Source organism: Curtobacterium sp. UNCCL20, assembly GCF_900101675.1.
Taxonomy (GTDB): Bacteria; Actinomycetota; Actinomycetes; order Actinomycetales; family Microbacteriaceae; genus Curtobacterium.
Genome location: NZ_FNKG01000001.1, coordinates 1,732,478 through 1,847,820, shown reverse-complemented (window position 1 = coordinate 1,847,820; position 115,343 = coordinate 1,732,478). Strand labels below are relative to the sequence as shown.

Sequence of the window (115,343 nt, the reverse complement as noted above, 5' to 3'; positions counted from 1 at the left end):
CTCCCACCAGCTCGGTCAGCTCGAGCTCGGCGGCTGGATCCGCCGCGACCCGAACCGTCCCCGTGCGCTCGAGGTCCTGGTCGACGAGCCCACGCCGGACGTCGACGGCCCCGACGTCGACGCCACCACCCTCGTCCCGCTGGTCGGCCGCATCGCCGCCGGTGTGCCCATCACGGCAGAGCAGCACGTCGACGAGATCGTGCCGCTCCCCCGTCAGCTCGTCGGCACGGGTGACCTCTTCATGCTCAAGGTCGTCGGCGAGTCGATGATCGACGCCGCGATCTGCGACGGCGACTGGGTGGTCGTCCGGTCGCAGCAGACGGCGGAGAACGGTGACATCGTCGCCGCCATGCTCGACGAGGAAGCGACCGTCAAGGTCTTCCGCCAGCGGGACGGTCACACGTGGCTGCTCCCCCGGAACACCGCGTTCGAGCCGATCCTCGGCGACGCGGCCACCGTCCTCGGCAAGGTCGTGGCGGTCCTCCGCTCGCTCTGAGCCCGCCGCCCCGGTCGCGCCTGCAGCTGCCCGCCGCTCCGCACAACCGAAGTCGCCTGGAACCACGGGATCCCGTGGTTCCAGGCGATTTCGGTTGTGCGGCTGCGAACGGAACCACGGAACCACGGAACCACGGAACCGCCGGACCACGGGACCGCCGGAACCGCCACGAACCACAGGGCCAGCCGACCCACCCGGCCGGCGCGGCGGACGCGCGCCGCGCCTCCAGGCCGTCAGGACGCGACGGGCGCCACCACGAACGGGTCGAGTTCTGCGACCTGGCGTCGGAACACCCGCACCCGCAGGCGCGTGCCGTCCTCGACGTAGTCGACGGACTCCACCGCGCCGGCGTCGTGCAGCGTCGACACGAGGTCGCCGCGGTCGTACGGGATCACCACGGTGAGTTCGACGTCCGGCTCGGGCAGCCGCGCCTCGATCGCGTCGAGGAGGTCCTGGATGCCCTCACCCGTCCGGGCGGAGACGAACACCGCGTCCGGCACGAGTCCGACCAGCACGAGCCGCTGCGACTCGTCGATGAGGTCCGACTTGTTGAACGCCACGATCTCGGGGATCTCGCGGGCCTCGACCTCGGCGATGACCTCGCGCACGGTGGCGAGCTGCGCCGCCGGGTCCGGGTGGGAACCGTCGACGACGTGCACGATGACGTCCGCTTCGCCCACTTCCTCGAGCGTGGAACGGAACGCCTCGACCAGCTGGTGCGGCAGGTTCCGGACGAAGCCGACGGTGTCCACGAAGGTGAACTCGCGGCCCTTTGCGCTCTCGGTCCGGCGGACCGTCGCGTCCAGCGTCGCGAACAGCTGGTTCTGCACGAGCACGCCGGCGCTCGTCAGACGGTTGAGCAGCGAGGACTTCCCCGCGTTCGTGTAGCCGGCGATGGCGACGCTCGGCACGGAGTTGCGGTGTCGGTCCGCGCGCTTGGCCTCGCGCGCGGGGCGGAAGCCGGCGATCTGGCGGCGCAGCTTCGACATCCGGGTGTGGATGCGGCGGCGGTCGAGTTCGATCTTCGTCTCACCGGGACCACGTGAGCCCATGCCCGCACCGCCGGAGACCTGACCACCGGCCTGACGGGACATCGACTCACCCCAACCGCGGAGTCGCGGGAGGAGGTACTCGAGCTGGGCGAGCTCGACCTGGGCCTTGCCCTCTCGGCTCTTGGCGTGCTGGCTGAAGATGTCGAGGATCACCGCGGTGCGGTCGATCACCTTCACCTTCACGACGTCCTCGAGCGCACGGCGCTGGGACGGGGCGAGTTCGGTGTCGGCGATGACCGTGTCCGCTCCGGTGGCCTTAACGACCATCGCGAGTTCTTCGGCCTTGCCCTTGCCGAGGTAGGTGGAGGGGTCGGGGTTCGGCCGGCGCTGCAGCAGCCCGTCGAGGACCACGGCGCCCGCGGTCTCGGCGAGGGCGGCGAGTTCGCGCAGCGAGTTCTCGGCTTCGGCGGCGTCACCCTGCGGGTACACGCCGATGAGGACGACCTGCTCGAGCCGGAGCTGCCGGTACTCGACCTCGGTGACGTCCTCGAGCTCGGTGGAGAGGCCGGCCACTCGGCGCAGTGCCGCACGGTCCTCGCGGTCGTACTGGTCGCCGTCCCCGTTCCAGGTGCGGTCGTCGACCGACCTGGTCTGAATCGCCTGCGCCGGTGCGAACACGGACGAGGCCGCCCGGGAGTCCGCGTTGCGCAGGACTCGTTCGACGACACCAGCGGCGCTGTCGTCTCCGAGTGCGCGGTCGTCCGTCATTGGTTCGTCGTGCTCATGGGTATCCGTCATGCTGTCCACAGGGTACCTCCGCAGCGCTCGGGACACACGGAGTTCCCGGTACGGTTCATCCATGGCGAACGACCACTACTTCTCGGCCAGTCCGGAGAGCGACGCACGGCCTCGCCAGATCCACGTCACCCTCGCCGGGCGGCCGCTCACGCTGACCACCGCGGCGGGCGTCTTCAGCCCCGACGGACTCGACCGTGGCACCCGGGTACTGCTCGGTTCCGTGCCGCCACCCGCGGCCGAGGGCGCTCTGCTCGACGTCGGGTGCGGCTGGGGTCCGATCGCGATCACGATGGCGCTGCACTCCCCCGACGCCCGGGTCTGGGGCGTGGACGTCAACGAGCGCGTGCTCGGCCTCGCCCGGGCGAACGCCGCCGCGGCCGCTACCGACAACGTCACGGTCGCGCTCCCCGACGACGTCCCCGCCGACCTCCGGTTCCGGACCATCTGGTCGAACCCGCCGATCCGGGTCGGCAAGGACGAGCTGCACCAGATCCTGCTCACCTGGCTCCCCCGGCTCGAGGTGGGCGGCGACGCCTGGCTGGTCGTCTCGAAGGACCTCGGCGGGGACTCGTTGCAGCGCTGGCTGCAGCAGACCCTCGACGCCGCGTTCCACGTGTCCCGCGCGACGACCGACAAGGGGTTCCGGGTCCTGCGGGTGCACCGCACGGCCTGACCGGCCCTGTCCGGACTGCGCGAGGTCACCTCCGGACTGCGCGAGGTCGCCTCGGCGACGCACCAGCGGCGGTCGGACTGGAGGCGCGGCCCGCGCCAGCGACGTCGGTGACGCGGGTCGTGCCTCCAGGTCGAGTGCCCGTGGTCGGGTCAGACCGTCAGGTCACCCGAGAAGACGAGTTCCGCCGGACCGGCGAGCGCGACGTGCTCGCCGTCCTCCGCAGCGAACATGCGCACGGTGACGACCCCGCCGGGCACGCGCACGCGCCAGGTGTCCGGCGCTCCGTTGCCCGCCCAGTGGCGCGTCGCGAGCGCTGCCGCGACCGCGCCCGTTCCGCAGGACAGCGTCTCGCCGCTGCCCCGCTCGTGCACGCGCATCGTGATCTGGCCGACGCCGTCCTGCACCAGCGGGTCGCCGGGGAGCACGAACTCGACGTTCGCGCCGGCGGCCGGCACCGGGTCGAGGACGGGCACGTACGTGAGGTCGACGTCGGCGAGCTCGTCCTCGGTCGCGAGGGCGACGACGACGTGCGGGTTGCCGACGTCGATGCCGAGGCCCGGCCGGGCGTTGTCGAGGTTCTTCGCGCGCACGAGGACGTCGTCCGCGCCGCCGCCCTCGATGCCGAGTCCCCAGCGGCCGAGGTCGGCGGAGAAGCCGTTCGTCGTGCGCTGGATGTCCACGAGGCCCTTGCGGCTGCCCACCGTCAGGGTCTCGCCCGGGGCGAGCTCGACGAGGCCCGCCTCGGTGAGGTAGCGGGCGAAGACGCGGACGCCGTTGCCGCACATCTCCGCCACCGTGCCGTCGGCGTTGTGGTAGTCCATGAACCAGATCGCGGCCGGGTCCTCGGCGACGAGCGCCCGTCCCTCCGGCAGGGATTCGGACCGGACTGCGCGGATGACACCGTCGCCGCCCACGCCGAACCGGCGGTCCGCGATCGCACGGATGCGCTCGGGGGTCAGGTCGACCGTGGCGTCGGGGTCGGCGAACAGGACGAAGTCGTTGCCGGTCCCCTGGCCCTTGGTGAAGTGCAGCTCGGTCACGGGACGATCCTACGGGCCAGCACCGTCAACGCCGCCCGGTCGGCACCGGTGACGTCGAGCTCCGCAGCGTCGGCGTACCGCCGGAACCAGGACACCTGCCGACGCGCGTACTTCCGGGTCGCGATGCCGGTCGCTTCCACGGCCTCGTCGAGGGTGGCCTCGCCGCGGAGGACCTCGAGCGCCTGCGAGTACCCGATCGCGGCACGGGCGGTCTTCCCCCGCTCGAGACCCCGCTCGCGGAGGGCACGGACCTCGTCGACCAGCCCGCGCTCGAACATCCGCGCTGCGCGTTCGTGCAGGGCGGTGACGAGCTGCTCGCGATCGCGCCGCAGGTGCAGGATCCGAGCAGGCCGCCAGGCGCGGGGCGCGGCCGGGAGGCTCGGGGTGACGACCTCGGATCGGCTCGCGATCTCGAGTGCCCGGATCAGGCGGCGCGGGTTGCGTGCGTCGATGGTCGCGGCGGCCGTCGGGTCGAGGGTCCGGAGCCGTTCGAGCAGGATGCCGGGGCCGAGCTCCGCGTGCTCCCGCTCCAGCCGGGCGCGCAGCTCGGGGTCGGTGCCCGGGAACGACAGGTCGAACAGGACCGCGGACACGTACAGGCCGCTCCCGCCGACGAGCACCGCGACCCCGCCGCGCTCGTGGATCGCGTCGATGTCGGCTCGGGCGTCGCGCTGGTAGGCGGCGACGCTCGCTTCGTCGGTGACGTCGAGGACGTCGAGCTGGTGGTGCGGGACACCCCGCCGTTCGTCGACCGAGAGCTTCGCGGTCCCGATGTCCATGCCGCGGTACAGCTGCATGGCGTCGGCGTTGACGACCTCCGCCGCACGGCCGGCCGCACGGAGGCGTTCGGCGATCGCGATGCCGAGGTCGGACTTGCCGGTGCCCGTCGCACCGACGACGGCGATCAGGTCGGCATCGGTGCTCGCCGCGTCAGCGGCCGACACGGAGCGTGGGCAGGCCGAGCGAGACCGGTCGGGGGCCGTCAGTGGGTGCGGCCGGAGCCGGGACGCCGCAGCTCTCGGCCTGCGCCCGGTCCCAGGCGTCGCCGGCGCGGGTGCGGCGGATCCGGAGCGGAGCGTCACCGTCGGCGATGAGGAAGTGCGGCGCGGACCGGGTGACCTCCACCGTGACGACGTCGCCCGGGCGCGGCACCTCGGAACCCGAGGGCACCGCGAAGTGCACGAGCCGCGAGTCCTCCGCGCGCCCGGACAGCCGGTGCGTCGCTTCGTCCTTCTTGCCCTCGCCGGTGGCGACCAGCACCTCGACGCTGCGTCCGACCTGCTTCGCGTTCTCCTCGGCCGTGATCCGCTCCTGCAGGGCGACCAGCCGCTCGTAGCGCTCCTGCACGACCTGCTTCGGCAGCTGCTCGTCCATGGTCGCCGCGGGCGTGCCGGGGCGGATCGAGTACTGGAAGGTGAACGCCGAGGCGAACCGGGACTGCTCGACGACGCGGAGCGTGTCCTCGAAGTCCTGCTCCGTCTCACCCGGGAACCCGACGATGATGTCGGTCGAGATCGCCGCGTTCGGGATCTTTGCGCGCACCCGGTCGAGGATGCCGAGGAACCGCTCGCTCCGGTAGCTGCGGCGCATGGCCTTGAGGATCCGATCCGATCCGGACTGCAGCGGCATGTGCAGCTGCGGCATGACGTTCGACGTCTCGGCCATCGCGTCGATGACGTCGTCCGTGAAGGCAGCCGGGTGGGGGCTCGTGAAGCGGACGCGCTCGAGGCCCTCGATCTGACCCGCCGCGCGAAGCAGCTTGCCGAACGCCTGCCGGTCGCCGAACTCGACGCCGTAGGAGTTCACGTTCTGGCCGAGCAGCGTGACCTCGATCGCACCGTCGTCGACGAGCGCCTGGATCTCCGCGAGGACGTCACCCGGGCGGCGGTCCTTCTCCTTGCCGCGGAGCGACGGGACGATGCAGAACGTGCACGTGTTGTTGCAGCCGACCGAGATGGACACCCACCCGCTGTGCGTGGAGTCGCGCTTCGTCGGCAGCGTCGACGGGAAGACGTCGAGCGACTCGAGGATCTCGATCTGCGCCTCGTCGTTGTGCCGTGCCCGCTCGAGCAGGGTGGGCAACGACCCCATGTTGTGCGTGCCGAACACGACGTCGACCCACGGCGCCTTCTCGAGGATGACGTTCTTGTCCTTCTGCGCCAGGCACCCGCCGACGGCGATCTGCATGCCCGGGTGCTCGCGCTTGATGCCCGCGAGCTGCCCGAGGTTGCCGTACAGGCGGTTGTCCGCGTTCTCGCGTACCGCGCACGTGTTGATGACGACGACGTCCGCCTGGGTGCCGTCGGCGGCGACGTAGCCGGCGGCCTGGAGCGAGCCACTCAGCCGCTCGGAGTCGTGCACGTTCATCTGGCACCCGTAGGTGCGGACTTCGTAGGTGCGGGGCGCTGCGAGGGTGGCCATGGTGATCTCAGTGTAAAACCGTCCGCGCCCGGTGGAGGCCAGCACCACCGCGACCCGCGGGCGCTACTCGAACCGGACGGAGCCGCGCGGGCCGGCCGGGGGTCGCCCGCCGCCGTCCAGCGCACGCTCGACGGCGATGCGGACCACGCCGCCGTTGTAGCCCTTGCGCATGAGGAACCCCGAGAGTCGGCGCTCCGCAGTCGCCCGGTCGAGCCCGCGGAGCTGACCGGCGCGCTTCTGGGCGAGTTCGATCGCGCGGACGAACTCGTCGTCCTCGTCGTCGGCAGCGGCGTCGAGCGCAGCGTCGATCGCCGCCTGGTCGATCCCGCGGCGTCGGAGCTCGGCCACGACACCCTGGCGACCGAGACCCTTCCGGTCGTGCAAGCGGTCGACGAGGTCCGTCGCGAGGGCCACGTCGTCGAGGAGTCCGACGCGCGTCAGCCGTTCGATCTCGGAGTCGACCACGTCGGCGTCGAGGTCGTTCTTCGTGAGCATCGTCCGGAGCTCGGACTCACTGACGCCCTTGCGGCCGAGCGCGCGCATGCTGAGACGCTCGGCGTCGGCACGCTGCTCGTCGATCGGGCGCGGAGCATCGGCCGGGTCGATCTCGTCCCCGCTGGCGATGGCGAACACCGACGCGGTGGTCGCTTCGGCGGTCGGAGTGTCGTCGTAGCCGTCCTGCTCAGCCCGGGCACTCCGGCCGGTGCCGTCCCCGACGACGGGCGACACCCACTCGGGCTGCGCTCGGGAGCCCGTGAACGGCAGCGGCACGGGGGTGTCCGCGTCGGCATCGCCTTCGGCCGCGCCGTCCTCGGGGATGTCGTCCCCCGCGATGGCATCGGCATCGGCATCGGCCGCTGCGGCATCGGCAGCACGGCTTCGAGCTGCGGCGATCCGCTCGATCGGCGCGAACTGATCCGGATCGAACCCGTTCGGCGTCGCGTCACGGGTCGGGTTCCGAGTCGGGTTCCGGGTGGCCTGCGCTTCGTCCGGCGAGGGCGGCGCCGAGGGACGGCGACGAGACCTCGCACCGAACAGGTCGGTGACCGGTGCGAGGCCCTCGTCGTCGTGGTCGGTCGTCACGCGCCCTTGCGCTCCGCGATCTTCGGCGCGATCTCGACCGGAGCCTCAACCTCGGCCTTGGCGCCGCCGACACCGAGCTTCGCGAGGATCTTGCCCTCGATCTCCGCTGCGATCTCCGGGTTCTGGATCAGGAACGAACGCGAGTTCTCCTTGCCCTGCCCGAGCTGGTCGCCGTCGTAGGTGTACCAGGCACCCGACTTCTTGACAATGCCGTGGTCGACACCGAAGTCGAGGAGCGAGCCCTCTCGCGAGATGCCCACGCCGTACAGGATGTCGAACTCGGCCTGCTTGAAGGGCGGCGCCATCTTGTTCTTGACGACCTTGACGCGGGTGCGGTTGCCGACGGCGTCGGTCCCGCTCTTGAGCGTCTCGATGCGCCGGATGTCGAGTCGGACGGACGCGTAGAACTTCAGCGCCTTACCGCCGGACGTGGTCTCGGGGGAACCGAAGAACACGCCGATCTTCTCGCGCAGCTGGTTGATGAAGATCATCGTGGTCTGGGTCTGGTTCAGCCCACCGGCGAGCTTGCGGAGGGCCTGGGACATGAGGCGCGCCTGCAGACCGACGTGGGAGTCACCCATCTCGCCCTCGATCTCGGCGCGGGGCACGAGCGCCGCGACGGAGTCGATGACGATGAGGTCGATCGAGCCGGAGCGGACGAGCATGTCCGCGATCTCGAGCGCCTGCTCGGCTGTGTCGGGCTGCGACACGAGCAGCGCGTCGATGTCGACACCGAGCTTCTTGGCGTACTCGGGGTCGAGGGCGTGCTCCGCGTCGATGAACGCCGCGATGCCGCCGGCGCGCTGGGCGTTGGCGATGGCGTGGATCGTCAGCGTGGTCTTACCCGACGACTCCGGGCCGTAGATCTCGACGATGCGGCCACGGGGCAGGCCACCGATGCCGAGCGCGACGTCGAGCGCCACCGACCCGGTCTGGATGACGTTGACCGGGGCGCGTTCATCCGACCCGAGGCGCATGATCGCACCCTTGCCGAACTGCCTGTCGATCTGAGCGAGTGCGGTCTCGAGGGCCTTCTCGCGGTCTGCCGGTGATGGCATGGGGTGCTCCTTCGTGCTCGATGTCGGCCGCCTGTAGGCTGTCGCGTTCACGCCGGCCGGTGGTGCAAGGCCAGTGCTGCTGCGACAAGGCTTCGGGCTGTTCCCGTTGACTTCGAACCTAGGGCGGGCCACCGACATGACTGTCCGTGACCGCGCGATCTGTGGATGAAGTCCCCGTCCAGCGCCGTTGTGGAGGAAGCTACCACCGATCGAACACCCGTTCGAGCAACACGCCGAACACAGTTTCGGGTGCCCGGGCACCCGAGGTCAGTCGTGCGGCTCCGCCAGCCCCTTGCCGTGCCGCTTGTCGAGCGGGACGTCCTGCGAGTCGCACAGCGCCTCCCAGACACGGCGCGCGTCGATCCCCGCGTCGAGGGCGTCCGCCGCGGACCGTCCGCCGAGCTCCTCGAGCACGACGTCGCGGCTGACGACCGCACCGTAGGCCTCACCGAACACCTGGTCGACGGCTCGCCAGAACTCACTCACCCGCATCGTTCCAGCCTAACGACGACGGCCCGAGCCACCGCACGGCACGAACGGCCCGCGCCCGGCAGCGCGCACGCATCACCCCACTCGGCGGCACCTGCCCCGCAACGAGGAACGCCCCCGCCGGTGATCCGGCGGGGGCGTTCGTGTGCGGTGGCGTCAGCGCACCGCGAGGTCGTTGTCGAACTCGGCGACGAGGTCGTCGGGGAGCGTGTCGGGGACCGGGGTGAGGCCCTCGACCACCGCGAGGCGGTCGCCCACTTCACGCATGATGGTCGAGATGGGGGTGTCCAACGCGTCCGCGACGGACGCGAGGATCTCCGAGCTGGCTTCCTTCTGACCGCGCTCGACCTCGCTGAGGTACCCGAGAGCAACGCTGGCCTTGGACGCGACCTGACGGAGGGTCCGGCCCTTCTGCAAGCGGAAGTCCCGCAGAACGTCGCCGATTTCCTGACGAACGAGAACCATGAGAACTCCTCCTCTCTGTCGTCTCCGCGCCCGCTCGATCCGGATGGCCGAGTTCGGGTTCAGCAACTGTAGCGTTGCCGTTGCAGCATGCTAGCCACGTGGGCTGCCGTCCTGCTGGAGATTGCGTGAGATGTAACCCAGTGGAAACGGGACCTATTCCCGCGCCCGGATTGTGGACGACATCCGTGCCAGGAGTTCGGAGACGGTGGCGTGCCGGATTGCATCCCGGTCGCCGTCGAGGTGCAGTTCGTACGCCGTGGCCCCGTCCGCCGACGCGATCCCGACGTACACCGTACCCACGGCCTTGCCGTCCTGCGGATCGGGGCCGGCGACGCCCGTCGTGCTGATCCCCCACGTGGCGGGTTCGCCGTCGATGCTCATCGCGATCCGGACACCCGACGCCATCTGCCTTGCGACCTCGGGGTCGACCGCGCCGTTCGAGGCGAGCAGGTCGGCCGCGACGTCGAGCAGCTCGTGCTTGATCGGCGTCGCGTAGGCCACGACACCGCCTCGGACGACGGCGCTCGCGCCCGGGACGCCCACGAGGGTCGCGACGACGAGTCCCCCGGTCAGGGACTCGGCGACCGCCACGGTCTCGCCGCGGGCGGTCAACTCGGCGATGAGCCCCGGTGCGACGGGGACGGGTGGCTGGGCGTCGGTCACGCTGCGCTGCGGTTGTGCTTCCATGCCTGCCACAGGTAGTCGATCCCGCTCAGGATCGTTGCCAGGAACGCGGCGGTCATGAGGATGCCGTTGACCCAGTGCGCCCAGTCGCCGACGACGTTCCACCAGGGGAACAGGGCGGCGGTCAGCGCGACGGCCTGCAGCACGGTCTTGATCTTGCCGCCGCGGCTGGCGGGGATGACCCGGTCGGACAGCACCGCGAACCGGAACACCGTGATGCCGATCTCGCGGACCATGATGAGGACGGTCACGTACCAGGGCAGCTCATTGAGGATCGACAGCGCGACGAGCGCCCCGCCGATGAGCACCTTGTCAGCGATCGGGTCGACGAGCTTGCCGAAGTCGGTGACGAGGTTCTGCCGTCGGGCGATGATGCCGTCGGCGCTGTCCGTGACGATCGCGACGACGAACACGACCGCCGCCCAGATCCGCATCGCGCCGTCGTTGCCGGCATCGCTCAGGAGCAGCACGAAGAACAGCGGCGCCATGAGGATGCGCACGACGGTGATGATGTTCGCGACGTTCGCCGTGGACGCCGGGCCGGGGCCCTTGCGCAGCAGCCGACCGCGCCACGGGAAGCGTGCTCCGTGCGAGGTGTCCGTACCGTTCGAGGCGGTCATCGCACTCACTCCCTGCCCGTCAGTCCCCACGCGTCCTCGTCGGGCCCGTCGTCGACTTCATCGTACCCGCGGGTCATGTCCCCCACCGGGTCGGCGCTGTACCGGTCACCGTCGTCTGCGGAGGCGGGCAAGGCCGGGGCCGGGGCCACCGGCGGCTCCTCGCCCCGCAGCTTCGCGAGCACCGACGGCAGCTGGTCCGCCGTGACGAGGACGTCGCGCGCCTTCGAACCCTCGGACGGGCCGACGATGTCGCGGGACTCCATCAGGTCCATCAGGCGTCCGGCCTTCGCGAACCCGACACGGAGCTTCCGCTGGAGCATCGAGGTCGACCCGAACTGCGTCGAGACGACCTGTTCGACCGCCGCGAGCAGCAGCTCGAGGTCGTCGCCGATGTCCGCGTCGATCTCCTTGCGCTCGACCACGGCCTGGACGTCCTGGCGGTACTCGGGGCGGGCCTGCCGGGTGACGTGCTGGACGACCTCGGCGACCTCGCTCTCCTGCACCCAGGCACCCTGCACGCGGATCGCCTTCGACGACCCCATCGGCAGGAAGAGCGCGTCGCCCTGCCCGATGAGCTTGTCGGCGCCCGGCTGGTCGAGGATGACGCGGGAGTCGGTGACGCTCGTGACCGCGAAGGCGAGGCGCGAGGGCACGTTCGCCTTGATGAGGCCGGTGACGACGTCGACAGAGGGTCGCTGGGTCGCCAGGACGAGGTGGATCCCGGCGGCGCGGGCGAGCTGGGTGATGCGGACGATCGACTCCTCGACGTCGCGCGGGGCGACGAGCATGAGGTCCGCGAGCTCATCGACGACGACGAGCAGGTACGGGTACGGCTTGAGCTTCCGCTCGCTGCCCGCGGGCAGCACGATCTCGCCGTTCTCGATGGCCTTGTTGAAGTCGTCGACGTGCCGGAAGCCGAACGACGCCAGGTCGTCGTACCGCATGTCCATCTCCTTCACGACCCACTGCAGCGCTTCCGCCGCCTTCTTCGGGTTCGTGATGATGGGCGTGATGAGGTGCGGCACCCCGGCGTAGATCGAGAGTTCGACGCGCTTCGGGTCGACGAGGACCATGCGGACCTCGGACGGCTTCGCGCGCATGAGCAGCGACGTGATCATCGAGTTGACGAACGACGACTTGCCGGAACCGGTCGAACCGGCGACGAGCAGGTGCGGCATCTTCGCCAGGTTGGCGACGACGAAGCCGCCCTCGACGTCCTTGCCGACGCCGATCGTCATCGGGTGCTTGGACTTCCGCGCCGCGTTGGAACGCAGCACGTCGCCGAGCGACACGGTCTCGCGGTCGGTGTTCGGGATCTCGACGCCGATGGCGCTCTTGCCCGGGATCGGCGACAGGATCCGGACCTCGTTCGAGGCGACCGCGTACGACAGGTTCTTCGAGAGGGCCGTGACGCGCTCGACCTTCACGCCCGGACCGAGCTCGATCTCGTACCGGGTGACGGTCGGGCCGCGGGAGAAGCCGGTGACCTTCGCATCGACCTTGAACTCGGTGAGGACACCGGTGATCGCGGCGACGATGTCGTCGTTGGCCTGGCTGCGCGCGACCGAGGGCGAGCCGGAGCTCAGCGTGGTGGCGGCGGGCAGCCGGTACGGCGCGGACGGGTCCTCGTCGGACGCCGTGGTGGACGGTAGGCCGTCGGCGTCCGCCACGTCGGTCACGTCCGTCACGTCGACGTCGTCGACCGGGAGGGGCGGGGAGACCACCGGGGACACGCCCGCGTCCGGACGGATCACCTCGGGCGCTGCGGAACGGTCCGGCACCTCGGTGCCGAAGTCACGGAGCGCCTGCTCGGCGACCTGGAGGTCGTGCTCGACGGAGTCGTTGAGGTTGACCGATGTCGGCTCGGCCGGCGTGTGGTCGACGAGGCCGGCCGCAGCGCCCGCGTTGGGGTTCGCCACGGGGGCGACAGGCGCGGCCGGAGCAGCCGCGGTGGCGGCGGTGATGACCGGGGTGTCGTACGCCGGGTCCTCTTCACGCCCGGACTTGTTGCGGCGCCACCACGGGATCGTGCCGGGCTCGCCCTCGTCCTCGCCACCGGTCGCCCGGTCGGCCTCGAAGCCGAGGTCGTCGAAGAGCTGGAAGTCGGTGTCGCCCTTGGTGCCGCGCTTCTTGGTGGTCCGGGTGCGCGCAGCGGGTGCATCAGCGACCTCGGCCTCGGGTTCGGCCGCGGGGGCCGGCGCGCCGAACAGGTAGGCGTAGAGCTCGTGCAGGCGACGACCGAGCTTGTTCGGCGGGGTCTTCGTGATGATGAACAGCGAGAGGACGAGCAGCACGATCGCGACGGGGACCGCGACCCACGCGGTGGCGATCGTGACCAGCCAGCCGATGACGACCCACCCGATGACACCACCGGCGGCGGCGAGCGCGGGCATGCCGTCGGGCGCGGTCGGCTGCCCGCCGAAGACGTGGCAGAGGGAGGCGATCGACACGAGCAGCAGCCCGAGACCGATCCCGATGCGGGTGTTGTCGTGCACCGAGGCCGGGTGCCGGAAGAGCCAGCCGGCGAAGACGACCATGATGACCGGCAGCGCGAACGCCAGCCGTCCGAACAAGCCGCCGAACGTGTACGCATCGAGCGCCACCGACACCGAGTTCGTCGGGTTGAGCCACTCCACGACGGCGCCGGCGATCGCGAGCACGAACAGCAGGAACGGGAAGCCGTCGCGACGCTGGTCCTTCTCGAGTGTCTCCTTGCCGAGCAGCCGGAACACCGCCCCGACGCCGTGCGCCATGGCGAGCCAGGCGGTCACGACGGGGTTCTGCTCGCGGAACACCGGGCTCGGTGCCGCCGGTGGCAGCTTCTTCGTCGTGGCCTGGGTGCGCGACGGACCGCGCGTTCCGCTTCCACGGGACGACGAGGACGCGCGCGAGCGCGTGGTCGACTTGGTGCCTCCGGCCATGGGCAGAACCCTAATCCCCACTCAGGACAAACCAAGGGAGGCCCGCCGCAGCGTCCGTGACGGACGTGGGGCGGGCCTCCCGGCAGAACGGACGGACGTCGCTACGCCTCGATGACCACCGGGACGATCATCGGACGGCGCCGGTGCTTCGTGTTCACCCAGCGGCCGACCGTGCGGCGGACGACCTGCCCGAAGGCGTGCGAGTCGCGCGTGCCGTTGGCGGCCGCCTCGGCGATCGCCTTGGCGATCTGCGGACGGACGTCATCGAACACCGAGTCGTCCTCGGCGAAGCCGCGCGACTGGATCTCCGGGCCGATCACGCACTGGCCGGTGGTGAAGTCCACCGCGGCGAAGATCGAGATGAAGCCCTCCTCCGCCAGGACACGACGGTCCTTGAGGTCGGCGTCGGTGATCTCGCCGACGGTCGAGCCGTCCACGTACACGTACCCGATGTCGAGCTGCCCGGCGACCGTCGCGACGCCGTCCTTCAGGTCGACGACGATGCCGTCCTGTCCGAGGATCACGTTGCGCGGCGGGACACCCGTCTGGATCGCCAGGTCGGCGTTCGCGTACAGGTGGCGGTGCTCGCCGTGGACGGGGAGCACGTTGCGCGGACGCAGGATGTTGTAGCAGTAGAGGAGCTCGCCGGCCGACGCGTGCCCGGAGACGTGCACCTTCGCGTTGCCCTTGTGCACGACCTTCGCGCCGAGCTTGGTGAGCCCGTCGATGACGCGGTACACGGCGTTCTCGTTGCCCGGGATGAGCGACGAGGCGAGGATGACGGTGTCGCCCTCGCCGATCTCGATCTGGTGCTCGAGGTTGGCCATGCGTGCGAGCACGGCCATCGGCTCGCCCTGGGACCCGGTCGACATGTAGACGATCTGGTCGTCGGGGACGTTCTTCGCCTTCTTCGTGTCGATGAGGACGTTCTCGGGCACACGGAGGTAACCGAGCTCGGCGGCGATCGTCATGTTGCGGATCATCGAGCGACCCATGAACGCGACCTTGCGGTTCGCGGCGGCGGCGGCGTCGAGGACCTGCTGGACACGGTGCACGTGCGACGAGAAGCTCGCCACGACGACCTTCTTGCGGGCGCGCGTGATGATGTTCTCGAGCACCGGGCCGATGTCGCGCTCCGGAGCGGTGAAGCCGGGGACGTCCGCGTTGGTGGAGTCCGGCAGGAACAGGTCGACGCCCTGCTCGCCGAGGCGGGCGAAGGCACGGAGGTCCGTGATGCGGTCGTCCAGCGGGAGCTGGTCCATCTTGAAGTCACCGGTGTGCAGGACACGACCGGCGGGGGTCGTGATCGAGACGGCGAGGGCGTCCGGGATGGAGTGGTTCACGGCCACGAACTCGAGGTGGAACGGGCCGAGCTGTTCGGTCTGGTCCTCGGCCACGACGAGCGTGTACGGCTTGATCCGGTGCTCCTTGAGCTTCGCCTCGACGAGCGCGAGGGTCAGCGTGGAGCCGATCAGGGGGATGTCGTCGCGGAGCTTCAGCAGGTACGGGACGGCGCCGATGTGGTCCTCGTGGCCGTGCGTGAGCACGACGCCGAGGACGTCGTCGAGGCGGTCCCGGATCGGCGAGAAGTCCGGCAGGATCAGGTCGACCCCGGGCTGGTGCTCTTCGGGGAACAGCACGCCGGCGTCGACGATGAGCAGCTTGCCCTCGTACTCGTAGACGGTCATGTTGCGACCGATCTCGCCGAGTCCCCCGACGGGGATGACTCGGAGGGTTCCGGGTTCGAGCGGCTGCGGTGTGGAGATCTGTGTGGGCATTCGGTCCTACGGATTCGGGCGACGCGCGTGCTGCGCGCCGCGTGTTCGCTAGCGGGTGGTGCCTGGCACCTTTGGCAGTGCGCCGCCGGCCGCTGCGTTGCGGTCGGGGCGGAAGTTGGAGAAGTCGGCGCCCGGGATGTCCCGGACGGCCTCGAGCGAGGTCTCGATGGCGTACGCCTCGGAGTCCTCGGGGCCGACGAGCGGCAGTCGGACGCGCGGACTGCCGATGCGGCCGAGTCCGTGCAGGATGTACTTCGCCGCGACGGTGCCCGGCACGTGCGTCATGACGGCACGGACGAGGGGCTCGACGCGCTTGTGCTCGGCGGTCGCGGTCGCGAGGTCGCCGCGGTTCACGGCGTCGACGATGGTGCGGTACGGCGTGGACGTGATGTTCGCGGTGACGCCGATGAGCCCGGTGGCGCCGATCGACAGGTGCGGGAGCACGTTGGTGTCGTCACCGGAGAAGTACATGAGGTCGGTGTTGTTGAGCACCCGGGACACCTCGGCGAAGTCGCCCTTGGCGTCCTTCACGGCGAGGATGTTCGGGTGGTGCGACGCCCGCACGATCGTCTCGTAGGTGATCGGGATGCCGGTGCGGCCCGGGATGTCGTACAGGATGACCGGCAGGTCGGTGGCGTCGGCGATCATCCGGAAGTGGGTGAGCACACCGGACTGCGTCGGCTTGTTGTAGTACGGCGTGACGATCATCACGCCGTCGGCGCCGGCCCGCTCGCTCTGCTTGTAGAGGTGGATCGCGTGGGCGGTCTCGTTCGAGCCGCCGCCGGTGATGATCTTCGCGCGGCCCGCGGCCACGGACTTGCCGACCTCGACGAGCCGGAGCTTCTCCGGGTCGGTGAGGGTGGACGTCTCGCCGGTCGTGCCGGTCACGACGATGCCGTCGGCACCGGCGGTGATGCAGTCGTCGATGTGCTGCTCGACGCCGGGCCAGTCGACCTCGCCGTCGGCCGTGAACGGGGTCACGAGGGCGACGAGGACCTGACCGAAGGGATTCTCACGCGGGGACACGGGCACCAGCGTACCGGGGATGCGCGCGAGGTCCGCCGTCCGCGTGGACGGTACGGGGCCGGGAGGCACGGATCGCCCTGCCTCGCCCGGCACGTCCGTCAGGTGGTCGGCACTCAGGCGCGGCGCCGCCACTCGAGGAACCGGTAGCGGGTGCCTCCGTTCCGGGACTCCTGCCACGGCCCCTCGTCGACGAGGGTCCAGGCGTCGTCGAAGTCCGGTGCCGTGGTGTCACCGGACACCTCGACGTCGATGACGGTCTCGGAGACGCGGTCCGCGAAGGCCATGCCCTCGGTGTAGACCGCGCCGCCGCCGATGATCCACACCCGTTCGTCGGTGTCGAGCGCGGTGGCCAGGTCGTGCGCGACCTCGGCCCCGGCGGCACGCCAGGCGTCGTCGCGGGTGAGTACGACGTTCCGGCGCCCGGGCAGCGGTCGGAAGCGCTCCGGCAGCGACTCCCAGGTGCGCCGACCCATCACGACCGTCGCGTCACCGGTGACCTGGCGGAAGTGCGCGAGGTCCTCGGGGATGTGCCACGGGATCGCACCGTCCGCGCCGATCACGCCGTTCGTGGAGCGTGCCCAGACCATCCCGATGCCCCGCACCGGTTCGGTCCACTCCCCCGGGGCCACCGACGACGACATCAGACGGCGACCGCGGCCTTGATCGCCGGGTGGTGGTGGTAGCCGACGACGGTGAAGTCCTCGTACTCGTAGTCGTCGATCGAGTCGCGGGGTGCGAGCTCGAGCGTCGGGAGCGCGTACGGCGTGCGGGTCAGCTGCTCCTCGACCTGCTCGACGTGGTTGTCGTAGACGTGGCAGTCGCCACCGGTCCACACGAAGTCGCCGACCTCGAGCCCGGTCTGCGCCGCGATCATGTGGGTCAACAGCGCGTACGAGGCGATGTTGAACGGGACACCGAGGAACATGTCCGCGCTCCGCTGGTACAGCTGGCACGAGAGCTTGCCGTCGTTGACGTGGAACTGGAAGAACGCGTGGCACGGGGCCAGCGCCATCTCGGGCACCTCGGCGACGTTCCACGCCGAGACGATGAGCCGGCGGGAGTCCGGGTTGGTCCGGATCTGCTCGATGACCTGGGCGATCTGGTCGATGTGCTCGCCCGACGGGGTCGGCCACGAGCGCCACTGCACGCCGTACACCGGGCCGAGGTCGCCGTCCTCGTCCGCCCACTCGTTCCAGATGCGGACGCCCTGCTCCTGCAGCCAGCGGGCGTTGCCGTCGCCGCGGAGGAACCACAGCAGCTCGTACGCCACCGACTTGAAGTGCACGCGCTTGGTCGTGATGAGCGGGAAGCCCTTCGACAGGTCGTAGCGGAGCTGCGCACCGAACAGGCTGCGCGTGCCGGTGCCGGTGCGGTCACCCTTCGGCGCGCCTTCTTCGAGCACCCGGCGGAGCAGGTCTTCGTAGGGAGTCGGAACGGAGGCGTCGGGCTGCACGGTCTCGCTGTCGGTCACGGCAGCAGCCTAGACGCGACCACCGACCTGCACGTCACCACCCGTGGACCGTGACCGACCCGCCGGTGTCCCCCGCGCCTCCAGACTGCTGAGTAGCGTTGCTGCCAAGGAGGCCCACATGGCGGAACAGCCGCTCTCGATCCTGGTGGCCGGCGCGTCCGGCTTCATCGGGACGCCCCTCGTCCGCGCCCTGCGCGAGGCAGGGCACCACGTGACCACACTCGTCCGGCGCGAACCGCGCACGGCGACCGAGTTCCGCTGGTCGCCCGGCAGCCGCCCGCTGGACCCGGCGATCCTCGACGGCGCCGACGTGGTGATCAACCTCGCCGGAGCGAACATCGGCAAGCTGCCGTGGACGGAGACGTACAAGCGCGAGATCGAGCAGTCCCGCGTCGACGCCACCGACACGCTCGTCGAGGCGATGCGGCACGCCGCGACACCGCCGGCGCTGTTCCTGTCCGGGTCGGCGTCCGGCGTCTACGGTGACCGCCCCTCCGACGTGCTGCAGGACGACGCGGCGCCGGGTCGCGGCTTCCTCGCCGAGGTCTGCACCGTGTGGGAGGCCGCGGCGAACGGGGCTCCCGAGGGCGTCCGCGTCGTCACCCTCCGGACCGGCATCGTCGTCGGGAAGGGCGGCGGCGCACTCGCACCGCTCGTGCCCCTGACGAAGGCCGGGCTCGGCAGCCGACTCGGCACCGGCGGCCAGCACTGGCCGTGGATCGCACTCGAGGACGAGGTCGGTGCGATCGTGCACCTCGCGACCAGTCCCACGGCGTCCGGGGTCAGCGGACCGGTGAACCTCGCCGGCCCGGAGCCCGCCGTGGCCGACCGGCTCACGAAGCGCGTCGCCGAGGACCTGCACCGGCCGTACCTCTTCCGGCTCCCCGAGTTCGCGCTCCGGTTCGTCCTGCGCGACGCCGCCGACGAGATGCTGCTGTCGAGTCAGCAGATGGTGCCGACGAAGCTGCTCGAGTCCGGCTACGCGTTCCGGTACACGCGCGCGGAGGACGCGGTGGACGCCGCCTTCTGACGGACCGGGAGGCGCGGGGCGGTTCCGCCACGCGCCTCCGTCCTCAGTGCGCGCTCGCCTTGGTGAGCGCCGTCCGCATCGCGGCACGCGCCCGCTTGCGGTCACCGGCCGCGTCGTAGACGACACCGAGGCGGTACCAGGCGCGCCAGTCCTCCGGGTCGGCCTCGACCGCGGCCCTGTAGGTCGGGAAGAGCTCGTCGGCGGCCTCGCGCAGCGGTCGGCCGGAGGGGCGCACCGGGACGACGTCGGCCGGCGCGGCACCCTCGCGTTCGAGCCGGGCGCCGAGGCGGGTGATGCGGACCCCGAAGCGGAACTCGAGCACGAGCAGCAGCGCACCGATCGCCGCGACCACGAACAGGGCCACCCCGATGCCGATCCCGATCGGCAGCCCGGTGTCGATGAACGCGACCGCGCGCTGCCCGACGAGGACGATGTACAGCGCGAGCAGCACCGTCATGAGGGCCGCGCCCCAGAACGGCGACCGGAGCGACCGAGCGATGCCCACGGCGGGTCAGCCGATGCCGAGGACGCTGCCGAGGCCGACCGTCAGGCCGCGCATCGACGGGACGGCGGACAACGCCGCGCGGATGCCGGCGACGTAGGCGACGTCGTCGTTCGTGTCGTGGCGGATCGTCAGGGTCTCGCCCGGGCCGCTCAGCAGGACGTCCTGCACGGCCTTCACGCCGGGCAGGCGGAGGGAGTGGATCGGCACGCTGGCGACCTGCTGCCCGCGGGCGCGCTGGTCGACGTGCGGGGCCTCGACGGGGCCGACCTCACGGCGGGCCTCGGCAATGAGCTCCGCCGTGCGGACCGCGGTGCCCGAGGGCGAGTCGATCTTGCCGGCGTGGTGCGTCTCGACGATCTCGGCGGAGGGGAACCACGGCGCGGCGATCGTCGCGAGGTGGGTGCCGAGGACCGACCCGATCGAGAAGTTCGGGACCACGAAGACGCCCTGCTCGGGGCGGGCCTCGAGCCCGGCGCGGAGCGTCGCCAAGCGGTCCCCGGACCAGCCGGACGTGCCGACGAGCACGTTCGCGCCGCTCGCCAACGCGTTGTCCACGATCGCGGGGCTGAGCGCGGGCACCGTGACGTCGACGACCAGTGCCGCTCCCCCGAAGACCGACGGCCCCGCTTCGTGCGCACCGTCCTTCGACGACAGGCTCGCGACGAGCTCGAACTCCGGGAGTTCCTCGACGACGGCGGCCACGAGGCCCCCGAGACGACCGGTGGCGCCGACGACGGCGACGGGAGTGACCATGGCTCCCATCCTAGGATCGACACATGACGCTCGAGGTCAGGACCGTGCCTGCAGACATCCCCGAGGTCGACGTGCTGCTCGACGCCTACCTCGACGAGCGGGAGGCGACGTTCCCGAGCGCGCAGGGCGCCTACTCGCGGAAGCGCACCCCCGCGGCGGAGTTCACACCGCCGAACGGCACCTTCGTCGTCGCGTACGACGACGGCCTGGCGGTCGGGTGCGGCGGGCTCCGACGCATCCCGGACGGCCGTGACGAGACGGGTGCGGTCGATGTCCGGTTCGAGGTGAAGCACGTCTTCGTCACCCCCGAGGGGCGTGGACGGGGTGTGGCGACCGCGGTGATGGACGCCCTCGAGGCCGGGGCGGTCGGACTCGGTGCGACGGCGGTCGTCCTCGACACCAACGACTCCCTCGTCGCCGCCGGCGCCATGTACCGCAGCCGCGGCTACGCGCGCACCGCGCCGTTCAACGAGAACCCGAACGCGACCGCCTGGTACCGCAAGCCGATCCGCTGAGGCGATCTGCGCCTCCGGGCATGCCGACCACGAGCGCAGGCACGTCGCACCGACCGTCGGCCGGGCGACTCAGACGGGCTGGCCGACCGGCAGCCCCGTGCGGAGCTCCACCGGCAGGTGGGCGAGGTCGTTCAGCGTGACGACCTCGGCGGGCTTCGCCGACCGGATCCGGATGATCGTGAGCGCCGTGTGCGCGACGTTCGTGCCCATCCAGCGCCACTCCGGAGCCTGGAACGCCTCGCGCACGAACCAGCCGATCACCGCGTTGTGCGTGATGAGGAGGTCGTGCCGGTCCTCGCGCGCCGGTGTGAACCACTCGGCGACGGCGTCGCCCATCTGCGCCTGGCCGGCCACGATCTCCTCTTCGGTGATGCCGCCGTACCAGCCCTGGTAGGCGTGCGGCATGTCGGGCGTCGGACCGGAGGGGATGCAGTCGAACAGCAGGGTCGACGGCTCGGGCTGGATCGCCGGCAACCGCTGCGCCAGGAACGACGCGGTCTCGCTCGGCGCCTCGAGCGGCGAGTGGTACACGCCGTCGAACGGCACGCCGCCGAGTCGGTCGGCGACGAGCATCGACTGCCGCTTGCCGCGCTCCGAGAGCTTGCCGTCCCGCAGGCCGTGTTCCGCGTCCTGGTGCTCACCGTGCCGGACGAGGTAGAGGTAGTGCGACATGTCGGTGCTCAACCGCCGATCCCGATGGCGGCCGCGAGCTCGTCCTGCTGCACGGCACCGACCACCGAGGTGATCGTCGGACGCGTCAGGAGGTCCCGCGCGAGGTCGAGGACGTCGCCGGTGGTGACCCGGTCGACGCGTTCGAGGGCGGTGGCGAGGTCGGTGAACTCGCCGGTGCCGAGCTCGGATCGGCCGAGGCGGGTCATCCGGGCGTCGGAGTCCTCGAGCGAGAGCGTGAGGGCGCCCTCGATCTGGCCCTTCGCCCGTCGGAGCTCGTCCGTGGTGATGCCTTCGTCGACCATCCGGCGGAACTCGGCGTCGATGATCTCGATCACCCCGGGGACGTTGTCGGGCGCGCAGCCGGCGTAGACGCCGAACGCCCCGTTGTCGAGGTAGGCGGGCGCGAACGAGCTGACCGCGTAGGCGAGACCGCGGCGCTCGCGGACCTCCTGGAAGAGGCGGGAGCTCATGCCGCCGCCGAGCACGGCGTTGAGCACGCTGAGCACCGGACGGCGTTCGTCGCGGAGGTCGAGCCCCTGCGACCCGCGGAGCATGCTGACCTGCTCGGTGGGACGGTGCACGACGGAGAGCTTCGGGATCGCCGGGTCGGCGACGGGCTGCGGGGTCCGGCGGGCCAGCGGCGAGGCCCCGGACGCGTCGCGGAACACCGCCTCGACCAGTTCGCAGAAGCGGTCGTGGTCGACCGCACCGGCCGCGGTGACGACGATGCCGTTCGGGGCGTAGTGCTCGCGGTAGTGGGCGAGGACCTCGTCACGCTGCACCGCGCGGATGCTCTCCGGGGTGCCGCCGATCGGCCGGCCGAGGGCGTGCCCGTCGAAGGCAGCGGCGAAGAACGCCTCGCCCGCGACGTCGGCCGGGTCGTCCGCGGCCATCGCCAGTTCTTCGAGGATGACGCCCCGCTCGACGTCGAACGCCACCGACTCGAGCACGGAACCGGTGACCATGTCGCCGATCACCTCGACCGCCATCGGCACGTCGGCGTCACGGACGCGGGAGTAGTAGCAGGTGTACTCCTTCGCGGTCGCGGCGTTGTGCTCGCCGCCGACCGAGTCGAAGGAGATCGCGATGTCGAGCGCGGAGCGCGTCGCGGTGCCCTTGAACAGGAGGTGTTCGAGGAAGTGCGTGGAGCCGAACTGCCCCTCGCGTTCGTCCCGCGATCCCACCCCCACCCAGAAGCCGAGGCTGGTGGAACTCGCGCCGGGCATCGCCTCGGTCAGGACCCGCACGCCCGAAGGCAGGACGGATCGGCGGACGAAGGCGCCCCCGGACGTCAGGAACGACGTGTCCGGGGCCTCGAGCGGCAACGGCACTGGGTGGTTCATCGCAGACGAGCCTACTGACCCCGCGGGGCCGGTCGCCCAGTTTCCACAGGCGCACACGCAGTCAGCACGGTGTCACTCGAAGAGGGGTACATGAAATGAGGATAGAAAGACTCGTCTGTCTGTCCTCCTTGTGGTACAGTCTTGTTACCGGATCGGAAGCCCCCCTAGATTTCGATCCGGTGGCTCGGGACATCAGTCCTGCGCGGTACGAGTCCCCCCACTCCGCCGCCGCGGAGCCGATGACCCCAAGGAGCCACGCTGTGACGGTCGATTCCCCCCAACCGACCGTCCAGCGTCTCCCTGGGCCGAGCACGAACCTCGCGTCGCCGGACGGGTCGAGCGTCCCCCCGGCTCCCCGCTCCGGCGGCGCGAAGGTCCGCATCCTCGAGACCGCGACGCGGCTCTTCTACGAAGAGGGCATCCACAGCGTCGGCGTCGACCGCCTCATCTCCGAGGCGAGCGTCACGAAGGCGACGTTCTACAAGCACTACGGGTCGAAGGACAACCTGATCCTCGCCTACATCCGCACCCAGCACGAGCACGTGCAGCAGCGGATGGAACAGCTCATCGCGGACGCCGGCGCCCCCACCGAGGCCGTCCGCGCCTGGGTCGCCGCCCTCACCGACGAGGTCAACGACCCCGACTTCCGCGGTTGCGCGTTCCTCAACGCCGCCGCCGAGTACCACGACCCCCGCGATCCCGTGCGCGAGGTCGTCGCCATGCACCGTGACTGGTACACGGAGCGGCTCGCCGAGCTGCTGCAGGACGCCGGGCACGCGCTGCCCGGCGACGGTGCGGACGAGCTCATGCTCGCGCGTGACGGGGCGATGTCCGGCGCTTACGCCGGCGACGCGATCGCGGCGACGGCGGCCCTCGGCCGGGTCGTCGAGCGCGTGCTCGCGGCCTGACGCGCGCCCTCTTCTCGCGCCCCCTCGCTTGACGCGCGCGCCCTCGCTTGTCGCGCGCCCCCTCCCGCGAAAGCGACAGATCGCCGCGACATCTCGGCGTGGATCTGTCGCGCTCGCGGCACCGACGCGCGTCCACCGCACACGAGTGTCGCCTTCGCGACCATCTGACGGCCTGGAGGCGCGGGTCCAGCCCGCACCGCGCCTCCAGTCCGGCGTCCTCGTACGTCCACCCGCCTGCCGGGCCCGCCACCCGGTGCGCGGTCGATCGCCTCGTGCGGGCCTGCAGGCCCGCACCGGCCCGTCAACTGCGCACCGAGTGACGATGTCGGCACCGTGCGACGACGCCGAGCACCGTCCGAGGCAGCGGGTGTTGGCTGGGGGCATGGCCAACGACCCCAACTGGAACCTCCCCGAGGTCCCGTCCTTCACCCTGACCAGCCCCGACTTCGCCGACGGCGCCGCCCTGCCCGACTGGGCGCGCGGCACCGATGCCGGCGGCGAGGACCGCTCCCCCGCGCTCGAGTGGTCCGGCGCACCCGAGGGCACGCAGAGCTACGTGCTCACCGTGTACGACCCCGACGCCCCGACCGGCTCGGGCTTCTGGCACTGGAGCGTGACCGACATCCCCGGCAGCGCCACCTCGCTGCCGCAGAACGCCGGGACCGACGACGCGCTGCTGCCCGCCGAGGCACTCCGACGCCGCAACGAGTTCGGCACGGACACGTTCCTCGGTGCCGCGCCGCCCGCCGGGCACGGACCCCACCGGTACTTCTTCACGCTGAGCGCACTGGACGTGCCGGTCCTCGAGGCACCGGCCGACGCGACCCCCGCGATCGTCGGGTTCCTGCTCCGCGACCACCTGCTCGGACGCGCGCAGCTCGTGGGCACGCAGGAGACGCCCGCCGCCTGACCCGGGCCGCGCACGGCTTCGCCCGCGCGAGACTCGGCCTGAAGGACACTCCTCGCGGCCGCTGGCCCGAGAACTGTCGCCGACGCCGAGTCTCGGGCCGGGCGCCACGAGACTCGGCCGCGCGTGGCACCCGCCGGCAACTGCGCGTGGCGCCCGCCGGCAGCGCTGCGCCCCCGCAACGGCGATCGGCCGCCGCCCCGGAAGGGACGGCGGCCGTTCGTGCGTCAGGACGCGGGAGGGATCAACCCTCGGCGGGGTCCTCGGCGTGCGCACGGACCGTCTCGGCCGGAGCCGACTCGGTCTCGTCCGCGACGACCGGGGCGAGCGAGAGCTTGCCGCGGTCGTCCACCTTGGTGACCTCGACCAGGATCTTCTGGCCGACGCCGAGCACGTCCTCGACGTTCTCCACACGCTTGCCACCGGCGAGCTTGCGGACCTCTGAGACGTGGAGCAGACCGTCGCGGCCCGGGAGGAGCGACACGAACGCACCGAACGTCGCGATCTTGACGACCGTGCCGAGGAACTGGTCCCCGATCTCCGGGTTCGTCGGGTTCGCGATCGCGTTGACCTGGGCGCGAGCGGCCTCGGCCGACGGACCGTCGACGGCGCCGATGTAGACGGTGCCGTCGTCCTCGATCGAGATGTCGGCTCCGGTCTCGTCCTGGATGCCGTTGATCGTCTTGCCCTTCGGGCCGATCAGCTCGCCGATCTTGTCGACGGGGATCTGCACGGAGATGACACGCGGCGCGGTGTCCGCCATCTCGTCGGGGGCGTCGATCGCCTCGGTCAGCACACCGAGGATCGCGGAGCGCGCTTCCTTGGCCTGCTTGAGCGCGGCGTCGAGCACCGACGACGGGATGCCGTCGAGCTTGGTGTCGAGCTGGATCGCGGTGACGAACTCGGAGGTCCCGGCGACCTTGAAGTCCATGTCACCGAGTGCGTCCTCGGCACCGAGGATGTCGGTCAGCGCCGCGTAGCGGGTCTGGCCGTCAACGGTGTCGGAGACGAGGCCCATCGCGATGCCCGCGACCGGGGCCTTGAGCGGCACACCGGCGTTGAGGAGCGACAGGGTCGAGGCGCAGACGGAGCCCATCGACGTCGAACCGTTGGAGCCGAGGGCCTCGGACACCTGACGGATGGCGTAGGGGAACTCCTCGCGCGACGGCAGCACCGGCACGAGGGCGCGCTCGGCGAGGAAGCCGTGCCCGATCTCGCGACGCTTCGGCGAACCCACGCGGCCGGTCTCACCGGTCGAGTAGGGCGGGAAGTTGTAGTGGTGCAGGTAGCGCTTCTTCGTGACGGGCGACAGCGAGTCGATCTGCTGCTCCATCTTGAGCATGTTCAGCGTGGTGACGCCCAGGATCTGGGTCTCGCCGCGCTGGAAGATCGCCGAACCGTGGACGCGCGGGATCACGGCGACCTCGGCGTCGAGCGGACGGATGTCGGCGAGGCCGCGGCCGTCCATGCGGACCTGCTCGGTCAGGATCCGGCCGCGGACGACCTTCTTCGTGACCGACTTGTAAGCGCCGCTGACCTGACCGTTGGCGCTCTCGGGGAGCTCGCCGGCCGACACCTTGGCGGCGATTGCCTCCTTGACGCGGGCCTTGAGGGCGTCGTCCGCGTCCTGGCGCTCGAGCTTGCCGGCGATCTTGTAGACGTCACCGAGCTCGGAGAGGGCGATCGCCTCGACGGCGTCGTAGACCTCGGGCGCGTAGGGCGGGAAGACCGGGTAGTCCTGGATCTCCTTGGCCGACTGCGCGGCCATCTTCGCCTGCGCCTCGACGAGGACCTTGAGGAACGGCTTCGCCGCCTCGAGACCCTGCGCGACGACGGCCTCGTCGGGCTTGGTGGCGCCGCCCTGGATGAGGTCCCAGCTGTGCTCGGTGGCCTCGGCCTCGACCATCATGATCGCGACGTCCTCGTTGCCCGCTTCGTCGGTGACGACGCGGCCCGCGACGGTGAGGTCGAAGACGGCCTCGGCGAGCTGCGACGCCTTCGGGAAGGCGACCCACTGGTCGGAGCCGTTCGCACCCGGGATGAGCGCGAGGCGCACACCGGCGATCGGGCCGGAGAACGGCAGACCGGAGATCTGCGTCGACGCGGACGCCGCGTTGATCGCGAGCGCGTCGTAGAACTCGTCCGGAGCGATGCTCAGGACGGTGATGACGATCTGAACCTCGTTGCGGAGGCCGTCGACGAACGACGGGCGCAGCGGCCGGTCGATGAGACGGCAGACGAGGATCGCCTCGGTGCTGGGACGGCCTTCACGGCGGAAGAACGAACCGGGGATCTTACCGGCGGCGTACGAGCGCTCCTCGACGTCGACCGTCAGGGGGAAGAAGTCGAAGCCCTCACGCGGGTGCTTGCCGGCGCTGGTGGCCGAGAGGAGCATGGTCTCCTCGTCGAGGTACGCGGCGACCGCGCCCTGGGCCTGCTGTGCGAGCCGACCGGTCTCGAACCGGACGATGCGCTTGCCGTACCGACCGTTGTCGATGACGGCCTCGGCGAACTTGATCTCGGGACCCTCCAAAAGGGTGCCTCCTTGATGTGTTCGGCAGGCTGGGGCGACGGCACCCGGTGGGTGCGTGCGCGCCGAGGTGATCGGGACGCATGTCTGGCCAGCAGTAGAAGCACTCGGGAAACCGTCCGGCCCGCGAGCCACCACCGATGACCAGCTCCGTGCCCGGCCTGCGCAGTGTTTGTCGTACTGCCCGGGGAAACGGTCCCCGGACGGGATGGACTTTACCAGTCCGCAGGCAAACAGCGGCGAGGCTCAGGGCGAACGGGCGTGTCCCCGCTAGCCTGCACCCATGCGCCTCACCCCTTCCCGGGGCTTGTTCGTCGCGGCCGCAGTGGTCGTCGGCGCGCTCGTCGCCCCCGTCGTCACCGCACTCCAGGCGAGCGCGACGGAGTACCCGAGCTGGCAGGACGTGCAGCGAGCCAAGGGCAACGAGCAGTCCAAGAAGACCGAGGTGGCCCGCGTGCAGTCCGCCCTGCAGGAGGTGCAGGCGGCCGCTGCGGCGAAGTCGCAGGCGGCGCTCGACGCCTCCGAGAAGGCAGACCGTGCCGAGGCGGACCTGGCCTCCGCCACCCAGGCCGCCACGAGCCTCCAGGCCCAGGCCGACCAGGCGACGAAGACCGCGGACCGCGCCCAGCAGCGCGCCGGCCAGCTGGCCGCGAACCTGTACCGCGACGGCAGCTCGAACGAGATGACCACGCGCATCGCGACCGCGAAGAACCCGGACCAGCTCCTCTACCAGCTCGGCGCGCTCGATCAGCTGTCGTCGACGTGGGCCGGCGTGATGGACGACGCGTCCGTCGCGGCGAAGACCGCGTCGTCGCTGCACGCGCAGGCGACCCGAGCCGAGGACGAGCGGGCCGACCTGGCCGACGCCGCCGAGACGAAGGCGAGCGCCGCGAAGGACGCCGAGGCCGTCGCGAACGCCGCGGTCGCGGACACGCAGCAGCACAGCGACGAGCTGTACGCGCAGCTCGCCGCACTCAAGGACACCACCGCCTCGACCGAGGAGCGCTACGAGCTCGGGCAGCGGGTCGCGGCGCAGAAGGCCGAGCAGCAGCGGAAGCGCGAGGCGGCCGCACGAGCACAGGCGGCCGCGGCGGCCGCCCCGGCCACCGGGACGAGCGGCAGCTCCAGCGGCGCCACCAGCGGCGGGACGGGCACGTCCTACCCGAGCACCGGGGGCGTCGTCGTCGACCCGGCGGGCGCGCAGGCGTACGCGCGGAGCGCCATCGGGGGGTACGGCTGGGGGTCCGACCAGTTCTCGTGTCTGGTGTCGCTGTGGACGCAGGAGTCCGGCTGGCGAGCGAACGCCCTGAACGCGTCGAGCGGGGCGTACGGCATCCCGCAGTCGCTCCCGGCGGACAAGATGTCCGCTGCCGGGGCCGACTGGCGCACGAACGCCGCGACGCAGATCAACTGGGGTCTGGCGTACATCAAGAGCGCGTACGGGTCGCCCTGCGGCGCGTGGGACCACGAGATGAGCGTCAACCCGCACTGGTACTGAGCCGGAGCGCAGATCGCCGGGACCGCGCGGGCGCGCTGGTCACGCGGCCGCGGAGTCCTCCGCGGGCCACCCGCCGAGCCGCACCACCGAGCCGTCCGCGGCCACGAGTCGCGCGGCCCGTCCGCTCCGTCGCAGCATCTCGGGAGCCCCTCGCCCACGGACGATCGCCGCGGTCGTCATCGTGTTCGCCGTGACGCACGACGGTGCGACCACCGTCACCGTGCGCCACACCGGTTCCGCTGGGAGTCCCCACCTCGGGTCGAGGATGTGGTGCCGCTGGTGACCGTCCTGCTCCCACCGGCGCTTCTGCGTGCTGGAGGTCGCCACGGACCACCCGGAACCGAGCCGCACGCGGTCCACCGGATCGCCGTCGAGGTCCTGCACCCGCACCTGCCACCCGCCCGACGGCTCCGGTCCCGCCGTCGCGACGTCCCCGCCGAGCGACACGAGCGCACCGATCCCCAGCCGCGCGGTGATGCTCGCCGCGGCCATGTCGGCGGCGGCTGCCTTCGCCGTCGCACCGAGGTCGAGCGTCACATCCTCGGGGACGCGGAGGAACGTGCCGGAGAGCAGGACCCGCTGCCACGCGGGCCGACCGTCGAGCTGCCGGGCGATCGACTCCGAGGGCGGGACGGGCGCAGCGTCCGCGAAGGCGGCGTCGTAGCCGAGCGACACCATGCGGGCGCCGAGAGTGGGGTCGACGTCGCCGTCGGAGGCCCGCGCGGCGTCGAGCGCCTGGTGGACGAGGGCGGCGAGGAGCGGCGAGACCTCGGCCCCGCGGACGAGCTCGTCGGCGCGGGCCACGAGTTCCGAATCGGCGCGGAACCGGCTGCACGCGGCCTCGACCGCAGCGGTGACGCGGCGGACGCACGACTCGGCGGCCTCGAGGTGGCGACGGTCCCGGTGGTCGAGGACGACGCGGGCGGTGGTGGTCCAGAGGTCCCACTCGGCTGCGGCTCGCACGGTCACGATCCCGTCGTCGTCGCGTCGGAACTGCCCGTGCTGCTCGAGTTCCCCGAGCTGACGCCCTGATCGCTCGACGTGCTGCTGTCGCTCGACGAGCCGGTGTCGCTCGACGTGCCCGTCGACGTGCTGCTCTCGGTGGACGTGCTGCTGTCGGTCGTCCCGCCCTGCTCGTGCCCGAACCACACGCCGGCTCCGGTCACCGCGGCGACCACCAGCCCGCCCACGGTGACGAGCGCACTCGTCGTCCGGGTCCGTCTGCCGTTCCTGCTGCTGTTCATCGGTCCTCCTCGTCGTCAGGACGAGGTTCCCGAGCGCGCCGATGAACCACCCGGGCACCGGCTGCACCGTGGCCGGACGACCCCTGTGCTCCGGCTAAGAGCGCGTGGGCTCAGTGGCCGAGACCGCCGAGCAGGGACGCGAAGTCCGCGGTCGCGGGGAGCGCGTCGGCTTCCTGCGGGGTCCGACGGGAGGCGCGGATCGCCCAGGCGAGGTCGGCTCCCGCCCGGCGGATGCGTCCGTCCAGGGCGGCGGAGTCACCGGCACTCCCCCAGTCGTCCGTCGCGGCGAACACGCCGGTCGGCACCACCGCAGCCCGGAGGTAGGCGAACACCGGCCGGAGCGCGTGGTCGATCGCGAGCGAGTGCCGCGCGGTGCCGCCCGTGGCACCGAGCAGCACGGGCATGTCACCGAGCGAGTCCTTGTCGAGGACGTCGAGGAAGGACTTCGCGAGCCCGCTCACGCCGGCCGTGAAGATCGGGGTGACGAAGACGACCGCGTCGGCCTCGACGATGGTCGCCATGGCGGCGGACAGGGCCGGCGCCGCGAACCCGGTGAGCATCGCGTCGGTGATCTCGTGCGCCAGCGGACGCAGGTCGACGTGGAGGACCGTCACCGTGCCTCCCGGCAGCCCGGGTGCATCCGGCGTGCCGAGCGACGCGACGGTGGCCTCGGCCAGGCGGTCGGCGAGGAGGCGGGTGGAGCTGGGCTCGGAGAGTCCGGCGGAGACGACGGCGATGGTGGTCATGATGGGTCCCGACTTTCGATGCGTTTGCATGAACATCCTATCGAACCGGCAACCGGACGCGGGCATTCCCGCGCTCCGAACGGAGAACGCCCCGGTCCTCCGAAGAGGACCGGGGCGTTCGGTCAAGCGTGTTCGGTCGACTAGCGACGCAGGCCGAGACGCTCGATGAGCGCACGGTAGCGGGCGATGTCGACGTCGGAGAGGTAGCCGAGGAGACGGCGACGCTGACCGACCATGAGCAGCAGACCACGACGCGAGTGGTGGTCGTGCTTGTGCTCCTTGAGGTGCTCGTTCAGGTCGTTGATGCGACGAGTCAGAACGGCGACCTGGACCTCGGGGGATCCGGTGTCGCCCGGGTGGGTCGCGTACTCTTCGATGATCTCCTGCTTGACCTTCGCGTCAAGTGCCATAGGTAGATCCCCTTCCTGTCCGTTGCGCGGTGCCCACACCGAATGCGTGAGCGCTCTTTGTCCGCGGCCGTTCGACGGCAACCGGAGAAGACTACCAGAGAGTCAGGCGGTGCGGGCGCCCGGTCAGGCGGTGCGGGCGCCCGGTCAGGCCGTGCGGGCGCGCAGCCGACGGCGTCGCGGGGCCGGGAGCAGACTGCGGAAGAGCCCGACGACCGTGGCCCCGAGCAGGCCACCGAGGCCGTTCGAGAGCACGTCCCGCGGGTCGGCAACGCGTGCCGGCAGGTACACGGCCTGCGCGACCTCGATGCCGGCGGAGAGCGCGACGCCGACCACGGCGCCGAGGAACCACCAGCGGCGGGGCAGCCACAGCGCAGCGAGCATGCCGACCGGGACGAACATGGCGATGTTCGCGAGGAACTCGGTGCGCTCGTAGGTGAACCACGTGCCGTGCGGGAGCTGCTGCACCCACGCGATCGCGTGCAGCACGAGGGAGTTCTGGGCGGACGTGAACACCTGCGGTGTCAGCGTCATCCGCCAGATCACCCAGGCGTACGCCGCGGTGAGGGCGAGGAGGAGGAGCTTCCGGAACATCCGGACAGTCTGGGGGACGCGCCTGGCAGGAACCAGCACCCGTCCTGGGGGAACGCCCGGCGGGGCTGGGCGTCAGCCCGTCGCACCTGCGAGCATGGACCCATGCCGAGTGTCGAGGGAACCCGTGCACGCCGTGACACCGCGCGGCGCCAGTGGCTCTGGATCGGCCTGGGCGCGGTCGTGGTGGCGGCGCTCGTCACCACGCTCGTCCTCGTGCTCCCCCAGACCCGGGACACCGGCGGACGTCAGGTGGCCGAGCGGAAGACCGCCGCCGAGGCGTTCCCGGGCGGCCTCGCGAAGCAACCCGCCGACGAGAACCAACCCGGCAAGCGCGAGGCCGAGGCGCGGGCCGACGGGCAGGACACCACGGCCGCGAAGATCGCCGTGATCGCCGACCAGCCCATCGCGACGTGGCTCACGAACACGTCGATCCCGAAGACGCGCGAGACGATCCGCGACGTCGTCCGGAGCGCCGAACGCCAGCGGGAGACCCCGGTGTTCGTGCTGTACAACGTCCCCGACCGCGACTGCGGCAGCTACTCGAAGGGCGGGACCGAGGCGAGCGCGTACCTGCCGTGGGTCCGCGCCGCTGTCCAGGCGATGGCCGGCTCGAAGGCGGTCGTGCTCGTCGAACCCGACGCCATCGCCCAGATCCAGGTGTGCAAGCGGCTCGAGGACGAGCGGCTCCCGCTGCTCCGGAAAGCCGTGGGCGAACTGACCGGCCACGGGCTCACCGTCTACCTCGACGGCGGCAACGAGAACCGCGTGCCGACCGCGACGATGGCGAAGTGGTTGCGCGAGGCCGGGGTGGACCGGACGCAGGGGTTCTTCACGAACGTGTCGAACTTCTACCGGGTCGACCAGGAGCGCGCCTACGCCGACGAGCTCGCGGACGCGATCGGCGGCGACCCGCACTTCGTCATCGACGTCTCGCGCAACGGCCAGGGCTGGCGCGGCACGTGGTGCAACCCGGACGGCGCCGGCCTCGGGCAGACCCCGCGCGTCACCCAGGGTTCCACCCGGCTCGACGCCCTGCTCTGGGTGAAGACGCCCGGGCTGAGCGACGGCACCTGCAACGGCGGCCCCGCGGCCGGGCAGTGGTGGGAGTCCTACGCCCTCGGTCTCGTCGAGAACCGCAAACGGGACTGACCCGGGGCCGCGGTGACCGCGCTGTCGGTGCCCGGTGGTTGCATGACGGCATGACCCCGACCGGCCGCCTCCGCTCCGTCGTCCCGCCCTACCTCCTCCGCGCCGTCGCCGACGCCGACGCGTTCCCCCGTGCGGCCGAAGGTGCCCGGACGGCCCTCGCGGCACTCGCCACCGTGCAGCAGCCGAAGCACGATCACCGCGTCCGGCCCCGGGGCGTCAGCGGGACGGCGAACCGCTCCCCGCAGCGGACCATCTCCGACGCGCACGGGTCCACCACCCTGCCGGGCACGGCCGTCCGGCACGAGGGCGACCCGGAGTCCGGCGACGCCGCGGTGGACGAGGCGTACAGCGGCCTCGGCGACACCCACGCGTTCTGGCTCGAGGTGTTCGGCCGCGTGTCGATCGACGGCGCCGGACTGCCCCTCGACGCCACGGTCCACTACGGACAGGACTACGACAACGCCTACTGGGACGGCAGCCGGATGGTGTTCGGCGACGGGGACGGCGAGGTCTTCAACCGCTTCACGATCGCCGTCGACGTGATCGGACACGAACTGGCGCACGGCGTCACCCAGTACACGGCAGACCTGACGTACCAGGGGCAGTCCGGGGCGCTCAACGAGTCGATCAGTGACGTGTTCGGCTCCCTCGTCGCCCAGTACGCACGCCGCCAGAGCGCCGAGCAGGCCTCGTGGCTCATCGGCGAGGGGCTCTTCACCGCCGCGGTGCACGGGGTCGCACTCCGGTCCATGAAGGCGCCGGGAACGGCCTACGACGATCCGGTGCTCGGCAAGGACCCGCAGCCCGCGACGATGGCCGGGTACGTCGACACGACCGAGGACGACGGCGGGGTGCACACGAACTCGGGCATCCCGAACCACGCCTTCCACCTCGCGGCCACCGCGATCGGGGGCAACGCCTGGGAGGGGGCGGGTGCCGTCTGGTGGGACGCCCTCACCTCGGACGCCGTCACGGCCTCGATCGACTTCGCCGGGTTCGCACGGGTGACGGTCGACGCCGCCGGCGCCCGGTTCGGCCAGGGTTCGACCGAGCAGGCCGCGGTGCAGACCGCCTGGCGGACGGTCGGCGTGCTCAGCTGACCCCGCCGACGTGCTCGACGGCACCGGTCGCTCGACGGCGCCGGGCCCGCGGCGTACCGTCGGTGGCATGCACATCGACGTCCGCCGCACCGGGGGCTTCGCCGGCACCACGCGGGGCTGGCGCGTCGACACCGACTCGTGCGACGATCCGGCCGGCTGGTCCGACCTCGTCGATGCCCTGCCCCAGGGCGCCCCGCCCACTCCGAACCCAGCGGTGCGCGACGACTTCACGTGGACGATCACCGTGGAGCGCACGACGGTGACGATCCCGGGCAGCAGCCTCGAGGGCCCGTGGGCCCGGTTGGTCGCCCGGGTGCGCGACGAGGGCGACCAGGTCTGACGCGGCGCCGGTCCCGCCGACCGCCGACCGCCGTCCATGCCTCGGCGACCACCGTCCACGCCTCGGCACGAAAGCGACAGATCGGCGCGTGAGACCGCAGCAACCTGTCGCTTTCGCGCGGCGGTCCGGACGAAGTGGCGCCCGACTGTCGCCTTCGCGAAACCGACGGTCGGCCGCAGACGCGACGCGGGCGGCCGCAGACGCGACCAGGTCGGGCCGGGAGGCGCGTGGCGGGCCCGCCACGCGCCTCCCGGCCCGGACGGATCAGGCCACGTCGATGACGGTCAGCCGACGCGTCGGCCGCGTCATCGCGACGTACACGGCCGCCGCCGCCCGCGCGGCGTCCGCGCCGACCCGCTCCGGGTCGACGAGCAGCACGCCGTCGAACTCGAGACCCTTCGCGTCCGCGCCGGTCAGCACCGTGACGGAGCCGGGTCGCGGCGAGCCGAGGGAACGGACGTCGGCCTCGGTCCGGGCGAGCCGCTGCCGGACGGCGTCGACGTCGGCCTCGGGGACGATGACACCGATGGTGCCGCTGCCGATCCGGTCGCGCTCGCTGTCCACCACACGGGCGACGGTGTCGAGCACGTCGGCACGGTCCACCCGCACGCGCCCGACCGGGTCGCCGTCGCGGACGGCCTCGGTCCGGGTGACGGCGAGTCCGGCGGCGTCCGCGAACTCCCCCGCAGCCTCGACGATGGACCGCGGGGTGCGGTAGTTCACCGTGAGCTCCTCGACGCGGTGCGCGATCGGCACCTCGGGGGCGCGACCCCGACGGCGACGGGCGAGCGCGCCGATGACGTCGTCCCAGGTGCGGGCGGCCCCGGGCGAGGACCCCTGCGCCATGTCCCCGACGATCGTGAACGAGCGGAGCGGGTTGCGCCGCGCGAGGACCCGCCACTGCATCGGCGAGAGCTCCTGAGCCTCGTCGACGACGATGTGCCCGTAGGTCCACTCGCGGTCCTCGGCGGCACGCTCGGCGGTGGTGCGGGCGTCGCCGCCCTCGGCGAAGGACCCGGCGACCTGTTCCGCGGTGACGATGCCCTCGACGCCCATGTTCTCGATGGCCTGCCGGGCGTTCTCGATGTCGCGGTTCCGACTGGCCTTGGCCGCGCGCTTCGCCGCACCGCCGGTGGGGTCGAACGGGCCGAGCAGTTCTGCGGCCTCGTCGAGGAGCGGGACGTCCTCGACCGTGAAGCCGGCGCCGCGCGGACGCTCGAGCAGGGCCCGGCGCTCCGGGGTCCAGTGCGGGGTGAGCGAGGCGAGCCAGTTCGGCCGGGCGAAGAGGTCCTCGAGGAACTTCTCCGGCGGCAGCGGCAGCCACGCGGTGTTGAGGAGCACGCGGGCGTCGTAGGAGGACCGGATGTCCTCACGCAGGACCTTCTCGTCCGCCTCGTCGACGGCGGTCCCGCGCTCCCGCAGCTGGTCCGCGAGCAGACGCACCATCGAGTCGAGGGCGATCTTGTTGAACGTGACCCGGGCCGCGTTGTGCGGCTTGCCGCGGTCCTGCGCCCGCTTCATCGCGTCGGCGACGAGCGCCGGCGGCACGACGAGGCGCTCGCCCTCGACGTCGAGCGTGACGGACTCGGTCGGGACGACCTGGCGGGACTTCACGGCGCGGCGCAGGAGCGCGGCCATCTCGGCGGAGCCCTTCACCGCGGCGACGTCCCGCCGGTCGTGCTTCGTCGCGTGCACACCCGGGTAGAGCGACCCGAGGGAGGCCATCACGACGCCCGTCTCACCGAGCGACGGCAGCACCTGCTCGATGTACGTGAGGAACGCGGGCGATGGGCCGACCATGAGCACGCCGGAGCCCCGGAGCCGCTCGCGGTAGGAGTACAGCAGGTACGCGGCGCGGTGCAGCGCGACGGCGGTCTTGCCGGTGCCGGGGCCGCCCTGCACGATGAGGACGCCCTCGAGCGGGGAGCGGATGATGCGGTCCTGCTCGCCCTGGATCGTGGCGACGATGTCGGTCATCCGCCCGGTCCGCTCGGCGGTGACGGCCGCGAGGAGCGCCCCCTCGCCCTGCAGGTGCGTGCGCTCGTCGTCGTAGAGGCTGGCGTCGAAGACCTCGTCCTCGATGCCGACGACGTGGCGGCCCTCGAGCGTCAGGTGCCGACGGGCGCGCATGCCCATCGGGTGCGCCGCAGTGGCCTGGTAGAAGGCGCTCGCACCGGGAACGCGCCAGTCGAGCAGCAGTGGGCGGTGGTCGGCGTCCCGCAGGCCCACACGGCCGATGTAGCGGAAGGTGTCCTCGTCGGAGTCCGGCTCGGAGACCTCGAGGCGGCCGAACACCAGCCGGTCGCCGACGCGGTCCAGCGTTGCGATGGTGTCCTCGTAGAGCCGGGCGAACGCGTCACGCTCGCTGCGGCTCTGGTGGTTCCCGCCGACGGCCTGGCGACGGGTCTCGGTGAGTCGTTGTTCGGCCTCGGCGGTCAGTTCGTCGAGACGGGCGAAGAGCCCGTCGACGTAGCCACGCTCGCGGTCGATCTCGGTCGGTTCGGACACACACAACCCTTCGGGAAAGAGGGGTGTCCAGTGTAGTCCCGCCGAGCGTCGGGACCGCACCGCTGCGCAGGACGGACGGGCTCACCGACCGGCCTGCGCAGCGGAGCCCGTCACATCTCTTCGTGGGTGTCCGGGTCGGCGTCCCAGAGCCGTCCGCGCTCGAGCGCGGTGATCGCAGCGACCTCGTCGTCGGTCAGCTCGAAGCCGAACACGTCGAGGTTCTCGCGCTGCCGTCCGGCGTCGCCCGACTTCGGCACCGGGACGGCGCCGATCTGCACGTGCCACCGCAGCACGACCTGTCCGGGGGTCACGCCGTGGGCGCCCGCCGCGTCGAGGATCGGCTGTGCGGTGAGCAGGTCCGACCCCGTCCCGAGCGGGCTCCAGCTCTCGGTCACGATGCCGAGTTCCTGGTGCACCTTCCGCAGTTCCGCCTGCGGGAAGTACGGGTGCAGCTCCACCTGGTTGACGGCGGGTGCGACCCCGGTGGCGTCGACGATCCGGCTGAGGTGCTCGGGCGTGAAGTTCGAGACGCCGATCGAGCGGACCTTGCCGCTGTCGCGCAGGTCGACGAACGCCTTCCACGTCTCGACGAACTTGCCCACCGACGGGTTCGGCCAGTGGATCAGGTACAGGTCGACGTGGTCGAGCCCGAGGTTGCCGAGCGTCTCGTCGATCGATCGGTGCGCCTCGTCGTAGCCGTGGTGCCGACCCGGGAGCTTCGACGTGACGACGAGGTCCTCACGCGCCACCTCGGACTCGCGGACCGCCCTGCCGACGGCGTCCTCGTTGCCGTAGTTGAGCGCGGTGTCGAGGAGCCGGTAGCCGCCGGCGATCGCGGTGCCGACGGCTGCTGCACCCTCGTCGCCGTTCAGGCCGTAGGTACCGAGGCCGAGCTCCGGGAAGCGGTGGCCGTCGTTCAGCTCGATCGTCGGGGCACCGACCTGCATCAGCGGACCCCGAGCAGGTCGATCACGAAGATCAGGGTCTTGCCGGAGAGGAAGTGGCCGCCGCCGGCCGGGCCGTAGGCGAGCTCCGGCGGGACGACGAGCTTGCGGCGCCCGCCGACCTTCATGCCGGGGATGCCCTCCTGCCAACCGCGCACCAGGGCCGCGAGCGGGAAGTCGATCGGCTCGCCGCGGTTCCAGGAGCTGTCGAACTCCTCGCCCGTCTCGTACTCGACGCCGGCGTAGTGCACCTTGACGGTCGAGCCGGCGCTGGCGACGTCGCCGGAGCCCTCCACGATGTCGGTGATGACGAGCTCGGTGGGGGCAGGACCCTCGGGTGCGTCGAACTCGGGCTTGCTGTTCAGGTCAGTCATGCCAGCCAGTCAACCAGAGAGCGCACATCCGACGCGCACCAGGAGCGCAGCGGACGCCGAGGCCCCAGAATGGTTCCACCGTGACATCACCCACTCCCACCGACGAGCGCCCACGGCGGCTGCTCGCGGACCTCACCCCCCTTCGTCGCTCCCCCGCCTTCGCCCGGCTCTGGGCCGGCACCGCCATCGCCGGCATCGGCACGCAGATGACCACCGTGGCCGTCGGCCTCGAGGTGTACGAGATCACCCACTCGACCTTCGCGGTGGCACTCGTCGGCGTCATCGCCCTGCTCCCGATGGTCGTGGCCGGCCTGTACGGCGGGATGCTCGCGGACGCCTTCGACCGGCGCACCGTCGCGCTGGTGTCGTCGATCATCGCGTGGGTCGCGGTGGCCCTGATCGCCACGCACTCGTGGCTCGGGCTGCACAGCGTCGTGCTCCTCTACGTGCTCGCGACGGTGAACGCGGTCGCCGCGACCGTCAGCAACGCCTCCCGCTCGGCGATCGTGCCGCGTCTCGTCGGCACGGACCTGCTCCCCGCGGCGAGCGCCCTCGGCGGGATCGCGTCCGGCTTCCAGGTCACCGTCGGTCCAGCGGTCGCCGGTGTCCTCATCGCGACCGTCGGGTTCGCGCCGACCTACACGATCGACGTGGTCCTCTTCACCTGCGTGTTCCTCGGGGTCTTCACGCTGCCGAGGATGGCGGCGGAGCACGGTGCCCTCCGGCCCGGGCTCGGCTCGCTGATCGAGGGGGCGAGGTTCCTCCGGAAGTCGCGCAACATCACGATGACGTTCGTGCTCGACATCATCGCGATGACGTTCGGGCAGCCGCGTGTGCTGTTCCCAGCGATCGGCGCGCTCGTGATCGGCGGCGGGGCCGTCACGGTCGGGGCGCTCACCGCCGCGTACGCGATCGGCGCCCTGCTCTCGAGCGTGTTCTCCGGACCACTCGGGCACGTCCGCCGGCAGGGTGAGGCCGTCGGCTGGGCCATCACCGCGTACGGCGCCGCGATCGCCGGGTTCGGCGTCGTCATCGCGGTGGCGAACCTGCTCGGTGGGCGCTCCGGGGAGTCGTTCTCCGTCGGCATCCTGCCCGCGCTCGGGCTCGCCGCGCTGTTCCTCGCCGCCGCCGGGGGTGCCGACAACGTCAGCTCGGTGTTCCGGAACACGATCCTGCAGGCGGCGTCCCCGGACGGGATGCGCGGGCGGCTGCAGGGGATCTTCATCGTGGTGGTCACCGGTGGGCCGCGGCTCGGCGACCTCTACGCGGGCCTGGTGGTCGCCGCGGGCATCGCGTACCCGCCGATCATCGGCGGGGTGCTGATCATCGCCCTCGTCGCGCTGCTCCTCCGCCTCGTGCCGTCCTTCCGCCGCTACGACGCCCGCCACCCCCACGCCAACTGACCCCGAGTCTCGGGCGGCGGCACCGAGTCTCGGGCCTGCGGCACCGAGTCTCGGACCCAGCGACAGTTCTCGGGCCGCGGCGCGCGTGACCTGTCGCTCAGCCCGAGACTCGGCAGCGGGCGCCGGACGCGACCGGACGGCGGACGGGAGGCGCGGGGCGGGCCCGCCACGCGCCTCCAGGCCGTCACCGGTCCGGTACCGTACGACACATGCCGGACAGCGCATCTCGCGACCTCCAGCGGACGGGAGTCCGCGCCGTCGTCCGGCGCACCTACCACTCCGTGATCCGGCACCGCGTTGTCGACGCGGCCGCGTCCCTGACCTTCTTCGCGCTCCTCACGGTGTTCCCCACCGCGCTCGCCGTCGTGTCCGCGCTGTCGATCGTCGACCGGCGGGGCGACAGCCTGTCCGACATCATCGAGGTGCTCGGGTTCATCGTGCGTCCCGAGACCGCGTCGCACCTGGAGGGGCCGCTCCGGCAGCTGCTGACCCTCGACAACCCGTGGCTCGGGTTCACGATCGGTGTCGTGCTGACGCTGTGGTCGCTGTCCGGCTACGCCACCGCGTTCGGTCGCGCGATGAACACCGCCTACGAGGTCGAGGAGGGGCGCCGGATCTGGAAGTTCCGCAGCATGATGCTCCTCGTCACGCTGCTCGTCATGGTCGGCGGCGCGATCGCGATCGTCATCCTGCTCGGCACCCCCACCATCTCCGCCGCGGTCATCCGGCAGATGGGCTGGGCGCCCTGGATCGACGACGTCTGGAACGTCGCGAAGTGGCCGGTGCTCGCGGTCGACCTCGTGGTGATGGTCGCCGTCCTGTACTACGCGACGCCGAACGTGAAGACGCCGCAGCTCCGCTGGGTGTCCGCGGGTGCCGGGTTCGCGATCGTGACCTGGGCGATGGCGACCTTCGGGTTCGCGCTCTACGTCGAGACCATCGGCGGCGGGAACAAGGCGTACGGGTGGCTCGGCGGCGCGATCCTGCTGCTCGTCTACCTGTACATCTCGAACTTCGTGCTCGTCGTCGGCGGTGAGCTCGACTCCGAGGTGATCCGGATGCGGCAGCTCCTCGCGGGCATCGAGGCGGACGAGTCGATCCGGCTCCCGCTGCGGGACGTCACGCGGAACTTCACGCTCGCCCGGTGGCGGGACCAGGACATCGCCGCCGCACACCACGTCCGTGTGGCTGCGGCGGAGCGGGCCGCGGACGAAGCGGCGGCCGGCGAACCCCGGTCGCCGACGGCCGAGCACCTGCGCGAGCTGTCCCAGCAGGTGCGCGTCGGCGAACCCCCGATGCCCTGAGCCCGCGGCCGGGGCCGGGGCCGGGCCGGAGCCCGCGGCCTGGCCCGGGGCCCGCGGCCCGCGGCCGGGCCAGGACACGCCTCCTACTGCCGCGGAGGCCGCCCGGCAGCCTCGTCGAGCATCTCCTCGGTGACCACCGGGATCGCCCCCGTCGCGAGCTCGATGCCCGACAGCCGCGCCGGGCTCAGCACCCGCTGCACCTGGTCCTCCTCCATCAGCCCCGCCGCGGTGACGAGCGTCGCGATCGGCGTCGAGGTCGTCAGCGCCGTGTGCGCGATCGACGCCGCCGCCGCGTAGCCGATGTACGGCGTCAGTGCCGTCACGACCCCGACGTTGGTGTCGACCTGCGCCGCGAGCTTCGCAAGGTTCGCCTCGATGCCGACGACACAGTGTTCGCGGAGGGTCGCGCACCCGCGGGCCATCCACTGCAGCGACTGCAGGATCGAGTGCGCGATGATCGGCTCGAAGGCATTGAGCTGGAGCTGCCCGCCCTCCGCCGCCATCGTCACCGTGGTGTCCGCGCCGGCGACCGCGAACGCGATCTGGTTCACGACCTCGGGGATCACCGGGTTCACCTTGCCGGGCATGATCGAGGACCCCGCCTGGCGTGCGGGCAGCGTGATCTCGCCGAGGCCCGCCTGCGGCCCGGACGCGAGCAGTCGCAGGTCGTTGCAGATCTTCGAGAGCTTCGCCGCGCTGCGCTTCACCGTGCCGGACAGCGTCATGAAGGAGCCGGCGTCGCTCGTGGCCTCGATGAGATCCGGTGCCGTGACGATGTCGAGGCCGCTCGCGACCTGCAACTGCCGCCGGACCTCGTCTCGGTACTGCGGATCGGCCGTGATGCCGGTACCGATCGCCGTCGCGCCGAGGTTCGTCTCCGCCAGCAGCGGCATCACCGTGCGGAGCAGGAGGACGTCCTCCTGGATGGTGTGCGCGAACCCGGTGAACTCCTGCCCGAGCGTCATCGGCACCGCGTCCTGCAGCTGCGTCCGCCCGACCTTGAGGACGTCCTGGAACGCCCGGCCCCGCTCCGCGAACGCCCCGGACAGGAGCTCGAGCTGCTCGACCAGGCGCTTCGTGCCGAGGATCATCGCGAGCTTCACGCTCGTCGGGTACGTGTCGTTGGTCGACTGGCTGCGGTTCACGTGGTCGATCGGGTGCAGGTACCCGTAGTCGCCCTTCTCGCGGCCGAGGAGCTCGAGCGCCCGGTTCGCCAGGACCTCGTTCGTGTTCATGTTCGTGCTCGTGCCCGCGCCGCCCTGCACCACGTCGACGACGAACTGGTCGCGGAGGGCACCGTCGCGGACCTCCTGCGCGGCGCGGTCGATGGCGTCAGCGCGCTCGGCGTCGAGCACCCCGATCGCCTTGTTCGCCCGGGCGGCGGCCTGCTTCACGGTGGCGAGGGCCTCGATGAGGTCCGGGTACACCGCGATCGGTACCGACGTGATCGGGAAGTTCTCGCGTGCCCGCAGGGTGTTGATCCCCCAGTACGCGTCGGCTGGGACCTCCCGCGATCCCAGGGAGTCGGTCTCGGTGCGGGTCGTCGCTGACCCGGGATTCTGTGCTGCTTCGTTGCCGGTCACGCCCACGAGGCTAGCCCGTCCGGCCGGTCGGACGCCGGGTCCGCAGCGCGCGTCGTCGAGTGAGCGGGAACCGTCGGGTGGGCGCGCCGGACGCGACGGTTGCTGCGCCCTCGACGCGGCTCCCGACCCGGCCAGCAGACGGCCTGGAGGCGCGGTGCCAGCTGGCTCCGCGCCTCCAGGCCGACGGATGGTCGCGTCACGCGACCGGCGTCAGTGGAACTGCGGGACGATCAGGTAGATCCCGTAGAGGACGGCTGCTGCGCAGACCGCGAAGCAGACGACCGCCAGCGCGCGGAAGAGGCGGACGCCCGGCGGCGTCGAGCCGGGCAGCGGGAACCCGGCGGTGGCCGGACCGACGGTGCCGTCCTCACGCACGGTGTACTTGCCGGCGCGGGTGTCGGCGGCGCTCCAGAAGCGCAGGCCGACGGAGTAGACGGCGACGACGAAGCAGGCGCCGACGAGCGACACGATCGCCACCGTCAAGAATGCGAACCAGTCGATGCCCATCAGCGACGGCCTCCCTTGCGTCCGGCCATCCGGCGGAGTGTGCGCTCGCGGCTCAGCTCGGCGCGGCGTGCCGCGACGTTCTCGGCGCGCTTCTTGCGCTGCAGGTCGCGGAGCTCCTTGCGGGTGAGCACCGCGTTCGCTGCGACGTCGACCTCGATCGCGGCCGCCTGCTCGTGCGGCTTCCGGAGCGACCAGAGGTACAGGCCGAGGATGACCGCGGCGCCGACGACCGCGTCGATGACGAGCCCGGCCACGCCGAAGCGTGCGATGCCGGACGCGACCGCACCGACCGCGGCCGCGGCCGGCAGCGTGATGAACCAGGCGATGACGATCTTGCCCGCCGTCGACCACTGGATCTTCGAGCCGCGACGGCCGAGGCCCGCGCCGATGATCGAGCCGGACGACACCTGGGTGGTGGAGAGGGCGAAGCCGAGGTGGCTCGACGCCAGGATGGTGGCCGCGGTGGACGCCTCGGCCGCGAAGCCCTGGGTCGCGCGGATCTCGGTGAGGCCCGAGCCGAGCGTCCGGATGATGCGCCAGCCGCCGGTGTACGTGCCGAGGGCGATGGCCAGGGCGCACGCGACGATGACCCAGAACTGCACGCCCTGGTTCGACGACTGCGCTCCGGACGCGATGAGAGTCAGCGTGATGACGCCCATCGTCTTCTGGGCGTCGTTCGTGCCGTGCGCGAGCGACACCATCGAGCTCGTGAAGATCTGACCGAAACGGAAGCCGCCGCGTTCGTTCGGGAACACCGGACGCCGGGTGATCCGGTACGCGATGCGCGTCGAGAGGAAGGACACCAGCGCGGCGATCACCGGCGAGAGGAACGCCGGGATGATCACCACGGTGAGGAGCGCCGCGTAGTTCACCGCGTTGAACCCGGCACCGACGATGGCCGCCCCGATGAGCCCGCCGAAGAGGGCGTGCGACGACGACGACGGCAGCCCGCGCAGCCACGTGATCATGTTCCAGACGACCGCACCGATGAGCCCCGCGAAGATCATCTCCGGGCTGATCGCCACCCCGCCCGGGCCCTCGTTGATGAGGCCGTGCGAGATCGACGTCGCCACCGCGGTACTGAGGAACGCGCCGACGAGGTTGAGCACCGCGGCGACCGTGACGGCCACCTTGGGCTTCATCGCACCCGTGGCGATCGGTGTCGCCATCGCGTTGGCGGTGTCGTGAAAACCGTTTGTGAAGTCGAAGAAGAGGGCCAACGCGATGACCAGGACGACTATGAGTGTGATGTCCACCGCGGGCAAGTGTTCCCCATCAGACCGCCGGAGGGCAAACCCTGTTCGCAACCTCGTGTTCACCCGCGCTGCACGACCGTACAGAAACCGACCCATGCCTCTGGGAGAATGGAGGTCATGGACACCGTCGAGCTCCTCATCCTCCTGGTCGGATCGCTGACGGTGACCGGGTTCGCGCGGGCTTGGGGTCTGCCCGCACCGCTGCTCGTCACGGCGGTCGCCCTGGCGGCGTCGTTCCTGCCCGGACTGCCGCCGATGGAGATCGACTCCGAGGTCATCCTCACCGTGATCCTGCCGCCGTTGCTCTACTCGGCGGCGCTCGACGTGTCGTGGCAGAGTTTCCGCGGGTCGATCAAGCAGATCCGACGACTCGGCATCTTCCTGGTCATCGTCACCGCCCTCGTGGTCGGAGCCGTGGCGTACTTCCTCATCCCGGACATGACCCTGCCGGCGGCGATCCTGCTCGGCGCGATCGTCGCCCCGCCGGACGCCGTGTCCGCCGCCGCGATCGGCCGGAAGCTCGGGCTCCCCCGCCGCGTGATGACGGTCCTGTCCGGCGAGAGCCTCATCAACGACGCCGCGTCACTGACCCTGGTGCGGGTGTTCACCCTGATCATCGCGGGGACCTCGCTGACGATCTGGCAGGACCTCGGGATCTTCGGCCTCGCGATCGGCGTCGGCCTCGTGGTCGGCGGGGTGCTCGGCGTCCTGGTGCACTGGATCCGGATGCGCATCAACGACCCCGTGGTCGAGACGATCATGAGCATCCTGCTGCCGTTCGTCGCGTACATCCTGGCCGAGCACCTCTCCGGCTCCGGCGTCATCGCGGTCGTCACCGCCGGCCTCTACATCGGCTACAACTCGCCGAAGGAGGGCTACGCGACGCGCCTGCAGGAGCGCCCGCTGTGGACGAGCATCGACGTCATCCTCGAGGGCTTCGTCTTCGCGCTCATCGGCCTGCAGCTCAAGACCGTGGTGCACGACCTCGTCGTCAGCGAGCGCAGCCTCACCCAGACGCTGACCGCCGCGGGCGTGGTGCTCGTCGTCGTCATCCTGGTCCGGCCCGCCTTCGTCTTCGAGTCGTACATCCGGAACCGGATCAACGGGCGCTGGCTCCGACCCCTGCGGATCAAGCTCTCACGGGGCCACCCGTCGCTCCGCTGGCTGCGCGGCACCGCCGAGCCGAAGCTCAACTGGCGCGAGCTCACCGTCATCTCGTGGACCGGGATGCGTGGCGTGGTCACCCTGGCCGCCGCCGTGTCCGTGGTGGCGAGCCCGACGGAGATCCCCGCGCAGGACACCATCTTCGTCATCGCGTTCATCGTCACCGTCGGCACGCTCCTGCTGCAGGGGCTCACCCTGCCGTTCGTCATCCGGGCGCTCAAGGTGCAGGACCCGGACGAGGACGACGAGGACGTCCGCAGCGAGATGCGGCTCAACCAGCGCACCACCGAGGCGGCGATCGCCCTGCTCGAGAAGCGCCGGCCCGACTGGGCCGCGCAGCTCGGTGACGAGGCCGTGAACGCCGTCGTGAACCGGCTCAAGGCCCGGCTCGAGCGGCAGGCCGAGACCTTCCGGCGCGACGCCGAGGAAGAGGAGGACGAGGAGCGCAACGCCCCCGTCCGGCTCCGCGGGGCGCAGATCCAGGACATCCGGCGCGAGCTGCTCGACCGTCGGCGCGAGATCGTCCTCGAGGAGCGCGAGAAGGGGAACCTCGACGAGGAGGTCATGCGGCGTGTGCTCGTGACGCTCGACGCCGAGGAGCTCGCGATGGACTCGGCTCAGGCGTCGCGCAGCCGGTCCTGACCGCGCGGGCGGGCGCAGCCGGTCCTGACCGCGCGGGCGGGCGCAGCCGGTCCTGAGCGGGCGGGCGGGACGCGGCGCCCGGCGGGCCGCGCCCGGCGGGCCGTGTCCGGCGGGCCGCGCCCGGCGGGCGGCGAGGTGCCGGGCGTATCCTGGCCGTCCGACCCAGAACAGGAGCGCACTGCCGAGTGAGCACGCCGCGGAACGACGTCCCCAGGAACAACGACCTCCCGGATCGTGACGGGGGGCCGCGGCAGAACTCCGCTCCGAAGCCCCGCAGCACGCGCCCCTCGACCCGAGGCGGTTCGCGGCCCCGACGGGGAGCGCCGGTCGCCGGTACCCGCCCGAACCGGGGCGGTGCCGGAGCCCGCACCCGGCAGGCTCCCGTCCCGCAGCCGCAGCGCATCAGCCGGTACCGCCAGTGGTACGGCACGCTCCACCCGTCCCTGCAGCTCATCGGCCTGCAGCTCTGGATGCCGCTGTTCTTCATCGTCGGCTTCTGCCTCTGCTACGTCTTCGCGTTCCACTCGCCGCACCCGCACGACGTGCCGATCGCGCTGGTGGGCTCCGACCCGACCCTCGTCGCCGCCGTCCAGAAGGCACTCCCCGGCGAGTACGTCTTCCACGTCTACGACTCCCTCGCCCAGGCGAAGCGCGACGTGCTCGCCGGCACGATGGCGGTGGCGTACGACCCGAGCACGAACGAGCTGTTCAAGGCGAGCGCACACCAGTTCCAGGTCGCCTCGCTCGTTCCGGCGACGCTGAGCACCGTGCTCACCGGCATCGGGGTCGCCGCCCCGACGATCACCGAACTCGCTCCGCTCCCCGCCTGGGACGAGTACGGCACCGTCGCCATGTACGTCATGCTCGCGTGGTGCATCGGCGGCTACATGGTCGCGATGTTCATCGGCATCATGGGTGGCCCGCTCCGGCACCGCACCCGGATGGCGGTCATCGTCGTCGGTGGCCTCGTGATCTCCCTCATCACGAACACGCTGGCCGGCCCGGTCCTCGGTGCGATCCACGGGCACTGGATCGAACTCGTCCTCATCGCGTGGGGCTGGATCGTCGCGATCGGCCTCGCGGTCAACGGCCTGAGCTACTTCGTCGGCCGGTTCATCGCCGCCCCCGCGATGATCTGCTTCGTGTTCCTGTCGATGCCGTCCTCCGGCGGCGCCTACCCGAAGTGGTTCATGCCGGAGCCGTTCGCGTGGCTCAACCACGTCGTCGTCGGTTCGAGCATGGTCGACATGATCAAGCACCAGATCTACGGCGTCGGCCCGGGTCCGGCTCGCGGGCTCATCACGATGGCCTGCTACGCCGCCGCCGGACTCGTCCTGATGTTCTTCGGGAAGATGTGGTGGGAGCGTCGGCGCATCCGGGCGATCGTCACCGGTCGCACGACGATGTTCCAGGACGCCCAGACCGCGAACCGCGAGTTCCTCGGCGAGCAGCGTGACGCCGAGCTCGAGCGCCACGGCCTCACCTCGACCGAGACCGGAACGCTCAGCGTCCTCCGCGACGACGACTGGGAGGACGCCCGCGTCGGCGGCGACGTCTTCACCGGGGGCCGCGACGGGCTCGAGACCGAGACCACCCCCACCGGCCGCATCCCCGTGGTGCGGAGCGGAGACCGGTCCGGTCCGTCCGGTCGGCCTGGAGGCGCCGGCACCGGCCCACGCACCCGTCCCGCCCCACGGTCGGATGCGCCCAGGGCCTCAGCCGGCTCCGACGCGGGCGCACGGTCCGACGGTGACCGTCCGCACGGCCGGCACGCGGGCCAGTAGGCGCTGCGCCCGGAGCCGGGCGTCCGGATGCGTGTGCACGTTGCGACGAAGCACGAGTCGATCGACACGTGGGATGTCGCACGATGCACACGCACCGATTGCGGGCGCATGCTCCGACACAACACGAGTCGATCGACGCGTGGGACGTCGCACCATGCACACGCATACGTCCGACCTGCCCGGCCGAGCAGGCGACCGCCGGCGCGTATCCTGGGGGGATGAACCCCCGCATCGCCTGGCACCGCGTCCTCGTCACCGTCGTCGTCGTGTTCCTCGTGCTGGCGGTCGGGTTCTACGCCGCGAGCGTCCTGCTCGCCCCCGCGGACGGCCGGAACGTCGCCGGGTTGTTCGTCGGCTGGGCGATGTTCGCGGTGATCGGTGCGATCGTCTTCGGCATCATCGACTTCTTCGTGCGTCCGCTCGGCGGCCGGAGCGGCGACGCCGAGGTCATCGCCGCCGTCGAAGAGGCCCGCACCGGCAGCACCCGCACGCACACCCGCTGACGTCGCGCAGCACGCCCGCGCGGTCGTGCTCGGCGAGACTCAGTCGAGATCGGCGGACGGGACCTCCACCCCGGTGCCGGTGTAGCCGGACACGGTGGCGTCGTCCTCGGCGAACGTGAACCGCGCCCGCACCGAACCCCCGGCGAGCACCCCCGGCAGCCAGTACTTCGCGTCGTCCCACATCGCGTCGTACGGGACGGCATCGACCGGGATCCACCGCGGCTCCAGCTCGTCGCTGCCCGACGGGCTGCCCTGCCAGCGGCGGCAGACGAAGACGTCCGAGACCTGGGACCAGGACGGGCGGTACGGGAACCGGTAGTCCAACGTGCCACGCGCCTCCAGGTCGGCCGCGTCGATGCGCAGGCCGACCTCTTCACGCACCTCGCGAACCGCGGTCTCGACCGCGGACTCCCCCGGCTCGCGCTTGCCGCCGGGCCCGACCAGCCGGCCGGTGCCGAGCCCGCGCCGCTTCTCGCCGAGCAGCACGTGCGGACCGTCGCCGACGCTCCCGTCGCCGCTGATGAGGTAGACGACGACCACTGCCGGGTGCTGGGACTTGCTCTCGTCGCGAGGGGTCACGCGTCAAGTCTGGCGGAAGTTCTGGCGTAGGCTTTTTGCATGGCAGGCGTGCTGCGGGGGCACCATGGCTGAGCCCCGCAGGACCGGGCGCAGCCTCGAAGTGCTGCGCGCCGAGGCCGCCGAGGAGATCTCGATGATCGTCGAGCACCGGAGTCGCCAGGGCGAGGACCCGTGGGAGTTCATGCCGACGCTCCCCACCGTCGACGAGCAGGTCGTGCTCATCCTCCGGGCGGACGCCGTCGAGCTCGACGCGGCGATCGGCAAGCGGAGCGCACAGTGGTCGATGCACCCGGCGTCCGGGCAGGGCACGCGCCTGGGTGAGGAGTACCACCGCCTCCGCCGCATCGCGCTGCAGCACCCCGAGCTGACCCCCGCGGTGTGGAAGCTCCTGGGCGCACTGCCCGACGCGGGTTAGCTGCGGTTGGATGGGTGCATGACCGAAACCGTCCTCGCCGTCCTGAACCAGCCCTCGCGCGACGCTGCGCCGCACGACCCCGAGGCGGACGCCTTCACGTGGGCGAAGCCGCTCGAGGAGCACCTCCAGGTGCAGGACCTCGGCGTCATCCGCGGCGACGGCGTCTTCGAGACCATCACCGTGATCGACGGTCGTCCGCAGGCGCTCGAGGCGCACCTCGCCCGGTTCGCCCGGTCAGCAGCGATGCTCGACCTGCCCACCCCCGACCTCGACGCGTGGCGGCAGGCGATCGAAGCCGTGTGCGCCCGGCTCGACCCCGTCCGCGAGGCCTTCGCGAAGACCGTCCTCACCCGCGGCGTCGAGGGCCTCGGCCGCCCGACCGGCTGGGTCTACGCGGCGCCGTCCGGCGACTCGACCGAGGCCCGCACCGAGGGGATCTCCGTCGTCACGCTCGACCGCGGCTACCGGCACGACGTCGAGCGGACCTCGCCGTGGCTGCTGCAGGGCGCGAAGACGCTGTCGTACGCGGTGAACATGGCGGCCCTGCGTGAGGCGGTGCGCCGCGGTGCGGACGACGCCGTGTTCGTCTCCACCGACGGCTACGTGCTCGAGGGCACGCGTGCGAACCTCATCCTGGCCGTGGGGGGCCGGCTCGTCACGCCGCGCACCGACATCGGCATCCTCGCCGGCACGACGCAGGCGGACGTGTTCCGCTTCGCCGAGCAGGAGGGCATCGAGACCGCGTACGAGCTCGTCACGCTCGACGACTTCCACGCCGCGGATGCGGCGTGGCTCGTGTCCAGTGTCCGGCAGGCCGCACCGATCCGGTCGGTGAACGGGAACGCGCGGGCGATCGACCCGGAGCTGACGACGCAGATCAACGACTTCCTGCTCGCGCGCGAGGTCTGAGCGCGGGGCTCGCGGCGCCCGCGTCGCTCGCGGGGCGCGTCAGCGATGGCCTGGAGGCGCGGATCGCGACGTGCGCGCACGTCGCGAGCCGTGCCTCCCGGCCCGGTGCGTGCTACCAGCGTTCGGTGGTGACGCCCACGCCGTCGGCCCACTCGAAGACCGAGACGCCCTCGATCCAGACGCGCGTCGCGCGGCTGGTGGCGTCGAGCGGGTCACCGTCCCAGAGGACGAGGTCGGCGTCGTAGCCCTCGGCGAGGCGTCCGACACGGTCGCCGAAGCCGAGGAACTCGGCCGGGTTCGTGGTGAGTGCCTCGAGCGCGGTCTGGCGGGGCAGCCCCTCCTTCACGGCGGCGGTGGCCTGGTCGACGAGCATGTTGATCGGGACGACCGGCGCGTCCGTCGTGATCGCGACGCGGACCCCGGCGGCGGCGATCTTCGCGAGGTTCGGGATGCCGCGGTCACGGAGCTCGACCTTCGAACGGCTCGTGAAGAGCGGGCCGTAGATGACCGGGATGTCCTTCTCGGCCAGGACGTCGGCGATCTTGTGCGCCTCGGTGCCGTGGTTGACGACCAGGCGGTAGCCGAACTCCTCCGACAGCCGGATCGCGGTGGCGATGTCGTCGTGCCGGTGGGTGTGCTGGTCCCAGGCGAGCTCGCCGTCGAGCACCCGCACGAGCGTCTCCTTCGTGAGGTCGCGGGCGAACGGCTCGTCCTTCGCCGCGGCGGCGTCCCGTGCGGCACGGTAGTTCTGCGCCTCGACGAAGGCGTCGCGGATGATCTTGGCGACGCCGAGGCGGGTGGAGGGCGTCTGGCCCTTGCCGCCGTAGACGCGCTTCGGGTTCTCGCCGAGGGCGCTCTTGATGCTCACCGAGTCGGAGATGAGCTGCTCGTCGACCGTGCGGCCGCCCCAGGTCTTGATGGCGACGGTCTGGCCGCCGATCGGGTTGCCGGAGCCGGGCTTGACGACGATGGACGTGATGCCGCCGGACAGGGCGTCGCGGAATCCCTCGTCGTCGATGTCGATCGCGTCGATCGCCCGGACGCCGGCCATGTTCGGACCGGTCATCTCGTTCGTGTCGTTGCCGGCCTCGCCGTTGGCCTCTTCGTGGATGCCCACGTGTCCGTGCGACTCGACGAAGCCGGGTACGAGCCAGGCACCGGCTGCGTCGACCACCGGGAGGCCGTCGGGCGGGGTGACGTCCGGACCGATCGCGGTGATCCTGCCGTCCTCGACGACGACGGCACCGCCGTCGAACTCGGGGGCGGAGACCGGGACCACGTGCGCGTTCGTGACGACGAATGAGTTGCTCATGGCCCCACGGTATCGACCGGCGGCGACATCCCCACCATGCATACGGAATACCGGAAGATGGCGTCCCGCACCCGGCTCCCTCTAGCGTCGGATGACCGCGCTCCCCGACCGATCCGGAGGACCCATGTCACGCACCGAGCACCACTGGCCGACCCACACGACGTCGACGATGCCGTGGCGGAGCGGCACCCGCGGCCCACGCGCGGACCGGCAGACCACCACCGTCCGGGTGTCGATCCCCGCGCCGATCGCCGCGGTCACCTGGGCTCCCGACGACGACACCGCGGCGCTCCTCGACCGTGCCGCTGCGGCCCTGCGCGAGCTCGACGACCAGCACGGCGCGGGTCTGACGACCCTCACGGGCGTGCTCGACCGGACCGAGGCGGTGGCGTCCTCCCGCATCGAGGACGAGTCGGCCGACCTCGACGACGTCGCACGGGCCGTCGTGGGCGTCCGCGCGAACACCAGCGCCACGCTGATGGTCCGGGCCGGCGGTGCGGTCGACCGGCTGGTGTCGTCGTCCGACGGCGGGACGATCACCGAGCGCGCGCTCCTCGACGCCCACCGGATCCTGCTGTGCGACGACCCGGTGGACGGCCGGTACGCCGGGCGCTACCGCGACGTCCAGAACTGGATCGGCGGCGGGAACACCCCGCGGCTCGCGCGGTACGTCCCGCCACCGCCCGAGCTCGTCCCCGCGCTGATGGACGACCTGTTCGACTTCCTGCACCGCGACGACCTGCACCCGATCGCACAGGCGGCCCTCGCGCACGCGCAGTTCGAGTCGATCCACCCGTTCACCGACGGCAACGGCCGGATCGGTCGGGCCCTCGTCGCCGCGGTGCTCCGACGGCGCGGGCTGACACGCACGGTGACGGTGCCGATCGCCACGGCGCTCGTCGCCGACCGCGACCGGTACTTCTGGCACCTCGAGCGGTTCCGCGACGGCCGGGTCGACGACTGGGTGCGCGACGTCGCGATCGCGATCGGGACGGTCTGCGACGAGGCCACCCTCACGGCGCTGCTCCTCGACGAAGCAGCCGACCATCGGGCAACCGGTGTCTGCGCCGACGGTCCGCACGCCGTCGTGGGCCGCGCGCTCGCCGCCGACCCCGTGCTCACCGAGGACCGGCTCGACCGGCTCCTGCGCGGCGACCAGGGCCTGGTGGACCGCGTCTCCGACGACCTCTGCCGCGCCGGGGTCCTCCGTCCCGTCACCGAACGCCGGCGGCGGCGTGCCTGGGTCGCGGTCGACCCGGCCGCCGAACTCGCCGCGTTCGGCGACCGCGTCCACGCCGCCGTCCGGCAGCGGGCGAATAGGGTGGGGTGGTGAGCAGCGAGCACACCCAGGCCACCCCTCCCTCCGCCGACAAGCGGCCCGTGACACGGACCCACCACGGCATCGACTTCGTGGACGACTACGAGTGGCTGCGCGACAAGGAATCTCCGGACACGCTCGCCTACCTCGAGGCCGAGAACGCGTACACCGATGCGCAGACGGCGCACCTCGGAGCGCTGCGCGACCGGATCTTCTCCGAGGTGAAGAACCGCGTGCAGGAGACCGACCTCTCCGTGCCCGTCCGGATGGGCGACTGGTGGTACTTCACCCGCACGGCCGAGGGCAGCCAGTACGGCGTCCACTGCCGCGCGCCGATCGCCGGTCCCGACGACTGGACTCCGCCCGCCGTCGGTGAGGGCGCTTCGACGCTCCCGGACGAGCAGGTCGTCCTCGACGGCAACGCCCTGGCCGAGGGCCACGACTTCTTCTCGCTCGGCACCTACGACATCAGCGACGACGGCACCCGGCTGGTGTACGGCATCGACGTCGAGGGCGACGAGCGGTACACGCTGCACGTGCGCGACCTCACGACCGGGACGGACCTCGGCGACGAGATCCCGAACACGGGCGCCGGCGCCACGTTCGACCCGTCCGGCCGCTTCGTCTTCTACCCGACGGTCGACGAGTCGTGGCGACCGGACCGGATCTGGCGGCACACGGTGGGCACCGCCGCCACCGAGGACGTCGTGGTCTTCGATGAGCCGGACGACCGGTACTGGGTCGGGGTCGGGGTCACCCGGTCCTCGCAGTACATCGTGATCGAGCTCGGGTCGAAGATCACGTCCGAGGCACTCGTCCTCGACGCGGCCGACCCGACCGGGGAGTTCCAGGTCGTGTGGCCGCGGCGTGACGGCGTCGAGTACGAGATCGAGCACGCCATCGTCGGCGGCAGCGACCGGTTCCTCGTGCTGCACAACGACGGTGCCGAGAACTTCGAGCTGGTCGACGTCCCCGCCGACGACCCGACCTCCGAACGCGACCGACGCGTGGTCGTCGCGCACGACAGCGAGCGTCGCATCGAGTCGGTGGACGCCTTCGCCGGGCACCTCGCGCTCGAGTACCGGTCCGAGGCACTCCCCCGCATCGCCATCATCCCGATCGAGGGCGACGGCTACGGCGACGCGCACGAGGTCCCGTTCGACGAGACCCTGTTCTCGGCCGGGCTCGGCGGCAACCCCGAGTGGGACCAGCCGACGCTCCGGATCGGGTTCACCTCGTTCGTGACCCCGTCCGAGGTGAGCGACCTCGACCTGGCGACCGGCGAGGTCACCGTCCTCAAGCGGCAGCCGGTGCTGGGCGGCTACGACCCGGACGACTACGTGCAGGAGCGGGACTGGGCGACCGCCGAGGACGGCACACGCGTCCCGATCTCGCTGGTCTGGCGCCGTGACGCGGTCGACGCCGACGCACCGGCGCCGCTGCACCTCTACGGGTACGGCTCGTACGAGCACTCGATCGACCCGGGCTTCAGCGTCATGCGGCTCTCGATGCTCGACCGCGGCGTCGTGTTCGCGGTGGCGCACGTCCGCGGCGGCGGTGAGATGGGTCGCCACTGGTACGAGAACGGCAAGACCCTCACGAAGAAGAACACGTTCACCGACTTCGTGGCGGTCGCATCGCACCTGATCGACTCGGGCCGCACCAGCACGGCCCGGCTCGTCGCCGAGGGCGGCAGCGCCGGGGGCCTGCTCATGGGCGCGGTCGCGAACCTCGCGCCCGAACGGTTCGCCGGCATCCTCGCCGCAGTGCCCTTCGTCGATGCGCTGACGAGCATCCTCGACCCGGACCTGCCGCTCACCGTCATCGAGTGGGACGAGTGGGGCGACCCGCTGCACGACCCCGAGGTCTACCGGTACATGAGCGAGTACTCGCCGTACGAGAACGTCCGCAGCGACGTGCAGTACCCGAAGATCCTCGCGGTGACCTCGATCAACGACACCCGGGTGCTCTACGTCGAACCGGCGAAGTGGACCGCGAAGCTGCGCGAGGTCGGGGCACCGGTGCTCCTCAAGACCGAGATGGCCGCGGGCCACGGTGGGGTGAGCGGGCGGTACGACTCCTGGAAGGAGCGGGCCTTCGAGCTCGCGTGGCTGCTCGACGTCCTGGGGCTCGCCGAGGTCAACGCGGCCGCCGCACCCGCGAAGCCGATCGCCGCCGGATGACGTCGGCGCTGCTCGTCATCGACGTCCAGGCGGGCGTCGTCCGGCCCTGCCTCGACGGGCAGCGGGTCGTCGACCGGGTCGACGCGCTCGTCGGGCGTGCGCGCGCCGAGGGCGTACCCGCGGTGTGGGTGCAGGACGAGCAGGACTTCGCGGTCGACACCGACGACTGGCAGCTCGCGGCTCCCCTCGTCCGTGACGACGACGAACCCCTCGTGCGGAAGAAGTACCGCGACTCCTTCGCCGACACCGACCTGCACGTGGTCCTCAGCGAGCTCGAGGTGTCGCGCCTGGTGGTCGTGGGCACCCAGACCGACTCCTGCGTCCGGACGACGGCTCAGCGTGCGGCGTCCGAGGGGTTCGACGTCACCCTCGTCGAGGACGGTCACACCACGACGGACGCAGAGTGGAACGGGACGACCATCCGGGCGGCGGACATCATCGCGCACACGAACATGTACTGGAGCGGGCTCCGCTACCCGGGGCGCCGGTTCGACGTGGCCCCGGCGGCGACCGTGCCGTTGCGCTGACCCCGCACGGCACTCGGAAGGCCGCCGTGTGACGGGCCCGTCGCCGGGCCCGTCCGCACTCACACGCGGTTGAGCGCGTGCACCGCCTCGTCGTAGGACTCCTCGGCGAGCCGCACCCGGTCGCCCGCGAGCACGCCGTACCCGAAGGTGGCCTCGCCCCCGCGCTCCGCGACGGCCGCGTTCGCCCGCAGGATGTCGAGCGCGTGCAGGGACCGCACCCGCTCGGTCAGCACGTCGGCCGCCGTGCCGATCCGCTGCCACAGCGCGTGCGGGAACGCGTCGTCTCCGAGCACGTCCATCGTCATCCGGGCGCGCATCGTCTCCTGCCACGCGGATTCGGTGGTCGCGCGGTCGGCGGCTTCGCGCTCGGCGGCGGTGTCCGAGGTGTCGTCGGCGACCGCGGCGCGGACGAGTTCGCGGACGCGTGGCTTCACGTCCGCGCCGACGTCCTGCGCGACCTGCTTCGGCGAGCGGAGCGACCAGGCCGTCGGCACCGGACGCTCGGCGGCGTCGTCGAGGGCGTCGAGCAGCTCGAGGAAGGGCTCGCCGTGCAGGAACGTGACGACGTCCCGCACGGCCTGGTCGCGCCGCTCGCGCGTGGAGGCGAGGATGCGCTCGCGGGTCATCGCGTCGACGAGTTCGTCCTGCGCGGGAGAGGACGCGCGCGGCAGCCGGTCGATCAGGTACTCGGCCAGCGCGGCGCGCGCGGTGACGGCGGCGAGTCCGTCTGCAGCCTCCGCGGCGCGGTCGACGGCGTCGCCGTCGGGGAACGCCGGGCGGTAGGCGCCGAGGATCGCGGCGATCTCGAGGGTGGTCTCGGCCGCCTGGCGGAGGTCGGCCGTGTCACCGGACCGGAGCCGCGCCTCCTGGCCGAGCAGCGCGGCACGCAGCTTGCGGACGCGCTTGGCGAGGATGCGTGCGGTCGTGCCCTTCGCCGGCTTCTCCTCGGTCTGGAGGCGCGGTGCCGGTGCTCCTGCCAGCCCGCGTGCCAGCTTGGACGCGACGGCGGCGGGGCCGGCACCGACGGCCGCGAAGCGCCCGTCGAGGGCGGCGAAGAGCTCGTGCGCGATCTGCGGGTCGACGCCCTCGATCGCTTCCACCTCGACCTCGCGCCAGGTGCGCGGCGTCTCCGGGGCGTCGTCGTCGAGGCGCTGCGCCGACACCGCGTCGTCGGCGAGCTCGGCGATCTGGTCGCCGTCCTCGTCGAGCAGGCGGGTGACGGTGCGGGTGGTGGTGATCCGCACGACCGGGCGGAGGCGACGGCCCCGGCGCTCGGTGAACAGTGCGGCGAGGACCTCGTCCGGCACCGCGTCGGCGTCGTCGGTGAGCGGGAAGTGCTGCTCGTGCCGGACGGTGTCCGATGCCGACCGCTTGATGTGCCAGCCGGCGTCCGGCCCACCGGTCCGACGCCGGACGGTCACCCGCGAGGCCACGAGGTCGTAGCGCTCGGTGTCCCAGTAGGTCGCGTCGAGCTGGAACGGCTCCTGGTGTTCGGTGCGGAGGATGCCCCCGGCGCCGACGAGGTCGGGGAGGTCGCCGCCCTCGGGCAGGTCGTAGGTACGCTCGATCTCGAGGTGCGTGTCGCTCACGCGGTCCTGTCTACCAGGGCTCTCCGTGTTCGCCGAACTCGCGGGGTTAGCCTGAGCGCATGAGCGAGACCATCACCCGTGACGCGTTCGTGCCGGAGGCCGGCGCCGTCACGATGTTCACCACTACCTGGTGCGGCTACTGCGCGCGCCTGAAGAACCAGATGACGAAGGCCGGGGTGCCGTACACCGAGGTCGACATCGAGCAGACTCCGGGCACGGCAGAGCTCGTCGCCGAGGTCAACGGCGGCAACCAGACCGTGCCGACGCTGGTGTTCCCGGACGGCAGCACCGCCACGAACCCGTCGCTCGCCGAGGTGCAGTCCCGCATCTGACCCCAGCCGCAAAACACCGGTGTTCGTGTGCCGAACCTCCCCATGCGGGGGTTCGAACCACGAACACCGGTGTTTTGCGAACCGGTCCCTGCACTACCGGCCGCCGCGCTCCAGCGCCTCGGTGAGCAGCGCCGCCATCGCGTCGAGCTGGATGTCGCCGGAGTCGACGACCTCCTCGTCGGAGCCGTCCAGGGCCCGGGCGGCGAGGGACGCCTTCGAGTCGATGAGCTCGGCGATCTTCGTGTCGATCGTCTGCGCGGCGATGATGCGCCACGCGGTGACGGGCTCTTCCTGCCCGATGCGGTGCACGCGGTCGATCGCCTGGGTCTGCTCGGCGCTCGTCCACGACAGCTCGGCGAGCACGACGTTCGACGACACCTGCAGGTTGAGGCCCACGCCCGCCGCGGTGAGCGAGCAGACGATGACGGCGACGTCGGGGTCGTTCACGAAGGAGTCGATCTCGGCGGTGCGCTGCGTGGGCGTCTGGTCGCCGCGGACGGTGGCGGTGCGGAGTCCTCGGCGGGCGAAGACCTCTTCTGCCTGGTCCATCACGTCGAGGTGCTTCGCGAAGAACACGACCTTGCCGACGTTCGAGGCGAGCTGCGCCGCGTAGTCCGCCGCGAGCTGGGCCTTGGCACGACCGATGCGCCGCACCATCGAGAACACGTTCTCGCCGGTGGGCGAGGCGTCCTGGTCCTCGAGCTCCCAGCGTGCGACCTGCCGGACGAGCTTGTGGTCGATGCCGATGACCGGGTCCTGGCCGGTGCGGGCGTCGAGCGCCTGGTGGTAGCGCTTGACGAGCTTCGCGGTGAGTTCGCGTTCGGCGTCGCGGATGGAACGTCCGACCTCGTCGTCGAGTTCGACGGGGATGTCGGCGATCCGGCGGGCCGGGATGTCCGCGGCGACATCGACCTTGCGGCGTCGGACGATGCCCTGGTCGATGACGGCCTTGCGCGCCTCGACGAAGAAGCCCGGGTCGGCCGGGGTGAGGCCGATCTCCTCGAGCTCGTTCATGAGCTTCGCGCGCGGCTTCTTGTCGTCGATCCAGCCGAGGTACTCCCAGATGGTGCGGAAGTCCTCGACCGAGTTGATCAGCGGCGTGCCGGTCAGGGCCATGAGGAGCGGCGCCGACGTGCGCTGCCGGATCTTCTCGGCGAGCTGCAGCACGAACTTCGAGCGCTGCGAGTCCTTGTTCTTGATGAAGTGCGCCTCGTCGACGACCATCCCCTTGAACCCGAAGTTGCCGAGCCAGCCGACGTGCCGGTCGAGGATCTCGTAGTTCACGATGATGATGTCGGCGAACCCGTCGAGGTCGTCGCCGTCACCGTGGATGACGGTGGCGCGCTTGTTCGGCACCCAGCGCTCGGCCTCGCGTGCCCAGTTCGTCTTGACGACGTTCGGCACGACGACGAGGAGCGGGAACGCGTTGGCGGCGTCCGCGGCGAGCAGCGACTGCGCCGTCTTGCCGAGGCCCGGCTCGTCGGCGAGCAGGAACGTCCGGTGCCCCTCGGCGGCGGCAGCGATGAGCTCCGCCTGGTGCTTCATGAGCGTGGTGCCCGAGCGCGAGTGCAGCGTCGTGGGCTCCGGCAGCGGCATCGTCGCCGCTCCCCCGCCCGCGCCGTACTCGAACGACTTGAACAGCGGACCGAACAGCTCCCAGTTCGCCAGGCGACGCGGGTGCGCGACGGGCTGGTCGGCGAGCGCGAAGTCCGGCGGCAGGAACGGGTTCGCGAGCTGGCGCTGCACGACCGCCTGCGGCACGACGGAGCGCACCGGGCCCTCGACGGCCGGGGACGGCTCGGCCGCGATGACGAGTTCCTCCGGCTGCAGCTCCATGCCGCCGGCGATCATCATGTCGCGCTTGACCGTGCGGGTGGTCTCGCTGACCGACGCCTCTTCGGTGAGGAGCTGGATGACGCTCGTGTCGCGCGCCGCGGTCTTCGCGAGGATCGTCGCGACACCGTCGAGGCGCTTGAGCTGCTCCGCTCGCTGCGCGTCGGTGAGCTCGGTGTCGGCCTTGACCCGCGCACGCTCTTCGCGCATGAGCAGGGCGACCGCCTGGAACTTGGAACGGTTCGACGCCTTGAGCGGTCCACGCTGCGCTGCCGCCTCGACCTCGCGCACGGCGCGGGCGAGGACGGGGATGACGCCGTCGTTGTCGAGCGGCCGGGTGCGACGCGACGCGGTCCGCGTCCCGCCAGCTGCTCGCCGGGTGCCTGATCGAGCCAACGCTCCTCCTGTTCCGCCCGTTCGTCACGGGCGATCGCCCCTCGGGGCGGAAGTCCTCCACCGGGGCCTGACACGCCTCCGGTGCTCGCGGGCCACCGTGGCCCGCCGCTTCGCCGGTCCCCACCTCGGGACGTCCGGTGGAGTCCCGCGGACCGTTCCCATCGCGGCCACCAGGGCACCGGATGCGACGGTCCGCGCCGGGATCCGGCGCCGTCACACGCACGTGACGCCCCCTCGGGACGACCACGGATCCGGTTCCCACCTCGGTCAAGCGACCGACTGCTGCGTCCGGAATCGACGCGGCACGCGGGAACGCGGTGCGTGCGCGCTCAGTTTACTCCCCGACCACCGACGGACGCGACACGACGTCGCCCGCGCGCGTCGCGCCTCCAGGCAGCCGGCCCTGGAGGCACGGTTCGCGCCCGACCCGCACCGCACGCGTCGCGGTGCGGAGCCGGTCTCAGACCTGCGGAGCCGACCGCGGACGGACCAGACCGTCGGACGGGAGGATCGGGGCTGCGTCCGCCAGGGCGGCCTGCGTCGCCGCGAGGAGCTGCTCCGCCGTGTTGATGCCGTTCGCGGACCCGGTGGTGGCCTGTCCGCCGGCGTGCGCGAGGAGCTGTGCCCCGATCGCCGGGCCGATGCGGTCCGCCTGGTCGGGGTTCCGCAGGACCCAGTCGCGGGCGACGGCGTCGGCCAGACGCTCGGCGGCAGCACCGCGCTCCGCATCGCCGCGCGAGCGGTGCCACAACCCGGTGACGACGAGGTGCGCGACCACGGCGCCGATGTCCCGCACCGGGAAGCCCCAGCCCGCGGTGTCGATGTCGAGGAGGCCGGAGATCCGCCACGGCTCGTCCTCGTCGACGAAGACCTGCTCGAGGTGGAGGTCGCCGTGCACGACCTGCTTCGTCGCCGTCGCCCAACCGATCGACCGCCGGCCGATCGCGTCGTACAGCGCGTCGATCTCCTCGGCGTCCTGCGGCAGCGCGGCGACCAGGGTCCGCCGGTGCCAGTCCGCGTGGTCCATCGCGTCCGCGCGGGCCTGCTGCGTCATCGGCACCGTCGCGATCCGACCGGTGAGCGCCGCGAGGGACGCCACGAACCGAGGGTCGTCGGCGATGTCGAGGATCCGACTGCCCGCCGGGACGCCCCGGATCCGCTCGAGGACGAGCAGCCCGTCGCCGCGGCTCGACAGCACCCGCGGCACCGGCAGCCCGGCGGCGACGAACTGCTCGTGCGACTTCTCGATCGACGCGACCCGGTGCGGCCGCACGACCTTCAGGAAGACCGTCCCCTCGACCGCGTCGACGCGGACCACGGCACGTTTGCCCGGCCGGTACGCCGCGACCGTGAGCGTCGGGTTCGTGACGGGCATGCCGAGGGTGGTCAGGAGCTCGGCGACGGCGTCGCGGTACGTCACCTGCGGCAGCACCGGCAGCCCGGGGTCGTTCGGGTACGCCCACACCGACACCGGGTCGCCGGTCGCCGGGTCGGTGACGATCGCGCTGTTCTGGTCGTGGGCGCCGCCGGTGTCGACGTACGTCAGGACCGTGGCACGCTGGCCGTTCCGGTCGACCGTGTCGACCTCGTACCCGTAGAGGTAGCCGTTGCCGGACGGTTCCACCGAGTGGGCGCGTGCGGCCACCACGGAGGTCCCGGAGCCGGCGAAGGCCTGCGGGATGACGCGCTCATGGTTGGGCCACACGACACCAGTCAACCCGACCGGGAGTGTTTCGTCGCGTTCGTGCACGGCTCGGCGTGCGGCTCGTGGCTACCGTGGTCGTCGTGAACCCGGTCGCGCGTCTCCGCAGCTCCAGTCGCACGCCGTTCCTGCAGGTCGTCAAGACCGCGGTGGCGGTCGTCGCCGCGGTGCTCCTCTGCCGGGTGCTCATCGACGGGCCGTTCCCGACCTTCGCTGCCATCGCCGCGCTGCTGGTCGTGCAGCCGAGCATCAACCAGTCCTTCGTGAAGGGACTCGAGCGCAGCGCCGGGGTCGTCCTCGGCGTCGTGCTCGCCACCGGCTTCCACCTGCTGCTCGGCGACTCGGTCTGGGTCGTGCTGCTCGTCATCGTGCTCGCGATCCTCATCGCCTGGGCGCTCCGCCTCACCCCGACCTCGGCAACCCAGGTCGGCATCAGCGGGATGCTCGTCCTCACCGCGGGCGTCGTCACCCCGAACTACTCCGCCGACCGGATCCTCGAGACCGTCCTCGGAGCGATCGTGGCACTCATCGTGAACGCCCTCATCGTGCCGCCGGTGCTGCTCGGCCCCGCACACCTCGCCGTCGCGCGTCTCGCCCGGGACACCGCCGCCGCCTACGAACGGGTGGCGATCGGCCTCACCGAGGGGTGGGACGAGGGGCGCTGGCACGAGGCGCTCCTGCAGGCGCGGGCGCTCCGGCAGCAGCACGCGCGAGCCGAGGCGTCGCTCACCGCCGCCCGGGAGTCCCTCACCATGAACCCGCGCGGCGGCCGGCACCGCACCATCCTCGACGACGACATCGACGTCGCCGAGCACCTGCGGGTGCTCATCACCCGGGTCACGGGGATGACCCGGGCGATCCAGGACAACACCGCTCCGGACCTCCGAGCGGACCCGGTCGTCGGGAGCATCGCCACCGAGGTCGCGCGGATCGGGGCGGACGTGCGGGCGCTCGGGGCTCGGGTGGCGTCGGCGTCGGGGTCGGGGTCGGGCTTTGCTGGTCCCGTTTCGGCGTCCGCTGGTCTCGCTTCTGCGTCCGTGTCGGATGCCGCGGGTGCTGTCGCATCGCCGGAGCCTGCCCTGACGGCACCGATCGAGGTGATCCGGCCGAACTCCCGTCACTGGGTGCTCATCGGGGCGCTGCTCGAGGACATCCGACGCGTCCGCGAGGAGCTCCTCGGCGAAGACGACTGACCCGTCCCCTGCCGAGGGTGCGCGGCACGTGGGTGGTGCTCGTTGGTGTGCGCTGCACGAGCGGGTCAAATACCAGGGCGCGCCGGCGGGCACCCAGAGGTTCCGCCCGCTCGCGTCCGCGACCCCGCGAGCGGGTCAATCACCAGGGCGCGCCCGGCGGGCACCCCGAGGTTCCGCCCGCTCGCGTCTGCGGCGCGGAACGGGACGGCCTGGAGGCGCGGGACCAGGCCGCCACGGGCCTCCAGTCCGACAGACAGGACGGACGCATCCGCGGCTGCGCGAACGGGCGGAGTGCCAGGGTGCACCTGACTGGCACCCGGGGGTTCCGCCCGCTCGCGGCGGCGAGACGCGGGAGGGACGTGACCGGGAGAGGCGGGGTCAGCGCGCGGCGGAGGCCGCCTCGGCCGCGGAGTGCACGATGTCGTCCCAGATGGTCGCGGTCGGGACGGCGGCGTCGCTCGTCACGACCTCGGCGTCGGCGAACCGGCTGATCTCGGCGACGGCGGCGTCAGCTCCGGCGGCACGTGCAGCACGACTCGCGACGTCGGGCACGGCAGCCCGGAGCTCGGCGACGACGCGGTCGCGACTGTCGTCCGCCATGTCCCCGAGGATGCCGATGCCCTTCCAGGCAGCGTCCAGCTCAGCGCGCAGACGGATGAGAGCCGGGTGTTCCGGCGATTCGTTCATGGTGCCCCCAGTGCGGACACGACGTCGGGTACGCCTGGTCCGCTGCGCGAGCCTAGCAACGAAGCAAGAAGTCCTCACGTCCCACGAACGAGGGACAGACCGTTCTGCCCCGTGACTGTGACGAGATTCAGCGAGTTCGGTGGCGGAACACCCCTGGTCGGCCCGTTCGATGCCACGATGGGTCCGAGGAGGTCGCTATGCGCCTGTTGGTGGTCGAGGACGATGACGAGATGCGCGCCCTGATGGAGCGTGGTCTCGCCGCTGAGGGGTACCGCGTCACGGCGGTCGAGAACGGTGTCGAGGCGCTGATCGCGCTCGGCGAGCAGGCGTTCGACCTGGCCGTCGTGGACGTGATGATGCCCGGCATGTCCGGCTTCGAGCTCGCCCGACGGATCCGCGAGCGTGAGGACCCCGTCCGCATCCTGCTCGTGACCGCGCGCGACGCCGTCGACGACCGGGTGTTCGGGCTCGACGCCGGTGCCGACGACTACCTCACGAAGCCGTTCGCGTTCGCCGAGCTGACCGCCCGCCTCCGTGCGCTCGGCCGTCGCGAGTCCGCCGGTGCGCCGCGCACCATCGAAGTCGGCGACGTCGCCATCGACTCCGAGGCCCGCCGCGTGGCGATCAAGGGCCAGCGCGTCGCGATGAGCCCCACCGAGTTCGCGCTGCTCCGGCTGCTCGCACGCTCCGTCGGCACCGTGGTCGACCGTCCGAAGATCCTCGAGGAGGTCTGGGACGGCTCGCAGCACGTCGACCCGAACGTCGTCGAGCAGTACATCTCGTACCTCCGGAAGAAGCTGACCTCGCACGAGGCCACCGTGGCGATCTCCACCGTCCGGGGTCGCGGCTACCGGCTCGACCTCCTCGGGGCGTGACCGGGCCGCTGCCCACCTCCGGAAGGGACACCCCGAGGCGCGGCCTGCTGCGTCCGTTGCGGCTGCTCTCGCTCCGCGCGCGGATCACGATCGGCTCCACCGCGATCGCCGCGGTCGTCATCGTCCTGCTCGTGCTCGTCATGCGGTTCCAGGTGGTCAGCGTCGTGGCGAGCGCCACGCGTACCCTGCTCGACGCCGACGCGGACCCGTACGTCGCGACGCTCGAGGTCGACAGTGAGCCCAAGCTGTCCGCTCCCGGCAACCTCCAGCTCGTCGCGGTCGTGTCCCCGTCCGGGGACGTCGCCTTGTCGACCATGCCGCCCAAGGTCGAGCGCGCGCTCGGCAGCCTGACCTCGACGAAGGCGGGCACCTCACTCATCAGCGTGTCCGGGTCGGAGTACCGTGTCGTCGTCGAGCACCCGGTGAACCAGGCCGGCCGGTGGACCGTCGTCGCCGCACGGAACTCGCAGGCAGAGGCCATCGTCGTCGACGACCTCACCTCGACGCTCTCGCTCACCGGACTCGCGATCCTCGTCGCGTTCGGGGTGGCCTCGTGGGTGCTGGCGACCACCGCCCTGCGCCCGGTGAACCGGATGCGCCGCGAGGCCGAACGGCTCTCCGTCGCCCCGGAGCGCGCCGAGCTGCCGGTCGGTCCCGCCCAGGACGAACTGGCGTCCCTCGCAACGACCTTGAACGCCTTCCTCGCCCGCACCCGCCAGGCGACCGAGCGCGAGCGGCAGATGGTCTCCGACGCGAGCCACGAACTCCGCACGCCCCTGGCGATCCTGACGACCCAGCTCGACCTCGCGTCGCTCGACGGCGATGACGCCGCTGCCCTCGCCGCCCACATCGAGCGGGCGAAGCTCAGCGTCGCCCGGCTGTCCCGCCTGGCGAACGACCTGCTCGCGCTCTCCCGCATCGAGGAGTCCGAGCGACGCGACCAGGACGGCAAGCAACAGACCCTCACCGCGTGGTCGGACCTGGGGGACGAGGTGATGGCCGCCGTCGACCGTGTGCGGATGATCGCCTCGGCGAAGGACGTCACCGTCGACTTCGACCTGGAGCCTCCGGTCGCCGTGGGTGGTTCCGGCCCGGGCATCGGGGCCGGCACCGTGGAGCCCCGGTACCGACTCGACACCGGCGGCATGGCCCAGCTCGTCACGAACATCGCCGGCAACGCGGTATCCGCACTCCCCCGCGGTGGGGGCGTGTTCGTCTCGTGGCGCAGTGCTGCAGGCGAGGGCATCCTGCAGGTCACCGACGACGGTCCGGGTGTCCCCGACTCCTTCATCCCGGTGGCGTTCGACCGGTTCACCCGACCGGACGAGGCGCGCAAGTCCCGCCCGACCCCGGACCCCGCCACCGGTGGCATCGCACTGCCCGGCGGCTCTGGCCTGGGGCTCGCGATCGTGCGCGCCGTCGCCGAACGGGCCGGCGGTACCGCGGCGCTCCGCAACGTGCGTTCCGGTGGGCTCGAGGTCACCGTGCGCATCCCCGAGGTCGAGGCGCCGTAGCGCAGGCGCGGGCGCCGGACGCGTGCTCGGGCGCAGGCGCGGGCGCGGGCCTGACGTGGGCGCACCTTCGGGCCGTCACTGGAAGTCCCGCGACCGGGTGCGGACCGACAGCGACAGGTGCTCGATCCGGTCGGCCACCAGGTTGACGACCCCGTCCGGCGACCGTTCGAGGATCCCCCGCACGATCACCGCCGGCGATTCACGGGCGACCCGCCGGTAGCGTCCCCACACCCCGACGCTGCAGATCACGTTCACCAGCCCGGTCTCGTCCTCGACGTTCATGAACGTGATGCCGGACGCCGTCGCCGGACGCTGCCGGTGCGTCACGATGCCGCCGACCTCCACCCGCCGCCCGGTCTCGGCCGTCGCGGTGTCCTGCACGCTGAGCACCCCGCGGGCGACGAGTCCGTCGCGGACGTGCCGCACGGGGTGGTCGTCCGTCGTCATGCCCGTCGACCACATGTCCGCGATGAGGACGTCGCCGCTGGTCATCTGCCCGAACAGCGGCGGCTGCACGAACACCTGGGTGTCCGGCAGCTGGTCGGGACGCTCGGCGGCAGCCTGGGCCGCGGACCACATGCCCCCGCGACGGTCGACCCCGAGCGCGGCGAACGCGTCGGCGGCGGCGAGCGCCTCGAGCTGCGCCGTGGTCAGGCCGACCCGGCGGGCCAGGTCGGACATGTCGGTGAAGGGCCCGTGCGCGTCACGTTCGGCGACGATCTTCTCGGCGCTCTTGCGTCCGAGCGACGAGACCTCGGCGAGCCCGAGCCGGACCGCGTACGCGCCGTCCCGCCGGTGACGGGCGGTGTCCTCGGGGACGGAGGCGTCGAACGGCAGCACCGGCGGCTGTTCCTCGGCGAGGCACGCGTTCTGCCCCGGTGTCACGGACTCGCCCTCGGGCAGCGGCTCGAGCGTCGCGTCCACGCCGGACCGCAGGATGTCCGGCCGGAGCACCTGCACCCCGTGCCGCCGGGCGTCGGCCACGAGGGTCTGTGGTGAGTAGAACCCCATCGGTTGCGCCCGGAGCAGCGCCGCCAAGAATGCTCCCGGGTAGTGCAGCCGCATCCAGGCGCTGGCGTAGACGATGAGGGCGAAGCTGATCGAGTGGCTCTCCGCGAAGCCGAAGTTCGCGAACGCCTGGATCTTGGCGTAGATGGCGTCGGCGTCATCGCCGTGGATGTCGTTCGCCGCCATGCCCGCGTAGAGCTTCTCGCGGAGCCGGTCGATCTTCTCGTGTCCCCGCTTCGACCCCATCGCCCGCCGCAGCAGGTCGGCGTCGTCGCCGGAGCAGCCCCCGACGGCGATCGCCATCTGCATGAGCTGTTCCTGGAAGAGCGGCACCCCGAGGGTCCGTTCGAGCACCGGTTCGAGCGACGGGTGGATGTAGGTGATCGGCTCTTCGCCGGTGCGGCGTCGGATGTACGGGTGCACGGCGCCGCCCTGGATCGGCCCGGGACGCACCAGTGCGACCTCGATCACGAGGTCGTAGAACCGGCGCGGCAGCAACCTGGGCAGCGTGCCCATCTGGGCGCGGGACTCCACCTGGAACACGCCGATGGTGTCCGCCCGGCACAGCTGGTCGTAGACGCCCTGCTCCTCCTTCGGGATCGAGTGCATGTCCCAGCGTTCCCCGCAGTGTTCGTCGGCGAGGTCGAACGAGTACTGCAGTGCCGCGAGCATGCCGAGCCCGAGCATGTCGAACTTCACCAGCCCCATGTACGCGCAGTCGTCCTTGTCCCACTGCAGCACCGTCCGGCCGTCCATCCGGGCGTGCTCGATCGGCACGACCTCGCCGACGGGCCGGTCGGTGAGCACCATGCCGCCGGAGTGGATGCCGAGGTGCCGCGGGAACCCGAGCACCTGCTGCGCCATGTCCACCACGGCGTCGGGGATGTCGTGGTCCTGGCTCTCGGTGACGGACCCCCAGCGCTCGACCTGCTTCGACCAGGCGTCCTGCTGCCCCGGGCTGTGCCCGAGCGCCTTCGCCATGTCCCGCACGGCGCCCTTCGGCCGGTAGGTGATGACGTTCGCGACCTGGGCGGCGTTGAACCGGCCGTACTTCTCGTAGACGTACTGGATGACCTCTTCGCGGCGGTCGGAGTCGAAGTCGACGTCGATGTCGGGCTCCTCGTCGCGCATCGCCGACAGGAACCGCTCGAACGGCAGCCCGTACCGGATGGAGTCCACCGCGGTGATCTCGAGCAGGTAGCACACCGCCGAGTTCGCCGCCGACCCGCGGCCCTGACAGAGGATCCCGCGGTCGCGGGCGTACTGCACCATGTCCCGCACGATGAGGAAGTACCCGGGGAAGTCCTTGTCCTCGATCACGGAGAGTTCACGCTCGATGCGCTCCCGCTTCTGCGGGTCCACACCGTCGGCACTGCCCGGGTAGAACCGGCGGGCACCGCGCCAGGTGAGCTCCCGCAGCCAGGACATCGTGGTGTGCCCGTCCGGCACGTCGATGTCCGGCAGCCCGGGCTTGACGGTCTTCAGCCGGAAGCCGAGCTCGTCGGCGAGGGTCACGCTCTGCTCGACCGCCCCCGGGTACCGCGCGAACCGCCTGGCCATCTCGGCACCCGAGCGGAGGTGTGCGGTGGGCGCGGCCGGCAGCCACCCGTCGATCTCGTCGAGGCTGCGTCGCGCCCGGACGGCCGCGAGTGCCGTCGCCACGGGGAACCGGTCAGGGGTCGCGTAGTGCACGTTCCCCGTGGCCACGGTCGGCAGCGCGTGCTTCGCGGCGAGGGCGGCGAGGGCGTCGTTCCGCGCGGAGTCCATCGGGTCGCCGTGGTCGAGGAGCTCGACGACGACGCCGGCGGTGCCGAACCGGTCGAGCAGGACACGGAGTGCCTCGTCGGCCGCGCTCTCGCCACCGCGTTCGAGGGCCTGCCGGACGGCACCCTTCCGGCACCCGGTCAGGACCCGCCAGTGCCCGTCCGAGCGGGTGGCGAGGTCGTCGAGGTCGTACCGCGGCCGACCCTTCTCAGCGCCGGCGGCGAGGTGCGCACGGGTGACGGCACCGGCGAGCCGGTGGTAGCCCTCTTGCCCGTCGGCCAGCAGCAGCAGGTGCGTGCCCTCGGGGTCGGGGACACCGTTCTGCGGCTCGGTCAGCCCGAGGGACAGTTCGGTGCCGTACACGGTCGTGACGGTCGGGTACGCCTCGGCGACCTCGGCCATCCGGGCCGCTCCGTAGAAGCCGTCGTGGTCGGTGAGTGCGAGGCCGTGCAGGTGCAGCCGAGCCGCCTCTTCGAAGAGGTGCTCCGGGCCGCTCGCACCGTCGAGGAAGCTGAAGGTCGAGTGCGCGTGCAGCTCGGCGTACGGCACGACGGGGACGTTGCCGGTGTCGGGCGCCGGCGGAGTCGTCGGCGCGTACGGTTCGCGCTTGCGGGACCACGCGGGGCTGTCCCCACCGTCGCCGTCGTGCGTGCTGCCGGGACTCCGCTTGTCGGACAGTGCGCGTTCGAACTGCGACCACGGGATCGGCGGGTTGCTGTAGCCCATCAGCGGTGCCCTTCTGTCCGGCGGGTCACGTCGCGACCGCCTCGGCCCACCACCGGTGGTCGGCGAGCACCAGGTACCACGCACGTCCCTCGGCGTCGACGAGCTGCAGTCGGTGGAGGCGTCGGCCACCGGCTTCCCACCAGCGCACGACGAGCGGCCAGGGACCGGCCCACGCGGTCACGGGGTCGAACCGGCCGCCGCGCTCCCCCTCGGCCCGGAAGCGGTCGGGCACCCCGGTCAGGGAACCGCGGTCGTCGACGTCGACGGTGCCGCCGTCGGCAGCGACGACGTCCACCGGGCGCGGACGTTCGAGCACGGTCGCCGGGGGCGGCCCGGGCAGTTTGCCGGGCCACGGACGGTCGCGGACGGTCGCCAGTGCCCGCTCGCCGCCGACCGGAGCGTCTCCCCAGGGCACGAGCACGATGCGCTCCGACAGGGTGCGCCCGCCACCGACCCGCGGCGTGACCACCCCGTCGTGTCCGACGAGGCCCTGCACGCGGGCCAGACCGTGGTGCACCCGCTCGTCGGGTCCGGTCCCCCAGAGCCCGCGCTCGTGGTTCGCCATGTCGTCGACCGCGACGGGCTCGAGCACCACCGAGACGACGGGTGCTTCGAGCCCGGTCGGGTCCACCCCGCCGGCGAGCTGCCAGCGCACCCGGTCGACCACGTCGGCGGCGTCGAACCAGCGGGGGTGCACCCACGTGCGCTCGAGCAGGATGTCCCGCTCGTCGACGATGCCGACCCGGATCGTGGTGGCGACGAGTCCTGCGGTCCGGAGCCGGGCGGCGAAGTCGTCGGCGGAGCGCCGGAACGCGAACGCGATCTGGTCGGCCCGGTCGAGTGGGGGCTCGAACGCGGCCTCGACCCGGAGCTCGGGCGGCACCGACCGCGCCGCGACCTCGCGCGGGTCACGGCCACCGGCGAGCCGGTGCAGGAACGCCCCCGCCGGGCCGAACCGGTCACGCACCTGCTCGTCGCTGAGCGCGGCGAACTCGCCGAGGGTCGCGATGCCGAGTCGTCCGAGCAGCATCGCCAGGTCGGCATCGCCGAGCACCCCGAGCGGCAGCGCCGACAGGAACGACGCCGAGCCGTCCACGGGGATGATCCGGACCCGCTCCCCCGGACGTGCGGGACGTGCGCGGGCGGCCTGCTCGGCGGCGAACGGGGTGTCGGCGACCCCGGCTCGGACACCGGGAGCACCGTGGTCGGCCGCGATGCCCGCGAGGGTCGCCGCAGCCGCCCGCTCTCCGCCGTAGTAGCGGGCGGGGCCGCGGGAGCGCAGTGCGATGGTGCCCGGCCGGAGGACCTCGACACCGGGGACGGCGGCCTCGACCGCGCGGATGACGGGTTCGAACGCGCGGTGGTCGAGGGCGTCGTCGTAGGGCTGCACGACGAGGTCGGGGCAGCGTGCCTGCGCCTCACGCACGCGGAGCCCGCGGACCACCCCCTGCTGCCGCGCACTGGCGGAGCTGGCGTACACCTGCCCCTTCGCCACCAGGGCGAACGGGTGCTCCGGCGGCGTCCCGGCGGCCCGTGCGGCGGCGATCACCGGCCAGTCCGGGCACCACAGCACGATCGTCCGGGTTGGTGGCGGCTCGGGCAGGGCGCCACCGCGGGCGAGGGCATCCGCCCGGATCGCCCGGGCGTCGGGCACCCCCGCCCCGGCGCTCCCCCGGGTACCGGCGAGCGCACCGGCGACCCGGGGACCGGACGTCCGGGTGCGACCACGACCGCGCGGATTCACGACGCCACCGCCACCGGCCGCAGCACGGACGCGGACCCGCCGCCCGCGGCGACCCCGGCCGGCACGGCGGAGCGCACCGTCCCGTCGGCAGCGGGCAGCAGCAGCTCCGTGCTCACCGGACGCACCGCCCCGGCCCGGCCGGTCGCCGACACCGTGGCCCGCCGCTCCGTCAGGAACCCGTACCCGTCGCCGATGCCGCTCCACTCGGAGTGCGTCACCCGCAGCGAGACGTCGGCACCCGGCCAGGACCCGAGCGCGACGAGCGCCCCACCCCGCTGCCGCATCCGCGCCGACAGCCGCGAGACGTCACCGGGCACCACCCGGCCGAGCGGACGGGTGAGCACGATCTGTGCGACGTCGACCAGCGCAGCGGTCACGGTGAGCCACTGGTCGCCCGGATCGGGGACGAGCACGAGCCGTTCGAGGTCGATGCCGGCGGCGGCCGCTGCCTCGACCCCGAAGGACGGCACGCCCACGACGGCGCACCAGGCCCCCGCTGCCGAGGCGGCCTGCAGCATGGTCATCGCGAGGAGCACGGACTCGTGCACCGCGTAGGAGCCACCCACCCGGATCGCACCACCGGGCAGCAGCGGCGCGAGGGCTTCGGCGGTGGGGAGCCCTTCGGTGTCGACCCGCGTCGACTCCATCTCGGCGACCTTCGACCGCAGCGAGGTGATGCGCTCGAGCGCGGCCCGGGCATCGCCCAGGTGGTCCATCCGCCGCATCGGCCGGGCAGGTCCGGACCGCCCGGGTGACTCGTCAGGAGCCCCGGGCGAACGGAGTGCCGTCGCCGTTTGCATGCCCTCATATTCGAACATGTGTTCGATGATGTCAACGAGGACCGACATCCTGTGGACAAACAGCTCGAACACGTGTTCGACACGCCGAGGAAGCCCCGAACACGCGCGCACACGCGCGCACGCACGCACACGTGCGCACGCACGCCCACCAGCGCGCGACCGCACGCACCCCTACCAGCGCGCGACCGCACCCACCCCGGCGAGCACCGACCGTGTCTTCGTCTCCACCTCGTCCGCCTCGTCCGCAGGCACCGACGACCACGTCACCGCACCGCCGGCACCGAACGTCCGCGACCGGACCGTCCCCTCGTCGTCGAGGACCGTCACCAGTGTGCGGATGGCCACCGACAGATCGACCGCACCGCTCGCCGAGAAGTACCCGATCACCCCCGAGTACACCCCGCGCGGCGCCCCTTCGAGCCGGTCCGCGATCGCCATCGCCCGGATCTTCGGCGCCCCGGTCATCGACCCGGGCGGGAACGCCGCCCGCACCACGTCCGCCCGCGAGGTCCCCGCCGGCAGCACGGCACCGATCGTGGACACCATCTGGTGCACGCTCGCGTACGTCTCGACGTCGCAGAGCCGGTCGACGTGCACGGACCCCGGCAGTGCCGTCCGCAGCAGGTCGTTCCGCAGCAGGTCGACGATCATCACGTTCTCCGCACGGTCCTTGACGCTCGCGGCGAGTTCGTCCCGCACCGCACGGTCCGCACCGGCGTCGGCGAGCCGCCGCCTCGTGCCCTTGATCGGCTCCGCGGACACCGCCCCGGAGGCCTCGATCCGCAGGAACCGCTCCGGTGACCGACTCGCGACGCGCAGGGGGCCGAGCCGCAGGTAGGCCCCGAACGGGACGGGGTCCACCGCGCGCAGTCGCCGGTACTCGGCGAGGTGCGGATCCGTGCCGGATCCGACCCGCGCCTCCAGGCCGACCGCGAAGGCGGTGGTGAGGCAGACCTGGAACGCGTTGCCCTCGCGGATCTCCGCCCGACAGGCGTCGACCGCCGTCTCGTAGGCCGCGCGCGCGACGCGGCCGGACGCCTCCAGACCGGCCTGGAGGCCCGTCGGCGAGTCCGCGACGTCGTCCGGCGTCGCCCCGTCGGTCACCGTCTCGAGCCATGCCCGGTTCGCGGCGCTGGCCGCCGGTTCCGCGTCGGCGACCAGGGCGAACGCCCAGGCGGCGCCGCCCTCCTCGACGACCACCGCGCGGTCGGTGAACCGCAGGTCGGCGTCGGCGTGCCCGTCCGCCGTCCGGTCCGCGCCGCCCGACTCACGACCGAGCTCGTAGCCGAGGAACCCGACCCAGCCGAGGGCGAAGCCGCATCCCGCGACCGGCTCGGCCAGCTGCGGGGTGTGCGCGAGCAGCTCGGCGAGGACGGCGAACGCCGGACGGTCGTCGTGCCGGGGCGGCCCGAACCAGCCCGCGGACGCCGGGGACGCCGCGACCGACGCCCGCCGGGCCTCGTGCCGGAACCGTGCCGAGAACGGCCCGTCCGTCCAGGCGAGGACCGACCAGCGGGCGCGGGCGCGTGCCGAGGCGGGCGCCCCCTCGGGCAGGGAGGAGTCCAGCCACACCACGTCGGCCGTGCCGGCAGCCGCGAGGGCCCCGAGGTCGGGCGTGACGGTCAGCCGCCGGACCGCGATCCGGACGGGTGCGGGGTCGACGCTCAGACGGCCGCGATCGTCCACGAGGCTGCGTGCGACGCACCCGGCTCGAGCACCACGAGCCCGGCGTCGGCGCCGGCGTTGAAGGCGTCCGGAGCGCACGTCATCGGCTCGACGGCGAGGCCGGCCCGGTGGTACTCCGGGATGACGTGGTCTGCCGTGTGCACCTGCACCCAGGGGCACTCCGGCCCGAACGAGACCCGCACGCCGTGGTCGTCCGCGGCGGTGAGGACGATCGTGGCGATGCCGTCGGCATCCCGGTCGAACCCCGTGTAGGCGTGGTCGATGAACCGGTCCCCGATGTGCGTCGCCGAGCGCATGTCGAACTCGTCGTGGACCGGAGCGAGCCCGGTCGGGACGAGGCGGTCCTCGGTGACCTCGAGCACCTCGGCCGCGGGGAGGGTCAGCGTCCAGTCGTCGACGCGGCCAGCACCCCCGACGAGGTACGGGTGCGGACCGGTCCCCCACGGTGCGGCGTCGTCGCCGGTGTTCGTCCCCGTGATGGTCGTGTGCAGCCCCTCGGCGTCGACCCGGTACTCCACCGAGACCTCGACGCGGAACGGGTACCCCGACTGTGCGGGCACCGTCGTGGTGAGGACGGCGCGGTCGGGCTGGTGGAGGGCGATCCGGAAGTCCGTCCACGCGACCAGGCCGTGCAGGGCGTGCTGCCGCGATGGTTCGGTCAGCGCGAGCTCGTGCTCCTCGCCGCCGAAGGCGTACTTCCCGTCGACGACCCGGTTCGGCCACGGGGCGAGCACGGCTCCGCGGAACGCCGGCCGGACCTCGTCGGCGTCGAACGGCACCACGAGGTCGCGCCCCTCGTACCGGAGGGTCCGCAGCGTCGCCCCGACCGAGGCCAGCTCGGCGGTGTACCCGCCCGAGGTGATCGTCAGGGCGGAACCGGACAGGGGTGCGTCGCTGCTCATGCGCTCAGCGTATCGGGGCCGCGCGTCTCGTTGCGCGCCGTTCCCACGAGCCGCCGGGAGCCCGTGCCTGCGACCCCCGAAAACGAGAAAACCCCCGCGGTTCCGGAGAACCGCGGGGGTGATGGTGGATCTGAGGGGACTCGAACCCCTGACCCCCTGCATGCCATGCAGGTGCGCTACCAGCTGCGCCACAGACCCTCATTGGTGGTACTTCATGACCAACCGGTTCCCCGGAGGCACCATAGAAGCGTACACCATGGCAACGCCGGGTGACGAAATCGCCATCGCCACCCGGGCGCGTCGCACTACGCGGTGTGGTCCACCGGCAGCTCGAGCGGGATGGTCGGGCAGTCCGACCAGAGACGCTCGAGCGAGTAGTACTGGCGGTCTTCCTCGTGGAAGACGTGGACGACGATGTCGCCGAAGTCGATGAGGACCCAGCGGCCCTCGCTCCGGCCTTCACGACGGAGCGGCTTGGCCCCGGCGTCGAGGAGGCGCTCTTCGATCTCGTCCGCGATGGCGAGCACGTTGCGCTCGTTCCGGCCGGTCGCGAGCAGGAACACGTCAGTGAGCTGCAGCGGTCCGGTCACGTCGAGCGCGACGAGGTCCTCGGCCTGCTTGGCGTCGGCCGCCTGAGCGGCGATCTGCACGAGTTCCAGTGCACGTGAGGAGGCGGTCACGGATTCCTTCCGGTCGTCGAACCGGCAGGGTGCCGGATCGCTTGATGGGTCCCGATCATAAGCCACCCCACCGACGGCGGCCAGGCCGCAGGCGACGGGACGTCGGATGTCCGGTGTCGGTGGCGGTGTCTCAGCCGCCGAACGCGTGGGTGGTGACGAGGGCGACGATGATCACCGCGGCTGCTGCGACGCCGACGGCCCCGACCGTGACGCCGAGGATGAGCGGCGTGCGCGACTCCTTCGGCTTCGCGGCGGCGAGCACGACCTGGCGGGTCGAGGTGTGGCTCGACACTGCTCGGCTCGCACGGACCGGGCTGGCGTCCGTGTCGGGCTGCTCGTCGTGCTGTTCGAGCAGGCGGTCGACCTCGGCGCCGTCGATCGGCCGGTGCGAGCCGGTCGAGGACAGCGAGGCGGGCAGGTCGATCGAGCCGGTGAGGATGACCTCGCCGGTGGCGTTGAGCGCACCCGTCGGGTCGGCGAGGGCCGAGTTCGGCAGGATGATCGCGTTCGTGTTGGTGACCGCGACGCGACGTGCGCCGGTCTCCTCGTCGTGGACCTCGGTGTCGTTCGAGCCGTGGGCCTGCTGCGACCAGTGGCCGACGGGCGGCTCGAATGCGGTGGTCAGCGGCTTCGGCTCGGACGGACGCTGGAACGACGCGGGGACGCGCGGTGCTTCCGGAGCGGTCTCCGTGCCGGCGCCGGCGGCACTGGTGGGGCGGTCGGCCGCGCTCGACGGGCGGGAAGCCGACGTCGGTGCGCTGGCAGGGGCCGCGCTGGTGGGACGCGCAGCCGAGGTCGGCGCCTGGATCGGCACCTCGTTGGTGTCGTCCTCGTCGAGGGAGAGCGGGAACACCACCGGGGTCGAGGAGGAGACAGCCGTCGTCGGGGTGGGGAGCGGCGCGGCGACGGGCTGCTCGGCATCGGCCACGGGAGCGGACTCGTCTGCTGCGTCGTCAGCGTCCGGCGTGTCGACAGCGTCGTGCGGCGCCCAGGTCGACCGGTGCCGACGCGGCTCTTCGCTGTGGGCGACGGCGGTCTCGAGCGGCTCGATGGCGTCGGGCGACCCGTCTGCCTCGGTGGCCTGGGCCACCGCGGCCTCGTCGAGCGCGACGGTTTCGGTGCCCGGCTCGGACGGAGCGGAGGTCGGCCTGGCGGACTGGGGCTCGGCCTGCAGCGCGTCGACCGAGCCGAGCACGTCCTGGACGGTGCGGTCCGAGGAGGCGGGGGTCGGGTTCTGCAGCGGGACCGGCTGGACGGCCTGCCCCTGGGCGGCGCGCATCTGCCGGATCTGGCGACGGGTGAGGCCACCCGAGCCCGGGACGATCTCGGTCGCGGACGCCGGCGGTGCCGACGGGACGCCGGACGACGCTGCAGCAGCAGAGGTCGGCGCAGCGGCCGACGCCGGCGCAGCTGACGTTTCCGGGGTCGGTGCGGCGGCCTGCGCGGGTGCCGCGGGGGCAGGGGCGACGTGGGACCCGGGGCGACGGTGGGCTTCCGGCTGGTCAGCCGGGGCCGCGACGGTCGGTGGCGGCGTCACGGGCTGCCCACCGGCCGCGGCGGCACGCTCCCGCTCGCGCGCCTCGCGCCGCGACAGAGGCGGCTGCGCGTCGGACGAACTCATGCAACGCTCCGATACAGATGGTGCTTGGAGATGTACTGGACGACACCGTCGGGGACCAAGTACCACACGGGGAAACCGCGTCTCACCCGGTCGCGGCAATCGGTCGACGATATCGCCAGCGCGGGAACTTCGAGCAAGCTTACGTCTCGTTCGGGCAATCCGGTGATGCTCAAGGCGTGTCCCGGACGCGTCACGGCGACGAAGTGCGCGAGGTCCCAGAGGCCATCATGGTCTTTCCAGTCGACAATCTGCTGGACGGCGTCTGCGCCGGAGATGAAGACGAGCTGCGCGTCCGGCCGCTGGTCGTGCAGGTCGCGGAGCGTGTCGACCGTGTACGTCGGGCCGGGGCGGTCGATGTCGACGCGGCTGACCGTGAACATCGGGTTCGACGCGGTCGCGACGACCGTCATCAGGTACCGGTGTTCGGCGTCCGTCACGTCGGCCTTCATGTACGGCTGACCGGTGGGGACGAAGACCACCTCGTCGAGGTCGAACGCGCGCGCCACCTCGGACGCTGCCACGAGGTGGCCGTTGTGGATCGGGTCGAACGTGCCACCCATCACACCGATGCGCGGCTGCCCCGTGCTCTCGAGCATGGAGTGGCGGATCAGATCTTGGTGTGGCCGAACTCGTCGACACCCGTCTCGTGGTGGCGGGTGGCCTCGAACTTCTGGGAGTGACGGTACGCCACGTCGCGGAAGCTCCAGGTCACGAACCCGAGGAACGCGAAGAACAGCGCGCCGCAGAGCGGGAAGACGTACGCGGGGACACCGGAGGCGTGCTCAGCGGCTTCAGCGAGGAAGGTCATGTGTCCGATGCTCCGTTCGGTCGGGGGAATTCGCCGTTCAGTCTAGCCGCGGATCTGTCCCTGCCCGCGCACGATCCACTTGGTGCTGGTCAGTTCCGGCAGCCCCATCGGCCCGCGGGCGTGCAGCTTCTGCGTCGAGATGCCCACTTCCGCGCCGAAGCCGAACTCGCCGCCGTCGGTGAAGCGCGTCGACGCGTTCGCCATCACGACCGCGGAGTCCACCTCGGCGAGGAACCGCTCCGCCGTGTCGACGTCGTTCGTGACGATGGACTCGGTGTGGTGGGTGGACCACTTCGCGATGTGGGCCATGGCGGCGTCGACGTCGGGCACGACCCGGATGGACAGGTCGAGGTCCATCGACTCGGTCGCCCAGTCGTCGTCCGTGGCACGCAGCACGCCCGGCACGATCACCCGTGTCGCGTCGTCGCCACGGAGCGTCACCCCGGCAGCACGCAGTCGGTCGGCCAGGACGGGCAGCAGCCGGTCGGCCGCTCCCTGGTGCACGAGGAGGGTCTCGAGGGCGTTGCACACGCTCGGCCGCTGGACCTTGCTGTTCAGGACGATGTCGACGGAGCGGTCGAGCGGAGCCGACTCGTCGAGGAACACGTGCACGACCCCCGCGCCGGTCTCGATCACCGGGACGAGCGACTCGGTCACGACGGTCTGGATGAGGGAGGCGCTCCCCCGCGGGATGAGCACGTCGACGAGACCGCGCGCACGCATCAGCTCCGCAGCGCCGGCGCGCCCGAACTCGTCGATGGTCTGCACGAGGTCGCGCGGGAGCCCGACCGAGGCCACGGCGTCCTGGATGCGGGCGACGAGCACCGCGTTGGTCCGCTGCGCCGCCGATCCCCCACGGAGCACCACCGCGTTGCCGCTCTTCAGCGCGAGGCTGGCGATGTCGACCGTGACGTTCGGTCGCGCTTCGTAGATGGCCCCGACGACACCGAACGGGACCCGGACCTGGCTGAGCTGCAGGCCGTTCGGCAGCCGGGAGCCACGGACGTGCTGGCCGACCGGGTCGGTGAGGCCGACGACGTGCTCGACCGCCACCGCCAGCGCGTCGATCCGTGCGGCGTCGAGTCGCAGGCGGTCGATCAGTCCGGAGGACAGACCGTCTTCTTCGCCGGCGACGAGGTCCCCGTGGTTGGCGGTCACGATCTCGTCCGTCGCCGCGCGGACCCCCGCAGCGATCGCGAGGAGCGCCGCGTCCTTCACCGCGGTGGTCGCCGTGGCGAGGGCCGACGAGGCGTCACGCGCGGCGACGAGCTTGTCGGTCAGGGTCGGTGCGGGAGCGGTCAGCGACATGGTCCGATTCTAGGCGCGGGCATCCGCCCGTGACGGGCGGCACCGTCCCCTGTGGAGGAGGCCCGGAGGCGCGGCTCCTGTGGAGGAAACGCCTCGCGTCACCCGGTGGTCACGAGACGCGACCACCGGCCCGGGCAGGACGACCGCTCGGGCCGGACCGCGCCTCCGGGCAGACGCCTCTCAGGACCGCTGCGCCGCCTCGAACCAGGTCCCCACCTGCTCGCCCGCGAGCGCACGCGACACGAGCGCCGTCGCCGTGACGAGGACCGACGTGCCGGCCTCGGCCGCGAGCCGCGCGGCGGCGACCTTCGTGCCCGCTCCCCCGGTGCCCACGCCGGCCGAACCGATCGACCCGAAGGTCACCCCGGCGAGCTCGTCGCCGAACGGCACGAGGTCGATCGGTGCGGCTCCGGGCTGTTCCGGCGGCCGCGTGTAGAGCGACTCGACGTCGGAGAGCAGCACGAGTGCGTCCGCGCCGAGCAGCCGCGCGACGAGCGCCGCGAGCCGGTCGTTGTCACCGAAGCGGATCTCGTGCGTCGCGACGGTGTCGTTCTCGTTCACGATCGGCAGGACCCGCAGGGCGAGCAGCCGGTCGATCGCCCGCTGCGCGTTCACCCGGTGCGTCGGGTTCTGCAGGTCGCCCGCGGTGAGGAGGATCTGCGCCGCGACCACGGCGTGCCGGTCGAGTTCCTTCTGGTACCGGAACATCAGGACGTTCTGCCCCGTGGCCGCCGCCGCCTGCTGCGTGGCGAGGTCGTCCGGGCGCCCCTCGAGCCCGAGGAACGGGAACCCGGTGGCGATGGCACCGGACGACACCAGCACGACCTCGGTCCCCCGGCCGTGCGCCGCCGCGAGGGCGTCCACGAGCGGGGCGATCTGGCCGGTGTTGTCGCCGCTGACCGACGACGACCCGACCTTGACCACGATCCGCCGCGCACGCGGGATGTCCTCGCGCCGGGTGACGGGTCCGAGCTCGGTGCGGGCGGTCGTGTCGGTCATGCTGCGGTCAGTCCCTGTCGTGCTCGCATGCTGCGGTCAGTCCTTGTCGTCCTCGTCATCGGCCCACAGCCCGGCGACGCGCTCCTGCTCGAGCTCGGCGCGGGCGGCCGCCTTGGCGTCCATCCGCTCGAAGTACTCTTCGCGACGCTCGTTGCGGGTCGGCCGCGAGGTCGCCCCGATGCGGGCATCGGTGCCGCGGGCGCTCGTGATGAGCTCCGCCGTCGAGGTGAGCGTCGGCTCCCAGTCGAAGACGGTGCCGCCGTCGCCACCGATGACGACGGTGGAACCCGCGACGGCGCCGGCCTTGAACAGCCCGTCCTCGACACCGAGCTTCGCCAGGCGGTCGGCGAGGTAGCCGATGGCCTCTTCGTTGGTGAAGTCAGTCTGCTGGACCCAGCGCTCGGGCTTCGAGCCGCGGATGCGGTAGAAGCGGTGCTCCTCGCCACCCTCGGCGCGGATCGTGTACGGCTTGTCGTCGACGGCCTTCGGGCGGAGGATGATCCGCTCCGCCACCGGCTCTGCCGCACGGGCCGCGCGTGCCTGCTCGACGACGTCGGCCAGGGCGAAGGTCAGCTCGCGCAAGCCCTTGCGGGAGGCGGTGGAGATCGGGAAGACGCGGTAGCCGCGGCCCTCGAGTTCGTCCCGCACGAAGGCGGCGAGTTCTTCCGCCTCGGGCACGTCGACCTTGTTCAGCGCGATCATCTGCGGGCGCTCGAGCAGCGGCACCTGGCCCTCGGGGACCGGGTAGCGCTCGAGTTCGCCGAGGATCACGTCGAGGTCGCTGATCGGGTCGCGGCCCGGGTCGAGCGTCGCGCAGTCGATGACGTGCAGCAGGGCCTCGCAGCGCTCGACGTGGCGGAGGAACTCGAGACCGAGGCCCTTGCCCTCCGACGCGCCCTCGATGAGGCCGGGGACGTCGGCGACGGTGAAGCGGGTGGAGCCGGACTCGACGACGCCGAGGTTCGGCGTGAGGGTCGTGAACGGGTAGTCGGCGATCTTCGGCTTCGCGGCGGAGATCGCGGCGATGAGGGAGGACTTGCCGGCGCTCGGGAACCCGACGAGGGCGACGTCGGCGATGGTCTTCAGCTCGAGGCTGACGTCACCCGCCCAGCCCTCGGTGCCGAGGAGCGCGAAGCCCGGGGCCTTGCGCTTCGTGGTGGAGAGCGCCGCGTTGCCGAGGCCGCCCTGCCCGCCGGGGGCGATCACCACGCGCATGCCCGGCTCGGTCATGTCGGCGAGCACGTCGCCGTTCTCGTCGTAGACGACGGTGCCGATCGGGAGCGGGAGCTCGAGGGTCTCGCCGCTGATGCCGCTCCGCATGTCGCCCATGCCGGGCTGGCCGTTCTTCGAGGAACGGTGCGGCGAGCGGTGGTAGCCGAGCAGGGTCGTCACCTGGGGGTCGGCGACGAGGACGATGTCGCCACCGTCACCACCGTTGCCGCCGTCCGGGCCGGCGAGGGGCTTGAACTTCTCACGGCGGACCGACACGCAGCCGTTGCCGCCGTTTCCTGCGGTGAGGTGCAGGGTCACGCGGTCGACGAAGGTCGCCATGGGTCCACTCCTGGAGGTTGTTGCAAACATGAAACAGGAGGGGCGGGCACTCGGCCCGCCCCTCCTGCTGAGATCAGATCGTCGGGCAGTTACGCGTTGACGATGTTGACGACCTTGCGGCCGCCCTTGGTGCCGAACTCGACCGAACCGGCCGAGAGGGCGAACAGCGTGTCGTCGCCACCGCGGCCGACGTTGGCGCCCGGGTGGAAGTGGGTACCGCGCTGGCGGAGGATGATCTCGCCGGCGTTGACGACCTCGCCACCGAAGCGCTTCACGCCGAGGCGCTGTGCGTTCGAGTCACGACCGTTGCGAGTGGAGCTCGCACCCTTCTTGTGTGCCATCTTCTACTCCCGCCTTACGCGATCGAGGTGATCTTGACACGGGTGAGCTCAGCGCGGAAACCCTGACGCTTCTTGTACCCGGTCTTGTTCTTGAACTTCTGGATGATGACCTTCGGACCACGGAGGTCCTCGAGCACCTCGGCGGTGACGGTCACCTTGGCGAGCTCGGAAGCCGCCGACGTGATCTTGTCACCGTCCACGAGGAGCACCGGGGCGAGGTCGATGTTGCCCTTGTCGTCTGCCTTGGCGCGGTCGAGGGTGATGATCGTACCGACCTCGACCTTCTCCTGACGGCCGCCGGCGCGCACTACTGCGTAAACCACGTGGAAATCCTTACGTAACTCTGCTTGAGGGAAGTCTCGGGTGCCCACTTCTGCACGAGCGGCTCCCGGAGCCCGGGCCCGATCGGCGACGCAGGCAGAACGGCCCGCTGACACCAGGGATCAAGATTACTCGATGTCCCCACGTCCGGTCAAACGGCGACACACGTAGGATTGCTCGAGTGACCGTGTTGATCGATCCGCCGACCTGGCCTGCGCACGACACGGTGTGGTCACACCTCGTCAGTGATCGATCCTATGACGAGCTCCACGCGTTCGCCGAACGGGCCGGCATCCCCCGTCGGGCGTTCGACCACGACCACTACGACGTGCCGCAGTCACGCTACGACGAGCTCGTCGCCGCGGGGGCCACGGCGGTCTCCGGGCGCGAGCTCGTCCTCCGCCTCATCGCGAGCGGGCTGCGGGTCGCGCAGCGGGACAAGCGCGCGTTCTGAGGCGTGGCGGCTGGCGGGTGGCGGCGGTCGTCGGTCGCGGGCACGTCAGCCGCGGGCACGTCGGCAGCGTCAGCCGCGGGCACGTCGGTCGCCGGCACGTCGGCCGCGTCGGCCGCGGGCGCGTCGGCCGCGGGCGTGTCGGCCGCGGGCACGTCGGCCGCGGGCACGTCGGCCGCGGGCACGTCCACGGCCTGGAGGCACGGTGCCCGTCCCCGGTACCCGTCACCTCGCCGGGTGCGGGGCCGACCGCAGGACGGCGGGCGGCACCGCGGGTCCGCCAGCGAACCGACAGACCGGCGAACCGACAGACCGGCGGACCGGCCGACCGGCCGACCGGCGGACAGAAGGACAACGAAAGTCGTCCCGAACCACGGGGATCCGTGGTTCGGGACGACTTTCGTTGTACGGAGCCCGCAGGGGGCACCGGGGAGCACGGGGCGCCGGGGAACGCCGGACGCGCAGCACCGGAGCGCGAGCGCCCGAGGACCTTGGCTAGCGCGGTGCCGGACCACCCCAGGGGGCGCTCGGCGGCTGCTGCCACTGCGGGGGCTGCTGCGCGGGCTGCACGGTCGGGGGTGGCACGGCATCGGCAGGCCGGACGGTACCGGGCGTGCCCGGGGCTCCCGGAGCGCGACGTCCGCCTCGGGGCCGTCCGAGCCACAGCCACGCCGCGGTGGCCGTCGCGAGGAGCATCAGGGTGAACGGCACTCCGTGCTGCAGCGGGCTCGTGACCACGTCGATCACCAGGCGCGAGGCGCCCGAGCGGACCGCACCGATCGAGCCGGTGAAGACCCCGACGAGGGCGAGGGCGATCGTGCCCGCGGCGCCTGCGATGACGGCGCGGAGGAGCACCGTCGGCAGCGGGCTCCGGCGCGTGATCGGCGTGAGGAACGCCAGCGCGAGGAACGCCCCGGCGTAGAACGGGAACGGCGCGGCGAAGACCCCGGCGACGAAACCGCTGATGAGGCTGCTGCCGCCGTAGGACGAGAACGGGTGCACGACGAGCGACGTCCCGATCAGGCCGATGAGCCCCGAGAGGAACTCCACGAGCACGATCGACACCACGGCGATGAGCGCACCGGCGGTGTTCGTCACCGACGCTCCGGGCTCGAACGCCCGGCGGGGGTCCCCGGTGGCACGGTGGGGACGGGGGCGGGGCGCCTGGCCACCCGCGGACGGGCCTGGCCCTCCGGCGTACGGGCTCGGTCCACCGGCGTACGGACCCGGTCCACCGGCGTACGAACCCGGTCCACCGGCGTACGGCTGACCCGAGTACGGCTGCCCCGAGTACGGCTGCCCCGGCTGCCCGGTCTGCCCGGGGCCCTGCGGCGCGGACGGGGCGGGAGGTGCGGGCTGCGACCAACCCGCACCGTAGTACCCGCGGTCCTGCTGCGACCGCTGCGGGTCGCCCGGGTTCGACATCGTCAGTCCCCCAGGATCACGGCGCCGTCGTCGCTGGCGTCACCCTCGGTGGTCGCCGGCGCGCTGATGCTCGGCGACGAGACGCGACGCGACCGCGAACGGCCCTGTCCCGGCTGCTTCGGCTCCGGCAGCGCCTGCAGCACGGAGTCGAGCAGGGACTCGGTGTCCTCGCTGACCTTGCGCGGCTCGCGCTTCGCGGCGGCGATCGGGATGTCGAGGATCGCGACCGAGGTCTCGGTGGGGGTCACCGGGGCGCTCGAGCTGACGCGACGACGGGCCGGTGCCTTGGCGCGGGCCTCGGGCACCTCGGCCACGGCGTCCGGCAGGACGTCCGCCGCGGGGGCGACCGGCGCCGCAGCGGCAACCGGCTCGGATGCCTCGACGTGCTCAGGCGACGACGACTCCGTCGACGCGGCCTGGTCCGGTGCACCCGCACCACGACCGCCGCGGCGGCGGCGACGCTTCGGCCCGGACGACTGCTCGCCCTGGTCGGCCGACTCCGCAGAGCCAGACCCGGACACCGACGCAGACGCGGACGCGGACGCGGACGACGAACCGGAGTCGGACGACACCGGCGAAGCGGGCGATTGGGCCGACGCCGCCGGAGCGGCGGCCGGGGCCTCGTGCTCGTCGTGCGGGATCGTCGACGCCGCGATGCGCGACAGCGCGTTCTTGACGTCGTCGGTGATCTGGTGCGCCTGCGAGGAGGAGCCGTTCGACGACGACCCGTTGGAGGACGACCCGCTCGACGAACCGTTCCCACCGCCGTTGCCGCCACCGTTGGCGTTCCCACCACGACCCTTGCGACGACCCTTCGAGGGGCCCGGGTCCGCGTTGTTGTCGTTGACCTTGGCGTTGACCTCGTCGAGGGACTCGCGGAGCCCGACACCGATCTTCTTGCGGGTCATCTGCACGAGGCCGAGCGAGGTGACCTCGGCGACCTGGTGCTTCGTGCGGTCGCGGCTGAGGCACTCGACGAGGCGGCGCAGCACGAGGTCGCGGTTGGACTCGAGCACCATGTCGATGAAGTCGACGACGATGATGCCGCCGATGTCGCGCAGGCGGAGCTGGCGGACGATCTCCTCGGCGGCCTCGAGGTTGTTCTTCGTGACCGTCTCCTCGAGGTTGCCGCCGGACCCGACGAACTTCCCCGTGTTGACGTCGATGACCGTCATGGCCTCGGTGCGGTCGATGACGAGCGAACCGCCGGAGGGCAGCCAGACCTTGCGGTCGAGCGCCTTCTCGATCTGCTCGTTGAGGCGGTACTCCTCGAAGGAGTCCGGGCCGTCGTAGAGCTCGACACGGTCCTTGAGGTCGGGGGCGACCGCGGTGAGGTACTCGTCGATGGTCACCCGGGCGGACTCGCCGTCGATGATGAGCTTCGTGAAGTCCTCGTTGAAGACGTCGCGGACGATCTTCACGAGCAGGTCGGGCTCGGAGTGGAGCATGACCGGCGCCTGGCCGTTCGCGACCTTCTTCTGGATCGCCTCCCACTGGTTGGTGAGGCGCTGGACGTCGCGGGTCAGCTGTTCCTCGGTCGCGCCCTCGGCAGCGGTGCGCACGATGACGCCGGCGTGCTCGGGGAGGACCTCCTTGAGGATCTTCTTGAGACGCGCGCGCTCCGTGTCGGGCAGCTTGCGGGAGATGCCGTTCATCGAACCGTTCGGCACGTACACGAGGTAGCGGCCGGGCAGTGAGACCTGGCTGGTGAGGCGAGCACCCTTGTGACCGACCGGGTCCTTCGTGACCTGCACGAGCACCTTGTCGCCGGGCTTCAGCGCCGCTTCGATGCGACGGCCGTGGTTGCCGGTGTCGACCGAGGCCCAGTCGACCTCGCCCGCGTAGAGCACGGCGTTGCGGCCCCGGCCGATGTCGACGAACGCCGCCTCCATCGAGGGCAGGACGTTCTGCACCTTGCCGAGGTACACGTTGCCGATGAGCGAGACGTTCTGGGACTTCGTCAGGTAGTGCTCGGCGAGGACGTTGTCCTCGAGCACGCCGATCTCGATCGTCGATGCGCTCGACCGGACGATCATCTGGCGGTCGACGCTCTCGCGGCGGGCGAGGAACTCGTCCTCGGTGACGACCTGGCGCCGTCGTCCGGCGTCGCGGCCGTCGCGGCGGCGCTGCTTCTTCGCCTCGAGACGGGTCGAGCCCTTCACCTTCTGCGGCTCGGTGATGTACTCGACCTCGCGGCGGCGCGGCTCCTGGTGGTCGCGGGGCTCACGCGGCTCGCGCTGCTCACGGGGTTCGCGCGACTCGCGGTCGGCGCTCGTGCCGCGGCGACGCGAACGTCGGCGGGACCCACCCTGCTCGTCGTCGTCCTCGTCGTCGTACCGCGGTGCGCGCTGCGGCAGCTCCGGCAGGACCGGCGCGTGGAAGATGAGGCTGAGCGTGCTCGTCGCCTTGGGGACGAACGTCTCGGCTTCGGGTGCCTCGGGCTCGGCCGGCACCGCACTGGAGGCGCGCTGCGGCTCCGCCTCGTCGCCGTCGGTCGTGCCCGCGGACGCGTCCACCACCGGCAGGTCGCCGGTCAGGGTGCTCACGTCGTGCGGCTCACCGCTGGACGGCGCGACCGCGTCGACGCTCACCGAGGCCGGCGCGGTGACCGATCCCGCAGCGTCGGTCGACGCCGTGTCGACGACCGCCTCGGCACCGGGTTCCGTCTGCGCGACGTCCCCACGGGCCTCCGGGCCTGCCGACCGGGCGCGGCGGCCGCCGAACAGGCGACTGCGACGCTTCGGCGCGACTTCTTCGTTGTTCGTGTTGTCGTTGTTCTGCTCCACCATGGACCTGGTGCACTCCTTGACCCCGCTCGCGCCCGTGTCGGGCGGCGGGAACTCTGTAGTTGTAGCGGGTGGCGACCACGCCCCCGCGTTCGCTGTCTTGTGACCGGTGCGTCTCGCGCGTCTCGCGCGTCCCGGTCACGATGCGCTCTCACCGCACCTGATCGTCCGGGCGGCGCCCGGAAAGCTCTCATCGCCGTGCGGATGGCCGCACGACCTCCAGCGATTATCGCATGCCGCGCCAGGAAAGGACCGGAACGGGCGTGCGATGATGACGCCGTGACCACGTCAGCACCCGCCGCACGCCGTCCGATCGCGATGGCGGTCTTCCTGTTGATCACCGGCGCGGTGGGCCTGTACGGGTCGTTCTCGCTGGTGCTGGACGAGTTCGCGAAGTACGCCGACCCGAAGAAGGTCCTGTCGTGCGACGTCAACCCGTTCATCAGCTGCTCCGACGTGATGGCGAGCTGGCAGGGGCACCTCTTCGGCTTCCCGAACCCGCTGCTCGGCGTGATGGGCTTCGTGGCGCCGATCGCCGTCGGGGTGATGCTGCTCGCCGGCTTCCGCAACGGCTCGCGCTGGTTCTGGATCGCGTTCAACGCGGGCGTGTTCCTGGCGTGGGTGTTCGTGACGTGGCTGTTCACGCAGACCGTCTGGTTCATCGGCGCGCTCTGCCCCTGGTGCATGCTCGTCTGGTCGATGACGATCCCGATGTTCTGGGTGTTCACGATCTGGAACGCCGCGCAGGGCCGGTTCGGTGCCGGCACCCAGCGGCTCGGGCGTGTCCTGCTCCCCTTCTGCTGGGCGTTCGCGCTGGCGAACTACCTCGTCATCATCGTGACGATCCTGATCAAGTTCCCGACGATCCTCACGTCCTTCTGAGACGCCTCTGGACTTTCTCGATGACGCGTCACCGAATTCCTGGTTCCTTCCAAGCGGGCACGGCTGACCGTCCCATGAGCGGCCCCTACGCTCGATCCCGATGAGCGAGAACGACGGCGACGACGACAGCAGGAACGACGGCAAGAAGGCCCGTCGCGAAGCAGCACGCGAGCGTGCCCGCGCGGCGCGTGAGCAGGCGAACGCCCGCAGGCGCCGGAACAGGACCCTGGGCATCAGCGGCATCATCGTCGGCGGACTCGCGGTGATCGCGGTGGTCGTCGTGGTGGTCGCGAACTCCGTGCAGCCCGCCGGCCCCGGACCGCGGAACATGGCGAGCGACGGCATCCTGCTGCACGGCGTGGACGGGAAGATCGTCCCCGTGACCACGAAGGCGACGCCCGAGGGCGGGACGCCGACGCCCACGAAGCAGGACGATTCGGTCGCGAACATCACCGTGTACTCGGACTACATGTGCCCGTACTGCAACCAGTTCGAGACGAGTCAGATGCCCCAGATCCGGCAGTGGGTGCAGAACGGCTCCGCGACGCTCGAGCTGCACCCGTTCAACCTGCTCGACCGGGTGTCCCTGGGCTCGAAGTACTCCACCCGTTCCGCCGCCGCGGCAGCCTGCGTCGCCGACTCCGACCCGGACGACTTCCTGGCGTACAACACGTCCCTCTACGAGAACCAGCCGTCCGAGAGCACCCGCGGGCTGACGAACGACGAGCTCGCTTCCCTGGCGAAGGCAGCCGGGGCGACGGACCCGGGGGTCGCGTCCTGCATCACCGACCAGCACTTCGCCGGATGGGTGGCCGAGGCGACGAACCGGGTGCTCACCCAGCCGATCCCGAACTCGTCGCTCGACAAGGTCACCGGGACCCCGGCGGTCATCGTGAACGGCAAGCAGTACACCGGCTCACTGACCGACACGGACGCGTTCGCCGCGTTCGTCGAGCAGAACGGCGGCGCCGCGTAGCGTCCACTCCCCCGTCCCGCACCGGACGACGAAGGCCCCCGCTTCGGATGGGAAGCGGGGGCCTTCGTCGTGGTGCTGCGGTTACTTCGCGGCCGCGTCGATCTCGCTGATGACGTTCGTCAGCGTGTCGATCCGCTTGCCGTTGACGACGATCGTCGGCGTGCCGAAGCCCTGGGCGCCCTGCAGGTCCTCGTCAGCCGTCACACGGCTGGTCGACTTCGTGACCCAGCCCTTGAACTGCTCGGAGGACAGGCAGGACGTGATGTCCGAACCGGTCGCTCCGCCGGCCTTCACGAGGTCGGCGATCTGCTTGTTCGTCAGACCCGACGTGCCCTCTTCCGGCTGGTTGTCGAAGAACTGCGTCTGGACGTCGAGGAACTTGTCCGGGGCGTAGTTCGCGACGCACATCGCGGCGTTCGCAGCGCGGCTGGCGTACCGCGAGTTCTGGTAGCTGCGGTCGAGGATCGAGACCGGCTGGATCGCGAGCGTCGCGTCGCCGGACTTCACCTTGTCGAGGATCTGGCCGGAGTAGGCCGCCTCGAACTGCTTGCAGACCGGGCAGGCCCAGTCGACGTACTCGGTCACCGCGACGGCGCCGTCCGAGTTCGAGGTCGGGACCGCCGAGGGGGTGCCCTTCGCCGACACGGCCTTCGTCTCGACCGGGGTGACCTTGCCGTCGCCACCGGTGAACTGGATCGCACCCGTCGCCATGTTCTTCGGCCCGGCCGCGGAGACGCTCGGCTGGTTGTTCACGTTCACGACGACGATCGCGATGATCGCCGCGATCGCGATGATGCCGACGCCGATGCCGCCCTGCAGGAACCAGCGGTTCCGGCGCTTGCGGCGCTTCTCGGCATCGGCACGCTGCCGGGCGACCTCACGCGCGTGCTGACGACGCTCGTTCTTCGTGGGACGGTCGTTGTTCGTCATGTTCCCCGCCCGCGTCTCAGGCGAACCAGAGCGCGAGCTCGCGCGCGGACGACTCGGGGCTGTCGGACCCGTGCACCAGGTTCTGCTGCACCTTGAGCCCCCAGTCGCGACCGAGGTCGCCACGGATCGTGCCGGGTGCGGCGGAGGTCGGGTCCGTGGTGCCGGCGAGCGAGCGGAAGCCGGCGATGACGCCGTTGCCGGCGACGCGCACGGCGACGACCGGGCCGGACTGCATGAACTCGACGAGCGGCTCGAAGAACGGCTTGCCCTGGTGCTCCTCGTAGTGGGCGTCGAGCAGGTCGCGCGGTGCCGTGAGCATCTTCAGGTCGACGATCTCGTAGCCCTTCGCCTCGATCCGGCGGAGGATCTCACCGGTGAGCTGGCGGGCGACGCCGTCGGGCTTGACGAGGACGAGGGTCTCTTCGAGGTCGGACACGCAGAACTCCTAGTGTGTTCGGGGGTCGAATGGGGTGGTCAGTCCTCGCCCATGGCCGCTCGGCGCGCGGCGTTCACACGGTCGAGCTGACCGCCCTTGACGAAGCAGAAGACCCACAGCGCCAGGAACACCACGGCGACCGCGAACATGAACGGTTCGATGAACCCGGTGGCGAGGATGGCCGCCTGCAGCAGCCACCCGAACCATACACCGGCGGGCTTGCCGGTCAGGCGTGAGGCCAGCGCCAGCACGATCATCGCGCCGATGCCACCGCCGAACGCGGCGGCGGGCGGCAGGGTCCCCTTGCCGAACACGACGAGCATCGGGAAGAAGAACATGATCGCCTCGAGGACGAGCGCGATCGAGAGCAGGCTCTCCTGCGCCCCGCGTTCGCGACGCGGCTTCCGTGCGCGGGGTGCACGACCCGGCCTGGAGGCCCGTGGTGCGTCCGTCACTTCGCCCCGCCTTCCGCGTGGACCAGGTCCATGACCTTGCCCACCATCACGATCGAGCCCGCGACGAGCACCATGGCGTCCTCGGCGTCGGCCTCGTCGGCCAGGTCGCGTGCTTCCTGCAGCGCGGCGGGGAGCGAGGGCTCCACGACCACACGGTCCTCGCCGACCTCGTCGACGACGATCCGGGCGAACTCGTCGGCGTCGAGAGCGCGGTCCCCCGGCGGCTGCGTCACGACGAACGTGGCTACGGTGTCCTTCAGCGCGCGGACGAAGCCGCGGGCGTCCTTGTCGCCGAGGATCCCGACGACGCCGACCACGTGCCCGGACGGGAACGCCACCGGCAGCGCCTCGGCGAGGGCACGGGCGCCGTGCGGGTTGTGCGCCGCGTCGACCACGAGCGTCGGGCCGGTGGCGATGGGCTGGAGCCGTCCGGGGCTCGTCGCCCCGGCGAGGCCCTCGGAGAGGACGTCCTCGTCGAGGGGCTGCGACCCGCGGCCGAGGAACGACTCGACGGCCGCGATCGCCACGGCGGCGTTGTGCGCCTGGTGCTGCCCGAAGAGCGGGAGGAACAGGTCGTCGTAGCGGCCGGCGACGCCCTGCACGGTGATGAGCTGCCCGCCGACCGCCGGCGTGACGTCGACGACCCGGAAGGCGTCGCCCTCGACCGCGAGGGTCGACTCGGTGAGCTCGGCGGCGCGCTGCAGTTCCGTGAGCGCCTCGGCCGTCTGGGCGCTCGACACGACCGACGAGGACGGCTTGATGATCCCGGACTTCGTGCGGGCGATCTCGGCGACGGTGTTGCCGAGCTGCTTGGCGTGGTCGATCGCAATCGGGGTGAACACCTGGACCTGGCTCTGCACGACGTTGGTGGAGTCCCACTCGCCGCCCATGCCGACCTCGATCACGGCGACGTCGACCGGCGCCTCGGCGAAGCACGCCAGGGCGAGGACGGTGAGCGCCTCGAAGAAGGTCAGCGGGAGTTCGCCCCGGTCGGTGAGCTCCTGGTCGGTCATCTCGAGGATCGGGGTGATGTCGTCCCAGTTCTCGACGAACCGGTCGGCCGCGATCGGCTCGCCGTCGATGACGATGCGCTCCCGGATCGACACCAGGTGCGGGCTCGTCATGAGGCCGGTGCGCAGGCCGTGGGCGCGGACGATGCTCTCGGCCATCCGCGCGGTCGACGTCTTGCCGTTCGTGCCGGTCAGGTGGATCACCGGGTACGCCAGGTGCGGGTCGCCGAGGAGCTCGACGGCACGCCGGGTGGCGGTCAGGCGGTGCTCGGGCGACTGCTCGCCGATGCGGGCGTACAGGGCGGCCTCGACCCGCTTGACCTCGTCGTCGTCCCCGCCGTAGGGCAGGGCCTCGGCCGGGTCGGTGTCGCCGGCGGGGCCGACCGGGATGCGGATCCCGTCCGCCTGGACGCCGCCGGACTCGTCCCGGCCGTCGTGGCCGTCGTGGCCGTCCTGGCCGTCGTGGCCGTCGTGGTCGTCGTGGTCGTCGTGGTCGTCGTACCGGTCGTCGCTGATGTCGCTCATGCGCGTGCCACCTCCACGGACACCTTCGCACCGTCGCCGACGTCGGTGCCCTCGCCCTGCGCGAACGCGGTCTCCACCACCTCGATGCTCGTCGACAGGGTCTCCCCCGCGATGAGCTCCCGGTGGGTGCGGACCGAGTCGGCACCCGCGGCGTCGACGCGGAGCGTCAGGGCGATGCGGTCGCTGACGTCGAGGTCGGCGTCACGGCGGGCCTGCTGCACGGCACGGACCACGTCGCGGGCGAGCCCCTCGGCCTCGAGCTCCGGCGTGGTCACGGTGTCGAGCACCGCGAAGCCGCCGCCGTCGAGGAACGCCACGGCGACGCTGTCGTCGGCCACCGTGAGGTCGAGCGTGTACTCGCCCTCGACGAGGTCGACACCCCCGACGGTCACACCGGTGTCGGTCGCGGTCCAGTCGCCTCGGTTGGCGGCCGGGATCACCTGCTGCACGGCCTTGCCGATGCGCGGGCCGGCGGCACGGGCGTTGACGGTGAGCTTCCGCTCGATGCCGTACCGGCCGAGGGAGGACTCCTCCTGCTCCTCGAGCACGACCTGCTTCACGTTGAGCTCGTCGCGGAGGATGTCCGTGAACGGCGCCAGCGCGGCCGGGTCCGGCACCACGAGCGTCAGTGTGGCGAGGGGCAGGCGGACACGCTTGCCGGTCGCCTTGCGGAGCGCGAGCCCCTTCGAGGCGACGTCGCGGACGCGGTCCATGGCGTCGACGAGGGCGTCGTCGGCGGGGAACTCGGCCGCGTCCGGGAAGTCCTCGAGGTGGACGCTCCGGCCGCCGGTGAGGCCCTTCCAGATCTCCTCGGTGACGAGGGGTGCGAGCGGCGCGGCGACGCGGGTGAGCGTCTCGAGCACGGTGTACAGCGTGTCGAACGCCGCGCGCGCCTCGGGCGTGGACTCGGCGCCCGCCCAGAACTTGTCGCGGGAGCGACGGACGTACCAGTTCGTCAGGACGTCGGCGAAGTCGCGCACGGCCTGGGCGGCGAGCGGGGTGTCGAGGGCGTCGAGGTGCGTCGTGACGTCCTCGACGAGCACGCGGGTCTTCGCGAGGAGGTACCGGTCGAGCACGTCGGTGCTGTCCGTACGACGGACTGCCCGGTAGCCGGACGGCCCGGAGGCGTTCGCGTAGAGGGTGAAGAAGTAGTAGGTCGACCAGAGCGGGAGGAGGAACTCGCGGACGCCCTGGCGGATCCCCTCTTCCGTGACGACGAGGTTGCCACCGCGGATCACCGACGACGACATCAGGAACCACCGCATCGCGTCGGCGCCGTCGCGGTCGAACACCTCGGACACGTCCGGGTAGTTCCGGAGCGACTTCGACATCTTCTGACCGTCCGAGCCGAGGACGATGCCGTGGCTGATGACGTTCTTGAACGCCGGCCGGTCGAACAGCGCGGTGGACAGCACGTGCATGACGTAGAACCAGCCGCGGGTCTGCCCGATGTACTCGACGATGAAGTCCGCCGGGTTGTGGGAGTCGAACCACTCGCGGTTCTCGAACGGGTAGTGCACCTGGGCGTACGGCATCGACCCGGAGTCGAACCACACGTCGAACACGTCGGTGATCCGGCGCATCGTGGACTGCCCGGTCGGGTCGTCCGGGTTCGGGCGGGTGAGGTCGTCGATGAACGGCCGGTGCAGGTCCACCTCGCCCTCGGCGTTGCGGGGCAGGCGCCCGAAGTCGCGCTCGATCTCCTCGAGCGAGCCGTACACGTCGGTGCGCGGGTGCTCGGGGTCGTCGGACTGCCACACCGGGATCGGCGTGCCGAAGTAACGGTTGCGAGACACCGACCAGTCGATGGCGTTGCCGACCCACTTGCCGAACTGCCCGTCCTTGACGTTGTCCGGCACCCAGTTGATGTCCTGGTTGAGTTCGCCCATCCGGTCGCGGAACTCGGTGACCCGGACGAACCACGACGAGACGGCCTTGTAGATGAGGGGCTTCCGACAGCGCCAGCAGTGCGGGTAGCTGTGCTCGTACGACGCCTGGCGGAGGAGGCGGCCGGCGTCGCGCACGGCCTTCGTCAGCGGCTTGTTCGCGTCCGACCAGAGCATGCCGGCGACCTCGCCGAACTGCGACGTGAAGACGCCGCCCTCGTCGAGCGACAGCACGACGGGGATGCCCGCCGCGGCGCAGACCACCTGGTCGTCCGCACCGTAGGCCGGGGCCTGGTGCACGATGCCCGTGCCCTCGCCGGTCTCGACGTAGTCGGCGACCAGGATCCGCCAGGCGTGCTCCATGCCCTCGGTCTCGGCGAGGAAGTCGAACAGGCGCTCGTACTCGACGCCGTCGAGCTCGGCTCCCGCCAGGGTGCGGACGACCGCGGCAGCGGCGTCCTCGGCGCTCTCGTACCCGAGGTCCTTCGCGTAGGCGGCCACGGTGTCGGACGCGAGGAGGTACGAAACGGAACCGGCGCTCCCACCGTCAGCCGCGCCTCCAGGCCCCGCCGGCAGCACCACGTACGAGACCGCCGGCCCGATCGCCAGCGCAGCGTTCGTCGGCAGCGTCCAGGGGGTCGTCGTCCAGGCGAGGGCCCGCACGCCGTCGAGGCCGAGCTCCGCCGCCCGCGAACCCCGCAGCGGGAAGGACACCGTGACGGACTGGTCCTGGCGCATCTGGTAGACGTCGTCGTCCATCCGGAGCTCGTGGTTGGACAGCGGCGTCTGGTCGTTCCAGCAGTACGGCAGGACCCGGAATCCCTCGTAGGCGAGGCCCTTGTCCCAGAGCTGCTTCCACGCCCAGAGCACGCTCTCCATGAACGTGACGTCGAGGGTCTTGTAGTCGTTCTCGAAGTCGACCCAGCGCGCCTGCCGGGTGACGTACTGCTGCCACTCGTCGGTGTACTGCAGGACGGACTTCCGCGCGGCGGCGTTGAAGACGTCGACGCCCATCGCGTCGATCTCGTGCTTCTCGGTGATGCCGAGCTGGCGCATCGCCTCGAGCTCGGCGGGCAGGCCGTGCGTGTCCCAGCCGAACCGGCGGTGCACCTGCTTGCCGCGCATGGTCTGGTAGCGCGGGAAGACGTCCTTGGCGTAGCCGGTCAGCAGGTGTCCGTAGTGCGGGAGGCCGTTCGCGAAGGGCGGGCCGTCGTAGAAGGTCCACTCGTCGCATCCCTGGCGCTGGTCGATCGACGCCTGGAACGTGTCGTCACGCTTCCAGAAGGCGAGGATCCCCTGCTCGACGGCGGGGAAGGACGGCGACGGGGTGACGCCGTCTGCGTCTGCGTTCAGGGGGTACGGCACCGGGGCTCCTCGGGGGTCGGTCGGATCTGTCGGTTCGGTCAGATCTCCACGAGGACGGAGCGTGCTCCGCGGTACCACCTCGCTTGCCGCGCCTGGGTGCTGCGCGACCGCTCGTCGCCGGGGGGTGTTCGCGGCCCGGACCGCCCGGCTCTACTGACGTTCCCGCAGTGACAGGCACCGGGGACCGCGTTCTTCCGGAGGCTCACCGGTGATGGCCGGATCAACGCCTGGTGACACCACTTTAGCGGACGGGAGCATGCTGGACCGATGCCCTCGTCAGATGCTGCCCCCGCGCAGCAGGAGCGTCCCGAGTCCCTGCTCACCGTCGTCATCGCGTTCGGCGCGAACCTGCTGGTCGCCATCGCCAAGACCATCGCCTCGATGCTCACCGGATCGGCCTCGATGGTCGCCGAGGCCGCGCACTCGTGGGCGGACACCGGGAACGAGGTCTTCCTCCTCGTCGCCGAACGCCGCGGCGCCCGGAAGCGCGACACCGCCCACCCGCTCGGCTACGGCCGTGAGACGTACATCTGGTCGATGTTCGCCGCGTTCGGGCTGTTCACCGCGGGCGCCATCGTGTCGATCTACCACGGCATCTCGGAGCTCGGGGACACCGGGCCGGCCGAGGACGTCGTGCTCAACTACGTCGTGCTCGGGGTGTCGTTCTGCCTCGAGGGGACGAGCTTCCTGCAGGCCTACCGGCAGGCGCACGGCGCCGCGACGAAGCGTCGGGTGCCCGTCCTCCGCCACGTGCTGCAGTCCTCGAACCCGACGCTCCGCGCGGTGTTCGCCGAGGACGCCGCCGCGCTCGTCGGCCTCGTCGTCGCGTTCCTCGGCGTCTTCCTGCACCAGGTCACCGGGCTGGCCGTCTTCGACGCGATCGGCTCGATCGCGATCGGTGTGCTGCTCGGCGTCGTCGCGATCGTGCTGATCGACCGCAACCGCCGGTTCCTGCTCGGCGAGAGCACCTCCCCCGAGCTCGAGAACGCAGTGCTCGTCGAGCTCCTCGGCCGCGACCAGGTCGAGCGGGTGACCTACCTGCACCTCGAGTTCGTCGGGCCGTCGCGGGTGTACCTCGTCGCTGCGGTCGACCTCACCGGCAACGAGAACGAGGAGCACGTGGCGGTCCGGCTCCGGGACGTCGAGAAGTCACTGGAGGAGAGCCAGTACATCGAGGAGGCGGTCCTCACGCTGAGTTACCCGGGCGACGAGTCGCTCGTGCCGACCGACGGGGACGTGCCCGAGGTCGTGCGGGACGGCACCGTGGAGGACGTGGCGTCGGGCGGAGCGGGCACGCTGCGGACGGACTGACGGGCGGGGGGCGGCGGGCGTCGCGCCGTCGGGCGGCGGGCGGCGGGCGGCGGGCGTCGGACGGCGCGCCGTCGGGGCAGCCGCTGGCTGCGTTCAGCGCGTCAGCTGCATGGTCCGGTCGGCCCCGATCTCGATCACCCCGTCGCGCGGGACCCACACCCGCAGCTGGTCGACGTCGAAGTGCTCGAGCCCGTCGTGGTTCGTCCGGATGAACGCCCGCACCGCGTCCGGCATCGGGAACCGCGCGTCCGTCCCCTGCACGATCGCGCCGAACCGACCGGGCACCGGCGCCGACACCGCGTGCCCGGCGAAGTACGGCCGCCAGCTGGGCGGGCCGTACGAGCTGAACAGGATCGTGCCCGAGGCCCCGTGCGCGTCGAGCTCGTGCTGCAGGAGCGCGATGCCGGCCGGACGGGTGCGGGCGACCCGGACCACCTCCTGGGTGACGGGGAACAGGCTGGCGAGCAGCGCGACGACCACGACCGCGGACAGCGCGGCCCGGACGACGCCGTCCCGTCGCGAGACGCCCCGGCGCGCACGTGCCGTCCGCCAGAGCGCGGTGTACCCGACCGCGGCGAGCGCCGTGAGGAACGGCATCCAGATGTCGTAGTAGTGCGGCAGGGCGACGCGAGCGGTGCAGAGGAAGACCCCGAGCGCCACGATCGCGATGCCCAGGTACGCGACGAGCCGCCCCGGCCGGACGACCAGTGCCACGACGATCCCGACGACGAGCACCACGAGCAGCACCACGGTGATCCCGTGCGCCAGGAAGTACAGGTTCGCCCACCACGGCGCGGACGGGTAGCTCCGCCCGGCGATCTCGACGAGGTGCCCCTCGGCGTCGTGCGCTGCCTGGAACTCGAACATGTAGCTCACCGCGCGCACCATGCCGACCGGCTGGTAGACCGCGACGAACGCCACGGCGAACCCGGCCGCGGCGACGACTCCCCCGACGAGCAGGTCCCACCAGCGGCGGAACAGCAGCGGCAGGGCGATGAGCGCCACCACGAGGACTGCGCTCGTCACCTTCGATGTGACGGCGAGGCCGAGGGCGCCCCCGGCGAGCGCCGCCCACGCGAACCGCCACCGGCTGCGGGTCCGGATCCACGCCCACCCGGCCGCGAGTGACGACACCGCGAAGAAGACCATGACGGGTTCGAGGAGGGCGAGGCGGTCGACGCGCGCGCCGCTGCCGGAGGCGGGGTCCATCCAGTCCGGGGCGTTGCCGCGGGGGCCGAGCCACCAGAGTCCGGCCGCGAGCAGGGCGCCCCAGAACCCGAGCGGCCGGAGCAGCCAGGCGAAGAGCACGAGCCCGGTCGCGAACGTCGCGGCGGCCGCGACGACCCGGGGCCCGAGGTACCCCTGCCCCATCACCAGCTGCGCCACCCCGTAGAGGTACTTGGCGGTGGGCGGGTGCTCGAGGTTCGCGGTGAAGACCCCGTGGACGTACTCCCACCCGGCGCCCACGTACGCGCTCTCGTCGGTGACGATCCCCTGCCGCCCGAGGTGCCAGAAGCAGACGAACAGCCCGGCGGCGGCGATGACCGCGAACGCCGGCCAGCGAACCGAGCGCAGCGAGAGGGTCACGGTGACCGATCATCCCACGGGTGCGGTGCGGCTCCGCCCCGACCACGCCTGCGGAGGCGCTCAGCGGATCGAAGCGCCGGACCGAGGAGCGCGGGACCCCGTGTCAGCGCCCGTCGAGGCCCGCGGCCACCGGGGTCAGCGCAGCGCCGACGTACTCGACGAGCGGGCGGCGCCCGACCCCGTCCGCGACCCAGACCCCGAACGCCGCCGCTGCAGCACCGAGCATCGCGCCCGCCACCGTCTGCGGCCACAGCGCTGCCGGGTGGTCCCCCGTGCGCCGGCCGACGAACGCCGACACCGCCGTGTGCTGGGCCGTCACCCGCGTGGCGACGCTCGCGACGAGCTCCGGGCCGATGCCCATCACCTCGGCCTGCGCGATGGCCCACGGCACCCGCTCGGGATCGTGGGCGCGGGCGGCGGCGAGGAGCGCCTCCTCCACCGCGCGCACCGCCGAGGGATCGCGGGACTCCTCGAGCAGCGCGGGCAGCGAGGAGACCGCCGCGTCGAGCTCGAGCCAGAGCACGTCCGACTTCGCGGTGAAGTAGTTGAAGAACGTCGCCCGGCTCACCCCGGCGCGGGCGGCGATGTGGTCGACCGTGGTGCGGCCGTACCCCTGCTCGAGGAACAGCTCGGCTGCGGCGTCCGCGAGGACCTCGGCACTCGAGCGTCGGGGTCGCCCACCGCGGCGCATCGGTTCGTCCATGGGCCCCAGTAAACCGCTAGACTCGTCCAGCCATGATCTTGGACTCAGTACAGAAACGCGTGACCGCCGTCGCCGGTGCCGCCGCGCTCCTCCTCACCCTCGCCGCCTGCACCGGTGGCGGCGCCGCGACCTCGAGCAGCACCCCCGTGGACGGCGGGACCCTGGTCTACGCGTCCGGCGACGCCGAACCCACCTGCCTCGACCCGCACGTCGGCGGCAACTACCCGCAGGCCCTGCTCTCGAGCCAGTACATCGAGGAGCTCACCGCGCTCGACGACGGCAAGCCCGTCCCGGCGCTCGCCGAGTCCTGGAAGACGAGCGACGACGGCAAGGCGCTGACGTTCACGCTCCGCGACGACGTCACCTTCACCGACGGCACCCCCTTCGACGCGGCAGCGGTCGTCGCGAACATCGAGCACGTGCAGGACCCGACCACGGCCTCCAGCACGGGCTACCTCGCCCTGCAGTCGATCACGAAGGCGACCGCCACCGACGACCACACCGTCACGCTCACGCTGAGCCGCCCGGACAGCGCACTGCTCGAGTCGTTCTCGCAGCCGTGGGTCGGCATGGAGTCCCCGAAGGCGCTGCAGCGCTCGCAGGCGGTCAACTGCGAGTCCCCCGTCGGCACCGGCCCGTTCCGGGTCACCGGCTGGAAGCACGGCGACCGGGTCACCCTGGCGAAGAACGCGGACTACACGCCCCTCGGCAAGCAGGCCGGCGGCACCACGAAGCCCCACCTCGCCGGCATCACCTGGCGCTTCCTGCCGGACTCGACCTCGCGGTACGCCGCGCTGCAGTCCGGGCAGGTCGACGTCATCGACAACGCCCAGCCCGACCAGCTCAAGGCCGCCTCGTCGAAGGGCGCGATCCGCGACCTCGACGCGCCGCGTCCCGGGGCGTCGAACCGCCTCGAGCTGAACTCCGGCCACGGCGTGTTCCGTGACGAAGCGGTCCGCAAGGCGTTCATCGCCGGCGCCGAGGTCGACCCGGGCATCGAGTCGCTGTTCCTCGGCACCGCGAAGCGCTCCTACTCGGTGCTCTCCAGCGTCGAGCCGTACGGCTTCTCGGACAAGAGCCTGTTCGAGTACTCGCCGAAGCAGGCGAAGCAGCTCCTCGACGACGCCGGCTGGAAGGTCGGCAGCGACGGCATCCGCGAGAAGGACGGCCAGCAGCTGACCGTGACGTTCCCGGTGTCGACGAACCAGTCGGTGCCCGCCGAGCGCAGCCTGTTCCAGCAGATCCAGGCGTCCGAGCAGGCCGTCGGGTTCAAGGTCGTCCTCAAGGAGCTCGACCTGTCCAGCTGGTACGCCGCCCTCGCCGCGAACCAGTACGACGTCGTGAGCGCCCCGTACACGAAGGTCGGCGCGGACGTCCTGCGGATCCTGTACGACAGCGCGAGCATCACACCTGCCCCGTCCGGGTACTTCGCGAACCTCGCGCAGCTCGACGACCCGAAGCTGGACGACCTGCTCCAGCAGGCGGCGCAGACCTCGGACACCTCCGAGCGCGGCGACCTGTACGAGCAGGCGCAGAAGCTGATCCTGTCGAGCGGCACGGTGCTGCCGCTGTACGACCAGCAGAACCACTTCCTGATCCGCTCGGCCGTGCACGGCGTGCAGACGACCGCGGTCTCCACGCCGTGGTTCGGCACGGCGTGGATCGACCGCTGAGACGGTGCCCGACAGGACGACCGCTGACGCGGTGACGGACGGGAGGCCCGGCACGCGTCCACCACGTCGGCTGCGGCCGGGTGCCGGCTCGGCCGCAGGGCGGTGGTCGCGCTGGGCACTCCGGCGTGCGCTCGGCGGTGTCGGGGTGCTGTGGGCGGTCGCGACGATCGTGTTCGTCGCGATCCGGCTGATCCCGGGCGACCCGGCGCTGGCGATCCTCGGTGGCCCGGGGTCGCAGGCGTCGGCCGAGGCGGTGGCGAAGGTGCGCCAGGAGTACGGGCTCGACCGGCCGGTGCTCGTGCAGTACGCCGTGTTCCTCGGACGCCTGGCGACCGGGCACCTCGGCGACTCCTACGCGTTCCGGACCCCGGTGTCGACGCTCCTCGCGCAGCAGCTCCCCGTGACGCTGACGCTCGCGGTCCTCGGGCTCGTCGTCGCCTGGGTCCTCGCGATCGTCGCCGCGTGGTGGTCGACGCAGCGCGGTCGGTTCGCCGCCGCCCTGACGGGCGCGATCTCCGTGACGGCGAGCGTCACCCCGCACTTCTGGCTCGGCAGCGTCCTCATCGTCGTGTTCGCCAGCGGCCTCGGCTGGGTCCCCGCGGTGAGCGACGGCACCGCCCGGGGCTGGGTCCTGCCGGTGCTGACGGTCGCGGTGCCGGTCGCCGGGTACCTCGCCGAGACCGTCCGCGACGGCGTGGTGGACGCCCAACGGTCGGCGTTCGCGCTCGCCGCCCGGAGCCGCGGCGAGACCCGGGCCGGACTCTTCGGCCGACACCTGCTGCGCCACGCCGCCCTGCCCGGGATCGCCCTGTCCGCGTGGGCGTTCGGGTCGCTCGTGTCCGGGGCCGTCGTCGTCGAGTCGGTCTTCGCGCTCCCCGGCATCGGGCGTGCGCTCGTGACCGCGGTGACGCAGCGGGACATGCCGCTCGTCGCCGGGATCGCGCTCGTGTCGGCAGCGGCGTACGTGGTCGTGCTGGCGGTCGCCGACCTCGTCGAGCGCGCGGTCGACCCGCGCGCAGGCGACGGGGCCCGCAGGGACGGCGCCGAGCGCACGGGCGGCGCCCCGCGCCCGGCACGGCCCGAGGCGGAGGCACGATGAGCGGCATCGCCGACCCGCGCCTCCAGGCCGGCGCCCAGCGCGACGCACCCGCCGACCGGTCCGAGCGATTCCGTGGGGGGACGCTCGGCCCGGCCGGCACAGTGGCGGCCGCGGTGGTGGCCCTGGCGGTCGTCGCCGCGGCGTGGCCGGCCCTGCTCGGCGGCGGCGATCCGCTCGCCGTGCACCCGTCAGAGGCTCTGCTCGCCCCGGGTGCCGGACACCTGTTCGGCACCGACGAGTCCGGCCGGGACGTCCTCGCCCGGGTCGTCGCCGGCACCCGGGCCTCGCTCGTGGTGGGCGTCGTCGCGACCCTCGTCGGCGGCGGGATCGGCATCGTGCTCGGCGTCGTCGCAGGACTCGGCGGCCGGTTCGTCGACGCCGTCGTGGGCCGCATCACCGAGGTCGCGTTCGCGCTCCCCCTGCTCCTCGTCGCGCTGGTCGTCATCGCCGTGACCGGTCCCGGGCCCGTTCCGGCGATGCTCGCCGTCGGGTTCGCGACGGCACCCGGGTACGCCCGCATCGTGCGCGGACTCGTCCGGAGCGCCCGGCAGTCGCAGGTCGTCGAGACCGCCGTCGTGCTGGGCCGCTCCCCCGCGACGATCGTCGTCCGGCACGTCCTGCCCGCGGCGCTCTGGCCCGTCGTCGCCGTCGGCACGCTCGGCGTCGGGCAGGCGATCGTGTGGGCCTCCGCACTCAGCTACCTCGGCGTCGGCACACCGCCCCCAGCACCGGAGTGGGGCGCGATGCTCGCCGACGGGCGCACCTACCTGCAGACCGCCCCGTGGATGAGCACCTTCCCCGGCCTCGCGATCGTGGTCCTCGCGACCGCCGTGACCGTGCTCGGCCGGGCGATCCGGCGGACGGGAGCCCTCCGATGACCGTCCTCGACATCTCCGGCCTGTCCGTCGCCATCGGCGGCGCGACGATCGTCCACGGCGTCGCCCTCCAGGTCGACGCCGGTGAGTGCGTCGCCCTCGTCGGAGCCTCCGGGTCCGGCAAGACCGTCACCGCCCGCGCCGCGCTCGGCCTGTCCGCACCGGGGTCCTCGGTGCGCGTCGACCGGCTCGGCGTCGCCGGACTCGACGTCCGGGCCTTCTCCGAGCGGCGGTGGCGCAGCGTCCGCGGATCGCGGGTCGGCTACGTCGGCCAGGAGGCGCTGGGCGCCTTGGACCCGCTCCGCCCGGTCGGGCGCGAGGTCGCGGATGCCCTCCGCCTCCACACCCACATGACCGCCGCCGCCCGCGTCGACGCGGTCCGCCAGGCGCTGTCGGCCGTCGGACTCGACCCGGCGATGGCCACGGACGGGCGGCTCGCCGGCACCCTGTCGGGCGGGATGCGGCAGCGGGCGCTCATCGCGGCGGCCACGGTGGCGTCGCCCGCGCTGGTCGTCGCCGACGAACCGACGACGGCGCTCGACGCCGGGGTCGCCGTCACCGTGATGGAGCAGCTCCGGGCCGCGCAGGAACACGATGCCGGCCTCCTCGTGATCACGCACGACCTCGGGCTCGTCGCGGGGTGGGCGGACCGGGTCGTGGTCATGCACGAGGGGCGCGTCGTCGAGGAGGGGCCCGTGGCGTCGGTGTTCGCGGCGCCGCAGCACGGGGCGACGCGGGCGCTGGTGCGGGCTGCGTCCGGGTCCGGGTCGCACGGTGCCGGGTCCGGGTCCGGGTCCGGGTCGCACGGTGCCGGGTCCGGGTCCGGGTCCGGGTCGCACGGCGCCTGGTCGCACGGTGCCGGTTCCGTCACCCCGTGCGCGGTTGACCGCTGCGTGCCGGGCCGTGACGGCGCACCAGGCGGACAAGCCGTCACGGAGTCCGCAACCCCGCACGGTGCGCAGCCGGCCGTGCTCGCCGCGGAGGGACTCTCGCGCGCGTTCGCGGGCGTCCCGGCGGTCGAGGACGTGTCGTTCTCGCTCGAGCGTGGCCGCGTCCTCGGGGTGATCGGGGCGTCGGGGTCCGGCAAGACGACCCTCGCGCGGATGCTCCTCGGCCTCGAGGCCCCGGGCGCCGGCACCGTCACGCTCGACGGCGAACCCTGGGCACCGCTCGACGAACGCGACCGTCGTCTCCGTCGGCACCGGCTCGCGGCGGTCGTGCAGGACCCGGGTGCGACGTTCGACGAGCGGTGGACCGTCGAACGGGTGCTCGCGGACGCGTTCACCCGGGGCGCCGAGCGCACCGCCCGCGGCGAGCTCGGTGACCGCGTCGACGCCGCCCTCGCGCAGGTCGGGCTCGGCCGGGAGCTCCGGCGACGCTCCCCGCTGACGCTCTCCGGCGGACAGCGGCAACGGCTCGCGATCGCCCGGGCGCTGGCGACCGCGCCCGAGGTGATCGTCCTCGACGAACCCGTCACCGCACTCGACGCCACGGTGCAGGACGCCGTGCTCACGCTGCTCGAGGGACTGCGGGACAGCACCGGCGTGGCGATGGTCTTCGTGTCGCACGACCTCCGGGCCGTCCGCCGGATGGCCGACGACGTGCTCGTCGTGCACGAGGGACGCGTGGTCGAGCGGGGGACGGCGGCCGCCGTGTTCGAGCGCCCCGCACACCCGGTGACTGCCCGGCTGCTGCACGCCGCCGAACGGCTCGCCGCGGGTCCCCCGCCGACCGCCGGCGCCGCGTAGCCGGCGGCACCCGAGTCTCGCGCTGAGCGACAGTTCACGGGCCCACGAGCCCACGACGTGTCGCTCAGCGCGAGACTCGCCCGACGGTGGCCACCGCGCGACTACGAGCCGGCGGGCTCCTTCGGGGCATCACCCGAGATGATCGGGATCTCGCTCGTCGAGAAGTCCTTCGCCCAGTCCGACTGCGCGAGCTCCGACGTCGGGTCGTTGTAGTCCTCGATGACCCCGGCGACCTCGTCCTCGGAGCCGACCGTCGGCCCGGACCCCATGAGCGGCGTCGAGGCGGTCTCCTTCGTGAAGAACACGGCGACGAGCCCGATCAGCGCGGCCGCCATCAGGTAGAACGCGGGGATGTCCTCGGCCCAGCCGAAGCCGGCGTCCTTGGCACCCGCGATGAGGGCCTGCGTCGCGAGCGGGGTGGTCCCGCCGAAGAGCGACACCGACACGTTGAACGCGATGGCGAGTGCGCCGTAGCGGATGATCGTCGGGAAGAGCGCCGGCAGGGTCGACGGCATGGTCGAGGTGAATGTCACCAGGACGAGGCCGAGGATGAGCAGGCCGACGAACACGCCCACCCCGGTGCCGCTCTGGACGAGCTTGAGCGCCGGCCAGGACAGCACCAGGAAGCCGATGCAGCCCGTGGCGAGGACGGGACGACGCCCGAACTTGTCGGACAGGCGTCCACCGAACGTGATGACGACCATCATGAGCAGCATCACGACCACGATGAGGATGAGGCCGAAGGTGGCGTCCTGCCCGAGGTTCTGCTCGAGGTAGGTCGGCATGTACGACAGGAGCATGTAGTCGGTCACGTTGAACACGAGGACCAGGCCGATGCAGATGAGGAGCGAGCGCCAGTTCTCGGCGAACAGCTTGAGGAACGGCGTCTTCTGCGACTCGCGCTCGGCGGCCTGCTCCTGCTGCTTCTGGAAGGCCGGGGTCTCCTCGAGCTTCAGCCGGAGGTAGAGCCCGATGAGGCCGAGCGGACCGGCGACGATGAACGGGATCCGCCAGCCCCAGCTGAGCAGGGCGTCCTCGGACAGGCCGAACTGCAGGCCGGTGACGATCGAGGCGCCGAGCACGTACCCGGCGAGCGTGCCGAACTCCAGCCACGAGCCCATGAACCCGCGGCGCTTGTCCGGGGAGTACTCGGCGATGAACGTCGCGGCACCGCCGTACTCACCACCGGTCGAGAAGCCCTGCACGAAGCGGGCGACGAGGAGCAGCACCGGCGCCCAGAACCCGATCGTGTCGTACGACGGGATGAGACCGATCATGAGCGTGCCCGCGGCCATCAGGATCATCGTCAGCGCGAGGACCTTCTGCCGCCCGATCCGGTCGCCGATCGGGCCGAACACGGCGCCGCCGATCGGGCGCACGATGAACGCCGCGGCGAAGAAGCCGAACGTGGCCACGAGGTTCGAGGTGGGGTCACCGGCGGGCAGGAACACCTTCGAGATCGTGACCGTGAGGTACGCGAAGATGCCGAAGTCGAACCACTCCATCGCGTTGCCGAGTGCAGCGGCGGCCACGGCGCGCTTCAGCAGCGACTCCTCGACGACGGTGACGTCGTCCTCGGTCAGCTTGCGGCGCGCGCGCTTGGCGGCACCCTTCGTGCGGACGGGACGCGCGTGCGTTCCCTGGGGGTCGTTCGTCGGCAATTCGTCCTCCGGTAGTGCTGAGTCTTTCCTTCGGGCATCCGACGGGACGGCGACGCTGCAGCTCGCGAGCACAGGGCCGCCCGCCGAACAAACTCCGAGAGCCTATCAGATCGGAGCGCTCCACGGAATATCAGGTGTGATGCAACCGGTTGCACGGCCCCTCCCGCTCCGGCTCCGCTTCCGGGTAGCCTTGGAGTACACCGTGCAGCGCGCACGGACATTCAGGCACCTCATCACGGACTCGGTGCCGCACACAGCGAAAGGCGCAGCCATGACGAAGCCCATGCCCGAGAAGCCCACCGTGGACGGTCTCGAAGACGTCTGGGGCCCCGTCTGGGAGCAGGACGGCACCTACCGGTTCGACCGCGACGCCGCCGGTGACCGCAGCGCCGTCTACTCGATCGACACCCCGCCGCCGACCGCCTCCGGTTCGCTGCACATCGGTCACGTGTTCTCCTACACGCACACCGACCTCAAGGCCCGCTACGAGCGCATGCGCGGCAAGCACGTCTTCTACCCGATGGGCTGGGACGACAACGGTCTCCCCACCGAGCGCCGCGTGCAGAACTACTACGGCGTCCGCTGCGACCCGCAGCTCCCCTACGACGGCACGTTCGTCCCGCCGTTCGAGGGCGGCGACAACAAGTCGTCGAAGGCCGCCGACCAGATCCCGGTGTCGCGCCGCAACTTCATCGAGCTGTGCGAACGCCTGACGGTGCAGGACGAGCAGCAGTTCGAGCACCTGTTCCGGACCCTCGGCCTGTCGGTGGACTGGACGCAGTCGTACCGCACGATCGACGACACCTCGCGGGCGAGCGCCCAGCGTGCGTTCCTCCGCAACCTCGAGCGCGGCGAGGCCTACCAGGCCGACGCCCCGACGCTCTGGGACGTCACCTTCCGCACGGCGGTCGCGCAGGCCGAGCTCGAGGACAAGGAGATGCCGGGCGCGTACCACGGCATCGCCTTCCACAAGACGGACGGCACGGGTGAGGTCGTCATCCAGACCACCCGCCCCGAGCTCCTCCCCGCATGCGTCGCCCTCGTCGCGCACCCGGACGACGAGCGGTTCCAGGACCTCTTCGGCACGACCGTCCGCTCCCCCCTGTTCGACGTCGAGGTCCCGGTGCTCGCGCACCACCTCGCGCAGAAGGACAAGGGCGCGGGCATCGCGATGGTCTGCACCTTCGGCGACACCACCGACGTCGTGTGGTGGCGCGAGCTGCAGCTGCCGAACCGGGCGATCATCGGCTTCGACGGCCGGGTCCGCTCGGACGAGCCGGCCTGGATCGAGTCCGACGGCGGCAAGGCGCTCTACGCCGAGATGGCCGGGAAGACCGTGTTCTCGGCGAAGAAGGTCGTCGTGGACGCCCTCACCGAGTCCGGCGACCTGGTCGGCGACGTGAAGACGATCAACCACCCGGTGAAGTTCTTCGAGAAGGGCGACAAGCCGCTCGAGATCGTCTCCACCCGCCAGTGGTACATCGTGAACGGCGCCCGCGACGAGCAGCTGAAGGACACGCTCCGGAAGCGTGGCGACGAGATCGCCTTCCACCCGGACTTCATGCGCGTCCGGTACGACAACTGGGTCGGTGGCCTCTCCGGCGACTGGCTCATCTCCCGCCAGCGCTTCTTCGGTGTGCCGCTGCCGGTCTGGTACCCGCTCGACGCCGACGGCAACCCGGTGTTCGACCAGCCGATCGTCCCGACCGAGGCGCAGCTGCCCGTCGACCCGGCGTCCGAGCCGGCTCCCGGCTACACGGAGGACCAGCGCGGCGTGCCCGGCGGCTTCCAGGGCGAGCTCGACGTCATGGACACCTGGGCGACCTCGTCGCTGACCCCGCAGCTCGCGGGCAAGTGGGAGACCGACCCGGCGCTCTACGACCTCGTGTACCCGTACGACGTCCGTCCGCAGGCGCAGGACATCATCCGCACCTGGCTGTTCACGACGGTGCTCCGCAGCCAGCTCGAGGCCGACACGGTGCCGTGGAAGCACGCGTCGATCTCCGGCTTCATCGTCGACCCCGACCGCAAGAAGATGTCGAAGTCGAAGGGCAACGTCGTCACGCCGCTGTCGATCCTCGAGCAGCACGGCGCCGACGCGGTCCGCTACTGGGCGGCCTCGTCGAAGCTCGGCACCGACGCGGCGTTCGACCCGCAGAACCCGAAGCAGATCAAGGTCGGCCGTCGTCTGGCGATCAAGGTCCTGAACGCGGCGAAGTTCGTCTACGGCTTCCCGCTGCCCGAGGGCGCCACGAGCGTCACCGAACCGCTCGACGTCGACGTGCTCGCCGAGCTCGGCTCCGTCATCGAGCAGGCCACCACGGCCTTCGACTCGTTCGACCACGCCCGCGCCCTCGAGGTCACCGAGCGCTTCTTCTGGACCTTCTGCGACGACTACCTCGAGCTCGTGAAGGAGCGTGCCTACGGCACCGCGACCGACTCGACGCACGAGACGCAGGCGAGCGCGGTCCTCGCGCTCCGCGCCGCCATCGACGCGCTGCTGCGTCTCCTCGCCCCGTTCCTGCCGTTCGCGACGGAGGAAGTGTGGGCCTGGACCCACGACACCAGCGTGCACCGCGCCTCCTGGCCGACCGTGGCCGAGCTGCCCACCCAGGCCGAGCCGACGGGGCTCCTCGCCGCCGTCGGGCAGGCCCTGATCGGCATCCGCGGCGCGAAGACGGCCGCGAAGGCGTCCCAGAAGACGCCCGTGACGCGCGCCGTCGTCGCGGCCCCGGCCGAGACCCGGGCGCTCATCGAGCGCGCGGCGGTCGACCTGGCCGCCGTCGGCCGGATCGAGAACCTGTCGTTCGCCGAGGGCGACGAGCTCGCGGTCACCGAGATCGAGCTGGCCGAACTGCCCGCGTAGGTCGCGGCCGGCAGACGCAGGACGACACGAGACCGGAGGCACGGATGCAGTTGGGCAGGCGCTGGAACGTGGGTGCGGAGGCACCCGGGGAGCTCCCCGAGGCGGTGGTCGTCGCCGTGCACGAGATCGAGGCCGAGCTGACGTCGGAGTCCGTCGACACGACGGGGTGGGGCTGGACCCTGACCTACCTCGAGGGCAAGCCGATGGTGGCGCTCGACGACGGCACATCGATCCACCTCGACGACGCCGGACACGCGCAGGTCACGAACCCGGACGATGCGGGCGAGGAGGACTGAGCCGAGGTCCGGCTTCGTCCACTGAGCAGAGAACGTCGAGTGCATCCGATGCACTCGACGTTCTCTGCTCAGTCGTCCCCCGCCCGGTCGGACGGGTTCCGGACTACTTCGCGAGCCAGCCCAGCAGGACCTCGTTCACCTCGGCGGTGTGCGTGGTGAGCAGGCCGTGCGGCGCGCCCTCGATCTCGACGTACTCCGCGGCCGGCAGGGCCTTGGTGAAGCGTCGGCCGGTGGCGTCGATCGGCAGGATGTTGTCCGCCGTGCCGTGCACGATGAGCGCCGGGACGGTGACCTTCGGGATGTCCTGACGGAAGTCGGTCGGCCAGGTCAGGGGCGCTGCGGCGGACGCGATCGAGCCGGAGCCGGCGGCGATGTTCCAGGCGTTGCGGACGGCTTCCTCGGAGATGCGCGAACCGAGGTTCTCCGACAGGTTGAAGAAGTCCTGGTAGAAGTTCGTGAAGTACGCGTAACGGTCCTTCTCGACGTCGGCGGCGACCCCTTCGAAGAAGGACATCGGCGCGGCGCCGTCCGGGTTGTCGTCGGTGATCGCGAGGTACGGCTCGAGCGAGGCGAGGAACGCGACCTTGGCGATCCGGTCCTGGCCGTGACGGCCGATGTAGCGGGCGATCTCGCCGGTGCCCATCGAGAAGCCGACGAGGATCACGTCGTGCAGGTCGAGCGTCTCGAGCACGGTGTGCAGGTCGTCCGCGAAGGTGTCGTAGTCGTACCCGGTGGAGGGCTGCGAGGACTGACCGAACCCGCGGCGGTCGTACGTGATCACGCGGTAGCCGGCCTTGAGGAGCTCCGGGGTCTGCCCCTCCCACGAGTTGCCGTCGAGCGGGAAGCCGTGGATCAGCACGATCGGCTGGCCCGTTCCCTTGTCCTCGTAGTGGAGCTCGATGTCGACGCTGTTCTCGGTCCCGACGGTGATTGCACCCATGATCGTTCCTTCGTTGAGAGCGGCCCTGCGGCCGTTCGACCTGGCGGAGAACGAGCGTTCTCTGCCGATGTCGTCTACACTAGAGAACGTTCGTTCCCCGCGCAAGTCGGGAACGGTGAACACGCAACGAACGAGGGACGCACCATGGCCACCAGCACCGTCGAGCCCGACATCCGGGCACACATCCTGGACGTCGCCGACCAGCTCTTCTACGCGCGCGGCATCCAGTCCGTCGGCATGGACGAGATCCGCACCGGCGCCGGCGTCTCGCTGAAGAAGCTCTACGCCGCGTTCCCGGGCAAGGAGCAGCTCATCGCCGCGGTCCTCAGCGGACGACACGACGTGTGGGAACGCGGCGTGCACGGCGCGGTCGACGCCGCCGCGACCCCGCGCGAGAAGCTCCTGGCGATGTACGACTTCCTCGAGTCCTGGTTCGGCGACGACACGTTCCGCGGCTGCGGGTTCATCAACGCGTTCGGCGAGCTCGGGGCCACCTCCCCCGCGGTCGCCGAGATCGCACGCGAGCACAAGGAGTCGTTCCAGCAGTTCGTGCAGCAGCTCACCGCCGATGCGGTCGCCGACCCCGACCGAGCCGAGGAGCTCGCCGCGCAGCTCGCGCTCCTCGCCGAGGGCGCACAGACCACGGCGGCCATCTCCGGCACGACGGCACCCGCGGCACACGCCCGGCGAGCGGCCGAGACGCTCATCGACGCGGCCACGCGCTGACGCGACGGCGTCTCGCCCTGGTCGCGACCCACTGACGGCCTGGAGGCGCGGATCGGCGCCGCCCCGCGCCTCCAGTCCGTCCCGTGGCAGCGCCACGTCCGTAGGGTGGTGTGATGGCAACCCCGTTCGACGAACCGAGCACCCTTCCCTACGCCCTCCCACCCTTCCGCGAGGTGCGCCTCGAGCACTACCGGCCGGCGTTCGACGCCGGCATGGCCGAGCAGCGCGCCGAGGTCGAGGCGATCGCCGCCTCCGACGAGACGCCGACCTTCGAGAACACCCTGGTGGCGCTCGAGCGGAGCGGGCAGCTGCTCGCCCGCGTCAGTCACGTCTTCTTCACCCTGTCGTCGGCGGACTCGACGCCGGAGCTGCACGACCTCGAGGCCGAGGTCTCCCCGCTCCTCGCCGCGCACCGTGACGCGATCACCCTCGACTCCCGCCTGTACGACCGCATCGCCACCGTGCGCTCCACGCTGGACGAGCGCACCGACGGGGCTGCCCTCTCCGACGAGGACCGCCGCCTGGTCGAGCGCACGTACACCGAGATGACGCTGGCGGGCGCCGGCCTCGACGACGCGGGCAAGGAACGGCTCACCGCGATCAACCAGGAGCTCTCCACACTCACCACCACCTTCGAGCGCAACCTGCTCGAAGACACCAACGACCTCGCCGTGCACGTCACCGCCGAGGACGAGCTCGCCGGCCTCGACGACGGCGCGAAGTCCGCCGCCGCCGGAGCCGCCGCCGACCGCGGACTCGACGGCTGGCTCATCACCCTGCCGCTCTACACCGGGCACCCGTGGTTGGCGTCGCTGACGAACCGCGACCTCCGCGAGCGCATCATGCGCGCGTCGCTGTCCCGCGGCCGCCGCGGCAACGAGCACGACAACCGCGAGGTCCTGCTCCGCATCGTGCGGCTCCGTGCCGAGCGCGCCGAACTCCTCGGTTTCCCGAACCACGCCGCCGTCGTCACCGCCGACGAGACCGCGAAGACGCCCGAGGCGGTCGACGGACTGCTGTCGTCCCTCGTACCGGCCGCCGCTGCCAACGCCGACGACGAGCGCGCCGTCCGCTCCCGCGTCGTCGGCTTCGACGTCGAGGCGTGGGACTGGGCGTTCGCGACCGAGATCCTCCGCGGTGAGCAGTTCGCCGCCGACAGCTCCGCGCTGCGCCCGTACTTCGAAGCGGACCGGGTCCTGCACGACGGCGTCTTCCACGCCGCCGCGGAACTGTACGGCCTCAGCTTCACCGAACGCGACGACCTGCACGGGTACAACGACGAGGTCCGCGTCTTCGAGGTCACCTCGGAGGACGGGGAACCGGTCGGCCTCTACCTCCTCGACCTGTACACGCGGGACGGCAAGCGGGGCGGCGCGTGGATGAACCCCGTCGTCGAACAGTCCGCCCTGTTCGGCACGCTGCCCGTCGTCGTGAACAACCTCAACGTCGCGAAGCCCGCCGCCGGGTCACCGACGCTCCTCATCCAGGACGAGGTCGAGACGCTCTTCCACGAGTTCGGGCACGCGCTGCACGGCCTCATCGCCCGCACCACGTACCCGCGGTTCTCCGGCACCAACGTCGAGCGCGACTTCGTCGAGTTCCCGTCGCAGGTGAACGAGATGTGGGTGTCGTGGCCGTCCGTCCTGGCGAACTACGCCAAGCACCACGAGACCGGCGAGCCGCTGCCACCGGAGCTCGTCCTCGGCCTGAGCGACTCCGCCGGGTTCAACGAGGGCTTCTCGACGACCGAGTACCTCGCCGCGGCCCTGCTCGACCAGGCGTGGCACCGGCTGTCGGCGGCCGATGCGGCAGCGGTGACGTCCGTCGAGGACTTCGAGCGTTCTGCACTGGAGGCCGCAGGCATCGCCGTGCAGGCCGTCCCACCCCGCTACTCGTCGACGTACTTCGCCCACACGTTCTCGGGCGGGTACGACGCCGGGTACTACGGCTACATCTGGTCCGAGGTGCTCGACGCCGACACCGTGGAGTGGTTCCGCGACAACGGCGGACTGTCCCGCTCGGCCGGAGCGCGGTTCGCGTCACGGTTGCTCGGTGTCGGCGGGGCGAAGGACCCCCTCGAGGCGTACCGCGACTTCCGCGGGCGCGACGCCGAGGTCGGCCCGCTGCTGCGGCGCCGCGGGCTGGAGTAGGCGGCGGGCGCCGGCGCCCGCGGCGGCGCCGGGGCGGCCGCCGCCGGGGACGGTTGTTCGCAAAACACCGGTGTTCGTCTTCTGCGCCGCGCAATGTCGTGGCGCGGCCGACGAACACCGGTGTTTTGTGGGCCCTACCGCGACTACGCCGACTTCTCGACGCGCTTCGCCCGCGGCCGCGGCACGATCGTCGGCGCCGCGTTCTCGAGCACCGACTCGCGTGTGATGACGACCCGTGCGACGTCGTCGTCCGAGGGGACGTCGAACATCACCGGCCCGAGCACCTCTTCGAGGATGGCCCGGAGCCCACGGGCACCGGTCTGACGCAACACCGCGAGGTCCGCGATGGCCTCGAGCGCACCACGATCGAACTCGAGCTCGACCCCGTCGATCTGGAACATCCGCTGGTACTGCTTCACCAGCGCGTTCTTCGGCTCGGTCAGGATCCGCATGAGCGCCGACTGGTCGAGCTGCGACACCGTGGTCACGACGGGCAGACGACCGATGAACTCGGGGATGAGGCCGAACTTGTGGAGGTCTTCGGGCAGGACGTCGGCGTAGAGGTCCTGCTGGTCGAGGGGGCTGTGCAGCGGGGCACCGAAGCCGATGCCGCGCTTGCCGACCCGCGAGGACACGATGTCCTCGAGCCCGGCGAACGCCCCCGCCACGATGAACAGCACGTTCGTCGTGTCGATCTGGATGAACTCCTGGTGCGGGTGCTTCCGACCGCCCTGCGGCGGAACCGAGGCGACCGTGCCCTCGAGGATCTTGAGCAGCGCCTGCTGCACGCCCTCGCCGGAGACGTCGCGCGTGATCGACGGGTTCTCGGCCTTGCGGGCGATCTTGTCGACCTCGTCGATGTAGATGATGCCCGTCTCGGCGCGCTTCACGTCGTAGTCGGCCGCCTGGATGAGCTTGAGGAGGATGTTCTCGACGTCCTCGCCGACGTAGCCGGCCTCGGTCAGCGCGGTGGCGTCCGCGACGGCGAACGGCACGTTGAGCCGCTTGGCGAGGGTCTGCGCGAGGTACGTCTTGCCGCAGCCGGTCGGGCCGATGAGCAGGATGTTCGACTTCGCGATCTCGACGTCGTCGCGGTCCTCGGCGGCGGTGATCTGCCCCTGCGCCCGGATGCGCTTGTAGTGGTTGTAGACGGCGACGGCCAGGGAGCGCTTCGCCGGGTCCTGCCCGATGACGTACTCCTGCAGGAAGTCGAAGATCTCGCGGGGCTTGGGGAGCTCGAAGTCACCGCTGGCGGTGTCCTCGCCGGCTTCGGCCAGTCGCTCTTCGATGATCTCGTTGCACAGCTCGACGCATTCGTCGCAGATGTACACGCCGGGACCGGCGATGAGCTGCTGGACCTGCTTCTGGCTCTTGCCGCAGAAGGAGCACTTCAGCAGGTCGGCGCTCTCTCCGATGCGTGCCATGTCGGTGCCCTCCCTGGTTGACCGATGCAGACCTGATCGCCTGCCCGATGGTGCAGGCCGACGACCTGCCCGACTGTGGACGAGCCTAATCGCAACCGGCGACACCGGCTGCGACGCCGAGCCGGATTCGGCGACCGCGTTCGCCCAGGGCGTTCGATCCTGCTACCGTGATCACGACTTCTCTACAACTTGTAGAACTCCATCCCGGAAGGACCCCCATGCCCAAGCGTCTCGTCGTCGTCGGCACCGCGACCCTCGGCGTCACCGCTGCCATCGTCCTCGGCACCGCGGGGATGGCGAGCGCGCACGTCTCCGCGACCGCGACCTCGACCGCCGCGGACTCGTACACGACGGCCACCTTCTCGCTGCCGCACGGCTGCGACGGCTCCCCCACGACGAAGATCGAGTTCCAGGTGCCGGAGTCGATCATCGAGGTCACGCCGACGGTGAACCCGAACTGGACCATCTCGAAGGCGACCGCGAAGTACACCAGCCCGTCCGCGTCGGCCGACGACGAGTCCCCCGAGGACGCCGGCGAGCGCGTCACGAGCGTCACCTACACCGCGAAGACCCCGCTGCCGGCCGACGAGCGCGACACGTTCTCGCTGTCGTTCTCCCTGCCGGACGGCAAGCCCGGTGACCTCGTCGAGTTCCCCGCGCTGCAGACCTGCGAGAAGGGTTCCGTCGAGTGGAACCAGGAGCAGAAGGCCGGCGAAGCGGAGCCCGAGCACCCGGCGCCCTCCATCACGCTGACCGCCGCCGAGGCGATGGACGACGACGGCGACCCGATCGCCGCGACCCCGACGGCCGAGGCCGCCAGCAGCACCAGCACCCCGAGCGACCCCGACCTCGTCGGACGCTTCCTCGGCCTCGGCGGCCTGGTGCTCGGTGCTGTCGCGCTCGTCGTCGCCGTCGCGAACACGCGTCGTCGGAGCACGTCCAAGTGACCCTTCGCGTCGAGCGTCGTGCACACGGCCGGTCGCGGACCTGGAGGCTCGTGGCCGGGTCCGCCGCGGCCGTCGCGATCGCGGGCGGTGCGGTCCTCGGGCTCGCCGGTCCCGCCAGCGCGCACAACTACATGATCGCCTCGACGCCGAAGGTCGACGGCACCCTCACCGAGCTGCCGAAGTCGTTCGAGATCACGACGAACGACAAGCTCCTCGACATCGGCGGCAGCGACTCCGGGTTCGCCTACCGGATCGTCGGCCCGGACGGGAAGTACTACGAGGACGGCTGCCTGGCGGTCGACGGCCCGTCGATGACCACGAAGGCCGCGCTCGGCGACTCCGGCAAGTACACCGTCGAG

Annotated in this window: 101 protein-coding genes and 1 tRNA gene (2 of these 102 running past the window's edge); 38 read left to right on the top strand and 64 right to left on the bottom strand. The window is 71.6% G+C overall.

Going from position 1 to position 115,343, the window contains the following annotated elements; genetic code table 11:
* Positions 1-496, top strand: partial view of a transcriptional repressor LexA gene (lexA, locus tag BLT36_RS08950; protein WP_092094060.1) — the 3' portion only. 149 nt of this gene lie to the left of the window's left edge; only the last 496 of its 645 coding nucleotides appear in the window; its start codon lies beyond the left edge, outside the window; it ends in the stop codon at positions 494-496.
* Positions 497-729: 233 nt separating this feature from the next.
* Here the strand turns inward: lexA and hflX are convergent, their stop codons facing one another.
* Entirely contained in the window at positions 730-2,256 is a 1,527-nt protein-coding gene (gene hflX, locus BLT36_RS08945; RefSeq protein ID WP_092094059.1) for a GTPase HflX, read from the bottom strand.
* 91 nt (positions 2,257-2,347) lie between these two features.
* Here hflX and BLT36_RS08940 point away from each other — a divergent pair, with 91 nt between their 5' ends.
* Positions 2,348-2,959: a class I SAM-dependent methyltransferase gene (locus BLT36_RS08940; RefSeq protein WP_092094058.1), complete on the top strand. Its 612-nt coding sequence runs from the start codon at positions 2,348-2,350 to the stop codon at positions 2,957-2,959.
* Between the two features lie 149 nt (positions 2,960-3,108).
* Here the strand turns inward: BLT36_RS08940 and dapF are convergent, their stop codons facing one another.
* The 14 genes from dapF to BLT36_RS08870 all read right to left on the bottom strand — a co-directional run bounded on the left by dapF (position 3,109) and on the right by BLT36_RS08870 (position 18,015).
* Positions 3,109-3,999, bottom strand: a complete 891-nt coding sequence (gene dapF / locus BLT36_RS08935; RefSeq protein ID WP_092094056.1) for a diaminopimelate epimerase — start codon at positions 3,997-3,999, stop codon at positions 3,109-3,111.
* Positions 3,996-4,943 (bottom strand): tRNA (adenosine(37)-N6)-dimethylallyltransferase MiaA, encoded by a 948-nt coding sequence (miaA, locus tag BLT36_RS08930; RefSeq protein WP_092094054.1) that lies wholly within the window; start codon positions 4,941-4,943, stop codon positions 3,996-3,998. The genes dapF and miaA overlap by 4 nt, the downstream gene beginning before the upstream one ends.
* The gene (gene miaB / locus BLT36_RS08925; protein WP_092094053.1) at positions 4,930-6,420 is read right to left on the bottom strand and encodes a tRNA (N6-isopentenyl adenosine(37)-C2)-methylthiotransferase MiaB; all 1,491 of its coding nucleotides are present in this window, start codon (positions 6,418-6,420) and stop codon (positions 4,930-4,932) included. The genes miaA and miaB overlap by 14 nt, the downstream gene beginning before the upstream one ends.
* A 63-nt stretch (positions 6,421-6,483) precedes the next feature.
* Complete coding sequence (locus tag BLT36_RS08920) at positions 6,484-7,503, bottom strand: regulatory protein RecX (RefSeq protein ID WP_092094051.1); 1,020 nt, start codon at positions 7,501-7,503, stop codon at positions 6,484-6,486.
* Complete coding sequence (gene recA / locus BLT36_RS08915; RefSeq protein ID WP_092094049.1) at positions 7,500-8,561, bottom strand: recombinase RecA; 1,062 nt, start codon at positions 8,559-8,561, stop codon at positions 7,500-7,502. Before recA ends, BLT36_RS08920 begins: the two co-directional genes overlap by 4 nt.
* Before the next feature lie 267 nt (positions 8,562-8,828).
* On the bottom strand, positions 8,829-9,053 hold the full coding sequence (locus tag BLT36_RS08910; protein ID WP_092094048.1) for a DUF3046 domain-containing protein: 225 nt from the start codon (positions 9,051-9,053) through the stop codon (positions 8,829-8,831).
* A 153-nt stretch (positions 9,054-9,206) separates the two neighbouring features.
* Positions 9,207-9,515, bottom strand: a complete 309-nt coding sequence (locus tag BLT36_RS08905; RefSeq protein WP_058742950.1) for a helix-turn-helix domain-containing protein — start codon at positions 9,513-9,515, stop codon at positions 9,207-9,209.
* A gap of 153 nt (positions 9,516-9,668) precedes the next feature.
* Complete coding sequence (locus tag BLT36_RS08900) at positions 9,669-10,178, bottom strand: CinA family protein (protein WP_254787463.1); 510 nt, start codon at positions 10,176-10,178, stop codon at positions 9,669-9,671.
* Positions 10,175-10,828, bottom strand: a complete 654-nt coding sequence (gene pgsA, locus BLT36_RS08895) for a CDP-diacylglycerol--glycerol-3-phosphate 3-phosphatidyltransferase (RefSeq protein WP_092094045.1) — start codon at positions 10,826-10,828, stop codon at positions 10,175-10,177. Before pgsA ends, BLT36_RS08900 begins: the two co-directional genes overlap by 4 nt.
* Positions 10,825-13,740 carry an FtsK/SpoIIIE family DNA translocase gene (locus BLT36_RS08890; protein ID WP_092094043.1) on the bottom strand — a complete coding sequence of 972 codons (2,916 nt, stop codon included), beginning with the start codon at positions 13,738-13,740 and terminating at the stop codon, positions 10,825-10,827. The genes pgsA and BLT36_RS08890 overlap by 4 nt, the downstream gene beginning before the upstream one ends.
* A gap of 101 nt (positions 13,741-13,841) precedes the next feature.
* Positions 13,842-15,518, bottom strand: a complete 1,677-nt coding sequence (locus tag BLT36_RS08885; RefSeq protein WP_092094041.1) for a ribonuclease J — start codon at positions 15,516-15,518, stop codon at positions 13,842-13,844.
* 48 nt (positions 15,519-15,566) lie between these two features.
* The gene (dapA, locus tag BLT36_RS08880) at positions 15,567-16,544 is read right to left on the bottom strand and encodes a 4-hydroxy-tetrahydrodipicolinate synthase (RefSeq protein ID WP_092094536.1); all 978 of its coding nucleotides are present in this window, start codon (positions 16,542-16,544) and stop codon (positions 15,567-15,569) included.
* Between the two features lie 113 nt (positions 16,545-16,657).
* Positions 16,658-17,185 (bottom strand): dihydrofolate reductase, encoded by a 528-nt coding sequence (locus tag BLT36_RS08875; protein ID WP_092094039.1) that lies wholly within the window; start codon positions 17,183-17,185, stop codon positions 16,658-16,660.
* On the bottom strand, positions 17,185-18,015 hold the full coding sequence (locus BLT36_RS08870; protein ID WP_217638273.1) for a thymidylate synthase: 831 nt from the start codon (positions 18,013-18,015) through the stop codon (positions 17,185-17,187). Before BLT36_RS08870 ends, BLT36_RS08875 begins: the two co-directional genes overlap by 1 nt.
* Positions 18,016-18,133: 118 nt before the next feature.
* On the opposite strand from BLT36_RS08870, the gene BLT36_RS08865 reads away from it, so the two are divergent.
* On the top strand, positions 18,134-19,045 hold the full coding sequence (locus BLT36_RS08865; protein ID WP_092094038.1) for a TIGR01777 family oxidoreductase: 912 nt from the start codon (positions 18,134-18,136) through the stop codon (positions 19,043-19,045).
* A gap of 43 nt (positions 19,046-19,088) precedes the next feature.
* Here BLT36_RS08865 and BLT36_RS08860 read toward each other — a convergent pair whose 3' ends face one another.
* Entirely contained in the window at positions 19,089-19,502 is a 414-nt protein-coding gene (locus BLT36_RS08860; protein ID WP_092094532.1) for a tetratricopeptide repeat protein, read from the bottom strand.
* Positions 19,503-19,556: 54 nt separating this feature from the next.
* Complete coding sequence (locus tag BLT36_RS08855; protein WP_254787461.1) at positions 19,557-20,303, bottom strand: 4-hydroxy-tetrahydrodipicolinate reductase; 747 nt, start codon at positions 20,301-20,303, stop codon at positions 19,557-19,559.
* Positions 20,304-20,326: 23 nt separating this feature from the next.
* Here BLT36_RS08855 and BLT36_RS08850 point away from each other — a divergent pair, with 23 nt between their 5' ends.
* On the top strand, positions 20,327-20,818 hold the full coding sequence (locus BLT36_RS08850; protein WP_092094034.1) for a GNAT family N-acetyltransferase: 492 nt from the start codon (positions 20,327-20,329) through the stop codon (positions 20,816-20,818).
* A 69-nt stretch (positions 20,819-20,887) separates the two neighbouring features.
* Here the strand turns inward: BLT36_RS08850 and BLT36_RS08845 are convergent, their stop codons facing one another.
* Positions 20,888-21,490 carry a histidine phosphatase family protein gene (locus tag BLT36_RS08845; RefSeq protein ID WP_092094033.1) on the bottom strand — a complete coding sequence of 201 codons (603 nt, stop codon included), beginning with the start codon at positions 21,488-21,490 and terminating at the stop codon, positions 20,888-20,890.
* 8 nt (positions 21,491-21,498) lie between these two features.
* A complete protein-coding gene (locus BLT36_RS08840) occupies positions 21,499-22,833 on the bottom strand; it encodes a M16 family metallopeptidase (RefSeq protein ID WP_092094031.1) in 1,335 nt (444 codons plus the stop codon).
* A gap of 260 nt (positions 22,834-23,093) precedes the next feature.
* On the opposite strand from BLT36_RS08840, the gene BLT36_RS08835 reads away from it, so the two are divergent.
* The gene (locus BLT36_RS08835) at positions 23,094-23,741 is read left to right on the top strand and encodes a TetR/AcrR family transcriptional regulator (RefSeq protein WP_092094029.1); all 648 of its coding nucleotides are present in this window, start codon (positions 23,094-23,096) and stop codon (positions 23,739-23,741) included.
* A 382-nt stretch (positions 23,742-24,123) separates the two neighbouring features.
* A complete protein-coding gene (locus BLT36_RS08830) occupies positions 24,124-24,651 on the top strand; it encodes a YbhB/YbcL family Raf kinase inhibitor-like protein (RefSeq protein ID WP_092094028.1) in 528 nt (175 codons plus the stop codon).
* 241 nt (positions 24,652-24,892) lie between these two features.
* Here the strand turns inward: BLT36_RS08830 and BLT36_RS08825 are convergent, their stop codons facing one another.
* A complete protein-coding gene (locus BLT36_RS08825) occupies positions 24,893-27,181 on the bottom strand; it encodes a polyribonucleotide nucleotidyltransferase (protein ID WP_092094026.1) in 2,289 nt (762 codons plus the stop codon).
* Positions 27,182-27,461: 280 nt separating this feature from the next.
* Between BLT36_RS08825 and BLT36_RS08820 the strand changes: the two genes are divergently transcribed.
* Positions 27,462-28,676 carry a coiled-coil domain-containing protein gene (locus tag BLT36_RS08820; protein ID WP_139166410.1) on the top strand — a complete coding sequence of 405 codons (1,215 nt, stop codon included), beginning with the start codon at positions 27,462-27,464 and terminating at the stop codon, positions 28,674-28,676.
* A 39-nt stretch (positions 28,677-28,715) separates the two neighbouring features.
* Here BLT36_RS08820 and BLT36_RS08815 read toward each other — a convergent pair whose 3' ends face one another.
* The 5 genes from BLT36_RS08815 to BLT36_RS08800 all read right to left on the bottom strand — a co-directional run bounded on the left by BLT36_RS08815 (position 28,716) and on the right by BLT36_RS08800 (position 31,667).
* A complete protein-coding gene (locus BLT36_RS08815) occupies positions 28,716-29,645 on the bottom strand; it encodes an FAD:protein FMN transferase (protein ID WP_217638272.1) in 930 nt (309 codons plus the stop codon).
* Positions 29,642-29,920, bottom strand: a complete 279-nt coding sequence (locus tag BLT36_RS18710; protein WP_175529421.1) for a hypothetical protein — start codon at positions 29,918-29,920, stop codon at positions 29,642-29,644. Before BLT36_RS18710 ends, BLT36_RS08815 begins: the two co-directional genes overlap by 4 nt.
* Positions 29,921-30,030: 110 nt before the next feature.
* Positions 30,031-30,666 carry a CE1759 family FMN reductase gene (locus BLT36_RS08810; protein ID WP_092094022.1) on the bottom strand — a complete coding sequence of 212 codons (636 nt, stop codon included), beginning with the start codon at positions 30,664-30,666 and terminating at the stop codon, positions 30,031-30,033.
* 140 nt (positions 30,667-30,806) lie between these two features.
* Entirely contained in the window at positions 30,807-31,076 is a 270-nt protein-coding gene (gene rpsO / locus BLT36_RS08805) for a 30S ribosomal protein S15 (RefSeq protein WP_070416523.1), read from the bottom strand.
* Positions 31,077-31,220: 144 nt separating this feature from the next.
* On the bottom strand, positions 31,221-31,667 hold the full coding sequence (locus BLT36_RS08800; RefSeq protein ID WP_092094021.1) for a VanZ family protein: 447 nt from the start codon (positions 31,665-31,667) through the stop codon (positions 31,221-31,223).
* 102 nt (positions 31,668-31,769) lie between these two features.
* On the opposite strand from BLT36_RS08800, the gene BLT36_RS08795 reads away from it, so the two are divergent.
* The 3 genes from BLT36_RS08795 (at position 31,770) to BLT36_RS08785 (ending at position 34,256) form a co-directional block, all read left to right on the top strand.
* Complete coding sequence (locus BLT36_RS08795; RefSeq protein ID WP_092094019.1) at positions 31,770-32,816, top strand: glycoside hydrolase family 6 protein; 1,047 nt, start codon at positions 31,770-31,772, stop codon at positions 32,814-32,816.
* Between the two features lie 50 nt (positions 32,817-32,866).
* A complete protein-coding gene (locus tag BLT36_RS08790) occupies positions 32,867-33,916 on the top strand; it encodes a M4 family metallopeptidase (RefSeq protein ID WP_092094018.1) in 1,050 nt (349 codons plus the stop codon).
* Between the two features lie 67 nt (positions 33,917-33,983).
* Positions 33,984-34,256: a protealysin inhibitor emfourin gene (locus BLT36_RS08785; RefSeq protein ID WP_139166409.1), complete on the top strand. Its 273-nt coding sequence runs from the start codon at positions 33,984-33,986 to the stop codon at positions 34,254-34,256.
* 264 nt (positions 34,257-34,520) lie between these two features.
* On the opposite strand, the gene BLT36_RS08780 is transcribed toward BLT36_RS08785, so the two are convergent.
* The 3 genes from BLT36_RS08780 to BLT36_RS08770 all read right to left on the bottom strand — a co-directional run bounded on the left by BLT36_RS08780 (position 34,521) and on the right by BLT36_RS08770 (position 38,082).
* The gene (locus BLT36_RS08780; protein ID WP_175529551.1) at positions 34,521-36,764 is read right to left on the bottom strand and encodes a HelD family protein; all 2,244 of its coding nucleotides are present in this window, start codon (positions 36,762-36,764) and stop codon (positions 34,521-34,523) included.
* A 110-nt stretch (positions 36,765-36,874) separates the two neighbouring features.
* Positions 36,875-37,711 carry an aldo/keto reductase gene (locus BLT36_RS08775; protein ID WP_092094013.1) on the bottom strand — a complete coding sequence of 279 codons (837 nt, stop codon included), beginning with the start codon at positions 37,709-37,711 and terminating at the stop codon, positions 36,875-36,877.
* Positions 37,711-38,082, bottom strand: a complete 372-nt coding sequence (locus tag BLT36_RS08770) for an FKBP-type peptidyl-prolyl cis-trans isomerase (protein WP_092094011.1) — start codon at positions 38,080-38,082, stop codon at positions 37,711-37,713. The genes BLT36_RS08775 and BLT36_RS08770 overlap by 1 nt, the downstream gene beginning before the upstream one ends.
* Positions 38,083-38,162: 80 nt before the next feature.
* On the opposite strand from BLT36_RS08770, the gene BLT36_RS08765 reads away from it, so the two are divergent.
* Positions 38,163-39,485: an MFS transporter gene (locus tag BLT36_RS08765; protein ID WP_175529550.1), complete on the top strand. Its 1,323-nt coding sequence runs from the start codon at positions 38,163-38,165 to the stop codon at positions 39,483-39,485.
* 209 nt (positions 39,486-39,694) lie between these two features.
* A complete protein-coding gene (locus tag BLT36_RS08760; RefSeq protein ID WP_092094009.1) occupies positions 39,695-40,789 on the top strand; it encodes a YihY/virulence factor BrkB family protein in 1,095 nt (364 codons plus the stop codon).
* 83 nt (positions 40,790-40,872) lie between these two features.
* Here the strand turns inward: BLT36_RS08760 and BLT36_RS08755 are convergent, their stop codons facing one another.
* From BLT36_RS08755 to BLT36_RS08745, 3 genes are all read right to left on the bottom strand, one after another.
* Entirely contained in the window at positions 40,873-42,372 is a 1,500-nt protein-coding gene (locus BLT36_RS08755; protein ID WP_092094526.1) for an aspartate ammonia-lyase, read from the bottom strand.
* A gap of 210 nt (positions 42,373-42,582) precedes the next feature.
* Positions 42,583-42,879, bottom strand: a complete 297-nt coding sequence (locus tag BLT36_RS08750) for a hypothetical protein (RefSeq protein WP_092094007.1) — start codon at positions 42,877-42,879, stop codon at positions 42,583-42,585.
* On the bottom strand, positions 42,879-44,135 hold the full coding sequence (locus tag BLT36_RS08745) for an inorganic phosphate transporter (protein ID WP_254787459.1): 1,257 nt from the start codon (positions 44,133-44,135) through the stop codon (positions 42,879-42,881). Before BLT36_RS08745 ends, BLT36_RS08750 begins: the two co-directional genes overlap by 1 nt.
* 117 nt (positions 44,136-44,252) lie before the next feature.
* Here BLT36_RS08745 and BLT36_RS08740 point away from each other — a divergent pair, with 117 nt between their 5' ends.
* The 3 genes from BLT36_RS08740 (at position 44,253) to BLT36_RS08730 (ending at position 48,228) form a co-directional block, all read left to right on the top strand.
* Complete coding sequence (locus BLT36_RS08740; protein ID WP_092094524.1) at positions 44,253-45,941, top strand: cation:proton antiporter; 1,689 nt, start codon at positions 44,253-44,255, stop codon at positions 45,939-45,941.
* Between the two features lie 185 nt (positions 45,942-46,126).
* Entirely contained in the window at positions 46,127-47,725 is a 1,599-nt protein-coding gene (locus BLT36_RS08735) for a hypothetical protein (protein ID WP_092094004.1), read from the top strand.
* A 218-nt stretch (positions 47,726-47,943) separates the two neighbouring features.
* Positions 47,944-48,228: a hypothetical protein gene (locus BLT36_RS08730; protein ID WP_092094002.1), complete on the top strand. Its 285-nt coding sequence runs from the start codon at positions 47,944-47,946 to the stop codon at positions 48,226-48,228.
* Positions 48,229-48,267: 39 nt separating this feature from the next.
* Here BLT36_RS08730 and BLT36_RS08725 read toward each other — a convergent pair whose 3' ends face one another.
* Positions 48,268-48,807: an 8-oxo-dGTP diphosphatase gene (locus tag BLT36_RS08725; protein ID WP_092094000.1), complete on the bottom strand. Its 540-nt coding sequence runs from the start codon at positions 48,805-48,807 to the stop codon at positions 48,268-48,270.
* Between the two features lie 64 nt (positions 48,808-48,871).
* Between BLT36_RS08725 and BLT36_RS08720 the strand changes: the two genes are divergently transcribed.
* Together BLT36_RS08720 and BLT36_RS08715 are read left to right on the top strand one after the other, a co-directional pair.
* Positions 48,872-49,222 (top strand): tryptophan synthase subunit alpha, encoded by a 351-nt coding sequence (locus tag BLT36_RS08720; RefSeq protein ID WP_092093999.1) that lies wholly within the window; start codon positions 48,872-48,874, stop codon positions 49,220-49,222.
* Between the two features lie 18 nt (positions 49,223-49,240).
* Positions 49,241-50,131 (top strand): aminodeoxychorismate lyase, encoded by an 891-nt coding sequence (locus BLT36_RS08715; RefSeq protein WP_092093997.1) that lies wholly within the window; start codon positions 49,241-49,243, stop codon positions 50,129-50,131.
* A gap of 112 nt (positions 50,132-50,243) precedes the next feature.
* On the opposite strand, the gene BLT36_RS08710 is transcribed toward BLT36_RS08715, so the two are convergent.
* On the bottom strand, positions 50,244-51,443 hold the full coding sequence (locus tag BLT36_RS08710) for an amidohydrolase (protein ID WP_092093996.1): 1,200 nt from the start codon (positions 51,441-51,443) through the stop codon (positions 50,244-50,246).
* 124 nt (positions 51,444-51,567) lie between these two features.
* On the opposite strand from BLT36_RS08710, the gene BLT36_RS08705 reads away from it, so the two are divergent.
* Genes BLT36_RS08705 through BLT36_RS08695 form a run of 3 tightly spaced genes read left to right on the top strand, consistent with a single transcriptional unit; the run spans position 51,568 to position 55,471 of the window.
* Positions 51,568-52,776, top strand: a complete 1,209-nt coding sequence (locus BLT36_RS08705; RefSeq protein WP_175529549.1) for a Fic family protein — start codon at positions 51,568-51,570, stop codon at positions 52,774-52,776.
* Positions 52,773-54,944 carry a S9 family peptidase gene (locus tag BLT36_RS08700; protein ID WP_092094522.1) on the top strand — a complete coding sequence of 724 codons (2,172 nt, stop codon included), beginning with the start codon at positions 52,773-52,775 and terminating at the stop codon, positions 54,942-54,944. The genes BLT36_RS08705 and BLT36_RS08700 overlap by 4 nt, the downstream gene beginning before the upstream one ends.
* Entirely contained in the window at positions 54,941-55,471 is a 531-nt protein-coding gene (locus tag BLT36_RS08695) for an isochorismatase family protein (RefSeq protein WP_092093993.1), read from the top strand. The genes BLT36_RS08700 and BLT36_RS08695 overlap by 4 nt, the downstream gene beginning before the upstream one ends.
* A 59-nt stretch (positions 55,472-55,530) precedes the next feature.
* Here the strand turns inward: BLT36_RS08695 and BLT36_RS08690 are convergent, their stop codons facing one another.
* Positions 55,531-57,060, bottom strand: a complete 1,530-nt coding sequence (locus BLT36_RS08690; RefSeq protein ID WP_092093991.1) for a CYTH domain-containing protein — start codon at positions 57,058-57,060, stop codon at positions 55,531-55,533.
* 59 nt (positions 57,061-57,119) lie between these two features.
* On the opposite strand from BLT36_RS08690, the gene BLT36_RS08685 reads away from it, so the two are divergent.
* Positions 57,120-57,392 carry a mycoredoxin gene (locus BLT36_RS08685; protein ID WP_092093989.1) on the top strand — a complete coding sequence of 91 codons (273 nt, stop codon included), beginning with the start codon at positions 57,120-57,122 and terminating at the stop codon, positions 57,390-57,392.
* A 93-nt stretch (positions 57,393-57,485) separates the two neighbouring features.
* Here BLT36_RS08685 and BLT36_RS08680 read toward each other — a convergent pair whose 3' ends face one another.
* Complete coding sequence (locus tag BLT36_RS08680) at positions 57,486-59,621, bottom strand: DEAD/DEAH box helicase (RefSeq protein ID WP_092093987.1); 2,136 nt, start codon at positions 59,619-59,621, stop codon at positions 57,486-57,488.
* Positions 59,622-60,081: 460 nt separating this feature from the next.
* On the bottom strand, positions 60,082-61,326 hold the full coding sequence (locus tag BLT36_RS08675; RefSeq protein WP_092093985.1) for an aminoglycoside phosphotransferase family protein: 1,245 nt from the start codon (positions 61,324-61,326) through the stop codon (positions 60,082-60,084).
* Between the two features lie 80 nt (positions 61,327-61,406).
* On the opposite strand from BLT36_RS08675, the gene BLT36_RS08670 reads away from it, so the two are divergent.
* Positions 61,407-62,516, top strand: a complete 1,110-nt coding sequence (locus BLT36_RS08670) for an FUSC family protein (RefSeq protein ID WP_092094520.1) — start codon at positions 61,407-61,409, stop codon at positions 62,514-62,516.
* 378 nt (positions 62,517-62,894) lie between these two features.
* Here the strand turns inward: BLT36_RS08670 and BLT36_RS08665 are convergent, their stop codons facing one another.
* The gene (locus BLT36_RS08665; RefSeq protein ID WP_092093983.1) at positions 62,895-63,203 is read right to left on the bottom strand and encodes a hypothetical protein; all 309 of its coding nucleotides are present in this window, start codon (positions 63,201-63,203) and stop codon (positions 62,895-62,897) included.
* A 197-nt stretch (positions 63,204-63,400) separates the two neighbouring features.
* Between BLT36_RS08665 and BLT36_RS08660 the strand changes: the two genes are divergently transcribed.
* On the top strand, positions 63,401-64,078 hold the full coding sequence (locus BLT36_RS08660) for a response regulator transcription factor (RefSeq protein ID WP_092093981.1): 678 nt from the start codon (positions 63,401-63,403) through the stop codon (positions 64,076-64,078).
* Positions 64,075-65,592 carry a sensor histidine kinase gene (locus tag BLT36_RS08655; protein WP_092093979.1) on the top strand — a complete coding sequence of 506 codons (1,518 nt, stop codon included), beginning with the start codon at positions 64,075-64,077 and terminating at the stop codon, positions 65,590-65,592. Before BLT36_RS08660 ends, BLT36_RS08655 begins: the two co-directional genes overlap by 4 nt.
* A 75-nt stretch (positions 65,593-65,667) precedes the next feature.
* On the opposite strand, the gene BLT36_RS08650 is transcribed toward BLT36_RS08655, so the two are convergent.
* From BLT36_RS08650 to rplU, 15 genes are all read right to left on the bottom strand, one after another.
* Positions 65,668-69,090, bottom strand: coding sequence for an error-prone DNA polymerase (locus BLT36_RS08650; RefSeq protein ID WP_092093977.1), 3,423 nt, complete (start codon positions 69,088-69,090; stop codon positions 65,668-65,670).
* A 25-nt stretch (positions 69,091-69,115) separates the two neighbouring features.
* On the bottom strand, positions 69,116-70,744 hold the full coding sequence (locus tag BLT36_RS08645; RefSeq protein ID WP_092093976.1) for a DNA polymerase Y family protein: 1,629 nt from the start codon (positions 70,742-70,744) through the stop codon (positions 69,116-69,118).
* 86 nt (positions 70,745-70,830) lie between these two features.
* Complete coding sequence (locus BLT36_RS08640; protein WP_092093974.1) at positions 70,831-71,550, bottom strand: hypothetical protein; 720 nt, start codon at positions 71,548-71,550, stop codon at positions 70,831-70,833.
* A gap of 255 nt (positions 71,551-71,805) precedes the next feature.
* The gene (locus tag BLT36_RS08635) at positions 71,806-73,320 is read right to left on the bottom strand and encodes an anthranilate synthase component I family protein (RefSeq protein ID WP_175529548.1); all 1,515 of its coding nucleotides are present in this window, start codon (positions 73,318-73,320) and stop codon (positions 71,806-71,808) included.
* Positions 73,299-74,222 carry an aldose 1-epimerase family protein gene (locus BLT36_RS08630; protein ID WP_175529547.1) on the bottom strand — a complete coding sequence of 308 codons (924 nt, stop codon included), beginning with the start codon at positions 74,220-74,222 and terminating at the stop codon, positions 73,299-73,301. The genes BLT36_RS08635 and BLT36_RS08630 overlap by 22 nt, the downstream gene beginning before the upstream one ends.
* Before the next feature lie 122 nt (positions 74,223-74,344).
* Positions 74,345-74,420 (bottom strand) — tRNA-Ala (locus tag BLT36_RS08625).
* A gap of 107 nt (positions 74,421-74,527) precedes the next feature.
* Positions 74,528-74,902: a ribosome silencing factor gene (gene rsfS, locus BLT36_RS08620; protein WP_022907296.1), complete on the bottom strand. Its 375-nt coding sequence runs from the start codon at positions 74,900-74,902 to the stop codon at positions 74,528-74,530.
* Positions 74,903-75,032: 130 nt separating this feature from the next.
* The gene (locus tag BLT36_RS08615) at positions 75,033-76,523 is read right to left on the bottom strand and encodes a hypothetical protein (protein WP_092093970.1); all 1,491 of its coding nucleotides are present in this window, start codon (positions 76,521-76,523) and stop codon (positions 75,033-75,035) included.
* Positions 76,520-77,119, bottom strand: coding sequence for a nicotinate-nucleotide adenylyltransferase (nadD, locus tag BLT36_RS08610; RefSeq protein ID WP_092093968.1), 600 nt, complete (start codon positions 77,117-77,119; stop codon positions 76,520-76,522). The genes BLT36_RS08615 and nadD overlap by 4 nt, the downstream gene beginning before the upstream one ends.
* Before the next feature lie 11 nt (positions 77,120-77,130).
* The gene (locus BLT36_RS08605) at positions 77,131-77,331 is read right to left on the bottom strand and encodes a hypothetical protein (RefSeq protein ID WP_071293764.1); all 201 of its coding nucleotides are present in this window, start codon (positions 77,329-77,331) and stop codon (positions 77,131-77,133) included.
* Between the two features lie 42 nt (positions 77,332-77,373).
* Positions 77,374-78,639 (bottom strand): glutamate-5-semialdehyde dehydrogenase, encoded by a 1,266-nt coding sequence (locus BLT36_RS08600; RefSeq protein WP_092093966.1) that lies wholly within the window; start codon positions 78,637-78,639, stop codon positions 77,374-77,376.
* 180 nt (positions 78,640-78,819) lie between these two features.
* Positions 78,820-79,638 carry a glutamate 5-kinase gene (gene proB / locus BLT36_RS08595; protein WP_254787457.1) on the bottom strand — a complete coding sequence of 273 codons (819 nt, stop codon included), beginning with the start codon at positions 79,636-79,638 and terminating at the stop codon, positions 78,820-78,822.
* Positions 79,639-79,674: 36 nt separating this feature from the next.
* Positions 79,675-81,189 carry a GTPase ObgE gene (gene obgE / locus BLT36_RS08590; RefSeq protein WP_092093964.1) on the bottom strand — a complete coding sequence of 505 codons (1,515 nt, stop codon included), beginning with the start codon at positions 81,187-81,189 and terminating at the stop codon, positions 79,675-79,677.
* A gap of 89 nt (positions 81,190-81,278) precedes the next feature.
* Positions 81,279-81,530 carry a 50S ribosomal protein L27 gene (gene rpmA, locus BLT36_RS08585; RefSeq protein ID WP_022905368.1) on the bottom strand — a complete coding sequence of 84 codons (252 nt, stop codon included), beginning with the start codon at positions 81,528-81,530 and terminating at the stop codon, positions 81,279-81,281.
* 14 nt (positions 81,531-81,544) lie between these two features.
* Positions 81,545-81,853 (bottom strand): 50S ribosomal protein L21, encoded by a 309-nt coding sequence (gene rplU / locus BLT36_RS08580; RefSeq protein WP_092093963.1) that lies wholly within the window; start codon positions 81,851-81,853, stop codon positions 81,545-81,547.
* A gap of 179 nt (positions 81,854-82,032) precedes the next feature.
* Here rplU and BLT36_RS08575 point away from each other — a divergent pair, with 179 nt between their 5' ends.
* Positions 82,033-82,305 carry a DUF4031 domain-containing protein gene (locus tag BLT36_RS08575; protein ID WP_092093961.1) on the top strand — a complete coding sequence of 91 codons (273 nt, stop codon included), beginning with the start codon at positions 82,033-82,035 and terminating at the stop codon, positions 82,303-82,305.
* Between the two features lie 492 nt (positions 82,306-82,797).
* Here the strand turns inward: BLT36_RS08575 and BLT36_RS08565 are convergent, their stop codons facing one another.
* Together BLT36_RS08565 and BLT36_RS08560 are read right to left on the bottom strand one after the other, a co-directional pair.
* Positions 82,798-83,727, bottom strand: coding sequence for a hypothetical protein (locus BLT36_RS08565; protein WP_092093959.1), 930 nt, complete (start codon positions 83,725-83,727; stop codon positions 82,798-82,800).
* A 2-nt stretch (positions 83,728-83,729) separates the two neighbouring features.
* Positions 83,730-86,516, bottom strand: coding sequence for an Rne/Rng family ribonuclease (locus tag BLT36_RS08560; RefSeq protein WP_092093958.1), 2,787 nt, complete (start codon positions 86,514-86,516; stop codon positions 83,730-83,732).
* 276 nt (positions 86,517-86,792) lie between these two features.
* Between BLT36_RS08560 and BLT36_RS08555 the strand changes: the two genes are divergently transcribed.
* Positions 86,793-87,395, top strand: a complete 603-nt coding sequence (locus tag BLT36_RS08555; RefSeq protein WP_254787454.1) for a vitamin K epoxide reductase family protein — start codon at positions 86,793-86,795, stop codon at positions 87,393-87,395.
* A 100-nt stretch (positions 87,396-87,495) separates the two neighbouring features.
* Positions 87,496-88,371 carry a DsbA family protein gene (locus tag BLT36_RS08550; RefSeq protein WP_092093956.1) on the top strand — a complete coding sequence of 292 codons (876 nt, stop codon included), beginning with the start codon at positions 87,496-87,498 and terminating at the stop codon, positions 88,369-88,371.
* 81 nt (positions 88,372-88,452) lie between these two features.
* On the opposite strand, the gene BLT36_RS08545 is transcribed toward BLT36_RS08550, so the two are convergent.
* From BLT36_RS08545 to ileS, 5 genes are read right to left on the bottom strand one after another with little or no spacing between them, the layout of a single operon-like run.
* Positions 88,453-89,301, bottom strand: a complete 849-nt coding sequence (locus BLT36_RS08545) for a DsbA family protein (protein WP_092093955.1) — start codon at positions 89,299-89,301, stop codon at positions 88,453-88,455.
* 16 nt (positions 89,302-89,317) lie between these two features.
* On the bottom strand, positions 89,318-89,737 hold the full coding sequence (ndk, locus tag BLT36_RS08540) for a nucleoside-diphosphate kinase (RefSeq protein ID WP_092093953.1): 420 nt from the start codon (positions 89,735-89,737) through the stop codon (positions 89,318-89,320).
* Positions 89,738-89,775: 38 nt separating this feature from the next.
* Positions 89,776-90,192, bottom strand: coding sequence for a DUF4233 domain-containing protein (locus BLT36_RS08535; RefSeq protein WP_092093951.1), 417 nt, complete (start codon positions 90,190-90,192; stop codon positions 89,776-89,778).
* Positions 90,189-91,727: a bifunctional folylpolyglutamate synthase/dihydrofolate synthase gene (locus BLT36_RS08530; protein WP_254787451.1), complete on the bottom strand. Its 1,539-nt coding sequence runs from the start codon at positions 91,725-91,727 to the stop codon at positions 90,189-90,191. The genes BLT36_RS08535 and BLT36_RS08530 overlap by 4 nt, the downstream gene beginning before the upstream one ends.
* Positions 91,724-94,978, bottom strand: a complete 3,255-nt coding sequence (gene ileS / locus BLT36_RS08525) for an isoleucine--tRNA ligase (RefSeq protein ID WP_092093950.1) — start codon at positions 94,976-94,978, stop codon at positions 91,724-91,726. Before ileS ends, BLT36_RS08530 begins: the two co-directional genes overlap by 4 nt.
* A gap of 267 nt (positions 94,979-95,245) precedes the next feature.
* On the opposite strand from ileS, the gene BLT36_RS08520 reads away from it, so the two are divergent.
* Positions 95,246-96,289 (top strand): cation diffusion facilitator family transporter, encoded by a 1,044-nt coding sequence (locus tag BLT36_RS08520; RefSeq protein WP_092093948.1) that lies wholly within the window; start codon positions 95,246-95,248, stop codon positions 96,287-96,289.
* A 93-nt stretch (positions 96,290-96,382) separates the two neighbouring features.
* Here BLT36_RS08520 and BLT36_RS08515 read toward each other — a convergent pair whose 3' ends face one another.
* Both BLT36_RS08515 and BLT36_RS08510 read right to left on the bottom strand, forming a co-directional pair.
* The gene (locus BLT36_RS08515; protein ID WP_092093947.1) at positions 96,383-97,876 is read right to left on the bottom strand and encodes a phospholipid carrier-dependent glycosyltransferase; all 1,494 of its coding nucleotides are present in this window, start codon (positions 97,874-97,876) and stop codon (positions 96,383-96,385) included.
* A 103-nt stretch (positions 97,877-97,979) separates the two neighbouring features.
* Complete coding sequence (locus BLT36_RS08510; protein WP_092093945.1) at positions 97,980-98,579, bottom strand: TetR/AcrR family transcriptional regulator; 600 nt, start codon at positions 98,577-98,579, stop codon at positions 97,980-97,982.
* A 32-nt stretch (positions 98,580-98,611) separates the two neighbouring features.
* Between BLT36_RS08510 and BLT36_RS08505 the strand changes: the two genes are divergently transcribed.
* From BLT36_RS08505 to BLT36_RS08490, 4 genes are all read left to right on the top strand, one after another.
* A complete protein-coding gene (locus BLT36_RS08505; RefSeq protein ID WP_092093944.1) occupies positions 98,612-100,252 on the top strand; it encodes an ABC transporter substrate-binding protein in 1,641 nt (546 codons plus the stop codon).
* 70 nt (positions 100,253-100,322) lie between these two features.
* On the top strand, positions 100,323-101,351 hold the full coding sequence (locus tag BLT36_RS08500) for an ABC transporter permease (RefSeq protein ID WP_302847115.1): 1,029 nt from the start codon (positions 100,323-100,325) through the stop codon (positions 101,349-101,351).
* Positions 101,348-102,229, top strand: a complete 882-nt coding sequence (locus BLT36_RS08495; RefSeq protein ID WP_092093943.1) for an ABC transporter permease — start codon at positions 101,348-101,350, stop codon at positions 102,227-102,229. The genes BLT36_RS08500 and BLT36_RS08495 overlap by 4 nt, the downstream gene beginning before the upstream one ends.
* Positions 102,226-103,974, top strand: a complete 1,749-nt coding sequence (locus BLT36_RS08490; RefSeq protein WP_092093942.1) for an ATP-binding cassette domain-containing protein — start codon at positions 102,226-102,228, stop codon at positions 103,972-103,974. Before BLT36_RS08495 ends, BLT36_RS08490 begins: the two co-directional genes overlap by 4 nt.
* 101 nt (positions 103,975-104,075) lie before the next feature.
* Here BLT36_RS08490 and proP read toward each other — a convergent pair whose 3' ends face one another.
* A complete protein-coding gene (gene proP, locus BLT36_RS08485; RefSeq protein WP_217638271.1) occupies positions 104,076-105,635 on the bottom strand; it encodes a glycine betaine/L-proline transporter ProP in 1,560 nt (519 codons plus the stop codon).
* Between the two features lie 271 nt (positions 105,636-105,906).
* Here proP and valS point away from each other — a divergent pair, with 271 nt between their 5' ends.
* Together valS and BLT36_RS08475 are read left to right on the top strand one after the other, a co-directional pair.
* Entirely contained in the window at positions 105,907-108,501 is a 2,595-nt protein-coding gene (gene valS / locus BLT36_RS08480) for a valine--tRNA ligase (protein ID WP_254787448.1), read from the top strand.
* A gap of 44 nt (positions 108,502-108,545) precedes the next feature.
* Entirely contained in the window at positions 108,546-108,797 is a 252-nt protein-coding gene (locus BLT36_RS08475; RefSeq protein WP_139166408.1) for a hypothetical protein, read from the top strand.
* Between the two features lie 103 nt (positions 108,798-108,900).
* On the opposite strand, the gene BLT36_RS08470 is transcribed toward BLT36_RS08475, so the two are convergent.
* The gene (locus BLT36_RS08470) at positions 108,901-109,737 is read right to left on the bottom strand and encodes an alpha/beta fold hydrolase (protein WP_092093939.1); all 837 of its coding nucleotides are present in this window, start codon (positions 109,735-109,737) and stop codon (positions 108,901-108,903) included.
* A 144-nt stretch (positions 109,738-109,881) separates the two neighbouring features.
* Here BLT36_RS08470 and BLT36_RS08465 point away from each other — a divergent pair, with 144 nt between their 5' ends.
* Together BLT36_RS08465 and BLT36_RS08460 are read left to right on the top strand one after the other, a co-directional pair.
* Positions 109,882-110,463 carry a TetR/AcrR family transcriptional regulator gene (locus tag BLT36_RS08465; RefSeq protein ID WP_092093937.1) on the top strand — a complete coding sequence of 194 codons (582 nt, stop codon included), beginning with the start codon at positions 109,882-109,884 and terminating at the stop codon, positions 110,461-110,463.
* A gap of 113 nt (positions 110,464-110,576) precedes the next feature.
* A complete protein-coding gene (locus BLT36_RS08460) occupies positions 110,577-112,613 on the top strand; it encodes a M3 family metallopeptidase (protein WP_092093935.1) in 2,037 nt (678 codons plus the stop codon).
* A 143-nt stretch (positions 112,614-112,756) separates the two neighbouring features.
* Here BLT36_RS08460 and clpX read toward each other — a convergent pair whose 3' ends face one another.
* Positions 112,757-114,037, bottom strand: a complete 1,281-nt coding sequence (gene clpX, locus BLT36_RS08455; protein WP_092093934.1) for an ATP-dependent Clp protease ATP-binding subunit ClpX — start codon at positions 114,035-114,037, stop codon at positions 112,757-112,759.
* Positions 114,038-114,255: 218 nt separating this feature from the next.
* Here clpX and BLT36_RS08450 point away from each other — a divergent pair, with 218 nt between their 5' ends.
* Positions 114,256-114,984 (top strand): YcnI family copper-binding membrane protein, encoded by a 729-nt coding sequence (locus BLT36_RS08450; protein WP_092093932.1) that lies wholly within the window; start codon positions 114,256-114,258, stop codon positions 114,982-114,984.
* Positions 114,981-115,343, top strand: the 5' portion of a protein-coding gene (locus BLT36_RS08445) for a copper resistance CopC family protein (RefSeq protein WP_139166407.1). 306 nt of this gene lie beyond the right edge of the window; only the first 363 of its 669 coding nucleotides appear in the window; the start codon lies at positions 114,981-114,983; its stop codon lies beyond the right edge, outside the window. The genes BLT36_RS08450 and BLT36_RS08445 overlap by 4 nt, the downstream gene beginning before the upstream one ends.

Bases quoted from the DNA above. Each gene is read 5' to 3' on its own strand.
- BLT36_RS08715 (WP_092093997.1), top strand. From the start codon at position 49,241: ATGACCGAAACCGTCCTCGCCGTCCTGAACCAGCCCTCGCGCGACGCT.
- BLT36_RS08650 (WP_092093977.1), bottom strand. From the start codon at position 69,090: ATGGGCTACAGCAACCCGCCGATCCCGTGGTCGCAGTTCGAACGCGCA.
- BLT36_RS08530 (WP_254787451.1), bottom strand. From the start codon at position 91,727: ATGAGCGACATCAGCGACGACCGGTACGACGACCACGACGACCACGAC.
- BLT36_RS08545 (WP_092093955.1), bottom strand. From the start codon at position 89,301: ATGACGAACAACGACCGTCCCACGAAGAACGAGCGTCGTCAGCACGCG.
- BLT36_RS08475 (WP_139166408.1), top strand. From the start codon at position 108,546: ATGCAGTTGGGCAGGCGCTGGAACGTGGGTGCGGAGGCACCCGGGGAG.
- BLT36_RS08615 (WP_092093970.1), bottom strand. From the start codon at position 76,523: ATGAGTTCGTCCGACGCGCAGCCGCCTCTGTCGCGGCGCGAGGCGCGC.
- BLT36_RS08460 (WP_092093935.1), top strand. From the start codon at position 110,577: ATGGCAACCCCGTTCGACGAACCGAGCACCCTTCCCTACGCCCTCCCA.
- BLT36_RS08505 (WP_092093944.1), top strand. From the start codon at position 98,612: ATGATCTTGGACTCAGTACAGAAACGCGTGACCGCCGTCGCCGGTGCC.
- BLT36_RS08910 (WP_092094048.1), bottom strand. From the start codon at position 9,053: ATGCGGGTGAGTGAGTTCTGGCGAGCCGTCGACCAGGTGTTCGGTGAG.
- BLT36_RS08660 (WP_092093981.1), top strand. From the start codon at position 63,401: ATGCGCCTGTTGGTGGTCGAGGACGATGACGAGATGCGCGCCCTGATG.
- BLT36_RS08665 (WP_092093983.1), bottom strand. From the start codon at position 63,203: ATGAACGAATCGCCGGAACACCCGGCTCTCATCCGTCTGCGCGCTGAG.
- BLT36_RS08490 (WP_092093942.1), top strand. From the start codon at position 102,226: ATGACCGTCCTCGACATCTCCGGCCTGTCCGTCGCCATCGGCGGCGCG.
- BLT36_RS08940 (WP_092094058.1), top strand. From the start codon at position 2,348: ATGGCGAACGACCACTACTTCTCGGCCAGTCCGGAGAGCGACGCACGG.
- BLT36_RS08760 (WP_092094009.1), top strand. From the start codon at position 39,695: ATGCCGGACAGCGCATCTCGCGACCTCCAGCGGACGGGAGTCCGCGCC.
- BLT36_RS08520 (WP_092093948.1), top strand. From the start codon at position 95,246: ATGCCCTCGTCAGATGCTGCCCCCGCGCAGCAGGAGCGTCCCGAGTCC.
- BLT36_RS08510 (WP_092093945.1), bottom strand. From the start codon at position 98,579: ATGGACGAACCGATGCGCCGCGGTGGGCGACCCCGACGCTCGAGTGCC.
- BLT36_RS08720 (WP_092093999.1), top strand. From the start codon at position 48,872: ATGGCTGAGCCCCGCAGGACCGGGCGCAGCCTCGAAGTGCTGCGCGCC.
- BLT36_RS08840 (WP_092094031.1), bottom strand. From the start codon at position 22,833: ATGAACCACCCAGTGCCGTTGCCGCTCGAGGCCCCGGACACGTCGTTC.
- BLT36_RS08890 (WP_092094043.1), bottom strand. From the start codon at position 13,740: ATGGCCGGAGGCACCAAGTCGACCACGCGCTCGCGCGCGTCCTCGTCG.
- BLT36_RS08845 (WP_092094033.1), bottom strand. From the start codon at position 21,490: ATGTCGCACTACCTCTACCTCGTCCGGCACGGTGAGCACCAGGACGCG.
- hflX (WP_092094059.1), bottom strand. From the start codon at position 2,256: ATGACGGACGACCGCGCACTCGGAGACGACAGCGCCGCTGGTGTCGTC.
- BLT36_RS08855 (WP_254787461.1), bottom strand. From the start codon at position 20,303: ATGGTCACTCCCGTCGCCGTCGTCGGCGCCACCGGTCGTCTCGGGGGC.
- BLT36_RS08820 (WP_139166410.1), top strand. From the start codon at position 27,462: ATGCGCCTCACCCCTTCCCGGGGCTTGTTCGTCGCGGCCGCAGTGGTC.
- BLT36_RS08800 (WP_092094021.1), bottom strand. From the start codon at position 31,667: ATGTTCCGGAAGCTCCTCCTCCTCGCCCTCACCGCGGCGTACGCCTGG.
- miaB (WP_092094053.1), bottom strand. From the start codon at position 6,420: ATGGCCACCCTCGCAGCGCCCCGCACCTACGAAGTCCGCACCTACGGG.
- BLT36_RS08550 (WP_092093956.1), top strand. From the start codon at position 87,496: ATGAGCGAGAACGACGGCGACGACGACAGCAGGAACGACGGCAAGAAG.
- BLT36_RS08740 (WP_092094524.1), top strand. From the start codon at position 44,253: ATGGACACCGTCGAGCTCCTCATCCTCCTGGTCGGATCGCTGACGGTG.
- recA (WP_092094049.1), bottom strand. From the start codon at position 8,561: ATGCCATCACCGGCAGACCGCGAGAAGGCCCTCGAGACCGCACTCGCT.
- BLT36_RS08730 (WP_092094002.1), top strand. From the start codon at position 47,944: ATGAACCCCCGCATCGCCTGGCACCGCGTCCTCGTCACCGTCGTCGTC.
- BLT36_RS08470 (WP_092093939.1), bottom strand. From the start codon at position 109,737: ATGGGTGCAATCACCGTCGGGACCGAGAACAGCGTCGACATCGAGCTC.
- BLT36_RS08495 (WP_092093943.1), top strand. From the start codon at position 101,348: ATGAGCGGCATCGCCGACCCGCGCCTCCAGGCCGGCGCCCAGCGCGAC.
- BLT36_RS08795 (WP_092094019.1), top strand. From the start codon at position 31,770: ATGCCGAGTGTCGAGGGAACCCGTGCACGCCGTGACACCGCGCGGCGC.
- obgE (WP_092093964.1), bottom strand. From the start codon at position 81,189: ATGGCGACCTTCGTCGACCGCGTGACCCTGCACCTCACCGCAGGAAAC.
- BLT36_RS08850 (WP_092094034.1), top strand. From the start codon at position 20,327: ATGACGCTCGAGGTCAGGACCGTGCCTGCAGACATCCCCGAGGTCGAC.
- BLT36_RS08605 (WP_071293764.1), bottom strand. From the start codon at position 77,331: ATGACCTTCCTCGCTGAAGCCGCTGAGCACGCCTCCGGTGTCCCCGCG.
- BLT36_RS08830 (WP_092094028.1), top strand. From the start codon at position 24,124: ATGGCCAACGACCCCAACTGGAACCTCCCCGAGGTCCCGTCCTTCACC.
- BLT36_RS08640 (WP_092093974.1), bottom strand. From the start codon at position 71,550: ATGGACCACCTGGGCGATGCCCGGGCCGCGCTCGAGCGCATCACCTCG.
- nadD (WP_092093968.1), bottom strand. From the start codon at position 77,119: ATGCTCGAGAGCACGGGGCAGCCGCGCATCGGTGTGATGGGTGGCACG.
- BLT36_RS08450 (WP_092093932.1), top strand. From the start codon at position 114,256: ATGCCCAAGCGTCTCGTCGTCGTCGGCACCGCGACCCTCGGCGTCACC.
- BLT36_RS08465 (WP_092093937.1), top strand. From the start codon at position 109,882: ATGGCCACCAGCACCGTCGAGCCCGACATCCGGGCACACATCCTGGAC.
- BLT36_RS08710 (WP_092093996.1), bottom strand. From the start codon at position 51,443: ATGAGCAACTCATTCGTCGTCACGAACGCGCACGTGGTCCCGGTCTCC.
- BLT36_RS08560 (WP_092093958.1), bottom strand. From the start codon at position 86,516: ATGGTGGAGCAGAACAACGACAACACGAACAACGAAGAAGTCGCGCCG.
- BLT36_RS08790 (WP_092094018.1), top strand. From the start codon at position 32,867: ATGACCCCGACCGGCCGCCTCCGCTCCGTCGTCCCGCCCTACCTCCTC.
- BLT36_RS18710 (WP_175529421.1), bottom strand. From the start codon at position 29,920: ATGAACAGCAGCAGGAACGGCAGACGGACCCGGACGACGAGTGCGCTC.
- BLT36_RS08705 (WP_175529549.1), top strand. From the start codon at position 51,568: ATGTCACGCACCGAGCACCACTGGCCGACCCACACGACGTCGACGATG.
- BLT36_RS08600 (WP_092093966.1), bottom strand. From the start codon at position 78,639: ATGTCGCTGACCGCTCCCGCACCGACCCTGACCGACAAGCTCGTCGCC.
- BLT36_RS08565 (WP_092093959.1), bottom strand. From the start codon at position 83,727: ATGTCGAACCCGGGCGACCCGCAGCGGTCGCAGCAGGACCGCGGGTAC.
- clpX (WP_092093934.1), bottom strand. From the start codon at position 114,037: ATGGCACGCATCGGAGAGAGCGCCGACCTGCTGAAGTGCTCCTTCTGC.
- BLT36_RS08695 (WP_092093993.1), top strand. From the start codon at position 54,941: ATGACGTCGGCGCTGCTCGTCATCGACGTCCAGGCGGGCGTCGTCCGG.
- valS (WP_254787448.1), top strand. From the start codon at position 105,907: ATGACGAAGCCCATGCCCGAGAAGCCCACCGTGGACGGTCTCGAAGAC.
- BLT36_RS08860 (WP_092094532.1), bottom strand. From the start codon at position 19,502: ATGACGGTGCTGCTCGCGCTGTACATCGTCCTCGTCGGGCAGCGCGCG.
- BLT36_RS08685 (WP_092093989.1), top strand. From the start codon at position 57,120: ATGAGCGAGACCATCACCCGTGACGCGTTCGTGCCGGAGGCCGGCGCC.
- rpmA (WP_022905368.1), bottom strand. From the start codon at position 81,530: ATGGCACACAAGAAGGGTGCGAGCTCCACTCGCAACGGTCGTGACTCG.
- rpsO (WP_070416523.1), bottom strand. From the start codon at position 31,076: ATGGCACTTGACGCGAAGGTCAAGCAGGAGATCATCGAAGAGTACGCG.
- proB (WP_254787457.1), bottom strand. From the start codon at position 79,638: ATGACCGACACGACCGCCCGCACCGAGCTCGGACCCGTCACCCGGCGC.
- BLT36_RS08865 (WP_092094038.1), top strand. From the start codon at position 18,134: ATGGCGGAACAGCCGCTCTCGATCCTGGTGGCCGGCGCGTCCGGCTTC.
- BLT36_RS08885 (WP_092094041.1), bottom strand. From the start codon at position 15,518: ATGCCCACACAGATCTCCACACCGCAGCCGCTCGAACCCGGAACCCTC.
- BLT36_RS08770 (WP_092094011.1), bottom strand. From the start codon at position 38,082: ATGACTGACCTGAACAGCAAGCCCGAGTTCGACGCACCCGAGGGTCCT.
- BLT36_RS08875 (WP_092094039.1), bottom strand. From the start codon at position 17,185: ATGTCGTCGTCGGTGGCCCCGGGGGAGTGGACCGAACCGGTGCGGGGC.
- BLT36_RS08775 (WP_092094013.1), bottom strand. From the start codon at position 37,711: ATGCAGGTCGGTGCCCCGACGATCGAGCTGAACGACGGCCACCGCTTC.
- BLT36_RS08630 (WP_175529547.1), bottom strand. From the start codon at position 74,222: ATGAGCAGCGACGCACCCCTGTCCGGTTCCGCCCTGACGATCACCTCG.
- BLT36_RS08905 (WP_058742950.1), bottom strand. From the start codon at position 9,515: ATGGTTCTCGTTCGTCAGGAAATCGGCGACGTTCTGCGGGACTTCCGC.
- BLT36_RS08810 (WP_092094022.1), bottom strand. From the start codon at position 30,666: ATGACCACCATCGCCGTCGTCTCCGCCGGACTCTCCGAGCCCAGCTCC.
- BLT36_RS08785 (WP_139166409.1), top strand. From the start codon at position 33,984: ATGCACATCGACGTCCGCCGCACCGGGGGCTTCGCCGGCACCACGCGG.
- BLT36_RS08750 (WP_092094007.1), bottom strand. From the start codon at position 42,879: ATGGGCATCGACTGGTTCGCATTCTTGACGGTGGCGATCGTGTCGCTC.